This window comes from Amycolatopsis sp. cmx-11-51 (genome assembly GCF_047608665.1).
Classification (GTDB): domain Bacteria; phylum Actinomycetota; class Actinomycetes; order Mycobacteriales; family Pseudonocardiaceae; genus Amycolatopsis.
On record NZ_JADNQO010000001.1, the window covers coordinates 452,600 to 565,172 of the forward strand.

The 112,573-nt window shown below is 67.6% G+C and carries 115 protein-coding genes and 1 pseudogene (2 of these 116 cut by a window edge); 20 read left to right on the plus strand and 96 right to left on the minus strand.

The window, feature by feature from the left end; translation table 11 throughout:
* Both ACM6LU_RS02195 and xrtP read right to left on the minus strand, forming a co-directional pair.
* On the minus strand, window positions 1-410 hold the 5' portion of the coding sequence (locus tag ACM6LU_RS02195) for a glycosyltransferase (protein WP_414935882.1). 979 nt of this gene lie to the left of the window's left edge; only the first 410 of its 1,389 coding nucleotides appear in the window; its start codon is at window positions 408-410; the stop codon falls past the left edge of the window.
* Window positions 410-913 (minus strand): exosortase P, encoded by a 504-nt coding sequence (gene xrtP, locus ACM6LU_RS02200; RefSeq protein WP_414937060.1) that lies wholly within the window; start codon window positions 911-913, stop codon window positions 410-412. The genes ACM6LU_RS02195 and xrtP overlap by 1 nt, the downstream gene beginning before the upstream one ends.
* 421 nt (window positions 914-1,334) lie before the next feature.
* On the opposite strand from xrtP, the gene ACM6LU_RS02205 reads away from it, so the two are divergent.
* The 3 genes from ACM6LU_RS02205 (at window position 1,335) to wecB (ending at window position 3,555) form a co-directional block, all read left to right on the plus strand.
* On the plus strand, window positions 1,335-2,111 hold the full coding sequence (locus ACM6LU_RS02205; RefSeq protein ID WP_414935883.1) for a choice-of-anchor P family protein: 777 nt from the start codon (window positions 1,335-1,337) through the stop codon (window positions 2,109-2,111).
* Window positions 2,112-2,132: 21 nt separating this feature from the next.
* The gene (locus ACM6LU_RS02210) at window positions 2,133-2,312 is read left to right on the plus strand and encodes an LPXTG cell wall anchor domain-containing protein (RefSeq protein WP_414935884.1); all 180 of its coding nucleotides are present in this window, start codon (window positions 2,133-2,135) and stop codon (window positions 2,310-2,312) included.
* A 91-nt stretch (window positions 2,313-2,403) separates the two neighbouring features.
* Complete coding sequence (gene wecB / locus ACM6LU_RS02215; RefSeq protein ID WP_414937061.1) at window positions 2,404-3,555, plus strand: non-hydrolyzing UDP-N-acetylglucosamine 2-epimerase; 1,152 nt, start codon at window positions 2,404-2,406, stop codon at window positions 3,553-3,555.
* On the opposite strand, the gene tsaD is transcribed toward wecB, so the two are convergent.
* The 3 genes from tsaD to tsaB are packed head-to-tail and all read right to left on the minus strand — an operon-like array spanning window position 3,552 to window position 5,739.
* Complete coding sequence (gene tsaD, locus ACM6LU_RS02220; RefSeq protein WP_414935885.1) at window positions 3,552-4,598, minus strand: tRNA (adenosine(37)-N6)-threonylcarbamoyltransferase complex transferase subunit TsaD; 1,047 nt, start codon at window positions 4,596-4,598, stop codon at window positions 3,552-3,554. The genes wecB and tsaD overlap by 4 nt on opposite strands.
* On the minus strand, window positions 4,598-5,077 hold the full coding sequence (gene rimI, locus ACM6LU_RS02225) for a ribosomal protein S18-alanine N-acetyltransferase (protein ID WP_414935886.1): 480 nt from the start codon (window positions 5,075-5,077) through the stop codon (window positions 4,598-4,600). The genes tsaD and rimI overlap by 1 nt, the downstream gene beginning before the upstream one ends.
* Window positions 5,074-5,739, minus strand: coding sequence for a tRNA (adenosine(37)-N6)-threonylcarbamoyltransferase complex dimerization subunit type 1 TsaB (gene tsaB, locus ACM6LU_RS02230; protein WP_414935887.1), 666 nt, complete (start codon window positions 5,737-5,739; stop codon window positions 5,074-5,076). The genes rimI and tsaB overlap by 4 nt, the downstream gene beginning before the upstream one ends.
* 300 nt (window positions 5,740-6,039) lie before the next feature.
* Between tsaB and ACM6LU_RS02235 the strand changes: the two genes are divergently transcribed.
* From ACM6LU_RS02235 to ACM6LU_RS02245, 3 genes and pseudogenes are all read left to right on the plus strand, one after another.
* Complete coding sequence (locus tag ACM6LU_RS02235; protein ID WP_414935888.1) at window positions 6,040-7,461, plus strand: acyl-CoA synthetase; 1,422 nt, start codon at window positions 6,040-6,042, stop codon at window positions 7,459-7,461.
* Window positions 7,458-8,702 (plus strand): annotated as a pseudogene (locus ACM6LU_RS02240) (carboxyl transferase domain-containing protein). Before ACM6LU_RS02235 ends, ACM6LU_RS02240 begins: the two are co-directional and overlap by 4 nt.
* Before the next feature lie 625 nt (window positions 8,703-9,327).
* On the plus strand, window positions 9,328-9,624 hold the full coding sequence (locus tag ACM6LU_RS02245) for a hypothetical protein (RefSeq protein ID WP_414935889.1): 297 nt from the start codon (window positions 9,328-9,330) through the stop codon (window positions 9,622-9,624).
* Window positions 9,625-9,801: 177 nt separating this feature from the next.
* Here the strand turns inward: ACM6LU_RS02245 and tsaE are convergent, their stop codons facing one another.
* From tsaE to glmS, 8 genes are all read right to left on the minus strand, one after another.
* Window positions 9,802-10,266 carry a tRNA (adenosine(37)-N6)-threonylcarbamoyltransferase complex ATPase subunit type 1 TsaE gene (tsaE, locus tag ACM6LU_RS02250; RefSeq protein ID WP_414935890.1) on the minus strand — a complete coding sequence of 155 codons (465 nt, stop codon included), beginning with the start codon at window positions 10,264-10,266 and terminating at the stop codon, window positions 9,802-9,804.
* Window positions 10,266-11,363 carry an alpha/beta fold hydrolase gene (locus ACM6LU_RS02255; protein ID WP_414935891.1) on the minus strand — a complete coding sequence of 366 codons (1,098 nt, stop codon included), beginning with the start codon at window positions 11,361-11,363 and terminating at the stop codon, window positions 10,266-10,268. Before ACM6LU_RS02255 ends, tsaE begins: the two co-directional genes overlap by 1 nt.
* On the minus strand, window positions 11,360-12,499 hold the full coding sequence (gene alr, locus ACM6LU_RS02260; RefSeq protein WP_414935892.1) for an alanine racemase: 1,140 nt from the start codon (window positions 12,497-12,499) through the stop codon (window positions 11,360-11,362). The genes ACM6LU_RS02255 and alr overlap by 4 nt, the downstream gene beginning before the upstream one ends.
* A 29-nt stretch (window positions 12,500-12,528) precedes the next feature.
* Window positions 12,529-13,620 (minus strand): ABC transporter ATP-binding protein, encoded by a 1,092-nt coding sequence (locus tag ACM6LU_RS02265; RefSeq protein WP_414935893.1) that lies wholly within the window; start codon window positions 13,618-13,620, stop codon window positions 12,529-12,531.
* 4 nt (window positions 13,621-13,624) lie between these two features.
* Window positions 13,625-15,052, minus strand: a complete 1,428-nt coding sequence (gene xylB, locus ACM6LU_RS02270; protein WP_414935894.1) for a xylulokinase — start codon at window positions 15,050-15,052, stop codon at window positions 13,625-13,627.
* Window positions 15,042-15,857 carry a DeoR/GlpR family DNA-binding transcription regulator gene (locus tag ACM6LU_RS02275; RefSeq protein WP_414935895.1) on the minus strand — a complete coding sequence of 272 codons (816 nt, stop codon included), beginning with the start codon at window positions 15,855-15,857 and terminating at the stop codon, window positions 15,042-15,044. The genes xylB and ACM6LU_RS02275 overlap by 11 nt, the downstream gene beginning before the upstream one ends.
* Before the next feature lie 234 nt (window positions 15,858-16,091).
* Window positions 16,092-17,537, minus strand: a complete 1,446-nt coding sequence (locus ACM6LU_RS02280) for an NAD(P)H-hydrate dehydratase (protein WP_414935896.1) — start codon at window positions 17,535-17,537, stop codon at window positions 16,092-16,094.
* Between the two features lie 14 nt (window positions 17,538-17,551).
* The gene (glmS, locus tag ACM6LU_RS02285; protein ID WP_414935897.1) at window positions 17,552-19,414 is read right to left on the minus strand and encodes a glutamine--fructose-6-phosphate transaminase (isomerizing); all 1,863 of its coding nucleotides are present in this window, start codon (window positions 19,412-19,414) and stop codon (window positions 17,552-17,554) included.
* A gap of 152 nt (window positions 19,415-19,566) precedes the next feature.
* On the opposite strand from glmS, the gene ACM6LU_RS02290 reads away from it, so the two are divergent.
* Window positions 19,567-20,391: a dienelactone hydrolase family protein gene (locus tag ACM6LU_RS02290; protein ID WP_414935898.1), complete on the plus strand. Its 825-nt coding sequence runs from the start codon at window positions 19,567-19,569 to the stop codon at window positions 20,389-20,391.
* A 241-nt stretch (window positions 20,392-20,632) separates the two neighbouring features.
* Here ACM6LU_RS02290 and ACM6LU_RS02295 read toward each other — a convergent pair whose 3' ends face one another.
* The 5 genes from ACM6LU_RS02295 to ACM6LU_RS02315 form a co-directional block, all read right to left on the minus strand.
* Window positions 20,633-21,199 (minus strand): hypothetical protein, encoded by a 567-nt coding sequence (locus ACM6LU_RS02295; protein ID WP_414935899.1) that lies wholly within the window; start codon window positions 21,197-21,199, stop codon window positions 20,633-20,635.
* Between the two features lie 27 nt (window positions 21,200-21,226).
* Window positions 21,227-23,602, minus strand: a complete 2,376-nt coding sequence (locus tag ACM6LU_RS02300; protein ID WP_414935900.1) for a hypothetical protein — start codon at window positions 23,600-23,602, stop codon at window positions 21,227-21,229.
* Entirely contained in the window at window positions 23,599-23,913 is a 315-nt protein-coding gene (locus tag ACM6LU_RS02305) for a hypothetical protein (RefSeq protein ID WP_414935901.1), read from the minus strand. The genes ACM6LU_RS02300 and ACM6LU_RS02305 overlap by 4 nt, the downstream gene beginning before the upstream one ends.
* Before the next feature lie 138 nt (window positions 23,914-24,051).
* Window positions 24,052-24,357, minus strand: coding sequence for an acyl carrier protein (locus tag ACM6LU_RS02310; RefSeq protein ID WP_414935902.1), 306 nt, complete (start codon window positions 24,355-24,357; stop codon window positions 24,052-24,054).
* Window positions 24,347-26,044, minus strand: coding sequence for a fatty acyl-AMP ligase (locus tag ACM6LU_RS02315; RefSeq protein WP_414937062.1), 1,698 nt, complete (start codon window positions 26,042-26,044; stop codon window positions 24,347-24,349). Before ACM6LU_RS02315 ends, ACM6LU_RS02310 begins: the two co-directional genes overlap by 11 nt.
* Before the next feature lie 51 nt (window positions 26,045-26,095).
* Between ACM6LU_RS02315 and ACM6LU_RS02320 the strand changes: the two genes are divergently transcribed.
* Complete coding sequence (locus ACM6LU_RS02320; protein WP_414935903.1) at window positions 26,096-27,028, plus strand: cytochrome P450; 933 nt, start codon at window positions 26,096-26,098, stop codon at window positions 27,026-27,028.
* Between the two features lie 4 nt (window positions 27,029-27,032).
* On the opposite strand, the gene ACM6LU_RS02325 is transcribed toward ACM6LU_RS02320, so the two are convergent.
* From ACM6LU_RS02325 to rplM, 6 genes are all read right to left on the minus strand, one after another.
* On the minus strand, window positions 27,033-27,524 hold the full coding sequence (locus ACM6LU_RS02325; RefSeq protein ID WP_414935904.1) for a hypothetical protein: 492 nt from the start codon (window positions 27,522-27,524) through the stop codon (window positions 27,033-27,035).
* 20 nt (window positions 27,525-27,544) lie between these two features.
* Window positions 27,545-29,959: a hypothetical protein gene (locus ACM6LU_RS02330; RefSeq protein WP_414935905.1), complete on the minus strand. Its 2,415-nt coding sequence runs from the start codon at window positions 29,957-29,959 to the stop codon at window positions 27,545-27,547.
* Window positions 29,959-30,267, minus strand: a complete 309-nt coding sequence (locus ACM6LU_RS02335; RefSeq protein WP_414935906.1) for a type VII secretion target — start codon at window positions 30,265-30,267, stop codon at window positions 29,959-29,961. Before ACM6LU_RS02335 ends, ACM6LU_RS02330 begins: the two co-directional genes overlap by 1 nt.
* A gap of 84 nt (window positions 30,268-30,351) precedes the next feature.
* Window positions 30,352-31,686 (minus strand): phosphoglucosamine mutase, encoded by a 1,335-nt coding sequence (gene glmM, locus ACM6LU_RS02340; RefSeq protein WP_414935907.1) that lies wholly within the window; start codon window positions 31,684-31,686, stop codon window positions 30,352-30,354.
* Window positions 31,687-31,883: 197 nt separating this feature from the next.
* Entirely contained in the window at window positions 31,884-32,399 is a 516-nt protein-coding gene (gene rpsI, locus ACM6LU_RS02345) for a 30S ribosomal protein S9 (RefSeq protein ID WP_414935908.1), read from the minus strand.
* A gap of 14 nt (window positions 32,400-32,413) precedes the next feature.
* A complete protein-coding gene (rplM, locus tag ACM6LU_RS02350; protein WP_101612195.1) occupies window positions 32,414-32,866 on the minus strand; it encodes a 50S ribosomal protein L13 in 453 nt (150 codons plus the stop codon).
* Between the two features lie 276 nt (window positions 32,867-33,142).
* On the opposite strand from rplM, the gene ACM6LU_RS02355 reads away from it, so the two are divergent.
* Window positions 33,143-34,033 (plus strand): hypothetical protein, encoded by an 891-nt coding sequence (locus ACM6LU_RS02355; protein WP_414935909.1) that lies wholly within the window; start codon window positions 33,143-33,145, stop codon window positions 34,031-34,033.
* A 3-nt stretch (window positions 34,034-34,036) separates the two neighbouring features.
* The gene (locus ACM6LU_RS02360; RefSeq protein ID WP_414935910.1) at window positions 34,037-34,753 is read left to right on the plus strand and encodes a DUF4333 domain-containing protein; all 717 of its coding nucleotides are present in this window, start codon (window positions 34,037-34,039) and stop codon (window positions 34,751-34,753) included.
* Window positions 34,754-34,866: 113 nt separating this feature from the next.
* Here the strand turns inward: ACM6LU_RS02360 and ACM6LU_RS02365 are convergent, their stop codons facing one another.
* From ACM6LU_RS02365 to eccCa, 5 genes are all read right to left on the minus strand, one after another.
* Window positions 34,867-35,151, minus strand: a complete 285-nt coding sequence (locus tag ACM6LU_RS02365; protein WP_414935911.1) for a WXG100 family type VII secretion target — start codon at window positions 35,149-35,151, stop codon at window positions 34,867-34,869.
* Window positions 35,152-35,204: 53 nt separating this feature from the next.
* A complete protein-coding gene (locus ACM6LU_RS02370) occupies window positions 35,205-35,525 on the minus strand; it encodes a WXG100 family type VII secretion target (RefSeq protein WP_409489773.1) in 321 nt (106 codons plus the stop codon).
* A gap of 232 nt (window positions 35,526-35,757) precedes the next feature.
* Window positions 35,758-36,120: a hypothetical protein gene (locus ACM6LU_RS02375; protein WP_414935912.1), complete on the minus strand. Its 363-nt coding sequence runs from the start codon at window positions 36,118-36,120 to the stop codon at window positions 35,758-35,760.
* 12 nt (window positions 36,121-36,132) lie between these two features.
* Window positions 36,133-38,070 (minus strand): type VII secretion-associated protein, encoded by a 1,938-nt coding sequence (locus ACM6LU_RS02380; protein ID WP_414935913.1) that lies wholly within the window; start codon window positions 38,068-38,070, stop codon window positions 36,133-36,135.
* Window positions 38,071-38,138: 68 nt separating this feature from the next.
* Window positions 38,139-42,146: a type VII secretion protein EccCa gene (eccCa, locus tag ACM6LU_RS02385; protein ID WP_414935914.1), complete on the minus strand. Its 4,008-nt coding sequence runs from the start codon at window positions 42,144-42,146 to the stop codon at window positions 38,139-38,141.
* A gap of 459 nt (window positions 42,147-42,605) precedes the next feature.
* On the opposite strand from eccCa, the gene eccD reads away from it, so the two are divergent.
* Together eccD and mycP are read left to right on the plus strand one after the other, a co-directional pair.
* The gene (gene eccD / locus ACM6LU_RS02390; RefSeq protein ID WP_414937063.1) at window positions 42,606-43,970 is read left to right on the plus strand and encodes a type VII secretion integral membrane protein EccD; all 1,365 of its coding nucleotides are present in this window, start codon (window positions 42,606-42,608) and stop codon (window positions 43,968-43,970) included.
* Window positions 43,971-43,993: 23 nt separating this feature from the next.
* The gene (gene mycP / locus ACM6LU_RS02395) at window positions 43,994-45,634 is read left to right on the plus strand and encodes a type VII secretion-associated serine protease mycosin (RefSeq protein ID WP_414935915.1); all 1,641 of its coding nucleotides are present in this window, start codon (window positions 43,994-43,996) and stop codon (window positions 45,632-45,634) included.
* Window positions 45,635-45,734: 100 nt separating this feature from the next.
* Here the strand turns inward: mycP and ACM6LU_RS02400 are convergent, their stop codons facing one another.
* From ACM6LU_RS02400 to eccB, 3 genes are all read right to left on the minus strand, one after another.
* Window positions 45,735-46,889, minus strand: coding sequence for a WXG100 family type VII secretion target (locus ACM6LU_RS02400; protein WP_414935916.1), 1,155 nt, complete (start codon window positions 46,887-46,889; stop codon window positions 45,735-45,737).
* A 5-nt stretch (window positions 46,890-46,894) separates the two neighbouring features.
* Entirely contained in the window at window positions 46,895-47,209 is a 315-nt protein-coding gene (locus tag ACM6LU_RS02405) for a hypothetical protein (protein ID WP_414935917.1), read from the minus strand.
* A 68-nt stretch (window positions 47,210-47,277) separates the two neighbouring features.
* Window positions 47,278-48,903, minus strand: coding sequence for a type VII secretion protein EccB (gene eccB / locus ACM6LU_RS02410; protein WP_414935918.1), 1,626 nt, complete (start codon window positions 48,901-48,903; stop codon window positions 47,278-47,280).
* 522 nt (window positions 48,904-49,425) lie between these two features.
* Between eccB and eccE the strand changes: the two genes are divergently transcribed.
* From eccE to ACM6LU_RS02425, 3 genes are all read left to right on the plus strand, one after another.
* A complete protein-coding gene (gene eccE, locus ACM6LU_RS02415; RefSeq protein ID WP_414935919.1) occupies window positions 49,426-50,607 on the plus strand; it encodes a type VII secretion protein EccE in 1,182 nt (393 codons plus the stop codon).
* Complete coding sequence (locus ACM6LU_RS02420; RefSeq protein ID WP_414935920.1) at window positions 50,604-51,326, plus strand: hypothetical protein; 723 nt, start codon at window positions 50,604-50,606, stop codon at window positions 51,324-51,326. The genes eccE and ACM6LU_RS02420 overlap by 4 nt, the downstream gene beginning before the upstream one ends.
* Before the next feature lie 254 nt (window positions 51,327-51,580).
* A complete protein-coding gene (locus tag ACM6LU_RS02425; RefSeq protein ID WP_414935921.1) occupies window positions 51,581-52,540 on the plus strand; it encodes an endonuclease domain-containing protein in 960 nt (319 codons plus the stop codon).
* On the opposite strand, the gene truA is transcribed toward ACM6LU_RS02425, so the two are convergent.
* From truA to ACM6LU_RS02625, 40 genes are all read right to left on the minus strand, one after another.
* Window positions 52,510-53,343, minus strand: a complete 834-nt coding sequence (truA, locus tag ACM6LU_RS02430; protein WP_414937064.1) for a tRNA pseudouridine(38-40) synthase TruA — start codon at window positions 53,341-53,343, stop codon at window positions 52,510-52,512. The genes ACM6LU_RS02425 and truA overlap by 31 nt on opposite strands.
* 73 nt (window positions 53,344-53,416) lie before the next feature.
* Window positions 53,417-53,989: a 50S ribosomal protein L17 gene (gene rplQ, locus ACM6LU_RS02435; RefSeq protein ID WP_414935922.1), complete on the minus strand. Its 573-nt coding sequence runs from the start codon at window positions 53,987-53,989 to the stop codon at window positions 53,417-53,419.
* Window positions 53,990-54,064: 75 nt separating this feature from the next.
* Window positions 54,065-55,138 carry a DNA-directed RNA polymerase subunit alpha gene (locus ACM6LU_RS02440; RefSeq protein ID WP_005166811.1) on the minus strand — a complete coding sequence of 358 codons (1,074 nt, stop codon included), beginning with the start codon at window positions 55,136-55,138 and terminating at the stop codon, window positions 54,065-54,067.
* Window positions 55,139-55,265: 127 nt separating this feature from the next.
* Window positions 55,266-55,871 (minus strand): 30S ribosomal protein S4, encoded by a 606-nt coding sequence (gene rpsD, locus ACM6LU_RS02445; protein WP_037314696.1) that lies wholly within the window; start codon window positions 55,869-55,871, stop codon window positions 55,266-55,268.
* 23 nt (window positions 55,872-55,894) lie between these two features.
* Window positions 55,895-56,302: a 30S ribosomal protein S11 gene (gene rpsK, locus ACM6LU_RS02450; protein WP_004558885.1), complete on the minus strand. Its 408-nt coding sequence runs from the start codon at window positions 56,300-56,302 to the stop codon at window positions 55,895-55,897.
* Between the two features lie 18 nt (window positions 56,303-56,320).
* A complete protein-coding gene (locus tag ACM6LU_RS02455) occupies window positions 56,321-56,506 on the minus strand; it encodes a hypothetical protein (RefSeq protein WP_004558884.1) in 186 nt (61 codons plus the stop codon).
* A complete protein-coding gene (rpsM, locus tag ACM6LU_RS02460; RefSeq protein ID WP_101612179.1) occupies window positions 56,503-56,883 on the minus strand; it encodes a 30S ribosomal protein S13 in 381 nt (126 codons plus the stop codon). Before rpsM ends, ACM6LU_RS02455 begins: the two co-directional genes overlap by 4 nt.
* Window positions 56,884-57,088: 205 nt before the next feature.
* Complete coding sequence (rpmJ, locus tag ACM6LU_RS02465; RefSeq protein WP_004558882.1) at window positions 57,089-57,202, minus strand: 50S ribosomal protein L36; 114 nt, start codon at window positions 57,200-57,202, stop codon at window positions 57,089-57,091.
* Between the two features lie 36 nt (window positions 57,203-57,238).
* Window positions 57,239-57,460, minus strand: coding sequence for a translation initiation factor IF-1 (gene infA, locus ACM6LU_RS02470; RefSeq protein WP_005166804.1), 222 nt, complete (start codon window positions 57,458-57,460; stop codon window positions 57,239-57,241).
* A gap of 534 nt (window positions 57,461-57,994) precedes the next feature.
* Window positions 57,995-58,771, minus strand: a complete 777-nt coding sequence (gene map, locus ACM6LU_RS02475) for a type I methionyl aminopeptidase (RefSeq protein WP_414935924.1) — start codon at window positions 58,769-58,771, stop codon at window positions 57,995-57,997.
* Window positions 58,772-58,815: 44 nt separating this feature from the next.
* Window positions 58,816-59,370, minus strand: a complete 555-nt coding sequence (locus ACM6LU_RS02480; RefSeq protein WP_414935925.1) for an adenylate kinase — start codon at window positions 59,368-59,370, stop codon at window positions 58,816-58,818.
* On the minus strand, window positions 59,367-60,674 hold the full coding sequence (gene secY / locus ACM6LU_RS02485) for a preprotein translocase subunit SecY (protein WP_414935926.1): 1,308 nt from the start codon (window positions 60,672-60,674) through the stop codon (window positions 59,367-59,369). Before secY ends, ACM6LU_RS02480 begins: the two co-directional genes overlap by 4 nt.
* A gap of 55 nt (window positions 60,675-60,729) precedes the next feature.
* A complete protein-coding gene (locus ACM6LU_RS02490; protein WP_414937065.1) occupies window positions 60,730-61,518 on the minus strand; it encodes a LysE family translocator in 789 nt (262 codons plus the stop codon).
* Between the two features lie 379 nt (window positions 61,519-61,897).
* Entirely contained in the window at window positions 61,898-62,512 is a 615-nt protein-coding gene (locus ACM6LU_RS02495) for a hypothetical protein (protein WP_414935927.1), read from the minus strand.
* Window positions 62,513-62,732: 220 nt separating this feature from the next.
* Window positions 62,733-63,179, minus strand: a complete 447-nt coding sequence (gene rplO / locus ACM6LU_RS02500; protein ID WP_409489789.1) for a 50S ribosomal protein L15 — start codon at window positions 63,177-63,179, stop codon at window positions 62,733-62,735.
* Window positions 63,176-63,361 carry a 50S ribosomal protein L30 gene (rpmD, locus tag ACM6LU_RS02505; protein WP_076163011.1) on the minus strand — a complete coding sequence of 62 codons (186 nt, stop codon included), beginning with the start codon at window positions 63,359-63,361 and terminating at the stop codon, window positions 63,176-63,178. Before rpmD ends, rplO begins: the two co-directional genes overlap by 4 nt.
* A gap of 1 nt (window position 63,362) precedes the next feature.
* Window positions 63,363-64,010, minus strand: a complete 648-nt coding sequence (gene rpsE, locus ACM6LU_RS02510; protein WP_076163010.1) for a 30S ribosomal protein S5 — start codon at window positions 64,008-64,010, stop codon at window positions 63,363-63,365.
* Window positions 64,011-64,041: 31 nt separating this feature from the next.
* Entirely contained in the window at window positions 64,042-64,440 is a 399-nt protein-coding gene (rplR, locus tag ACM6LU_RS02515) for a 50S ribosomal protein L18 (protein WP_414935928.1), read from the minus strand.
* A 2-nt stretch (window positions 64,441-64,442) separates the two neighbouring features.
* Complete coding sequence (rplF, locus tag ACM6LU_RS02520; RefSeq protein ID WP_414935929.1) at window positions 64,443-64,982, minus strand: 50S ribosomal protein L6; 540 nt, start codon at window positions 64,980-64,982, stop codon at window positions 64,443-64,445.
* Between the two features lie 16 nt (window positions 64,983-64,998).
* A complete protein-coding gene (gene rpsH / locus ACM6LU_RS02525) occupies window positions 64,999-65,397 on the minus strand; it encodes a 30S ribosomal protein S8 (protein WP_414935930.1) in 399 nt (132 codons plus the stop codon).
* A gap of 78 nt (window positions 65,398-65,475) precedes the next feature.
* Window positions 65,476-65,661 carry a type Z 30S ribosomal protein S14 gene (locus ACM6LU_RS02530; RefSeq protein WP_005166789.1) on the minus strand — a complete coding sequence of 62 codons (186 nt, stop codon included), beginning with the start codon at window positions 65,659-65,661 and terminating at the stop codon, window positions 65,476-65,478.
* Window positions 65,662-65,665: 4 nt separating this feature from the next.
* A complete protein-coding gene (gene rplE, locus ACM6LU_RS02535; RefSeq protein WP_414935931.1) occupies window positions 65,666-66,229 on the minus strand; it encodes a 50S ribosomal protein L5 in 564 nt (187 codons plus the stop codon).
* Between the two features lie 2 nt (window positions 66,230-66,231).
* Window positions 66,232-66,546: a 50S ribosomal protein L24 gene (gene rplX, locus ACM6LU_RS02540; protein ID WP_076163007.1), complete on the minus strand. Its 315-nt coding sequence runs from the start codon at window positions 66,544-66,546 to the stop codon at window positions 66,232-66,234.
* Between the two features lie 3 nt (window positions 66,547-66,549).
* Window positions 66,550-66,918, minus strand: coding sequence for a 50S ribosomal protein L14 (rplN, locus tag ACM6LU_RS02545; RefSeq protein WP_005166785.1), 369 nt, complete (start codon window positions 66,916-66,918; stop codon window positions 66,550-66,552).
* Between the two features lie 79 nt (window positions 66,919-66,997).
* On the minus strand, window positions 66,998-67,276 hold the full coding sequence (gene rpsQ / locus ACM6LU_RS02550; protein WP_101612170.1) for a 30S ribosomal protein S17: 279 nt from the start codon (window positions 67,274-67,276) through the stop codon (window positions 66,998-67,000).
* Window positions 67,273-67,521 carry a 50S ribosomal protein L29 gene (gene rpmC / locus ACM6LU_RS02555; protein WP_005166783.1) on the minus strand — a complete coding sequence of 83 codons (249 nt, stop codon included), beginning with the start codon at window positions 67,519-67,521 and terminating at the stop codon, window positions 67,273-67,275. Before rpmC ends, rpsQ begins: the two co-directional genes overlap by 4 nt.
* Complete coding sequence (gene rplP / locus ACM6LU_RS02560; protein WP_414935932.1) at window positions 67,521-67,940, minus strand: 50S ribosomal protein L16; 420 nt, start codon at window positions 67,938-67,940, stop codon at window positions 67,521-67,523. Before rplP ends, rpmC begins: the two co-directional genes overlap by 1 nt.
* A 3-nt stretch (window positions 67,941-67,943) precedes the next feature.
* Window positions 67,944-68,819: a 30S ribosomal protein S3 gene (rpsC, locus tag ACM6LU_RS02565; protein WP_414935933.1), complete on the minus strand. Its 876-nt coding sequence runs from the start codon at window positions 68,817-68,819 to the stop codon at window positions 67,944-67,946.
* The gene (gene rplV / locus ACM6LU_RS02570; RefSeq protein ID WP_414935934.1) at window positions 68,819-69,235 is read right to left on the minus strand and encodes a 50S ribosomal protein L22; all 417 of its coding nucleotides are present in this window, start codon (window positions 69,233-69,235) and stop codon (window positions 68,819-68,821) included. Before rplV ends, rpsC begins: the two co-directional genes overlap by 1 nt.
* Before the next feature lie 29 nt (window positions 69,236-69,264).
* Window positions 69,265-69,546 (minus strand): 30S ribosomal protein S19, encoded by a 282-nt coding sequence (gene rpsS / locus ACM6LU_RS02575; protein WP_026468892.1) that lies wholly within the window; start codon window positions 69,544-69,546, stop codon window positions 69,265-69,267.
* 18 nt (window positions 69,547-69,564) lie between these two features.
* The gene (gene rplB, locus ACM6LU_RS02580) at window positions 69,565-70,401 is read right to left on the minus strand and encodes a 50S ribosomal protein L2 (RefSeq protein ID WP_414935935.1); all 837 of its coding nucleotides are present in this window, start codon (window positions 70,399-70,401) and stop codon (window positions 69,565-69,567) included.
* A 16-nt stretch (window positions 70,402-70,417) separates the two neighbouring features.
* A complete protein-coding gene (gene rplW / locus ACM6LU_RS02585) occupies window positions 70,418-70,729 on the minus strand; it encodes a 50S ribosomal protein L23 (RefSeq protein WP_005166778.1) in 312 nt (103 codons plus the stop codon).
* Window positions 70,726-71,412 carry a 50S ribosomal protein L4 gene (rplD, locus tag ACM6LU_RS02590; protein ID WP_414935936.1) on the minus strand — a complete coding sequence of 229 codons (687 nt, stop codon included), beginning with the start codon at window positions 71,410-71,412 and terminating at the stop codon, window positions 70,726-70,728. The genes rplW and rplD overlap by 4 nt, the downstream gene beginning before the upstream one ends.
* Before the next feature lie 2 nt (window positions 71,413-71,414).
* Window positions 71,415-72,065: a 50S ribosomal protein L3 gene (gene rplC / locus ACM6LU_RS02595; protein WP_414935937.1), complete on the minus strand. Its 651-nt coding sequence runs from the start codon at window positions 72,063-72,065 to the stop codon at window positions 71,415-71,417.
* A gap of 31 nt (window positions 72,066-72,096) precedes the next feature.
* Window positions 72,097-72,402 (minus strand): 30S ribosomal protein S10, encoded by a 306-nt coding sequence (rpsJ, locus tag ACM6LU_RS02600; RefSeq protein WP_003102098.1) that lies wholly within the window; start codon window positions 72,400-72,402, stop codon window positions 72,097-72,099.
* A 392-nt stretch (window positions 72,403-72,794) separates the two neighbouring features.
* On the minus strand, window positions 72,795-73,988 hold the full coding sequence (tuf, locus tag ACM6LU_RS02605) for an elongation factor Tu (RefSeq protein WP_414935938.1): 1,194 nt from the start codon (window positions 73,986-73,988) through the stop codon (window positions 72,795-72,797).
* A gap of 127 nt (window positions 73,989-74,115) precedes the next feature.
* Window positions 74,116-76,215: an elongation factor G gene (fusA, locus tag ACM6LU_RS02610; RefSeq protein WP_414935939.1), complete on the minus strand. Its 2,100-nt coding sequence runs from the start codon at window positions 76,213-76,215 to the stop codon at window positions 74,116-74,118.
* A 63-nt stretch (window positions 76,216-76,278) separates the two neighbouring features.
* The gene (gene rpsG / locus ACM6LU_RS02615; RefSeq protein ID WP_005166770.1) at window positions 76,279-76,749 is read right to left on the minus strand and encodes a 30S ribosomal protein S7; all 471 of its coding nucleotides are present in this window, start codon (window positions 76,747-76,749) and stop codon (window positions 76,279-76,281) included.
* Window positions 76,749-77,123, minus strand: a complete 375-nt coding sequence (rpsL, locus tag ACM6LU_RS02620; protein WP_003102113.1) for a 30S ribosomal protein S12 — start codon at window positions 77,121-77,123, stop codon at window positions 76,749-76,751. The genes rpsG and rpsL overlap by 1 nt, the downstream gene beginning before the upstream one ends.
* 378 nt (window positions 77,124-77,501) lie before the next feature.
* On the minus strand, window positions 77,502-77,648 hold the full coding sequence (locus tag ACM6LU_RS02625) for a hypothetical protein (RefSeq protein ID WP_414935940.1): 147 nt from the start codon (window positions 77,646-77,648) through the stop codon (window positions 77,502-77,504).
* Between the two features lie 161 nt (window positions 77,649-77,809).
* Here ACM6LU_RS02625 and ACM6LU_RS02630 point away from each other — a divergent pair, with 161 nt between their 5' ends.
* Genes ACM6LU_RS02630 through ACM6LU_RS02645 form a run of 4 tightly spaced genes read left to right on the plus strand, consistent with a single transcriptional unit; the run spans window position 77,810 to window position 81,352 of the window.
* Window positions 77,810-78,397 carry a YbaB/EbfC family nucleoid-associated protein gene (locus ACM6LU_RS02630; RefSeq protein ID WP_414935941.1) on the plus strand — a complete coding sequence of 196 codons (588 nt, stop codon included), beginning with the start codon at window positions 77,810-77,812 and terminating at the stop codon, window positions 78,395-78,397.
* The gene (locus ACM6LU_RS02635) at window positions 78,397-78,729 is read left to right on the plus strand and encodes a hypothetical protein (RefSeq protein WP_414935942.1); all 333 of its coding nucleotides are present in this window, start codon (window positions 78,397-78,399) and stop codon (window positions 78,727-78,729) included. Before ACM6LU_RS02630 ends, ACM6LU_RS02635 begins: the two co-directional genes overlap by 1 nt.
* 13 nt (window positions 78,730-78,742) lie before the next feature.
* A complete protein-coding gene (locus ACM6LU_RS02640) occupies window positions 78,743-79,906 on the plus strand; it encodes a hypothetical protein (protein ID WP_414935943.1) in 1,164 nt (387 codons plus the stop codon).
* Window positions 79,907-79,915: 9 nt separating this feature from the next.
* Window positions 79,916-81,352 (plus strand): hypothetical protein, encoded by a 1,437-nt coding sequence (locus ACM6LU_RS02645; RefSeq protein WP_414935944.1) that lies wholly within the window; start codon window positions 79,916-79,918, stop codon window positions 81,350-81,352.
* Window positions 81,353-81,356: 4 nt separating this feature from the next.
* On the opposite strand, the gene ACM6LU_RS02650 is transcribed toward ACM6LU_RS02645, so the two are convergent.
* The 20 genes from ACM6LU_RS02650 to rplJ form a co-directional block, all read right to left on the minus strand.
* Complete coding sequence (locus ACM6LU_RS02650; RefSeq protein WP_414935945.1) at window positions 81,357-81,857, minus strand: GNAT family N-acetyltransferase; 501 nt, start codon at window positions 81,855-81,857, stop codon at window positions 81,357-81,359.
* A gap of 270 nt (window positions 81,858-82,127) precedes the next feature.
* Window positions 82,128-82,361 carry a hypothetical protein gene (locus ACM6LU_RS02655; protein WP_414935946.1) on the minus strand — a complete coding sequence of 78 codons (234 nt, stop codon included), beginning with the start codon at window positions 82,359-82,361 and terminating at the stop codon, window positions 82,128-82,130.
* Window positions 82,362-82,388: 27 nt separating this feature from the next.
* Complete coding sequence (locus ACM6LU_RS02660) at window positions 82,389-82,622, minus strand: hypothetical protein (protein ID WP_414935947.1); 234 nt, start codon at window positions 82,620-82,622, stop codon at window positions 82,389-82,391.
* Window positions 82,623-82,666: 44 nt separating this feature from the next.
* Window positions 82,667-84,427: a hypothetical protein gene (locus tag ACM6LU_RS02665; protein ID WP_414935948.1), complete on the minus strand. Its 1,761-nt coding sequence runs from the start codon at window positions 84,425-84,427 to the stop codon at window positions 82,667-82,669.
* A gap of 81 nt (window positions 84,428-84,508) precedes the next feature.
* The gene (locus ACM6LU_RS02670) at window positions 84,509-86,353 is read right to left on the minus strand and encodes a hypothetical protein (RefSeq protein ID WP_414935949.1); all 1,845 of its coding nucleotides are present in this window, start codon (window positions 86,351-86,353) and stop codon (window positions 84,509-84,511) included.
* A gap of 786 nt (window positions 86,354-87,139) precedes the next feature.
* Window positions 87,140-91,051, minus strand: a complete 3,912-nt coding sequence (locus ACM6LU_RS02675; RefSeq protein WP_414935950.1) for a DNA-directed RNA polymerase subunit beta' — start codon at window positions 91,049-91,051, stop codon at window positions 87,140-87,142.
* 89 nt (window positions 91,052-91,140) lie between these two features.
* Window positions 91,141-94,641, minus strand: a complete 3,501-nt coding sequence (locus tag ACM6LU_RS02680) for a DNA-directed RNA polymerase subunit beta (protein WP_414935951.1) — start codon at window positions 94,639-94,641, stop codon at window positions 91,141-91,143.
* Window positions 94,642-95,624: 983 nt separating this feature from the next.
* Complete coding sequence (locus ACM6LU_RS02685; protein WP_414935952.1) at window positions 95,625-96,392, minus strand: hypothetical protein; 768 nt, start codon at window positions 96,390-96,392, stop codon at window positions 95,625-95,627.
* Between the two features lie 260 nt (window positions 96,393-96,652).
* Window positions 96,653-97,174, minus strand: coding sequence for a hypothetical protein (locus ACM6LU_RS02690; protein ID WP_414935953.1), 522 nt, complete (start codon window positions 97,172-97,174; stop codon window positions 96,653-96,655).
* A 31-nt stretch (window positions 97,175-97,205) separates the two neighbouring features.
* Complete coding sequence (locus ACM6LU_RS02695; RefSeq protein ID WP_414935954.1) at window positions 97,206-98,471, minus strand: MCE family protein; 1,266 nt, start codon at window positions 98,469-98,471, stop codon at window positions 97,206-97,208.
* Window positions 98,471-99,685 (minus strand): MCE family protein, encoded by a 1,215-nt coding sequence (locus tag ACM6LU_RS02700; protein WP_414935955.1) that lies wholly within the window; start codon window positions 99,683-99,685, stop codon window positions 98,471-98,473. The genes ACM6LU_RS02695 and ACM6LU_RS02700 overlap by 1 nt, the downstream gene beginning before the upstream one ends.
* Window positions 99,682-100,860: an MCE family protein gene (locus tag ACM6LU_RS02705; RefSeq protein ID WP_414935956.1), complete on the minus strand. Its 1,179-nt coding sequence runs from the start codon at window positions 100,858-100,860 to the stop codon at window positions 99,682-99,684. The genes ACM6LU_RS02700 and ACM6LU_RS02705 overlap by 4 nt, the downstream gene beginning before the upstream one ends.
* Entirely contained in the window at window positions 100,857-101,843 is a 987-nt protein-coding gene (locus tag ACM6LU_RS02710; RefSeq protein WP_414935957.1) for an MCE family protein, read from the minus strand. Before ACM6LU_RS02710 ends, ACM6LU_RS02705 begins: the two co-directional genes overlap by 4 nt.
* On the minus strand, window positions 101,840-102,871 hold the full coding sequence (locus tag ACM6LU_RS02715) for an MCE family protein (protein ID WP_414935958.1): 1,032 nt from the start codon (window positions 102,869-102,871) through the stop codon (window positions 101,840-101,842). Before ACM6LU_RS02715 ends, ACM6LU_RS02710 begins: the two co-directional genes overlap by 4 nt.
* Complete coding sequence (locus ACM6LU_RS02720; RefSeq protein WP_414935959.1) at window positions 102,868-104,202, minus strand: MCE family protein; 1,335 nt, start codon at window positions 104,200-104,202, stop codon at window positions 102,868-102,870. Before ACM6LU_RS02720 ends, ACM6LU_RS02715 begins: the two co-directional genes overlap by 4 nt.
* 19 nt (window positions 104,203-104,221) lie before the next feature.
* Entirely contained in the window at window positions 104,222-105,058 is an 837-nt protein-coding gene (locus ACM6LU_RS02725; RefSeq protein ID WP_414935960.1) for an MlaE family ABC transporter permease, read from the minus strand.
* A 3-nt stretch (window positions 105,059-105,061) separates the two neighbouring features.
* Window positions 105,062-105,814, minus strand: coding sequence for an MlaE family ABC transporter permease (locus tag ACM6LU_RS02730; RefSeq protein WP_101612142.1), 753 nt, complete (start codon window positions 105,812-105,814; stop codon window positions 105,062-105,064).
* Between the two features lie 38 nt (window positions 105,815-105,852).
* Entirely contained in the window at window positions 105,853-107,022 is a 1,170-nt protein-coding gene (locus tag ACM6LU_RS02735; RefSeq protein WP_414935961.1) for an ABC transporter ATP-binding protein, read from the minus strand.
* Window positions 107,023-107,551: 529 nt separating this feature from the next.
* A complete protein-coding gene (gene rplL / locus ACM6LU_RS02740; RefSeq protein WP_409489819.1) occupies window positions 107,552-107,938 on the minus strand; it encodes a 50S ribosomal protein L7/L12 in 387 nt (128 codons plus the stop codon).
* A 48-nt stretch (window positions 107,939-107,986) separates the two neighbouring features.
* Entirely contained in the window at window positions 107,987-108,538 is a 552-nt protein-coding gene (gene rplJ / locus ACM6LU_RS02745; protein ID WP_101612139.1) for a 50S ribosomal protein L10, read from the minus strand.
* Between the two features lie 328 nt (window positions 108,539-108,866).
* Here rplJ and ACM6LU_RS02750 point away from each other — a divergent pair, with 328 nt between their 5' ends.
* The gene (locus ACM6LU_RS02750; protein ID WP_414935962.1) at window positions 108,867-109,709 is read left to right on the plus strand and encodes a hypothetical protein; all 843 of its coding nucleotides are present in this window, start codon (window positions 108,867-108,869) and stop codon (window positions 109,707-109,709) included.
* 88 nt (window positions 109,710-109,797) lie between these two features.
* On the opposite strand, the gene ACM6LU_RS02755 is transcribed toward ACM6LU_RS02750, so the two are convergent.
* From ACM6LU_RS02755 to nusG, 4 genes are all read right to left on the minus strand, one after another.
* Complete coding sequence (locus ACM6LU_RS02755; RefSeq protein ID WP_414935963.1) at window positions 109,798-110,562, minus strand: alpha/beta fold hydrolase; 765 nt, start codon at window positions 110,560-110,562, stop codon at window positions 109,798-109,800.
* A gap of 76 nt (window positions 110,563-110,638) precedes the next feature.
* Window positions 110,639-111,352, minus strand: a complete 714-nt coding sequence (gene rplA, locus ACM6LU_RS02760) for a 50S ribosomal protein L1 (protein WP_414935964.1) — start codon at window positions 111,350-111,352, stop codon at window positions 110,639-110,641.
* 81 nt (window positions 111,353-111,433) lie between these two features.
* Window positions 111,434-111,868, minus strand: coding sequence for a 50S ribosomal protein L11 (gene rplK, locus ACM6LU_RS02765; RefSeq protein WP_076164368.1), 435 nt, complete (start codon window positions 111,866-111,868; stop codon window positions 111,434-111,436).
* Between the two features lie 78 nt (window positions 111,869-111,946).
* Window positions 111,947-112,573, minus strand: the 3' portion of a protein-coding gene (nusG, locus tag ACM6LU_RS02770) for a transcription termination/antitermination protein NusG (RefSeq protein ID WP_414935965.1). It continues 219 nt past the right edge of the window; only the last 627 of its 846 coding nucleotides appear in the window; its start codon lies beyond the right edge, outside the window — the gene reads right to left on this strand; the stop codon is at window positions 111,947-111,949.

The window sequence follows — 112,573 nt, forward strand, 5'->3', positions numbered from 1 at the left end:
CAGTCGTTGAGCGCCTGATAAGCGGCGTTGAGCGCGTCCCCTTTGCCTGTCCTCGCCTCCGGACGGCGCCGGGGAACGAGGTGCAGGTACGGGTCGTAGCCGCCGTTGCGCCGCCAGATCGACTTGACCACGCGGGCCGTGCGGTCCTCGGAGTCGTCGTCGACGACCCAGACGTGCGCGTGCCGGAACGTCGAACGCAGGTAGCGCACCGTTTCGCGGATGACGGTCTGTTCATCCCGGCACGGGACGAAGAAGTGCCAGGTGAAGTCGGCGGCCTCACCGACGGGCGCGGGTCTGCGCCGCAGGTACGGCACGACGATCACGACCACATACACGATGAACGCGACGCTCATGGTGAGGGCGAAAGCCTGCGTGATCGCGAGCAGGATCTTGATCGAGCCGCCGCCCATCAGGCTGTCCCGCGCTCGGCCCGCGGCCTGCGCGTGCTTAGCCAGACGAACAGCACGAGGGCGACCGCGCCGCCGATGACACTGACCATCGAGCCGAGCAGAGTGTGACCCCAGTAATAACCTTCGTCGATACCCATCATGTTCACGAGTCCCACGATCGCCAAAACCCTCATCTGATTGACAAGAACGACCGCTATCGCGGAAATCGCCAACGAACAGAACAGCCTCTTCGCATTTTTCGGACGGAAATACAACATGACGGCGGTCACCAACAACAGCGGCAACAACATGAATGCCGACGAGCATTCCGGCGTCATTCTCAACCCGAGTGGAGTATCGCTGGACAACCCAAAGTAGACAGTCTCGCGTTCACTGGCGACGTAGACACCCGATGTGGTGATAACGCTCAGTATCAGCCCCGACACCTGCACTTCGAACACCCGGTACAGGCGTTCGGCCAGCACCAGGCCGACCGCGACGGCGATCACCGCGATCACCGCCATACGCAGCGGAAATCGGCTTGAACCAGGCAAAGGAGCGCTCGCAACGGCCACGATGACCCTCTCAGGAAAGGCGCAGCAGACAACGGATTCGGCGAAGTGGACGGGGACCTCGCCGACGAGAGTAAGTCAGCGGGAGCCGGTCCTTTCGTCCGGGGTTCTCATTTCGCATGTGATCATGAGCCTTTCGGCACGATCGTGGCGAAACTGGCTGATCCGAACGAGTGACGCTATCAATGACTTGTGGTAAATGTCCTCCAAGGTCACCCGATCAGGTGATTCTGGCCCCGTTCTGTGCAATTTCGGAAACACTCGCCGATAGACGATCCGCTAGCCGAGTCAGGCCAGCTGAGGATTCGTCCGCAACGGTCGTGCCCATGCGCCGACCGCAGATGCCCCCCCACGAATAAATTCGGAGGACCAGTTGAAGAACACGCACCTCTTGCGACGAGGCGGAGTGCTCGCCGCTGTGGTGGCGAGCGTGGCTCTCGCCGGTGCGGTGCCCGCCTCGGCGGCCCCCGGTGACGGCTCCGCTTATGGCGTCAAGGTCGATGTGAAGCTCCTCGGCCTCGACGCGGTGAAGGCCGGGCCGCTCGCCGAAGCGAAGACCTCCGGGCCGACCACCAACAGTCTCGCGAAGGCCAACGTCACCGGTGTGCTCACCGCGGGCGCGATCAACACCGAAGCCAAGCGCGACGACAACTCCGGTGCCGTGACGGCCAAGGCCAGCACCGCCGATGTCGGGTTGCCGCTGCTCAAGGGCGCGCTCGGCGACGTCGGCGTCAAGGTCGTCGAAGCCACCTGCACCGCGACCCAGAAGGGCGTGCAGGGCGCGACCACCCTGGTCGGCGCAAACCTCGGCAGCGCGGGCGCGGTCGACTCCACGCCGGCACCGAACACCCAGGTCAAGGTCGGTCTCGGCACCGTCAACGTCGCGACGATCATCCTGAACGAACAGATCAAGAACAACGACGGCAGCCTGACCGTCAACGCGATCCACGTGAAGCTGCTGGGCGGCGCCCTCAACCCGCTCGGCTCCGGCGACGTGATCGTCTCGTCGGCCACCTGCGGGCCGGCCGGGCTGCCCGTGCCGCTCGCTTCGGGCGCGGGGCTGTGGATCGGTCTCGGACTGCTCGGTGCCGTCGCCGTTCCGGTCGGTATCCGCGTCGTCCGCAACCGGCGTCCGGCGACCACCGCCTGACCAGGGTGAAGTGAGGCCGAAATGTACAAGTTGCCTGGCGCCGGAGTCGGCGTCGCCGGTGGCGGGGTGGGTGCCCTCGCCGCCACCGGGGCCGATGTCGGCTGGTGGCTGGCCATCGGGGTGATCCTGCTGGTTCTCGGAACCATCGCGGTCATCGCCGGCTACCGCCGCACCAAACGGCTCGGCAAGGTCGGGAGCTGACTCCCTGGAACAGCACGGCCGCCGGCGTGGGCCCCTCGCACGCCGGCGGCTTTCCGGAACACTCGAATCCGTGGATGAGGAGCGCGAACGCGTGGACGTGATGTTGCTGGCCGGAACCCGCCCGGAGGCGGTCAAGCTCGCGCCGCTGGCATTGGCGCTGGCGGAGCACCCGCACCTACGGCCCTTCGTCGTCCACAGTGGACAGCATCAGGGCATGGTCGAACAGGCGCTGATCCCGTTCGGCCTGCCTGTCGATGCCTGGCTCGACATCCCACCGCGAACCACCGGGACCCAGGCGGAACTCGTTTCCGGGGTGCTTCCCGCGCTCGACGAGCTGCTGCGGCGGGTCGCGCCCGCGGCGGTCGTCGTCCAGGGTGACACGACGACGGGACTGGCGGGCGCGCTCGCCGCGTTCTGGCTGGGCATCCCGGTCGTGCATCTGGAAGCGGGGCTGCGCACGCACGACCTCGCCGCGCCGTTCCCCGAAGAGGGGACGCGGCAGATGATCTCGCGCATCGCGGCCCTGCACCTCGCGCCGACACCGGGCGCCGCGGCCGCGCTGCGCGCGGAAGGTGTTCCGCGCCAACGGATCGCCGTCACCGGCAACACCGTCGTCGACGCCGTGCTCGCGATCGCCGAACGTGATCTCCCGGCGAGGGACACCGCGTTCGCTTTGCTGGAGATGGAGATCGCCGAGGCGGGCGAACGCCTCGTCCTCGTGACGTCACACCGGCGCGAGTCCTGGGGCGAGCCGCTGAGCCGCACGCTCGCGGCCATCGAACTGATCGTCGCGGAACACAGCGACGTCCAGGTCCTGTTCCCGGTGCACCCCAACCCGGACGTGCGGGAGCAGGTCGTGGCCGCGCTCGGCGGGACCCCGCGGGTGACGATCACCGAACCGCTCGAATACCCCGATCTCGTGCGCGCACTGCGGCTCGCCGAGCTCGTCCTGACCGATTCCGGTGGTATCCAGGAAGAAGCGCCGACCTTCGGCACACCCGTCCTCGTACTCCGTGACGTCACCGAAAGGCGCGAAGCCATCGAGGCGGGCTGCGCCTGGCTCGTCGGTACGGACACCGGCCTCATCGCCGACACCGCGGCCAAGATCCTGCGCGGCGATCTCCACCCGACGCACGCCGGAAACCCTTACGGTGACGGCAATGCCGCCGCGTTGTCGGTGGCGGCGCTGGAGGAGCTGCTCGACCTCGCCCCGGCTCCGCGCACCGCCGCCGAATCGCGCTAGATCGAGACGATCTGGACCGGCAGTGCCGGATTGGCGGAGAAGTCGAGCGAGGCCCGCGGACGTCCGGCCGCGACCACGTGGGCGCCGAGCGCGGCGATCATCGCGCCGTTGTCCGTGCACAGCCGCGGCCGCGGGACGCGCAGGGTGATCCCGGCCTCGGCGCAGCGCTCGGCGGCGAGTTCGGACAGCCGTGAATTCGCCGCCACGCCACCGGAAATCACCAGCGTGTCCACTCCGTGTTCCTTGGCGGCACGGATCGCCTTCTTGGTGAGAACGTCGGCGACGGCCTCCTGGAACGACGCGGCGACGTCGTCGACAGGGATCTCCTCGCCACGGCGCTCGGCGCCTTCGATCCAACGGGCGACGGCGGTTTTCAAGCCGGAGAAGGAGAAGTCGAACTTGGCGTCTCGGGGTCCGGTCATGCCGCGGGGGAACGCGATCGCCGCACCGTCACCGTTCTTGGCCGCCTTGTCGACGGGCGGGCCGCCAGGGTAGGGCAGGCCGAGGACGCGGGCGACCTTGTCGTAGGCCTCGCCCGCCGCGTCGTCCACAGTGGACCCAAGCTCGGTGATGTCGGACGCGATGTCGTCCACCAGCAGCAATTGCGTGTGACCACCGGAGACGAGCAGGGCGAGACAGCGTTCGGGCAGCGGCCCGTGCTGGAGCGTGTCGACGGCGATGTGCCCGGCCAGGTGGTTGACGCCGTAGAGCGGGATATCGAGCGCGGCGGCGTACGCCTTGGCCGCGGCGACGCCGACCAGGAGCGCACCGGCGAGACCAGGTCCGGCGGTCACCGCGGTGGCGTCCACATCGGACAGTTTCAGCCCGGCCTTGTCGAAGGCGCGCTCGACGGTCGGGACCATCGCCTCCAGGTGCGCGCGGCTGGCGACCTCGGGGACGACGCCGCCGAAGCGGGCGTGCTGGTCGACGCTGGAGGCGACCTCGTCGGCGAGGAGTTCGACCGTGTTGTCGTCGTGCAGGCGGACGAGGCCGACGCCGGTCTCGTCGCACGAACTCTCGATGCCCATGATGATGCGTGGCATCAGCCCGCCACCTCGTCTCGGACCTGGGCCCGCGGACGGGCCATCGTGTAGGCGTCGGCGCCGGAGGGCTGGTAGTAGCGCTTCCGGAGGCCGACGCGTTCGAAACCGTGCCGCTCGTAGAGCGTGATCGCCGCGTCGTTGTCGGTGCGGACTTCGAGGAACACCGGCGCGACGAGCTCGTCGGCGCGAACGAGGAGCGCTTTCAGCAGCGTGGTGCCGATGCCGTGGCGCTGCCATCCTGGGTCGACGCCGATCGTGTGGATGCTCGCCTCGTAGTCGCCGCGACGACCGACGACGGCGAGTCCGGCGTAGCCGATGACCTCGTCGCTTTCGTCCGGGCGCGCGACGAGATAGTGGCCGCCGGCGTCGAGTTCCGCGTGGAAGGCGTAGGCACTCCACGGCGAATCGCCGGGAAAGAGGATCTTCTCTATCTCGACACAGCGGGGAATATCCTTGCGGCGTAAGGGTTCCAGCCTCACGGCGTGGTCACCTTCTTGCGCGCGGCCGGTTCGACGGCGTCGGGGCGGCGGAGGTAGAGCGGGGTGAGCGGTGCGGGCTCGCTTCCGCTTTGGAGTGCTTCGCGGGCGGCCTTGACCAGTCCGAGGGGTGACGGGAAGCGCGGCTCGATCGGCTGGACGCCGAGGGCGTCCGCGTAAAGGAGGGCGCCGTCGCCCGCCGCGACCTTGATGGTGGTCTCGAGGTCGGCAGGACGCTGGACGTGCGGGCCGTCGGTGCGGGTGCTGTCGGCGGCGTACGCGGCCCAGTAGACCTCGCGGCGCCTCGCGTCGGTGAGGACGAGGAAGGGCGCTTCACCGGGGGCGACGTCAGCGGCGATCGCGTCGAGACTGCAAACCGGGTGGGCGGGGATGCCGAGGGCGTGGGCGAGCGACGCGGCGGTAGCCATTCCGGCGCGAAGGCCGGTGAAGGGGCCGGGGCCGACGCCGCAGACGATGGCGTCGAGATCGCGGAGCGTGACGCCCGCGGCCTTGACCGCTTCGAGGGTGTGGGGCGTGATCAGCTCGCCGTGCGCGCGCGGATCGACCGTGACGCGGTCGCCGCGTGACTCGAGCGTGTCGCCGTCGAGGGCGACGAGGCCCGCGGTGACCGCCGGGGTCGAGGTGTCGATGGCCAATACCAGCACGGTTACCCAGCCTACGACCAGGCCCGCGCGTCGCGTTTAGCGGCCTAAGTGCGATCCGGTGCCGTGACCGCTCCCCCGCCGCCGGATCGCACTTAGGCCGCTAAAGTCGCTCCGCCTGGCCGCCCGCTCCCGCAGGTGACTCCGGCCGCCAGATCGCGATTAGGGGGCTAAACGCACGTCGGCGGCCGGAGCGGGGAGGGGTGTGAAGCAGGTCGCAGGGGTGGAGGCGGGTAGCGCGGTACGGTCCGTCCAGCGAGGGTCACATGCCCCGGCAGGCGGAGTCGAGCAGGAGGTCACACGGTGCCCGATCGGTTGTTCCCCACCCTGGCGAGCGGCTCCGACAAGGAGGCCCTCCGCTTCGGCGGCACTTCCCTGACCTACGCGGACCTCGCGGCCGTCGCCGGCACGCTCGCCCGCGACCTGCCGAGCGGCCGTGTCGCCGTTTGGGCGACACCGACGGTGTACACCAGCGTCGCCGTGATCGCCGCGCTGCTCGCCGGCGTCCCCGCCATCCCGCTCAACCCGAAGATCGGTGAGCGCGAACTCGCGCACATCCTCGGCGACAGCGAGCCCGTCCTCGTTCTCGCCGAACCGGGCGCCGACCTGCCCTCCGACCTCGCCGGCCTGCCCCGTCGCGACATCACTCTCGAAGGCGCACCCGTCGATCTCCCCGCGGAACCGGACGCCGAGGCCCCGGCGCTGATCGTCTATACCTCCGGCACCACCGGCCCGCCCAAGGGCGTCGTCCTCCCACGCCGCGCGATCTCGACCACTCTCGACGCGCTCGAGAGCGCCTGGGACTGGACGGCCGACGACGTCCTGGTGCACGGTCTTCCGCTGTTTCACGTCCACGGCCTGATCCTCGGCGTCCTCGGACCGCTTCGGCGTGGCGGCTCGGTCCGGCATCTCGGCCGGTTCTCCACGGAGGGCGTGGCACGCGAACTCGCGACCGGGGCGACGATGATGTTCGGCGTCCCGACCATGTATCACCGCATCGCGGGCGAAGTCGGCGACGACCCTTCGCTTGCCGAGGCTCTGAGCGGTGCCCGGTTGCTCGTTTCCGGATCGGCCGCGCTGCCCGTCCACGACCACCAGCGCATCACCGCGGCGACGGGCCAGCGCGTGATCGAGCGCTACGGGATGACCGAGACCCTCATGAACACCAGCGTTCGCGCCGACGGCGAGCGTGTCCCCGGCACCGTCGGCGTCCCGCTGGAAGGCGTCGATCTGCGGCTCGTGGACGAGGCGGGACAGCCCGTCGAGGAGATCGAGACCGTCGGCGAGATCCAGGTCCGCGGGCCGAACCTGTTCACCGAATACCTCAACCGCCCCGACGCCACTGAAGCCGCGTTCGACGACGGCTGGTTCAGGACCGGCGACATGGCGACCCGCGACGCGACCGGATACGTGAAGATCGTCGGCCGGAAGGCGACGGATCTGATCAAGAGCGGCGGTTACAAGATCGGCGCGGGCGAGATCGAGAACGCGCTCATGGAGCACCCCGGTGTCGCGGAGGTCGCGGTGACCGGCGAGCCCGACGACGACCTCGGCGAGCGCATCGTGGCCTGGGTGGTGCCCGACGGACAACGCCCGACGGAGTCGGAACTCGCCGACCACGTCTCGCGCCTGCTGTCGCCGTACAAACGGCCTCGGGTGGTCCGTTATCTGGAGGCGTTGCCGCGCAACGACATGGGCAAGGTCATGAAGCGGGCGCTCGGATGAGCAGGCCTTCCGCGCGGTCCGTCATCAAGGAGATCGCGACCGGTTTCGTGGACTTGGACGTTCCGCGTTCCGACGAGCCGGACGACGGGCCGATCGATTGGCCCGGCTACCGCTTGGCACGTGAGGCCGCCGCGGAGCGATCAGGTGAAGACGAGTCCGTCCTTTGCGGAACCGCCAAGATCGGCGACGTCGAGGCGGTCGTGATCGCCTTCGAGTTCGGCTTCCTGGGCGGATCGATCGGTCAGCGGACCGGTGATCGCGTCGAGGCGGCGTTCGCGCGGGCAGTGGAGTCCCGGTTGCCCGTGGTGTCGTTGATCGCGACCGGCGGCAGCCGCACGCAGCAGGGGATGCGCGCGCTTTCGCAGCTGCAGCGCATCGCGCGGGCAGCGGCCGGAGCCCGGACGGTGCCACGGATCTCGGTGCTGCGCGATCCGACCACAGGCGGCGGCTGGGCGACACTCGGCGCGAGCGCCGACGTCATTCTGGCGCTCCCAGAAGCGCAGGTCGGCTTCGCCGGTTCACGGGTACGCCCTGCCGACGCGCCTGCGGAGGCGTACACGGCTGAGGCGAAGCTCGCATGGGGTCAGGTCGACAGGGTCGTGCCGCCCGCCGACCTTCCCGACGTGCTGGAACGGTGGCTGCGTTTGCTGTCTTCGCCGACGACGGAAGCCGCCGTGCGGAGTACCTCGACGCGTACTTCGATTGGCGTGAAGATGTCTCGGGCGACAGGTGCGGCGGAGTCGACTCCGGTGTCTTATGCGGCTTCGGCCGGCGAGGTGGCCGGACGATCGCGTACGCGGCGCAGTGCGGGACGGCGACGCTGCCCGCGGGGTTCCGGACGGCGGCACGGCTGGTAAGGCTCGCGTCGCGGCTCGGGATCCCGGTGCTCACGCTCGTCGACACCCCCCGGTGCGGCGAACGACGCGGCGGCCGAACGGGCCGGGGCCGGTGCGGCGATCGCGGAGTTGTTCGAGGCGATCGCGAGTGCTGCCGTGCCGATCACGACGCTGGTGATCGGGGAGGGCGGATCCGGTGGCGCGCTCGCGTTCGCGGCACCGGGATCGACCTGGGTGACGCCCGGCGCGTACTTCTCGGTCACCTCGCCCGAGGCGGCCGCGGCGATCCTCAAGCTGCCGGCCAACGAAGTCCCCGCCCTCGCGGACCGCCTGCGGCTACGCCCCCAAGACCTGGTCGATCTGGGAATCGCACGCTCCGTGGTCGCCCCCGCGGATCGCGTTTAGCCCGCTAAACGCAATCCGGGAGTTGCCGGCGCGGAAACAGAAGCGACAAACGGTCGAAGATCGGCGCTGAGCGGGCATTATGCGCCGAGAATGGCCATCTGAATAGGGCGAAGGTCGTCGTCGAACGTCCGGTACCGAACATTTCTTTCCAAATCGACGACGGTGATCCACTCGAAAGTGTGACCGCGAAGAACTCTGGGTGTACTTAACTCTCGCTATCTGCGCAAAAAGATTGCGAGCCGCGTCCGCAACCACTCTTTCGTGTTACCACTGCACAATCCGATGACCCGGGGTGAATTACGCCGACCGCTCGGCGCAGGATCCAGCAACCTTTCACTTACCGCTCCGTAGGTCCGGAAAGTTCGTCCACAATGGCTTGTGTTGCGGCTCGGAAACATCCGTGTGTCGCGCATAAAGGAAGCGGCTCCCCATGCCGGGGGAGCCGCTTTGAGGTTCAACAGCTCCATCAACCCGAAGAAGACCTATGGAGGCGTCAAACATGCCCAGCGTAGCGCCGTGTTCCGGCGGTATGCCAGAGGAGCCACCCCAGCCGCAGGCGATGACCCCGGATACGAACCAGGATCACCACGGCGGGTGTCACCCGGCAGAAGTCAGTCTCGACGAATTGCTCGATTTGACGGGCGAACCGGTCGGCATGGTCACCGACCCCGCGTGCCGTCGCGTACATCTGCGTCCCGCGACGCAGTGGCCCGAATTCTGGCGAAGCACGTTCTTCGGCAGCCGGGAGAACACCAGGCGTGTCCTGCTTTATTGGTTCGCCTTGATCGCCGCACTTCTCGCACTGACCGTCGTCGCGACACCGGCCGCGCAAACCGGCGTGATCGGCCTGTGCGGAGTGTGGTGGCTTCACCATCGGCGCGGACGAGGCGGGCCGCAGGCCGAACCGGCCCCGGCCGTCTAGGAAAGGGTGCGCATGCCGCTGTTCGAACCAGCGGCATGCGCACCCCCAAGCCCGGACCACCGCGGTCTTGGGGCACGAAGGGGACGCTTCGCCAGGTCAACTCTGATGCGGCATCCGGGTGAGACTCGCGTTTAGCGGGCTAAAGGCGCTCCGGCCCGCTCGCCGCACAGATCGCGATTAGCCCGCGAAACGCAAGTCGGGCGTCCGGGACTCCCAGGTGCCGTGCGGCTCCAAGGTGACCATGCGGACATCGTCCTCGCGACGCTCCAGGCGCACGACGAGGTAGTCCTCCGAAAGGCGTTCCGCCGCTCCTTCGCCCCACTCGACGACCAGGGCGGACCGCTCGAGTTCGGTGTCGAGATCCAAATCGTCCAGCTGCGAGAGATCCCCACCGAGCCGGTACGCGTCGACATGCACCAGAGCTACCCCGGCCTCACCCGCCGGATGCACCCGGGCGATCACGAACGTCGGCGAGCTGACCCGCCCACCGACGCCGAGACCGTCCGCGATCCCGCGGGTCAGCGTCGTCTTGCCCGCCCCGAGCGGCCCGGCGAGCAACACCAGGTCGCCCGCGAGGAGGGAACGCCCGAGCGCGCGCCCGAAGTCCATGGTCGACTCGGGAGTCGGGAAAGCGAAGTTCATCAGCGCTGCCACCACCAGGTTCGCCGGTCAGGATTTTCACCATCGGTGCCCGTGCACCGCTGCATCAAGTCGATCAGGTGGCTGTTCACCAGTTCAGGTTGTTCCAGCTGCACCATGTGCCCCGCGCCGCGCACGCGCACCAGCTCCGCGTCCGGCAGCTCCGCCGCGATCCGCTCGGCGTGCGCGATCGGCGTGAACCGGTCGGAATCGCCGCCGATGACCAGCACGTGCGCGTGTTTCAACCCGGCGAGCGCGGCGTACCGGTTGTGGCTGCCGAGCGTGTCGACGAAATTCACGAGCCCGCGCACCGGCGTCACTTCGAGCATTTCCAGCATGAAGTCGACGAGTCGCGGAGACACGTCCCGGCTGCCGAAAGCCAGCCTGCGCACGGCTTGCCGGGTCAGCTGCCCTCCCGCCGCGCGCACGAACTCGACGAGTCCCGGCTGCCAGCCCGCCAGCCCGCCGACGCCTCGTGTGAGCGGGTTGTACTTCGAAAGCAGTGATCGTGGCAGTCCCCGAGCACCGACTTCGCCCGCCGCGGTCGCGATGAACGCGACACCGCCGACGCGGTCTTCGAACAGCTCGGGATGCTCCGAAGCGAGTTCCATGATCACCATGCCGCCCATCGAGTGCCCGATCAGCACGATGGGTCCCTCCGGCACCACCGAGCGCAGGACCATGTCGAGGTCGCGCGCCAGCTGTTCGATGGTGCTGGTTTCGGCGTTCGCGGCGCCGGATTGCCCGTGCCCGCGGTGGTCGTAGTACACCTGACGCACTCGCGGCAGCTTCAGCGACGCGAGGTCTCGCCGCTGGAAATACCAGCAGCGCTTCGACAACGCGAAACCGTGCACGCCGACGACGGTCAGCTCCGGTTCGCCGCCATCGGCCGGATCGATCTCCTCGACCGTGAGCGGCGTGCCGTCCTCCGCCGCCACCGTCGAAGTCCGGTCCGGTTCAAGATCCCCCAACGGCTCGTCCACGAACGGATCCTCACTCTGCCGCCGCTGCTGGGCGGCGACGGCGATCGCGGCGGCGGTGCCGGTGGCGACCGCCCCGACGCCGCCGACGATGGCCAGCAGTCGTCGTGAAGGTGTCACGAGCCTGCCTCCAGATACGTCCGGTGGATTCGCGGGCGGTACATCGAAGTCACGATCTCGTAGTCGATCGTCCCCAGCTTGTCAGCCCATTCCCGGGCCGTCGGCTCGCCAAACGTGCCCGGGCCGAAGAGGACCACTTCGCTGCCGACGGCCGGTTCGTCTTCTCCGCAGTCGACGATCAGCTGGTCCATGCAGACGCGTCCGGCCACCGGACGGCGACGTCCGCCGAGCCAGACGTCCATCCGCCCGGACAGCGACCGCGGCACGCCGTCCGCGTATCCGACCGGGACCAGGGCGAGGGTGGTGTCGCGCTCGGTCGTCCAGGTGTGGCCGTACGACACGGACTCGCCGGCGGCGATCCGTTTCGTGAGCACAACCGACGACTTGAAGGTCATCGCCGGGCGCAGATCCTCGGTGACGGGCACCGGGTTCAGCCCGTAGATCGCGATCCCGGGACGCACGAGGTCGAAGTGCAGATCCGGCCTGGTCAGCACCGTGGCGGAGTTCGCGAGGTGGCGCAGTGGGTCCAGGCCCGCCGCGCGGGCGATGTCGTAGGCCTCGTCGAACCGCTTCGCCTGCGCGTCGATGGACGGGTGACCCGGCTCGTCGGCGCAGGCGAGATGCGACCAGATCGCGACGACCTCGATGAGCGGCTTGGCGGCCGCCGCGGCCTTCACCAACGCCGGCCATTCCGCAGGTGGGCACCCATTTCGGGACAGCCCGGTGTCGATCTTGAGGTGCACCCGACAGAGCGCACTTAGGCCGCTAAAGTCGCGCGCCCGGCGCGCGCCGTCGGCCACTCGCGCGAGCTCGTCGAGGGAGCTGACGGCAACGTCGATGCCTTCGGCGACCGCAGGCGCGAAGTCGGCTTCGGGGGTATCGAGCCAGCTGAAGAGACGGCATCCGATCCCGGCGCGGCGCAGCGCGAGCGCTTCGTCGAGAGAGCAGGTGCCCAGCCAGGTGGCCCCGCCCTCGACAGCGGCCCGGCCGATCTCGAACGCGCCGTGCCCATAGCCGTCGGCCTTGACCACGGCCATGGTCTGGGCCCCTTGGGCGCGGGAAGCGAGCAGGGCGACGTTGTGCCGGATGGCGGACAGGTCGATGACGACCTCGGCACGCGGGAAACTGGCGGTCATAACGACCACCAGTTTCCCACGGACCCGGCTCAGGACAGGCGTGCCCCGGTGGTGGCGGAGAACACGTGCAACTCGTCGGAGCGGACCCGCAGGTGCAGGGTGTCGCCCATGACCGGCGGCTTGCGCGGGTCGACCCGGGTGACGACGTTCGACTTCGTGCCTTCGGCGTCGGTCTCGGCGAGCTTGCCGTAGACGTACGCGTCCGAGCCGAGCTCCTCGACGAGATCCACCTTGATCGGCAGCGTGCCGTCTTCGCTGGTGGTCACTTCGAGCGATTCCGGCCGGAAGCCGAGGGTGACGGTGTCACCGTCGGCCTTGGCGAGGATTTCGCGGGTCAGCGGCACTCGCGCACCGCCGAGTTCGGCACCGTCTTCGGTGAGCTTCGCGGTGACGAGGTTCATCGCGGGCGAGCCGATGAACCCGGCGACGAAAGCGTTTGCGGGCCTGTCGTACAGCGCGCGCGGGGTGTCGCACTGCTGCAGGAGACCGTCCGAGAGGACCGCGACCCGGTCGCCCATCGTCATGGCCTCGACCTGGTCGTGCGTGACGTACACGGTGGTGACGCCGAGACGGCGCTGCAGGGCGGCGATCTGCGTACGCGTGGACACCCGCAGCTTCGCGTCGAGGTTCGACAGCGGCTCGTCCATCAGGAAGACCTGCGGCTCACGCACGATGGCGCGCCCCATCGCGACACGCTGCCGCTGACCACCGGAGAGCGCCTTCGGCTTGCGGTCGAGGTACTGCTCGATGTCGAGCAGCTTGGCCGCGTCGAGCACCTTCTGTTTGATCTCCGAGGCCGGACGGCCCGCGATCTTCAGCGCGAAGCCCATGTTCTGGCCGACGGTCATATGCGGGTACAGCGCGTAATTCTGGAACACCATCGCGATGTCGCGGGCGCGCGGTGGTAGCTGCGTGACGTCGCGGTCGCCGATCCAGACGGCGCCTTCGTCGATGTCCTCGAGGCCGGCGAGCATCCGCAGGCTGGTGGACTTGCCACAGCCGGAAGGCCCGACCAGCACGAGGAATTCGCCGTCGGCGATCTCGAGTTCGAGTGCGTCCACGGCGGGCCGCTCGGAACCGGCGTAGCGCCGGGTCGCCTTGTCGTAGGTGATCGTGGCCATCGGTTCAGTCCTCTTTCGGTTTCGCGGAAACGCCGTGCCCGAGTTCGCGGGCTTCGAGATGCCGTTGCTGGATCCGGTGTCCCTCGGCGCGGTCCGCCTCGGTCGGTTCGAGCGGGGTGTTGCCGTGGTCTTCCTGCCAGCGGGGAGGTTCCGAGCTGGAAGCGAGGGCCCAGGCCGCCTGCCGCGCGGCACCGACCGCGACGTACTCGGCGACCTCGGGGATGACGACGGGCACGCCGAACACGATCGGCGCGACCGCGCGGACGGCGGCCGACCGCGCGCCACCGCCGATCAGAAGCACTCGACGGACTTCGAGTCCCTGCTCACGAAGGGCGTCGAGACCGGCGGCGAGTCCGCACAACATGCCTTCGACGGCGGCGCGGGCGAGGTTTTCGGGCGTCATGTTGGCCCTGGTCAGGCCGAAGAGCGTGCCGGTGGCGTCCGGGAGGTTCGGCGTCCGCTCACCGTCGAGGTACGGGAGGAAGGTGAGGCCATCGGAGCCCGCGCCGGCGGCGAGCGCCAGGTTGTCGAAGTCCGCGAGTTCGACGTCGAGCATCGCGGAAGTTGCGGTGAGCACGCGGGCGGCGTTGAGGGTGCAGGCCAGTGGCAGGAATCGGCCGGTGGCGTCGGCGAATCCGGCGACGATGCCGGAGGGGTCGGCGCTCGCGGTCTCCGAAACGCCGAACACCGTGCCGCTCGTGCCGAGTGAGACCACGACGTCGCCGGGGGCGAGTTCGAGGCCGAGCGCGGCGGCCATGTTGTCGCCGGTTCCGGCCGAGACCAAGATCCCGTCCGACGTGTGCCCCGCGGCTTCGGCGGGACCGATGACCTTGGGTAGTTCGGGGGTACGGCCGCCGAACGCGTGCGCGAGGAGGTCTTGGCGGTAGACGCCGGCGGCGGGCGAGAAGTATCCGGTGCCGGAGGCGTCGCCGCGGTCGGTGACCGGCTCGGCGCCCTCGCCCAGCAGCCGCCAGGTCAGCCAGTCGTGCGGGAGCAGGACGCGGGCGACGCGATCGGCAAGCTCGGGCTCGTTCTCCGCCATCCAGCGCAGTTTCGTGACGGTGAAGCTGGCGACCGGTAGTGAGCCGACGGACTTCGCCCAGTGCTCGGGGCCGAGTTCGCCGCCGAGGTCTTCGGCCGCCCTCGCGGATCGAGTGTCGTTCCACAGCAAGGCGGGCCGGACGACCTCGCCTGCTTCGTCGAGGGTGACCATGCCGTGCTGCTGACCGCCGATGCCGATCGCGCCGACACCGTCGAGCAGGCCGTCGGTGGCCTCGCGGAACGCGTCCCACCACGCCGACGGGGCAACCTCGGTGCCATCGGGGTGCGCGGCGCGGCCGGTGCGGACGATCTCGCCGGTGTCCGCGTCGCAGACGACCACCTTCGTAGACTGGGTCGACGAGTCGATTCCGGCGACCAGGTCAGAACTCATATTCCGGGCCCTCCGGTGCGCATTCGACCTGCTCGATGGCCGTTCCGGCGAGCAGCGCCGCCTCGATCTCCTCGGTCGGCGCCTCTTCGTCGGTGATCAGGAGGTCGTAGTCGCCGATATCGCCGTACGCGTAGGTGGCGGTGCGGCCGAACTTGGAGTTGTCGACGACCAGGACGTTGCGGTCGGCGGTGCGCAGCGCTGCCTTTTTGAGCTCCGCGTAGTCCTGGACCGGGTGGAACAGGCGGCCGACCGCGACCGCGGCGACCGAGACGAACGCGATGTCGGCGTGCGTGCGGTCGAGGATCGCGACCACGCCCGGACCGGCGCACGAATCGAACTCGTGGTGGTAGCGGCCGCCGGCGAGGACGACCTCGACGCTCTTCGCCGGGCCGAGGATGCGGGCGGCTTCGAGCGAGTTGGTGATGACGGTGAGGTCCTCGACCTGGCCGAGGCGGCGGACGAACGGAAAAAGCGTCGTGGAATCATCGACGAAGACCGTCTGACCGGAGTGGACGTGCGCCGCGGCGGCCTCGCCCAGTGCGTCCTTCGTGGCCTGGTTGAAAGTGTCGCGGAAGCGGGCGGCCGACTCCATGGTCGTCGCCGGGTAGGCCTCGACCTTGCCGCGCAGTTTGCGGAGGAGGCGGCGCTCGGCGAGGTCGTCGAGGTCGCGGTGCATCGTCATCAGGCTGACGCCGAACCGTGCGGTGAGGTCGTCGATGCGGACCTCGCCGGTGGCGATGACGTGGTCGAGGATCTCCTGGCGCCGGTGCTCGACGGCGGCGTCCGAGGGCCTGGTCTTAGACATGGGCGACACCGTTCACGACCCGGACCTTCGCGGTCTCGGCGGGGTAGGTGTCGGCGCTCACACCAGCTTCTTACCAGATTATTCGCCCAGAGTTAACACGTAACTCGATAACTCTCCCATTTCCCCTCACCTCCCCCCTCCGCCCGCCGACGTGCGTTTAGCCCCCTAAGTGCGATCTGGGGGCGGGCGCCCGCAGAGCACACTTAGGGGGCTAAACGCACGTCAGGGCCCTGGTCAGGAGGCGAGGGAGCGGACGGACCGGATGGCGTCGGGGACGGCGTCGAGGATGCCGGACGCCGCGGTGGGCGCGCCGTCGGCGGCCAAGGATCCGGCGAGCGAGTGGACGTGCGCGGCGGACCCCGCGGCGAGCCACGGATCGAGCCCGGCCGCGAGCAGTGCGCCGACAAGACCGGACAGGACATCCCCCGACCCGGCCGTCGCGAGCCACGATCCGCGGGGCGTGTTCACCAGCGCGCGCCCGTCCGGCGCCGCGACCACCGTGCAGTGCCCCTTCAAGAGCACGACGGCGTCGTACTTCCGCGCGGCCGACCGCGCCGCCGCGACCCGGTCCGCCCCCGGCGGCGACCCCATCAGCCGCTCGAACTCCCCCGCGTGCGGGGTCAGCACGAGCGGCGTGTCCGGATCCCGCGCGTCGAGTACGTCGGGCGAGCGCGCGATGATCGTCGTCGCGTCGGCGTCCGCACACACCGGCACGCCCCGCCCGAGCACGAACCGCAGCACATCCCGGCCCTCATTGCCGGTTCCGATCCCTGGACCGACGACCCACGCCTGCACCCGCCCGGCGTCCGTCACCGACCCCGTCGCGATGACCTCGGGCCAACGTCCGCGCACCACGTCGGCGGCGTGCCCGGCGTACCGAACCAGCCCAGACGTCGCCCGCATGGCGGCGCCGGCAGCGAGCACGGCCGCACCCGGGTACGTCGCGGATCCCGCGGCCACCCCGACCACGCCTTGGCTGTACTTGTCGTCAACCGGCCCCGGCACCGGCCACGCCGCGGCGACGTCCGCCGTGTCGAGCCGTTGAAGATCGGGCACGCCGAGTTCCGGCCGCAATCCGATGTCCATTAAGGCGACCTCGCCGCACGACACGGGAGCGAGAGCGTGTACCGGTTTGAGCGCGCCGAAAGTGACCGTGCGGTCGGCGACGACCGCCGGACCGTCGACGGCGCCGGTGTCGGGATCCACCCCGCTCGGCAGATCGACGGCCAGCACGGGTGCGGTCACGCGCTCGATCAGTGCGGCAGCATCCGCCCGCAAGGGCCCTCGCGCCGAGATTCCGACGATCCCATCGATGACGAGGTCGGCTCGATCAATCCATTGTGGACCGTCCTCAACAGACATAACCTTGCCACCGGATCGCTTCAAAGCGGCCAAACCCGGTCCGTGAGCGCGCTCAGGCTTCAACAGGATCGCCGAGACGGCCACATTGCGGCGGCGCAGGAACGCGCCTGCCCACAAGGCGTCACCGCCGTTGTTACCCGACCCGACGAGCAGCGTCACCCGCCGCCCGGACACCGAACCCGTGTGATCGGCCAGCATCTCGACGGCGTTCACCGCCAGAGCGAATGCCGCTCGCCTCATGAGCTCGCCGTCGGGAGTGACGGCGAGCAGCCGATCCTCCGCCGCGCGAATCCGTTTCGTGGTCCAGATTCCCTGCACGACGCCTCCGGTCCTTACTCGACGGTGACCGACTTCGCCAGGTTACGCGGTTTGTCGACGTCGTACCCGCGCGTACGGGCGATCTCGGCGGCCAGCACCTGCAGCGGAACCGTCGAAACCAGCGGCTGCAGCAGCGTCGGCACGGCCGGGATCTCGATCAGCTCGTCGGCGAACGGGCGGACAGTCTCGTCACCCTCTTCCGCGATCACGATCGTGCGGGCGCCGCGCGCCTGGATCTCGCTGATGTTCGACACCAGCTTCGAGTGCAACACCGCGCGGCCCTTCGGCGACGGCATCACCACGACGACCGGCAAGCCTTCTTCGATCAGCGCGATCGGGCCGTGCTTGAGCTCGCCGGCGGCGAAGCCCTCAGCATGCATGTACGCCAGTTCCTTGAGCTTCAGCGCGCCTTCGAGGGCGACCGGGAAACCGACGTGACGGCCGAGGAACAGCACGGCCTTCGAGTCGGCGATCCGGCGGCCGAGGTCGCGGACCTGGTCCACAGTGGACAGGACCTTCTGCACCGCGGCGGGCATGGCCTCGAGTTCGGCGAACTCGCGGGCGACCTCATCCGGGTACTTGGTGCCGCGGGCCTGCGCGAGCGCCAAGCCGACCAGATAGTTGGCCGCGATCTGCGCGAGGAACGCCTTGGTCGAGGCGACGCCGATCTCCGGACCGGCGTGCGTGTAAAGGACGGCGTCGGACTCGCGCGGGATCTGCGCGCCATTGGTGTTGCAGACAGCCAGGACGCGGGCCTTCTGCTCGCGCGCGTGCCGGACGGCCTCGAGGGTGTCCGCGGTCTCGCCCGACTGCGAAACGGCGACGACCAGCGTCGCGCGGTCCAGCACGGGGTCTCGGTAGCGGAACTCGCTGGCCAGCTCGACCTCGACCGGGAGACGGCACCAGTGCTCGATGGCGTACTTGGCGACCAAGCCCGAGTGGTACGCGGAACCACAGGCGACGACGAAGACCTTGTCGACGTCACGCAGGTCCTGGTCGGAGATGCGCTGCTCGTCGAGGATGATCCGGCCGCCGTCGAAGTGGCCGCGCAGCGTGTTCGCCAGTGCCTCCGGCTGCTCCTCGATCTCCTTGAGCATGAAGTACTCGTGGCCGCCCTTTTCCGCGGCCGAGAGGTCCCAGTCGACGGTGAACGGCTTGGCCTGGGCGGCGTCGCCGTGGAAGTCGGTGACCTCGTAACCCCCGCGGGTGATCACGACAAGCTGGTCCTGGCCGAGCTCGACGGCCTCGCGGGTGTGTTCGATGAACGCGGCGACGTCGGAAGCGACGAAGTGCTCGCCCTCGCCGACGCCGACGACCAGCGGGGAGGAACGACGGGCGGCGACGATGGTGTCCGGCTGGTCGGCGATGGTCACGACCAGGGTAAACGCGCCCTCGAGGCGACGGCAGACCGCGGCGACACTGGCCGGGAAGTCGCCCTTCGTGTCGCCCCCGATGTAGGCGCGGGAAATGAGGTGCGCGGCGGTCTCGGAGTCGGTGTCGCTCGCCATCTCGATGCCATCGGCCTCGAGTTCGCCGCGAAGGGCGGCGAAGTTCTCGATGATGCCGTTGTGCACGACGGCGACACGCTGGGAGGCGTCGCGGTGCGGGTGCGAGTTGCGGTCGACCGGGGCGCCGTGGGTGGCCCAGCGGGTATGACCCATCCCGGCGGTGCCGGTGAAGGCTTCCCTGCCGACGGTGTCGAGCTGGGACTCCAGGTTGGCCAGGCGACCCGCCTTGCGCTCGACTTTCAGTGCGCCGGCACCGTCTAGGACGGCGACGCCTGCCGAGTCATAGCCGCGGTATTCCATCCTGCGCAGTCCGCCGATGACGACGTCCAGGGCCGGGCGGTGTCCGACATATCCCACGATTCCACACACGGCCGCCAGCCTAACGAGAGAAATTCGGCCCCCTCGCGCGGGCGGCGCGCACTCGCGTTTAGCGGGCTAAACGCGTCGCGTTTAGCCCGCTAAAGGCGAACGCCGGGGCGGCGCGCGGGCCGGACGGAGGTGCGGGCAGTAAGGTCACGAGCATGGCCAGCAAGCCCAAGCAGCTGCTCGCGGAGCTGTCCCACCCAGGTCCGCACGAGGTTTTGCGCGGCAACCTCGCCCTGGTCGGGCTCCCCGGCGTCGTGTTCACGCCCCGTTCGGGGCTCGGTCTGCCCGCGATCGCGTTCGGGCACGGCTGGTTGCAGCCGACCGGGAGCTACCGGCACCTGCTCCGGCACCTCGCGAGCTGGGGCATCGTCGCGGCGGCTCCGGCCACCCAGCGCGGGCCGCTGCCGTCGCATCGGCTGCTGGCCGGCGACCTGCTCACCACGCTCGACCTGATCACCACGGTCCGTCTCGGACCGGACGGCATCAGCGTCGACCCGGCGAAACTGGGCCTCGCGGGGCATTCGACCGGAGGCGGTTCGGCGGTACTGGCAGCCGCGCAGGCCGTCGAGAACGACGATCGACCGCGAATTCAAGCTGTCGCGACCATCACTCCCGCACAGACGCTGCCGCCGGCGACGGTATCCGCCCAGTCGGTGACCGTGCCCGGTCTGCATCTCGCCGCGGGCGAGGACCTGGTCGCGCCCCCGGTCGGGCATGCCGAGGCCATCGCGGACGCGTGGGGCGGGCCGGTGCAGCTGCGGACGCTCGGGAAGTCGTCGCACCTCGGTGTCACCGAAGGCAAGCACTGGAGCCAGCTGCTGCTGCACGGGAAGCCGCACCGCGGGACCCAGCAACTGACGAGGGCGCTGTTCACCGCGTTCTTCCTCACTCACCTGACGGGGACGACGAAGTACCAGCCGCTGCTGGACGCCGACGTCAAACGCGCCCCGATCGAGCTCCAAGACGAACCCGCCGCCTGACCCCCTCCCCCGCTGACTTGCGTTTAGCAGGCAAATCGCGATCCGGGCCCTCAACCCGCACCTGGGTACTTAGCATGCCTACGCGTCACACTTAGCCCGCGAAAGTCGACACGGCCCGGGCGCGGGAGCCCTGCCGCCGGATCGCGATTTGCCCGCGAAAGTCGACGTGGGCTGGGCGAGCGGAGTGGGAATAGGAAGGGCCCGGCTCTGGTGAGCCGGGCCCGAAGTACGGTGAAGCGGGTCAGTCGACCATCCACGAGTTGTTCGAGAAGTCGTCGTCGTCGAAACCCTTGTCGTCGCGGGCGTGACGACCTCGGCGACGCGCGGGCGCGCCAGGTGCGTCGGGCGCCCCGGCACTCGGCGCGGGTGTGGGTGTGGGCGCAGGCGTCGGCGCCGCAGGCGGAGGGACGTCCACCGTCGCCGGCATTCCGGGCACCCCCGGCGCGACCAAAGGCGGCGGAGGAGGCAGCGGCGCCGGACGCGCCGTGTCGGGCCCCTGGCGGGTGCCGAACTCGGCGAACCGGGCTTCCGGCTTGCCGTCGTCCTCGATGTCGAAGCCGATCGTGTGACTGCGGTCGGCGGTCGTCTTGCCGGTCAGCCAGCCGCCCGCCTCCTTGCTCCGCTTCCCCAGTTCTTGCATGTGGGCGGCGTACTTGTCGTGGACGGCGGCGTCCTTCTGCATGGTCTCCATCGCCTGGGCTTTGGCGTCGGCGAGATGCCGCTCCCGTAGCCCGCGCTGCTCCAACTGCTCCGTGATGGCGGCGTCCTGCCTGGACATGGCGGCCGCCAGCCGGTCAACAGCGCTCATCGGTCCTCCTCGTTCCCCTGCTACCGATCATCGCTCGTAGCTGATCGAACGGTCGCCACCCTCGTCGTCGAGCGACCCGCTGATCCGGCCGCCCGCGCCACTGGTCTCGAAAATGCCACCCTCGACGCGGTACTGGCTCGACCCGCGTTGCGTGTCACCCCCGCCGCCGCCGCCACCGGCCGCGCCGCCCATGGCACCCATTCCACCCATCATGCCGCCCATTCCGGCGGACGAGCTTCCGGCACCGGCGCCCGCGGGGGCCGGGTCCATCCCGCCGGGCGCCATTCCGAGACCGCCGTCGGTCCCGGCCGGCTGCGCGCCGCCCCCGGTCTGAATGCCCGCCTCCAGCGAGCCGGCTTCGTTCAGCGACCCCGCCGAACCACCGTCGCCGACGCCACCGAGCGCGCCTTCGAAGCTGTTACCGCCTCCGCCACCACTGGCGGTCGGCACGGTGCCGTCACCATCCGAACCCGACGCCGCACCACCGGCGGCCGCGGCCTCCGCGGACACCGCGGCGGTCCCTTCGCCACCACTGACACCGGCGCCGACCTCGACGCCACCCGGAGCGCTGAAGCCTCCACCATCGGCGGGGGCGGGCATCGTGCGAACCTCGTCGACCTTGCCGGGCTGCGGATTGCCGGGATTCCGGTCGTCGAGACCGTTCTTGATGTCGTCGGTCTCGACGACATCGCCGGGCTTGAGTTCCTTCTTCTCACCCTTTTCGTCGAGGGTGTAAGTGGTCGGCTCGCCCTTGCCGTCATCGACGGTCACCACGGTCGGACCGTTCGGGCCCTGCGGCTGCTCGGCGGTGATCTTGAGGTTGCCGTCCTGGATGTGGATCTTGCCGTCCGGGCCGGGCCGGTAGACGCCGTCGGCGCCGGGCTCGCCTTCCTTGACCGCACCCTTCGGGCCGAAGTCGCCGTCTTTGCCCTCTTCGCCGGGCTTGCCGTCCTCGCCCTTCGGGTCGTCGAAGTCGAGCTTGTAGTCCTTCTCGTTGCCCTTGCCGTCGTCGACCTTGATGTCCATTTTGCCGTCTTTATCCGGCTCGGTCATCTCGATCTTGTTGTCGCCCTTTTCGACGGTCATGGTGTCCTGACCGTCGATGCCGTCCTTGATCGCATCGCCCGTCGCCGGGTCGATCGGGTACGGCTTGCCGGTCTCGGGGTCCAGCTCGAGCGGCTTCCCGGTGACCGGGTTCGTCCCGTCAGCGGGTTTGTCCTCCGGCTTCGGCGCCTCGGGAACCGACGCCGCCGGCGGGGTCCCGCCACCTCCGCCGGGCGGAGTGCCACCCCCGCCACCGGGCGGGGTCCCGCCACCACCACCGGGCGGAGTACTTCCGCCGCCATTGTCATCCTTGACCGGCGGTTTCTCGGCGGGCGGCTTCCCGGATCCGGCCGCGGGGAACGGATTCGTGTAGTCCTCCATAAACCGCGAAAGCTCGTGATACTGCGTGTTGATCGTGTCGGTCGCGTTCTTGCAGAGCTTCTTGAAGTTCTCGAAGCGTTCACCGAACTCTTTCGCGAACGAACCCTTCAGCCACTGCTTCGCGGCCCCGATCGCGTAATCCTTGTTCTCGTCGTTCAGCTTGCAGTCGTCGTCACGCAGCCGTTCGGCGAGATTGTTTCCCGGACACGCGGAGTCGAGCCAAGTCGCGACGTCCATGAGCTTTTCTTTGGAATCGACCTTGCCGTTCGCGATCTCGACGACCTGCTTCGCCGTGAAGAGCGGCGCGGTGGCGACCTTGTCGACACGCAGCTTCAGCGTTTCGTCGACCTTCAGCTTGAGCGCGGTGTAAATCTTGTCGATGGTCGAGGGCACCAGCTTGATGGCGCCGTCCATCTGCGCGATGAGTTCCCCTGCGTCGGGCTGGATTCGCTGCTCGTATTTGACCTTCGCGGCCGTCGCGCCTTCACCTTTCCAGTCGTGGAAAAGCGTGGTCAGCGCCGAAGTCGCGTCCGTCCTGGTCTGTTCGACGGCCTTCTTGGCGTCACCGAGATCCTCGACCTCGTCGAACATCGCCTGGAAATTGATCTCGCGGTTTTCGTGGAACCGATCCCAGACGTCGGTCTTGTAACTGATTTCGTACGGCCTGTCCGGCATTTTGTTCCAGACCTGCTCGGCCCAGTCGGAAAAGAAGTCCAGCGCCGGTTTCCCGAGGTCGAGCACCTGGTCCGACTTGGTCGTGGAACCACCCGCGGCAGGCCGGGCCATGGCGTCGAGGTCCTTGTCGGCCTGTTTCGTCTCGGCCGCCTGTTTTTTGTCCGCCCCCGCGTTCGAGTCACGTTCGGCGATGGCCTTCTCGTAGGCCGCGTCCCCACCGAAGATCAGCGCTTTCTTCGTGCCTTGCGTGATGTACGGATCGTCGAGCAGAGCTTTCTTCTGCTCCCACGTGTACTTGCTCATTGCGTCCCCGCCTTGTTGGCAGCCGCGGCGTTCGCCTGGTCGGATGTGGTGTAGCGGGTCGACGCGGTACTGACCCCACCGGCGAGCTGGGCGAGCTGGCCCGCGTAGCCCTTCATCGCGTCGGAAATGGCGAGGATTCCGGTGGCATAGCCCTTCTGGTGATCCTTGTGCACCCGGCCGAAGTCCGTGGGCTGGACCTGCGTCGGCCCCACCTTCCCCGCCTCGGACGTCGTGTTCTCACCTGCGCGCTCCAACGACGTCGACGCCGTGAGCATCGCCTCTGAATCGGCTTTGTAGCCCCCGTCCGGCATGACCGGTGCCCCCTTCGTCCCGCTGTATCCGCCTCGTTGTCCTACCTACGACGCACGCCGGCGGCATCAGGTGCCATCGCATATGCACACAGAATGTACCCACCGGTCATCGAGGCCGCAGGGACATTCACACCTTTGCTAACTCAAACGATTTCGGCGCAAGAGGCCTGGTAGACCGCGTTTCCGGGGCTTCGCGCCTGCCTCGACGGCCTCGGCGAGCACGGTCGCCGCTCCCCGGATGTCGACCAGGCGATCCAGCTCGTCGAGGTCGATGTCGATCCCGAACTCCACCTCGACCGTCGCCAGTAGCCGGACACGGCGCCGGGAGTCGACGCCCATTTCCGCGAAGGGCGTGTCCTCGTCGATGGTGTCCGGATCGACGTCGAAGGTCTTGCAGACGAGAGCCTTGATCTCGTCGACGTACTCGCTCCCGTCAGGTGCCATGGGGGGATTCTGTCCCATCCGGCGCCCAATACCGCGTTCTGGCCGCGGAACGCGCGACCTTGCCGCTGGAGGTCCGCGGCAGCCCGCCGGGTTTCACCAGGAAGAAGGCCCGAAGCGCCACGTCGTGACGCTCGGCGACGGCGCGGGTGACCGCCCGCACGATCTCGGGTTCGTCGAAGTCAGGGGCTTTCCGCGCACGCTCGGCGACCACGGCGACGCCCTCGCCTTCATCTCCGTCGACCGCGAAGGCGGCGACCCGCTCTGGCCCGAGAAGGGGGTGAGCGGCGGCGACGGTCTCTTCGATGTCGTGAGGGCTGTGATTGCGGCCGTCGACGATGATCAGGTCCTTGAGACGTCCGGTCACGGACAGCCTGCCGTCCCGGATCGACCCCAGGTCGCCGGTGCGGAGCCAGCCGCCTTCCCCGTCGAGTTCGGCGTCGAACACCTCGGCGGTCAACTCGGGCCGACGCCAATACCCGGCCCCCACGTTGGGCCCCTTGACCCAGATCTCGCCCGTGTCGACTTTAGCGGGCAAACCGTGATCCGGTGGGGCGACGACTCTAGCGGGCAAACCGTGATCCGGTGGGGCGACGACGCGGACCCGCTGCCCCCGGGGCCAGCCGATCTCGACGACTTCGCGGCCGTCGACCTCGATCACCACCGGACCACTGGAGTCGCCGCTGGCGACGTAGACCGTCGCCTCGGCCAGGCCATAGGACGGCCGGAACGCGCCGCGCGGGAAACCGTGGGGCTCATAGGCGGCGAGGAACTTCCGGACGGTCGCCGCCCGGACCGGTTCACTGCCGCTCAGCGCGATCGACACCGTCGAGAGGTCGTACTCGGCGCGCTTCGGCTCGGGCACGGCCTCGGTAACCAGGTCGTACGCGAAGTTCGGAGCCGCCGTGAGCGTGTTCGGATAAGCCGACATCAGCAGCAGCCAGCGCTCCGGGCGCCGGATGAACTCCAGCGGCGCGATGAACACCGTCCGGCCGCCGGAGTGCATCGTCCCCGCGAGCAGTTGCGCCAGCCCCATGTCGTGGAAGAACGGGATCCAGCCGACGCATGTGGTGTGCTCGCCGACGTCGTAGGCGTCGCAGATCTGCCAGCACGCCGCCGAGAGGGCCCGATGCGTGATGATCACACCGGCGGGTGATCGCGTCGTGCCGGACGTGTACTGCAGGTAGGCGGGGTCTTCGGGGGAAACCGGCGACGGTGGGGTCCGGTCCGCCGGATCCAGCGGCAGGGTGTCGACAGCGACGATCTCGCGAGGCGCCGGGACCGGCTCGGCCTCGGCGAACTCCGTGAGCCGCTCGACCAGGGAAGCCGAGGTGAGCCAGATGTCGGTGTCGCAGTCGTTGAGGACCCCGACGAGCCGCTCGCGGTGAGCGCGGACGTCGGGCGCGGACAGCGGAACCGTGACGGCTCCGGCGTACAGCGCGCCGAAGAACGCGACGACGTAGGAGAGGTCCTGTCGTGCCGTGATCGCGACACGGTCTCCCGGCTGGATCACCTCGCGCAGCTTCGCCGCGACAGCGCGGACGCGGACGAGGAGTTCGGCCCAGGTCAGCGTGTTCTCGACGAGTTCGTGCCGGTTCGAGCAGTCGAGGTGCGTGTACGCCGGGCGCTCAACATCCGCGCGCTCGAGCAGGCGGTGCACGAGCGGGGTCCGCAATACTTCTTCGGGCATTTCTTCGGACACTGGCACCTCCTCCGGCCGCGGCATGGGCATCATACGAACGTGGACGACTTCTTCGTGCTGGACGATCCGGCGGACCGCGTCAAGGCCCTGCGCGACCGCGAGCTCAGCTCGAACCCAGGCGGTGCCGCCGCCGAGACCCCCAACCTCCTGCTGATGGACGGCGCGGACCACCGGCGGCTGCGCGCGGTCGTCAAGGAGGTCATCGCCCTGGTGGAGCCGCTGCCGGACGCCGTGCTCGCCGACCTGCGCGTCACGCTTAGCCCGCTAAAGTCGCGCGCTCGGTTCGACCTGGTGGCCGACTTCGCCAGGCCGGCGGCGGCCAGGGTGACCAAGGCGGTGCTGGGCACGGTCGAGCCGCTTGGCGCGAAGCTGCTGACGAACCTTACGGAGACCGCCGCGAACCTGGACGTCTGGTCGGGCGGGCCAGGCGGAGCCGACACCGCCGCGCTCAGGGTCGCGATGTTCTTTCTCAAGGCGACGGCCGTCGAAGGCGGCGGGCTGGCGCTGCTCCGCGAAGCGCACGAAGCAGGCCGGATCACCGAAGACGAACTGATGATCACGCCGGTGATGCTCGCCCACGCGGCGTACGAGAACTCCACGAACTTCCTCGCCCTCGCCGCCCTTGAAATTTTACGCCGCCCAGACGCTCTCGAAGACGTACGCGGTCTGATCCACGAGATCGCCCCGACCCGCTTCGCCGCCCGCCGCGTGACCGCGCCGTTCTCCTTGGCGGGCAAAGACTTCACGACCGGGGACAAACTGGCCATCCCGCTGGGCCCCGACGCCGAACTCGCGTTCGGCCTCGGCAGGCACACCTGCCCCGGCTCGCGAGTCGCCGTCGCCGAGGGCGAAGTGGCCCTTCGCGCTCTTGCCGAGATCCTGACTCCCGACCACGTCGCCGAAGACGTGGAGTACAAGACGCATGCCGTCTTCCACGGCGTCGAGCGGGCCATCGTGACGCTGCGAGCCTGACGGCTCAGGTCGCCAGCCAGTCGGTTTCGGCGAAATCGTCGTCGTCACCCCGTGCGGCCGACCGCCGATGCCGCCCGGCCGGACGCTCCTCGGGCACCGGGACCGGAGCCGACGGCGGCGGCGGCGGTAGGGGCGGCGGGGCCTGCGAGGCAGGAGTCGGCCGGAACGAGATCGGCGGCTCTTCGGCCCTCCGATATCCGGCGCGGCGCTCGTTCTCCGCCTCGTCCTCCTCGAACCCGAAATCGCCGTCATCTTCGGCCTTGTCACCGAGGGTCGACTCGGTCTCCCAGCCGCCCGCGGCCTCCGCCCGCCGCTTCTGCTCCAGCCGCGCGGCCAGCGCCGCGCTCGTCTCTTGCTTGAGCTTGTCGCCCGCGGCCTGGGTCTCCTCGATCGCCTTGGTCGCCCGGTTGTCGACCAGGTACATCCGGTCGCCGTTCTCGCGCTCCAGCCCGGCCAGCTTGTGCCGGAGTCTGGCGAGATCGTCCTCAGGATTCACTGATCCCCTCCCCTGACCCGCTAGCGGAAGCCGATGACGCCGTCGTCGTCGAGCGACCCGCTGATCCGGCCGCCCGTCGTCGTCGCGGTGTCGAACAGGCCGCCGTCGACCCGGTATCCGCTGGACGTGCGCTGCTGGTCTTCACCGGACCCCTGCCCGCCTCCGGCCGCTCCGCCGCCCATCATGCCCATGCCGCCCATCATCCCCGCTCCGGCCGCGGCCGGGTCCTGGGCGCCCCCGCCGGGAGCGGCACCGAGCCCGGACGGCGGCGACGGAACGGACGCGCCGCCACCGGATCCGGTGGGATCCGACGTGTCGCCAAGGCCATTGTCGTCGCCGTCGAACGGGTTGCTCAACGACTGGGCGGTGGTCGATTCGGAATCGCTGTCCACGGGCGCCGGAGCGGGTGCCCCGCCGCCGACACCGCCGGACATCACCGCGTCGTGCGGGCGAACGCTCTGCTCGGCCTGCTGACGCGGGACCTCTTGGACCGGCCGCGGCGCGGCACCGTCCGCGGCGTGCCTTCCCGCCGCCGGATCCGAACTCGCGTGACGACCGCCCGCGGGCTCGTTTTCGCCCAAGGCGTATTTCGACGGATGCCCTGATCCGTCGTCGACGGTGACCAACGTCGGCCCCCCGGGACCGCTGGGCCGTTCCGCGGTGATTTTGAGGCCACCGTCCTCGATGTGGATCTTGCCGTCGGGGCCCGGCTGGTAGACCTGTCCCGGGCTCGCGAGGGGAAGCGAGGCCGACTGCTTCTCCAGCCGCTCGGCGGTGTCCCGGTGCGCGGGCCCGCCTGCCGCGTCGTCGGCGCCGGGCGTGGCCTTTCTGTCGCCGAAGTCGAGGCTGTAGTCCTTGGCCTGACCGGTGCCGTCCTGGACGGAGATGCCCATCTTCTCGTCGGCGCCGGGTTCGGCCATGGAGATCTTGCGGTCACCCTGTTCGACCGTCATCGTCTCGGGCTGGGTGCGGTCCTTGATCGCCTCGCCCGTGCGCGGATCGATCGGATACGGCTCCCCGGTCGCCGGGTCGATGTCGAGCGGCTTGGCCGTGACCGGGTTCTTCTCCTGCCCTGGTACTTCGGGCTTTTCCGGCTGCAGGTACTCGACGGCGCTCGGCGGCGGCTTCTGCCCACCGCCGGAAGACGGGCCGCCACCACCGGAGGACGGGCCGCCGCCCCCGGTGTCCTTGCCGCCACCGCCCTTTTCCACCGGCTTTTCGCCGCCTGTCTCCGGGGTCTTGCCGAGATCCGCGTAGGGGTTCTCTTCGACCTTGCCGACCGACTCGGCGTACGCCTTCCACGCGCCGTTGATCGCGTCGCGGGTGTTCTCGCACACCAGCTGGAAGTTTTCGATGTGCTTGCCGAACCAGGCGAGGAAGACATCCTTCAGCCAGGCCACCGCCTGAGGTTTGAGAACCTCGTCGATGGTGCTCTGGTCGATGTCGCCCAAGTCGTCGTTGAAGGCGTTCTTGGCGTCGATGCTCAGGAACTTGATGCAGTGGATGATGTCGTTCTGGCTGCAGGAACCGCCGGCGATCCGCATGATCCGCTCGATGTCCTGCGCCGTGGCGTCGCCGATCTTGTCGGTGTACCACTTCTGCAGCCACTCGACCTTCTCACGACAGAACCTGCCCACCGAGGCGTTGGTCCGCAGAAGTCCGTCGCCCGCCGCCTTGAGCGCCTCGGCGACCTTTCCGTTCTTGTCCGCGTAGGCCTTCTGATACGCGCGGGCCTGGTCGGCCGCAGGGCCTTCCCAGGTGCCGAGCGAGTTCCCCAGCTTCCCGGAGACGTCCTCCGAAGAACCGGAAACGGCCGTGCCGAGCGCGGTCAGTTCGTCCGCGCTCGCCTTGAACAGGGTGAACGGGATGTTGTCCTGCTCGTGATACAGCCGCTGGAGCTCGCCGAGGGCGATGGCCGCTCCGCCGCCCGCGAAGCTCAGCGCGCGGACGTAGAGCGGATGGAAGATCTCGTAGACCTTGAACCCGGACAGGCCGGGGACCATGATGTCGTTCGAATTCGCGCAGCCCGGGTCGGTTTCGGTGGCGCGACCGGCGATTTCCTGCGTTTTCGCCGCGTCCTTGTTCAGCGCGTCGCGTTCGCCTTGCCGCCCTGCGGCCTGGTTCGCGTCGTACTTCTCGTGCGCGGTCTTGTACGCCGTTTGGACATCTTCGAGGTAGCCGTCATTGGAGTTGATGTCGCTCTCGGTGATCCAGTCACCGTTCATTGACTTGAGGTAGTCCCGGAAACCGTTCCGGTCGGCTTCGCTGGCGAAACCGCAGCTCTCCGGGCTCTCGTCCTCGATGTAGTCGATGTAGTTGAGGGCGAGTTCGCGTTTCGTGTCGCGATCGATGTTCGGGTCGTTGAGGATCTTTTCGACTTCGGCACGGCTGGGAATGTCGTGACCGGTGTCCCCGCCGACATCTGCGAGACCCATCAGTGCTTCCTCATCTCGGCGGCGTTCGCGTCCTCATTGGACTGATAGAGGTCCTTGGACGCCGCGAGTTTGCGGCCGAACTCGTCCGACGCCGCGACGTAGCTGCGCGCGCATTCCGCCAGTCGCCGCATGCTCGTGGAATAGCCGGTGAAGCAGTCCCCGTGCGCCGGCCCGAAACTGCCGGAACTCACGTTGCTCTGCTCGACCGCCCCGATCGGCCCCTCACAGGCCTGCTTGGGAAGGTCCCGCAGAACCTTGGCGGCTTCGTTCAGCTGCGCCGGATCGACCTTGTGCCCTTTGCCCGTCACCGTCACCCTCCCCTAGGTATACGCACACGGAATGTACCGGGCCGGTAACCGGGGCGCAGCCAGTCGGGAAGATCGCGAGAGGGCTTACGAGGCGGAGGAGACGACTCCCGCGAGCCGGTCCGCGGCCGCCTGTGCGGTGTCGTGCGCGGGGGCTTCGACCATGACGCGGACCAGTTGCTCGGTACCCGACGGGCGCAGCAGGACACGGCCCTGTTCGCCGAGTTCGGCCTCGACGGCATCGACGGCGTCGCGGACCGCGGCCGAGACGGCGACCGCCGCCTTGTCCGCCACGGGCACGTTCACCAGCACCTGCGGCAGGCGGTTCATGACGGCGGCGAGGTCGGCGAGCGACTTGCCGGTGGCCGCCATGCGGCTCATCACCCGCAGCGCGGTGAGGAGACCGTCGCCGGTGGTCGCGTACGCGGGAAGGACGACGTGACCCGACTGCTCGCCACCGAGGGCGAACCCGCTCGCGCGGAGCTCCGCGAGGACGTAGCGGTCGCCGACCGCGGTGGTGACGAGGTCGATGTCGTGCGCGCGCATCGCCAGGTGCAGCCCGAGGTTGCTCATCACGGTCGCGACCAGGGTGTTCTTGGTCAGCTCGCCGGTCTCGGCGAGGGCGAGCGCGAGGACGGCCATGATCTGGTCGCCGTCGATGAGCTCACCTGCGGCGTCGACCGCGACACAGCGGTCGGCGTCACCATCGTGCGCGATCCCGAGGTCGGCGGCGTGCTCGACGACGGCCGCGCGCAACGCGTCCGGGTGATTCGACCCACAGTGCTCGTTGATGTTCACGCCGTCCGGGTCGGCGTGGATCGCGATGACCTCGGCGCCGGCCTTGCGGTAGACGTCGGGGGCGGCGAAGGAGGACGCGCCGTTGGCGCAGTCGACGACGACGCGCAGGCCCGCGAGCGGGTGCGGGGTGGCGGACAGCAGGTGCTGGATGTAGCGATCACCCGCGTCGGGGACGTCCTTGACGCGGCCGACGCCGATGCCGGTCGGGCGGGCGACGGGAGCGGCGAGACCGGCCTCGATCTCGTCTTCGATCCCGTCGGGGAGCTTGTGGCCGCCCGCGGCGAAGAGCTTGATGCCGTTGTCGGGCATGGGGTTGTGGGAGGCGGAGATCATCACGCCGAGGTCGGCTTCGAGTGAGCCGACCAGGTAGGCGACGGCGGGTGTCGGGAGGACGCCGAGACGGAGCACGTCGGCACCGGCGGACGTGAGACCCGCCACGACGGCGGCCTCGAGCATCTCGCCGCTGGCCCGCGGGTCACGGCCGACGACCGCGACCGGACGGTGCGAACGGTCGTGGGCGGCGAGGACGCGGGCCGCACTGGCGGCGAGCGAGAGCGCCAGTTCCGGGGTCAGCTCCTCGTTGGCGAGGCCACGTACGCCGTCGGTACCGAATAGACGAGCCATCTGTCGACCTCCTTGAGAAACCACCACGACAACCTAGCGAGCCCCGAGAAAGTGCGTTTAGCGGGCTAAACGTGAAACAGGTGGGGCGCATGGGGCAGGTGGGACCACGGGGAAACGGGACCGAGAGACCCCGGAAACACGGAAGCGCCCATCCGAAAGACGGATGGGCGCTTCCGCGGGTTGCGCCAGAGGCGCGATCAGCGCTTGCTGTACTGCGGAGCCTTACGGGCCTTCTTGAGGCCGTACTTCTTCCGCTCCGTGGCGCGGGCGTCACGGGTCAGGAAGCCGGCCTTCTTCAGTGCCGGGCGGTCGTCGGCGTCGACCTCGACGAGCGCACGGGCGATCGCGAGACGGAGCGCACCGGCCTGGCCCGAGATCCCGCCACCGTGCAGGTTGGCGAAGATGTCGAACGAGTCGGGCTTGTCGACCGTCACCAGCGGCTCACGGATGAGCTGCTGGTGCACCTTGTTCGGGAAGTACTCGGCGAGCGTGCGGCCGTTGAGCTTGAACTCACCGGTACCGGGAACGACGCGGACCCGGACGACGGCTTCCTTACGGCGGCCGACGGTCTGGGCGTTGCCACCGGCGGCACGCGACGGACGCGCGGCGGCCGGGGTCTCGCTGGTCGCGACAGCGTCGCCGACAGCGGGGGTCTCCGTGGTCGCGACGGCCTCGGTGGTGGCCTCGGTCGCGGTCTCTTCGGTGCTGGTCACAGACTGTTCCTCACTCACTGCGCGACCTGCGCGATCTTGGTGATCTCGCGCGCCTGCGGCTGCTGCGCGGCGTGCGGGTGCTCAGGGCCGGCGTAGACCTTGAGCTTCTTCCCCTGGGCGCGGCCGAGCTTGTTCTTCGGGAGCATGCCCTTGACGACCTTCTCGAGCAGGTGCTCGGGCTTGGTGTCGAGCAGCTCGCCGAAGGAACGCTTACGCAGACCGCCGGGGTAACCGCTGTGCCGGTACGCGAACTTCTGCTCGCGCTTGTTTCCGGTGAGCGCGACCTTCTCGGCGTTGACGATGATGACGAAGTCACCGGTGTCCACGTGCGGGGCGAAGGTCGGCTTGTGCTTGCCGCGCAGCAGCGTGGCGACCTCGGTCGCGAGCCGGCCGAGCACGACATCCTCGGCGTCGATCACGTGCCAGGCACGAGTGACGTCGCCGGGCTTGGGGCTGTACGTGGGCAAGGGTCTACCTCGTCGTCAACATTGCGTGTGGGTTCTGTGCGGGCCTAGCGCTTACGCGCCGCAGCGCACAACGACATATGAAGATACCCCCACGCCCGACCCTACTGCGAAGCGGGGGTCGGTCCGGGGTCCCATACTAGGACCGGCGCCCGGCGGGCGCGTGGCAACTGTACCCCGCCGGTGTGGCGGAACCGCCCACGGCATCGTCCTTCGCGGGAGAGGATGAGACGATCCGGACGCGCACCGCGCGCGGGGGACTCGATCAGGGGAACGGCGATGAACAAACGGCCAACGACCATCTTGTGCGTGCTGGGTGCCGTGCTGGCGCTCACCACCGCCTGCGGCCAGGCCCGGGCGGGCACCGCCGTGCCGAAGGGCGACGACGCGGCGACCTACGTCGGCACGAAGTTCGAGGCGGCGATGAACAAGCTGCAGGACACCATCGGCGACCAGCGCGACGTCACCAGTGAATCGGGCGCCTACTTCCGCTTCGACGAGAAGTACGTCCGCAGCACGATCTCCTCGGCCCGCACCGGATCCCCGGAAGGCCGGGTCAGCCGCCAGCGCTCGCAGAAGAACCCGGACGACAGCATCGACTGGTACACCCCGGGTGACGGGACCGTCGAATACGCGTACCTCGGGCCCGCGTACAAGAGCCTCGCTCCGACGGCGTGGGTTTCGATGCCGAAGTCGGAGACCGGGCTGACCATTCCCTGCGCGTGGGTCGGGATCATCACCGCCTGCAAGATGGCCGACGCGATCGCCGTGTCCTACAACGCGGACAGGAAGATCGTGAAGGGCGCCAAGAGCCTTCCGGACAAGCGGATCGAGCTGACCGCCGACGTCCCGTTCGGGAAGTTCATCGAACGGCGGGTGGAGATCCTGCCGCCGTCGATCAGCGGGGCGATCACGGACGAGATGAAGAAGGCCCCGGTGCGGACCACCGTCTCCCTCAACGCGGACGGGACGCTGAACCAGATCGTGATGGACGCCAAGATCGAGGGCGGCGGACACAAGATCGAGCTGCGCTACGACTTCCGCTTCACCGGCAAGGCGACCACGCAGGATCTGCCGAGGCTGCCGGACGCCTCGCAGATCACCGTGCTGCCGGACAAGGCGGCCAAGGACGACTTCAACCGCCGGTTCAACGAGTTGAAAGGCGTCTGAGGCATGACTGAGCCGCAGCGACCGCAGCAACCACAACAGCCGCAGCAGTGGTGGCAGCCACCGGCGAATCCCGGGAACCAGCAGCAGGAAGAGCAGGCCACCGGACCGTATTCCGGGCAGTGGCAGCAGAACGACCCCAACGCCGCGAGCACCGGCTCGTACACGGGACAGTGGCAGCAGCAGCCCGGCGTCACCGGTTCGTTTTCCGGGCCCTGGCAACAAACCGGCGCCTCGGCGCCGGGCACGGCGTGGCAGCAGCAGCCCGCGCCGCAGCAGGATTGGCAAGCACAGCAACAGATTCCGGGCCCTCCCCCGCAGGGACAGTACGGCGGAGGATTCCAGCCCGCCCAGTCCTCCCACTACGGCGGACTCGGCGCTTTCGGTGCGCAGCCGGAAAAGAAGCCGAAGGTTTCGAAGAAGACGTTGCTGATCGGCGGAATCGCCGCGGCCGTCGTGGTCGCGGGCGGCGTCGGGGCCTGGTTGCTCGGCGCGTTCGCGGGTGACAGTCTCGACCAGAAGTCGGTCCAGGACGGGGTCACCCGTGTGCTGAGCGAGCACTACGGGGAGCCGGACGTGAAGAACGTGGCATGTCCTTCCGGCCAACCGGTGGAGAACGGCACCACGTTCGATTGCTCGATCGACCTTTCGGGGCAGCAGAAGAAGGTCACCGTTCGGGTGCTGAACACCACCCCGGAGTTCGAGGTCGGCGCGCCGCACTGACGCGCGGGAAAGCCGCGACGGCACACCGTCGCGGCTTTTCTTTCACACAAACGAAACGGCGGGCTCGGCATCCGAAGATGCCTGCCCGCCGTTGCTCGTTCGGAGCGTGAGACTCAGAACAGGCCGGTGACGCCCTGCTCCGTGCTCTGGTAGCCGTCGGCCAGCTGCGGCAGCACGCCGGCGACCTGCGCGAGGAGCTGCTTGAGCTCGTCGAACTTGGTGTCCCACTCCTGCTGAGCGGCCATGTACGCGGTCTTCGCGTCACCGTCCCAGGTGTTGACCAGCGGCGCCAGGTCGCTCTTCAGCTGTCCGAACAGGGACTCCAGCTCACCGCCGGTCGACGTGCAGTCGTCCGCCGCCGCGTGGATCGTGGCGTAATCGACCTTAATTTCGCCCATGGTTTCCTCCAGTGCTCAAGAAAGTCTTGGTTTGTGAACGGGTAGAGAGAAGATCAGCCGAGGACGCCGAAGCCCTTGTTGACCGAGTTGATCAGTTCCTGCTGCTGCTGCTCGGAAGCGTTGTACTTCGAGCCCGCCTGCTCGAGCAGGTCACCGATGTTCTGGAGAGCCTGGTTGAGACCCCGGCCCGCCTCGTCGAAGCGCTTCATCACGTTGTTGAACGCGAGCGCCGCGTCACCGGTCCAGCCCGCGCGGGTGGCCTCGATGTTGTCGCGAAGCTTGCTCAGGTTCTGGTCCATCGAAACGCGAACCTCGGTCACGCGCTTCTCGGACTGAGTGAACTGCTCAACTGTCCCGGTAAATCCGCCAGCCATGGGAGCTACCCCCTTCGTTCGTGGTTTATCCGTACTCGGTGAAGTTCGTTTGGTACGGACCTACGACGGAGACACTGCCACGTCTGGTTCCCCTTGTCGCTCGTTGGTTTCAAGTAGTTGCTTGCGTTAACGCTCCCGGCGGGAACCGAACGCGGGAACCCGGCGGGCGCACTGCGATTCCCGTACGGAAAAGCGCTTTCACCACGCGACTTAGCAAGTGCACAGGGGCCGGTCAATCGCCGCGGCTCATGATTCGCGACTGCGAAAAGTCCTCGTCGTCGTCACTCACCCGTGGCCGTCTGGTCGCCGGTTGTGGCCGAAAGGGAACCAAGTCTGCCGCCGAGGGCAAAGCGGGAACCGGAAGACCGGCGCCCGCGCGGAACCGCTTGGCGGCGTTCCGGACGACGGCGGGCGTCGGCGCGGTCTCACCGCCCGCGAGCCGTCCCTTGCCGAATTGCTTCGCCAGTTCCGCGTTTTCGCCGCGCCGGCGTTCGTACCGCGCTTTGGCCGTGCGGGCGACCTGCCGGGCATAGGTGACCGCGTCACGCCCTGTGCGCGCGAAATGTTCGGCGGCGGTCTCGGGTTCGGGTGGCATATGCCTCCCCCTTCAGTTGACGACCGCCATCGTTTTGACGACCTGCTCGCAGGCCGCGCTCACCCGCTGTTCGAGCGGTGATCCGGTGCCGTACTGGCAACCGATGTGGACGCGGATCTTTCCCTGCGCGACGACGTACCAGTCGACGCGGGCACTCGGCTTGGTCTCGCGGTAGTAGATGACGGTTTTACCGGCGTAGTTCGCGGAACCGTTGAAGCCGCTGTATCGCGCCGGCTCGTCCTCCGCCTCGCGCCCGAGTTCATCGACGAGTTTCTGTCTGTCGACCGTCGCGTCGTAGTTCATCACGAACTCCTGGGCGACCACGAGGTCGTCCCCGGTGAGGGAGTCGTTCGGATGGATCACCACCTGGCGCTTGGCGACGCGGTCGTCGGTCTGTATCCAGTCCATCGGCGCGATGAAGCGGTAGTCGTACTGGGCGAGCGTCCGGCCTTCCGGCACGTCCTCCCCGCTGTTGACCGCGAAGAGGACGCCACCGATGGCCGCGGCCACGACCACGATGGCCGCGGCGATGATCCAGGGCGTCTTCTTGGCCTTGCCGCCCCGCTCGGCGGGTTTGGCGTCCCGGGGAGGCTCACCCGGCCGCCACGGTGGCGGTGTGGTGATCCCGTGCTGTCCCCTCGGGGGCGACGGCGGCCCCTGCCGCGTCGCGTTTAGCGGGCTAAACGCGCTTTGCGGGGGCGTGGCGGGCTGGCGAGGGAACTGGGGGCGCTGGGTTTCGGGGCGCCGGTCGTTGGGGGCGGGCGCGCCGACGCGGGAGACAGCTGAGCCTGCCAGCGAACCCGTGCGGTCCGGGTCGATCAGCACCGCGCGCAGAGCGCCTCGCGCGACCACGGTCTCCGGCTGGTCCAACGTCGTGGGCACGACACCGGTCCGCTCGTGCACGAGCCGCGACACCATCGGAATCCGGCTCGACCCGCCCACGAGGAAGATCGCCGTCAGCTGCTTGGGCCGCAGCCCGGAATCGCCGATCGCGGCCACGGTCAGCTCGACGGCGCGTCCGAGGGGGCCCGTGATGAGCCGCTCGAGGTCCTCCCTGGTCACGTGGGCGTCGGCGAACGGCGGTGGCATCGGAACGTCGGTGTACGCGTGCCGGGACAGCGTCTCCTTCGCACCACGCACGTCCTGTCGCAGGACACGGCGGCGGCGCCGGTCGGTGAGCTCGCGGCCCTCGACCAGCTTCCGCCATTCCGGCGGGTCGACGGACGACACCAGCGAACCCACGTGCTCCAGGAGCGCCTGATCGACGTCCGCGCCCCCGAAGCTTGGATCCCCCCGGGTGGCCAGCACCTGGAACCCGGCGCGTTTAGCGGGCAAACTGCGATCCGCCGGACTGCCGGGCATGCGCTGGACCACGGAGACGTCGACGGTGCCACCGCCGAGGTCCAGCACCGCGAGGGCGTCACCTGGCCTGCCGCTGAACTCGACGGTGCGCTCGGAATTGAGCTCGGCCGGGGCGAAGGTCGCGGCGTGATAGACCGCCGCGGCCACCGGCTCCGGCACGAGGGCGACCTGGCGCGCGAGACCGCCCGCGGCCTGCCGGAGCAGACGGGTCCGCGTCGCGCCCCAATCGGCGGGATGGGTCAGGACGAGCAGCTCGACCTCGGCGTCACCGGCGAGCCGGCGTGCCTCGGTCACCGCGCGCTTCAACACGGCGCGGACTACATCGGTCACGCGGAGGACGTTGTCGCCAAGCAGCAGGTCGCCTTCGTCGATCCGGCGCTTCGGGTTCGGCTCGTAGCGCGACGGATCCACCGCCGCCTGCCGTTCCGCCTCCTGGCCGACGAACAGCGTCCCGTCCGGCGCGGCGTAGACCGCCGACGACATCAGAGGCTGCCCGTCCACCACGACGACCTGAGGCTCGCGGCCGTTGATCGAAGCGACTACGCAGGTGCTCGATGTCCCGAAGTCCACCGCTACCCGCACAGTCACAAGCCACTCCCGCAGATCGTCGTCGTCACCCCTCGCCCAGCCGGGACCTCACCTGGTTCAGCGGGAGATCAGTCCGGCTGGATCCACGAGACCTGCATGAGCTGCTTGCCGTGCTTCCGGGTCACGAGATTGCCTCGGCCCGGCGGCATCTGGCTCGGCTTCACGTTCGAGACGAGGTTGCCCTCGTCACGCGAGCCGTTCATGACCATACCGGGCGCCGCGATCTCCTTCAGCTTGCCGAGGATCGGGTCGAACATCGCCCGGCTCGCGCCGCCGCTCCGGCGCACCGCGATGACGTGCAGACCGACGTCCTTCGCCTGCGCGAGGAACTCGGCGAGCGGCTTCAGCGGGTTGCTCGTCTGCGTGGCGACCAGGTCGTAGTCGTCGACGATGACGAACAGCTCCGGACCGGTCCACCAGGACCTGGTCTTCAGCTGCTCCTGCGTCACGTCCGGACCGGGGAGCCGCCGGGTCATCGACCCGTGGACGTCCTTGACCATGCTGTCCAGCTGCGCGGCGGACACCGCGTAGCCCAGCAGCTGGTCTCCGCTGACGAAACCGAGCATCGTCCGCCGGTAGTCGACGAGGATGATGACCGCTTCCTGCGTCGTGTACCGCTCGGTGATGCCACGGGTGATCTGCCGCAGCAGGTTCGTCTTGCCCGACTCCCCGTCCGCGAAAGCGTAGAAGTGCGAGTCTGCCGCGAAGTCGAGGTAGATCGGCTGGAGGTCTTCCTCGTTGACGCCGATCGGCACCAGCTTCGTGTGGCGCTTGGTGTCGATGCCGAGCACCTCGTCGTAGGTGACCATCTCGGGCAGCAGGCGGACCTGCGGCGCCGGGCGGCCACGCCACGCGCCCTTGATCTTCGCCACCGCGTCGGCGACACCGGCGGCGACGTCATCGGGGTTGCTCGATCCGTCGATGCGCGGAAGACCGGTCAGCAGATGCAGCTTGTCCCTGGTCAGACCGCGGCCGGGGCGGCCTGACGGGACGTTCACCGCGACCCGGCGGTCGATGTCGGACTCGCTCGGGTCACCGAGGCGGAGCTCGAACCGGGTGCCGATCATGTCCTTGATCGCCGGGCGGATGTCCGCCCACCGGTTCGCCGCGATGATGACGTGCACGCCGTAGGAAAGACCCTGGGTGGCGAGCTTGGTGATCGAGATCTCCAGCTCGTCGAAGTCGTCGCGCAGCGCTTTCCAGTTGTCGACGATCAGGAAGGCGTCACCGAAGGCGTCATCCTCGGGCTTGATCTCGCCGCGCCGCTTGCGGTTGCGGAACTCGTTCATCGAGTCGATGCCCATCGCACCGAACCGGCCTTCCCGCTCGGTGAGCAGGGTGGTCAGCTCGGCCACGATCCGGCGGGCCTTGTCCGGCTCGCGCCGGGCGACGGCGACGCCACCGACGTGCGGCAGGCCCTGGAGACCGGCCAACGTACCGCCACCGAGGTCGAGCGCGTAGAACTGCGCTTCCTCGGGGGTGTGGGTCAGCGACATGGACATGATCAGCGTCCGGAGCATGGTGGACTTGCCCGACTGCGGCCCGCCGACGATCACACCGTGCCCGGCGGCACCGGAGAAATCGGCCCACAGCAGGTCACGACGCTGCTCGTACGGGCGGTCGACGATACCCATCGGCACCTGCAGCCGTCCGTTGCCGAAGAACCCGACCGGGGACAGACCGCGGTCGTCGGTGGGGTTCAGGTTCGGCAGCAGCGTGTCGAGCGAGTTCGGTTCCTTCAGCGGCGGCAGCCACACCTCGTGCGCCGGCGGACCCTGCCCGATCAGCCGGGAGACGACCACGTCGAGCTCGCTGGGCTCGACGGCCTCCTCCGGCTTGGCCTGCTCGACCGGCGCGGCCTCGACCTGCTGCGGCTCCGGCTCTTTCGGCAGTTCGACGAAGTCCGGGACGAACAGCTGCGGGCGCTTGTCCGCGCGGACCACGGTCGCGACCGGGCCCGCCGCCTTGATGCCCGCGGGCCGGTACGGGCCCGAGACGTACGCGGCCTTGAACCGGACCAGCGTCGAGGTGTCGTACTTCAGGTAACCGCCACCGGGCACGGACGGCAGCTCGAACGCGTCGGGCACGCCGATCGCGGCGCGGGATTCCGCGGCGGAGAAGGTCTTCAGGCCGATGCGGTAGGAAAGGTGCGAGTCGAGACCGCGCAGCTTGCCTTCTTCCAACCGCTGCGACGCGAGGAGCATGTGCATCTGCAGCGACCGGCCCAGCCGTCCGATGGCGACGAACAGGTCGATGAAGTCCGGCTTCGCGGCCAGCAGCTCGGAGAACTCGTCACAGACGATGAAGAGCGCGGGCAGCGGGTCGAGGTCGGCGCCGTTCTCGCGCGCTTTCTCGTACTCCCAGACGTTCTTGAAGTTGCCGCCGTTTTTCAGCGCTTCCTGGCGCCGGTTCATTTCACCGGCCAGCGCGTCCTTCATCCGGTCGACCAGCGTGACCTCGTCCGCGAGGTTGGTGATGACCGCGGAGACGTGCGGCGCGGCGTCCAGCCCCATGAACGTCGCACCACCCTTGAAGTCGACGAGGACGAAGTTCAACGTGCTCGACGAGTGTGTGGCGAGCATGCCCAGCACCAGGGTGCGGAGGAACTCGGACTTACCGGAACCGGTCGCCCCGATGCACAGGCCGTGCGGGCCCATGCCCTCCATCGCGGCTTCCTTGATGTCCAGCTCGACCGGCTGGCCGTACTCGCCGACGCCGAACGGGACGCGATAACGGTCCCGCATCGGGCGCGGGCGCCAGGCCTGCTGGACATCGAAGGTCATCGGGTCACCGGGGATGCCCAGCAGCTCGAGCAGACCGGGGTTGGACAGCAGCGGCTCTTCCTCGGCGGCGTCCTGCGCGGCGGTGCCGACGCGGTACGGGGCGAGGAGTCGTGCCAGCGCTTCGGACTCGACGACGCTGAGCGTGTCCGGGCGGCCGAACCACTCGACGCCGCCGGCGCTGCGCGCGCCGAGGCGGTCTTCCTCGACGACCAGCCGCAGGCCGCGGCGGGCCGCGAGGTTGCCGATGGAGTCGGAAAGATCGATCAGGGTGACGCCGACCAGACCCTCTTCGAGGATGATCTGCTCCTCGCGGGTGACCTCGGCGTCGTCGACGATGATGACGACGTGCGGCTGGTCCGGGGCGGGCGTCGCGTTGCGGGAGAACCGCTGGCGGTCACGGAGTTCTTCGTCGAGCCACTCCTCGATCTGCGCGAGGGAGCCCGCCATCATCCGCAGCTGGCCGATACCGTCGGCGAGCGCCGGGTGCTGGGCGTGCGGCAGCCACTTCGCCCACTCCCACTCCTCCTTGGCGCGGCCCGCCGTCGCGACCGCGATGAGGACGTCGTCGGGGCTGTGGAAGGTGACCAGCTGAGCAAGCATCGCCCGGGTGAGGCCGCGGGTGAGGCCGCGGTCGCCCTGCATGCTGACCGCGGCGAATCCGCGGAGGGTGATCTGGGTCGGCAGATCCGGGACGATCGAGTGCGCGCGCACGAACCGGCGCAGGGCCAGCGTCGCGATCGGCTCCAGTTCGTCGACCGGACCGGTCTGCGGCGGCACGAGCCGCGTCGCGAGACGGTGCGAGCTGCGGCCGACGCGGAGGTGGAGGAAGTCCTGGTCGTTCTGGCGGCGTTCCCACATGCGACGGCTCGCGGCCAGCGACCACAGCGTCTGCGGGTCGGGGTGGACCCACTCGAGCGCGGCGCGCTGGTCGACCATGGCCTCACGGGCCCTGTCACGCATCTGGCCGAGGTAACGCAGATAGTCCTTTCGGTCCTCGTCCATCTCGGCTTTTTTGGCGCCACCGCCCTTGCCCGCGCCACCGGCCATCATGCCGACGGTGCTGAGCACCATCATGCCGCCCATCATCATCATCATGGGATTGCGTCCACCCGTGGTGAACATGAAGACCATCATCCCGAGGGAAGCGACGATCATCACCGCGGGAAGCAGCTTCATGACGATGTTGCCCGGGATGGTGCGCGGCACCTCAGGCGGCGGTTCGAGATGCACCTCGCCGCCCGGCGGGCGCGGTGCCGCCAGGCGCGGTGACTTCTTGAACTGCAGCGTGCTCATCGAAGGACCCCTCTTCAAACTCGACGATGGCGGCCACCGTTGGTGCGCGTACGGGTGCGCGAGACAACCTATCGAACGCGACCGGTGAAATCCGGACAACGCCGAGAACGACCCCGACCGGGGCCATACGCATGCCGGGGAGTGTAGGGCTCCGGACCGACAGACCCCAACGAACCCGCGGGCTCCAGACCAGGGCGCGGCGACTTTAGCGGCCTAAGTGCGATCCGGCGGCCGTGAGACCTCCCGGATGCTTAGGGCCGCTAAGCGTCGCAGTTTGCCCGCTAAAGTCGCCGCGCCCGGCCGCCGGTGAGAGGGCCGCGGAGGGCGCCTGCGCACTTTCGCCGGTCTTTTTCCGGCAGTCGATGATGTGGGCACCCGGGTTCGGTATAGGTTCCCCGGTGACCAGACTTTCAGGGCAGGGGGAAGGCAGTGGCAACGGGCACGACGGTATTCAGCAGGGTGACGGTGGTCGCGCCACGCACCCGGATCGACGTGGCTTTGCCGGCTGACGTCGCGGTGGCGGACCTGCTGCCCATGCTGTTGGAAATGGCGAAGGAGGCGACGCCGGACGGCGGCGCCCGCCACGGCGGCTGGGCACTGGCGAAGCTGGGCGACGCGCCTCTCGACCCGAGCCGGACCCTCGCGTCCCTCGGCGTCGTCGACGGCGAACTGCTGCAGCTGCGTAAACGCAACGAGAACCCGCCTCCGCCGCTGTACGACGACGTCGTCGACGCGATCGCCGAGTCGTCCCCGGACAGCTTCCGTCCGTGGACCAAGGAGACGGCGCGTCGTTTCGGGCACATCGCGGGCGGCCTGGCGCTGTTCTTCGCGGCCCTCGCGCTCTTCACCAGCGGGTCGTTCTACGGCGGCAACGCCCTCGCCGCCGCGATCGCCGGCGGTGTCGGCGCGATCGCGTGCGTCGCGATCGGCGCGACGCTGGCCAAGGCCTACAAGGCCGAGGCGACCGGCGTCCTGATCGCCGCGACGGGCGGCCTGCCGCTGGCCTTCGTCAGCGGCTTCTACATCGTGCCAGGGCTGTCCCTGTGGGCGAACCTGCTGCTCGCGAGCGCCCTCGTGATCATCGTGGCGGCGGTCTGCATCCTCGTCATCGGGCAAGGGATCACCACCTTCATCGCGGCCGCGACGACGGCCACGATCTCAGCGCTGACGTTCCTGGCCGCGACGCTCATCGACACCCCGATCGCCGGTGTCGCCGCCGGCGCCACCGCGTTCTCGCTGGCCTGCATCTCGATCCTCCCGCGCGCGACGATCAAGCTCGCGGCCCTCCCGACGCCGCACGTTCCCGGCAGCGCCGAGGAACTCAAGGAAGACTCGGGCTTCCCGGACTACCGCGCCATCGAGCGTCGCACCGCGGTCGCCCACGAGTACATGACCGGCCTGCTGACCGGCTGCGGCGCGGCCACGGCGTTGTTCGCGATCATCGCCTCGACGTCGCCGTCGATCTTCGGCCCGATCCTCGGTGTGGTCGCCACGCTGGTCCTGCTTCTGCGGGCGCGGGCGTACGCGAACGGCGCGCAGGCCATCGCGCTGCTGACCACCGGAATGGTGGCGGGCGCGGGCATCCTGCTCGGCTGGATGTGGTCGGCGAGCCCGCTGAACCGCGTCCTGTTCGTGTTCGGTGCGCTGGTGCTGATCGGCGCCGGCGCGCTCGTGGTCGGCGTGATCTTCCCGAGCCAGCGCTTCTCGCCGCCGCTGCGGCGGACGGTTGAGATCTTCGAGGCCGTCTTCATCGCGACGGTGCTCCCGCTGGCGCTCGGCGTCATGGATCTCTACACGACGCTGCGCCACCTCAACTTCAAGTGACGACCCGATCGGATGATGCTCTGATGGCTGTAGCGCGGAAGTCCAGGGGGACGCGCGTCCGCCACCTCGGCTTCGCCGGGCGTACCGGAACGGTGCTGCTGGCGGCCGGTATCGGTGTTCTCTCGCCCGCGTCGGTCGCACTTCCCGCGTGGGCGCAGCAAAGCAGCGTCGCGCCGGACGCCGGTGGCTACTACGCGACTCCGCCGCCGGTGGACAGGAGCAAGAAACCGGCGGACGAAGGCAAGCCGGACAAGACCTACGAGAAGAAGACCGAGTGCGTACAGCGCAGCAAGCTCGGCGGCGACCAGGTCGACATCAAGAACCGCCCGTGGGGCCAGGAGTACCTGCAGATCGAAAAGGTGCACCAGCTGATGCGTGGCGCCACCAAGTCGGTCGGTGGGGGCGTCAAGGTCGCGGTGATCGACACCGGCGTCAGCGCGCACCCGTACTTCGGCGGACGTGTCGAATCCGGGGGCGACTACGTCGCGACCCCCGCCGGTAAGGCACCGGGGCTCGAGGACTGTGACGGCCACGGCACCGAGGTGGCGGGGATCATCGCCGCGAACCCGCCCGACGCGAGTATCGGGTTCCGGGGGGTCGCGCCGGACGCCACAATCCTGTCGATCCGGCAGTCCAGCCAGAACTACGAAGAGGCCGAGAAGAAGGCGGAACCGCCGCCCAGCACGGCATCCAGCTCCGCTCCGCCTGCTTCGTCTAACAAACCCAGTTCGCAGCTTCCGCCGTCCTCACAGGGAAACGGTGCAGCAGGCGGAACGGCACCGGGGCAGGACAAGGGCGGACGGCAGCAGGAACAGGGCAAGACCGCGGGGACGCTGAAGACGCTCGCGCAGGCTGTGGTCCGGGCCGTCGACAAGGGCTCCCGGGTGATCAACATGTCGGTCGACAACTGTCGTCCGGCCACCGGCAGCATCACCTTGGGCGAGCAGCAGCTTCAGGCGGCGGTGAACTACGCCGTCGACCGTGACGTGGTCGTCGTCGCGGCGGCGGGCAACGTCGGCGACAAATGTCCGCAGAACGACCAGCCGGACCCCAAATCCCCCAAGATGATCGTCACGCCGCCGTGGTTCGCCGACGACGTCCTGTCCGTCGCGGCGATCGACGACACCGGTGGTGTCGCGGACTTCAGCGTCAACGGACCTTGGGTCAGCGTCGCCGCTCCGGGCACCAAGATCATTTCCCTCGACCCGGCGGACGGCTCGAACAGCCTGGCCAACCTGACCATCGAGGGCAACGGAGAGCCGGGTGCCATCCAGGGGACCAGCTTCGCGGCGCCATACGTCGCCGGCGTGGCCGCTCTCGTGCGCGCGAAGTTCCCAGGTCTGCAGGCACGCGAGGTGATGAACCGGATCAAGGCGACGGCGCAGCACCCCGCGGCGCCGGGCGGACGGGACAACTTCGTCGGCTTCGGGGTCATCGACCCGATCGCGGCACTGACGGCGATCGTGCCGTCGGAGGCGGACAAGGCCAAGCCCGTCCAGCTGCCCGCGGATCTGCCGCCCGCGAACGACCGCGATCCCGCCCCGATGATCGTCGCGCTCGCCGGAACCGGCGGGGGCCTGGTGGCGCTGCTCGTCACGCTGTTCGTGGTGCACTCGGTCCGCCGCAACCGGCCGACCACCTCACCAGGCCGCAAAACCCCGTAGGCCTCGACTTTAGCGGCCTAAGTGCGATCTGCCCTGGACTCGCCTCCGAGCCGTCCAGATCGCACTTAGGCCGCTAAAGTCGCTCGGGCGCGTGGGGCACCTACTTGGCGGGTTTGGGCTTCAGAGCGGGTTTCGCCGGGCTGTCGTCCTCGCCGATCACGGGCGGGACGACCTGGCCAGGCTCGCCGACCACATCGGACGGCTTCGAGGTGGGCCGTGTCTTCGACTGGTGAGCCGCTCGGCCTCCACCGCCCATGCCCATCCCCATCGGCGCCATCCCCATGGGCATCATCCCCGTCCCCGACCCGGCCGCGGCCTGGCCCTGAGGCGGCGAAGCCTGCACGGACGCGACCTCCGGGATCGGCGCCTGTCCTTGTTCGATCAGCGGTTCCTGCGACCCGGTCTTCCGGCCGTCGGCGGGGTCGGCGGCCGCGGACGGCGAAGTCGACTGTTCCTCGGACGCGGCACTGGAATCCGATTCCGCGGCGTCCTTCTCCACGGTCGGCGCACCCGCCGCCGTGGAATCGTCATGGAGCTTGAACTCGTCCTGCGGGTACCGGTGAGCGATCTCGATGCTCCGCGAAACAGCATCGGGATCGTCCACCCCGTCACAAAGCCTCACAAAGCCCTCGAGGACGTCGCGGCCGGCTTCGAAAAGCGCCTTGGCCGACTCTTGCGCCTCTTCCAGCTGAGTTCGCGCCCGCCGGACGCCACCGACCGGCAGCATCGCGGTCTCGGAGGTCAGTTCGGCCGTGTCGACCAAGACTTCGACGAGGTCGGCCAGGATGCGACGGATCGACAACACCAGTTCGTCGAGCGAACCCGCCAGCGTGTTCAGGGCGTCTTCGACGTCGGAGCCCGCGATGTTGATGTCCCCGATGTACGCGACGAACGCATCGGCGTCCTTGCCGGACCACCCGGCGTCGAGACGGCCGAGGTCCTCCGACAGCTCCTTCGACACGGTGGCCGCGGTCATCGCCGCTTTTCGGAGCCGTCCCGCTTCGTCCTTCAGGTCCTCCCAGCGCCCCGCCAGCGGAGTCAGGTAGGCCTCGACCGGATCGATCAGCCCCAGATGGCCGGACAGCTCCGAAACAAAGGCGAGATGCGGCTCCGCATCCCCGATGAGGTCCTCACCTGCCGAGCCAGGCGCGTTTAGCGGGCTAAACGCGCTCGGCGCCGCCACAGGAGCGGCAGGGCGCGCGGACGCCATCGGGTGCGGGATGGAATCGGTCGGGTTCTCCGACTCGGCGATCATGCGGTTCAGAGCTCCACGGCGTGCTTGATCATCTGGGCGGCCTCGTCGTCGTGCCCGGCGTGCCGCGCGGTCACCGTGCGGAGGGCCTCCGACGCCGACCTCAGCGCGGCCGCGCCTTCCACCAGCTGACGCTGGATGGCCTCGGCCGCGCGTCCGTAAGACGCGCCGAGGCCCAGCTCCTCCCCCAGCGTGCCGTGGGATTCGACAGTGATGCCGTCTCCGGTCACCTCGGCGGCCGCCAGCTCGAGTTCTCCGGCGGCCGCGTCGACCCGCTTCGCGTAGTCACCGACGACGGTGCCGTCGATCTTCAGGCCGGCCACTGCGCCCTCCACTCACCCGACAGTGCTTGGGCGTTGAGACGCTTGTGCCGCCCCGAAGGTTCCCGCGATCAGTTTCCCGCCGGAGGCTGCTGCCCCTGCGTGGCGACCGATCCGGCCCTGTCGTCGATCGGCACCGTGTCGAACGCGCGAAGTACGTCCTGCGTGTTCAGCGACGCGCCGACCGGCAGGATCCTGACGATCGACTCCGGTGCGGGCACGCGCTTGTTGAGCCCGATCGAGTCCGCCGTGACAGCGTCAGGGATGCCGTAGCGGATCCCGCGATCGGAGATCAGCTGGATCGGCCCCTTGTCGAAGGTCTCCTTGCCGGTCGCCGACTGGACGACCGCCGCGAAACCGGGCTCCATGAAGAAGCTGTTGATCGGCGCGCCGACCGGGCCGGGAGTACCGATCTTGACCCCGGGCGCGGAACCGTCTGCGTTCCTGCCCTTCGGCAGCTTGTCGTCGACGAAAACCGCGGTGTGACCGTCCCGGCTGTTGCCGTCGCCGGTGATGGACCAGCTCAGGCAGGACACCCGGGAACCTTGGGTCGCGTTGAGCACCGTCGGCACGGTCTGGGGGTAGGCGTCGAGCTCGATGAAGCCCGGCTGCCCGGCGGCCACCCGCGTGACGTTGCGGATCTTGCCCAGCGCCACGGACATGACCGAAGTGCTGCCGTCGTTCTTCCCGGTCTGGACGATGTCCGCGACGGCCGGGGAGATGGACTGGATCCCTTCCCTCGTGATGAGGTGGAAGTCCTTCCGCCCTTCGGCCTGCTCGGTGGAGAAGACGTCACCAACCTTCATGCCTTCGATTTCGAAGCTGGGGTTCTCGCCCTTGCCCGTGACGTCCGGCTGCTTCAGCTCCGGCACCTCGGGGATCGCGTCCAGCAGGCCCTGGGAAATACCGCGAGGCTGGTCGGGCAGCTTCAACGCGGAGAGGACGGCACTGGCGTCGGGCTTGATCTCGGCCTTGACGGCGTTCGCGTTCGGGAGGTTGGGATTCGACGCCAGCCGGTAGATCAGATAGATCCTGCCGTTGGCGCCCCTGGCCATCAATGCCTCGTTCTGGCCGAGCTCACGGTTTCCGAGCTGTTTCACACCCGCGTAGACGGTCGTCTCGGTCTTCGTGAGATCTGGCCTGGGCACCGTCGGGTCGTACATGACCTCGTCGCACACACCCCAGTCCGGGGCGACACGCTGGCCTTCCGTCGGCATCAGCTGCGGGCCGTTGGGAATGCCCATGAGCTGACCGCGGGGAATGTTCTTCAGCTGTTCGTCCGAAACGACTGTGGGGTTCTTCACTTCGGAGGCCTGTGCGGGCCCGGAAGGCTTGCTGCCTGCCTGCTGCGCCCCTTGCTTGGACTGCGCGATGATCAGCAGCCGTGCGGAAGCGAGGTTGAAGGTCGGAATCAGTTTCTTCGGGTTCCCCGCAACGACGTAAACCGTTCCGGACTGTTCGCCGATGACGATGTTGCCCGCCTCCGGAACGGAGGGTTTCGGGCTCAACAGCCCCCAGATGACGAAGACCAGTACGCCCAGCGCGGCCAGCACGATGCCCACGATGGTGGCGCGCGTGTGCGTGCGCATCGGGTCGTGGAGCATGACGGCGTCGCGACGGACCAGCGCGGATTGCATCCGGCGCAGAACGAACTGATAAGCCTGAACTTGAGACTTAGTAGTCGGTGTTGATGGCATTCTCGACCTACAGTCCTCCCCGTCGCGGTACGGTTCCGCAGGATAGCCGTACGGGGACCGTCTGGTGTGGGGTTTCTACCAACCCCAGCTAGTGTCAAGTTCCTCGGGACCGGCTTTCCGGGTACGCAGCACGCACGAGGGGAAGAGAAAGCGCGGATGTCCGTCACCACTCCTCCACGTCCGCCCGGCCCTCCGGGGTCTCAACCTCCAGGTCGCCCGCCGGGGCCGCCGCCAAGGCCCGGCAGACCAAATGGTCCTGGTGGCCCGGCCGGCGGCCAGGGAGGCCCCGGGGTTCCTCGTGGACCCGGTGGTCCCGGTGGCCCTGGCGGACCGCAGGGGCCAGGCGGCCCCGGAGGTCCTGGGGGACCTAGTGGTCCTGGAGGCCCCAGTGGTCCGAGTGGCCCGGGCGGTCCTCCGTCCGGCGGCCCCGGCCCGCAGCCCGGTCCTCCGGCCACCCCCGCGCCGCGGATCGCCGCGCCGGCGCGGCGACGGACCGGCGGGATCAACCTCGGTCCGCTGCCCGTGGCGAACCTGGTCGTGCTCGAACTCGGGCTCGCGATCGGTCTCGTTCTCCTCGCGATCGACATGAAGCTGAAGTACGTCGCGATCGGTGTGCTCGGGGTCGCGATCATCATCGCGTTCCTGCGCTGGGGCGGCCGCTGGTTCACCCAATGGGCTGGACTCACCATGCGGTACATGTTCCGTTCGCACGATCGCGTGGCGGCTCCGCTTCCGCCGAGCAGCATCGAGACGCTCGCCACCGAAGAGGACGCCGTCACCGGCCCCGACGACGCCCGGGTGAACCTGCTTCGCCTCGCCGTTCCCGATCTCGTCGTCGCGCACGGCGTCGACCACGAACGCCAGCAGGTCGGCCTCGCGTGGAACGACGGGACGTGGACCGCGGTCCTGCTCGTCGAACCCGCGCCCGCGCTGATCACCCAGGCCGGCGGCGCGCCGAGCCTGCCGCTGTCCGCGCTCGCGCCGTGTTTGGAAGACCGCGGCGTGGTCCTCGACTCGATCCAGATGATCTGGCACTGCTACCCGGGCAGTGCGTCCCTTCCGTCGGACTCGCCGGCACTCAGCTCCTACATGGAGGTACTCGGCCCGCTCCCCGCGGCCGCGCGCCGGACGACGTGGGTCGCCATCCGGCTCGACCCGCGCCGGTGCCCGGCCGCCATCCGCGAACGCGGCGGCGGCGTCGTCGGTGCGCATCGCGCGCTGATCGGTGCGCTGTCGCGAGTGCGCAACGCCTTGGAGTCGCAGGGCGTGCCGACCCGGCCTCTCGACCCGGACGAGTTGCTGCGGTCCAGTATTTCGGCCGCGGAACTGACCGCGGTCGCCGGTTCGCCCGCGAAAGTCGGCCTGCAGGAGCGCTGGACCGGCGTTACCGCGGCGGGCATCGGACACGCGAGCTACGCGATCACCAGCTGGCCGAAGGGCAAGATCAGCGGCAGCCTGAACGCGCTGACCAGCGTCCGCGCGTTGTCGGCGACGGTGGCGATGTCGATCTCGCCGTCCGCCGATGAAGGCAAGATCGGCCTGCGGGGCATCGTGCGCCTGAGCGCGCGGAACCCGCGTGAACTGGACGCAGCCGACCAGCGGCTGCAGGGCATCTCGGACCGGCTGGGCGTGGCGCTGACGCCGTTGCGCGGCCTGCAGATTTCCGGGTTCTCCGCGACATTGCCGATCGGAGGCACGGCATGAGCACCCGTATGCGTGACGCCGGCCAGAACGCCGGTATCGCCCCGGAATTCACCGTCGACCCGGCGATGCTCGACGCGATCAGCCCGTCCGGCGACCGAGGCGGGATCGTCCTCGGCTCCGGACTCAAGGGTGAGCCGCTGACGATCTCCGCGCTCCGCTCGACGCCGACCCGGATCGTTCTCGTCGGAGGTCTGTACCTGGCTCGCCAGGTGGCGTTGCGGGCGATGGCGGTCGGAGCGTGGGTCGTCGTGGCGACCGGGCGACCGGCCGCGTGGCAGGTTCTCCCCCAGGCGGCGGGCAATCAGCCCAACGGCAGGCCGTCGCCGCTGGTACAGATCCGGCGGCTGTCGCCGGTGGACCTGCCGCGTCCGTCCGAGGACGCGCCGCTGCTGGTGGTGACCGACGGCGGCCCGACACCGCAGGACCTGTTCCCGCCGCGGTCGCCGTGGCAGACCACGGTCTACGTGCTGCCTTATCTGCATCCGCAGGCCGGGGCGACCGCGAACGCGGCCGACCTGGTGCTGATGCAGCGGCTCCCGCCTGGACAGGCCGAACTGGCCGCGCGGATCTGGCGACTCCCGCCGCAAATGATGAAGCAGCTCACGGCCTTGAAAGACGACCAAGTCGTCGCACTGGGACGCAACCTGTGGCGCCCTCTTCGCCTGGTCACCACTGCGAAAGAGCAGCAGATCCTGGGCCCCGTACGCCGCGGCGACTAAGCCGGCGCGGCGACTTTAGCAGCCTGATCGCGCTCTGCGGGGCACTGTCCACATCGGACAGTGTCCCCGTTTTGCGTCCCGCCCCGTTTCACGATTAGGCCGCTAAAGTCGACCTGGCTCGGGAAGCGGGTGGGGAGGTTGTCCGTCAAGGGGCAACTGCGCGGACTGTGGATAAGCCGGGGTTTGTGGATAAGTCGCCCCTGAAGGACCTGTGACGGCCATGCGTTGTCGGTCTTTTCGATCACGGTGTCGGCATGACCAAACCATTCGATTCATCCCATCTCCCCGACGTCTTCCGTGGCTCCGAGGCACGCAAAGCAGGCCTCATCACGGCAAGCCGCCTCCGCGGTCCCAGCGTGCGGAGGCTGTTCCAGGACGTCTACACGCGCGCTGACGTGGAGGTCACGCACGAGCTGCGCTGCCGAGGCGCCGCGCTACTGGCGCCTCCGGAAGCCGTGCTGACCGGACGATCGGCTGCGACCGTTCAAGGCATCGAGCTGGCCAACCCCAACGATCCGGTCGAGATGGTCGTACCGGAGAAATACCGCTTCGGACCGATAGACGGAATCAAGATTCGGCGTACCGAGATCAGGCCCGAAGAATCGGGGCCGTGGAACGGCATTCGTATCGCGCGTAAGACCCGGATCGCGCTGGACCTGCTCCTGCGGCTTTCTCCTCGAAAATCCGGTTGGGTGAGACGGCTCCGCACCGGCGTCCCCGATCTGGACCAGTTCATGAGAGCCGAGAAGCTGCGCGATCTACATCTCAACGGGGAGTTCTACGGTCGCCGCAATCGAGGAATCCGCCTGGCCAGACATGCTTTACGACTGTCCGATCCTCGCGCGGAGTCGCCCCCGGAATCGGAGGTTCGCATCGTGCTGGCCGCCGGCGGAATTACGGCGACACCTCAGTTCGAAGTCATCTCTCGAACGGGTCATTTCGTCGCTCGCCTCGATCTAGGAGACGAGGAGTACAAGGTCGCAATCGAATACGACGGACGCTGGCACAACACGCCAGCGCAACGAGCTCACGATCGGAAACGCCGAAGACGAGCGGAAGCCGAAGGCTGGCGCTTCGTCATCGTCACCGCGGAAGACCTGGCGACCGATTTCGAAGGCATCGTCGAGGCCGTCCTGCGTGCCCGCCGCGGCGCGGTTAGCCCGCTAACTGTGCCGCGCCCGGGTCAGGAGGGGGTGCGCATGGCGCGCGTTTGATCGGCGCGGGCGGCGAGTTCCGTGTCCGGCGGGTAGTCGACGGCCATCAGCGACAGGCCGTGTGCGGGAGCGACAGCGCTGTCGCGCGTGCGGCTCTCCAAGACGTCGCCGGGCCAACCCAGCGCACGACGGCCGTCTCCGACCAGAAGCAGTGCCCCGACCAGGCTGCGCACCATCGAGTGGCAGAACGCGTCAGCGGAGACGTCGACCTCGACCGCGTGCGGTCCGGTCCGCCGCCAGACAAGCCGCTGCAGCTCGCGAATTGTCGTGCTGCCTTCGCGCTGCTTGCAGAAGGCCGCGAAGTCCTGGAGCCCCAAGAGGGACGCCGACGCCTCGTTCATCGCGTCGATCGAAAGCGGCCGTCCCCAGGCCACGGTGTCGTGACGCCGCAAGGGATCCACTCCCCACGGCGCATCCGAGACGCGGTAAAGATAGTGCCGTCGCACAGCGGAGAACCGCGCGTCGAACCCCGGGGCGGCCACCCGAGCACCCAGCACCCGCACGTCACCCGGCAGGTACCGATTCCAGCGGTGACGCATCCGCCCCAGGTCGGGAATACCTTGCTCGTCCAGTTCAAGGCGACCGGATCGCGTTTTGCCCGCTAAAGGCGACACGTCGACGTGGACCACCTGGCCGGCCGCGTGCACACCGGCATCGGTGCGGCCGGCGACGACGACGGACTTCGGGACCGAGGCTCCTGGAGGCTGCTTCGCGAGCGCTTCTTCGAGGAGTCCCTGAACGGTGCGCCGCCCGGGCTGCCGCGCCCAGCCGGAGAAATCGGTGCCGTCGTAAGAGACATCCAGACGCAGACGAACGAGCCCGCCCTCCGCAGTGGGAGTGGCGGACTCGTCCGGGGTGTTCGGTGCCGTCAGGACGTCAGTCCTTCTTGCTGTCCGCGTCCGCGGCGGGGGCCTCAGCGGCTCCGTCGGCGGCGGGAGCCTCGGTGGCCTCCGGAGCGTCAGCGGCGGCCGTGTCGGCTGCCTCAGTGGCCTCGGTGGCCACGGTGGTCTCCTCGGCGGCCGGGGCGGCAGCCTTCGGCTCGTCCTTGGCGAACTTCGTCTTGCGCGCGGCCTCGGCCTCGGCGGTGACGGTCTTCTCGGCCACCAGTTCGATGACCGCCATGGGGGCGTTGTCGCCCTTGCGCGCCATCGTCTTGGTGATCCGGGTGTAACCACCCGGACGCTCCGCGAAGAACGGACCGATTTCGGCGATCAGCTTGTGCACGACGTCCTTGTCGCGCACGATGCGCTGGATCTGACGACGGTTGTGCAGGTCGCCCCGCTTCGCCTTCGTGATCAGCTTTTCGGCCAGCGGGCGCACCCGCCGGGCCTTCGCCTCGGTCGTCGTGATCTTGCCGTGCTCGAACAGCTGCGTGGCCAGATTGGCCAGGATCAGCCGCTCGTGCGCGGGCGACCCGCCGAGACGGGGTCCCTTTGTGGGGGTGGGCATCGGTTCTCCTCGTTCAGCTCACAGCTGGAGGCCGGGGCTCCCCCACCCCTACCGGTGAGGGAGCCGAAGCTGGCCCTACAGCTGCTCCGTCTCTGCGTAGTCCTGGCCATCGTCGTGGCCATTGTCCGAAATTCCGTCCGTGATGCTGTCGACGCCCTCGGACCAGCCTTCACCGTCGTAGCTGGCCGCGGCCGCGGTCGGGTCGAACCCGGGCGGGCTGTCCTTCAGCGCGAGGCCGAGACCGACGAGCTTGAGCTTGACCTCGTCGATCGACTTCGCGCCGAAGTTGCGGATGTCCAGCAGGTCGGCCTCGCTGCGCGAGACCAGTTCGCCGACGGTGTGGATGCCCTCGCGCTTGAGGCAGTTGTACGACCGGACGGTGAGGTCCAGGTCCTCGATCGGCATCGCGTAGGCGGCGATGGTGTCCGCCTCCTGCGGCGACGGGCCGATCTCGATGCCCTCGGCGTCGACGTTCAGCTCGCGCGCGAGACCGAACAGCTCCACCAGCGTCTTACCGGCCGACGCGACAGCGTCCCGCGGCGTGATCGACGGCTTCGTCTCCACGTCCAGGATCAGCTTGTCGAAGTCGGTGCGCTGCTCGACACGGGTCGCCTCGACCTTGTAGGTCACCTTCAGCACCGGGGAGTAGATGGAGTCGACCGGGATCCGGCCGATCTCCGCGCCCGCCTGCTTGTTCTGCAGGGCCGGAACGTAACCGCGGCCGCGCTCGACGACGAGCTCGATCTCGAGCTTGCCCTTGCCGTTCAGCGACGCGATGTGCAGATCCGGGTTGTGCACGGTGACACCGGCCGGGGGCACGATGTCGGCAGCGGTGACCTCACCGGGGCCCTGCTTGCGCAGGTACATGGTGACCGGCTCGTCCTCTTCCGAGGAGACCACGAGCTCCTTGAGGTTCAGGATGATGTCGGTGACGTCTTCCTTCACCCCGGGAACGGTGGTGAACTCGTGCAGCACACCGTCGATGCGGATGCTCGTCACGGCCGCGCCCGGAATGGACGACAGCAGCGTGCGCCGCAGCGAGTTGCCGAGCGTGTAGCCGAAGCCGGGCTCCAGCGGTTCGATGGTGAACCGGGAGCGGGTCTCGTTGACCGTCTCTTCGCCGAGAGCCGGCCGCTGGGAAATCAGCATCTTTCCTAATTCCTTTCCAAACGGCGCCCGCCATATGACACCGAAAGGGATGGCGAAACGGCGGCGCACTCCGGGCGCCGCCGCCCGTGCCCACACCGGGCCGGGGTTTCCCCGGCCCGGTGATGGATCACTTCGAGTAGAGCTCGACGATCAGCTGTTCCTGGACCGGAACGTCGATCTGAGCGCGCTCCGGGAGCTGGTGGACCAGCACCCGGAGGTTGGACGGAACAACCTGGAGCCACGCGGGAACGGGACGCTCGCCGAACGACTCCTTGGCAGCGACGAAGGGCAGCATCGCGAACGACTTCGGCCGCACGTCGATGATGTCCCACTTGCTGACCTGGTACGAGGGCACGTTGACCTTGACGCCATTGACCACGAAGTGACCGTGGCTCACCAGCTGACGCGCCTGACGGCGGGTGCGGGCGATGCCGGCGCGGTAGATCACGTTGTCCAAACGGGACTCGAGGATCTGCAGCAGGTTCTCACCGGTCTTACCCGGACGCCGGACGGCTTCCTTGTAGTACCGGACGAACTGACGCTCGAGAACGCCGTAGGTGTAGCGAGCCTTCTGCTTCTCCTGCGACTGCAGGAGGTACTCGGACTCCTTGATGCGCCCGCGGCCGTGCTGGCCCGGCGGGTAGGGGCGACGCTCGAAAGCCTGGTCGCCGCCGATGAGGTCAACCTTGAGGCGACGCGAAATACGCGTCGCGGGGCCGGTGTAACGAGCCATTTCTTCTTACTCCTCCCCGTTCCTCAGACCCGGCGCCGCTTGGGCGGGCGGCAGCCGTTGTGAGGCTGCGGGGTCACGTCCTGGATGGTGCCGACCTCGAGGCCGGCCGCCTGCAGCGAGCGGATCGCCGTCTCGCGGCCCGAACCCGGGCCCTTCACGAAAACGTCGACCTTCTTCATGCCGTGCTCGGCAGCCTTGCGGGCGGCGTTCTCGGCGGCCATCTGCGCGGCGAACGGGGTGGACTTACGCGAGCCCTTGAAGCCCACGTGACCACTCGACGCCCACGCGATCACGGCACCGGTCGGGTCCGTGATCGAGACGATGGTGTTGTTGAAGGTGCTCTTGATGTGCGCGTGGCCGTGCGCGACATTCTTCTTTTCCTTACGGCGGACCTTCTTGGCCCCCGCCGCAGTACGAGACTTCGGTGGCATGTTCTGAGGGTTCTCCTGTTAGCGCGCGTTCTCTTGGTGAGCGGCGACCGCTTCGGCCTGGCCGCGCCGGATGATCGAACCGGCGTCGGTGTACAGGTTGCGGAGCGCCATCGGGCGGGCGTAAAGCGCCTTGGGCGAGACACATGCCGAGCCGCGGCGGTGAACGCCGCCCATCTGCACGACCTTCTTGCCCTGGACGCTCACTTCTTGCCAGCCTTCTTCTTGCCGGCGACCGTCTTCTTCGGACCCTTACGGGTACGGGCGTTCGTCTTGGTCCGCTGACCACGGACGGGAAGTCCGCGACGCCAGCGAAGGCCCTCGTAACACCCGATCTCGATCTTCCGACGGATGTCGGCGTTCACCTCACGGCGAAGGTCACCCTCGACCTTGAAGTTCTCTTCGATGTAGACCCGCAGCTTGGCGAGGTCGTCATCGCTCAGATCCTTGACGCGAGTGTCCGCGTTGAGCTCGGCAGCCGCGACGAGCTGCTTCGAGCGGGTACGGCCGATGCCGTAGATGTAAGTCAGCGCGATCTCCAACCGCTTTTCGCGGGGGAGGTCTACGCCAGCGAGTCGTGCCATTGGCGTTGATGCTCCTTCATAGAATTCGTCTTCAGGTCTGCTCCCCGTCCGGTCCCGGGACCGACTCGCCTGTCGTGCCCTCGGCTCGCGCTTCGGGTGTCCCGGCCCCGGCCTGAAGTCCGGGGGTGAACCGGGCCGTTCGCACGGCCCGGCAGGTGCGGGGAGATTGTGTAGCCGTCAATCCACTCTGTACGAGTGCGAGTGATCAGCCCTGCCGCTGCTTGTGCCGCAGGTTCTCGCAGATCACCATGATCCGGCCGTGACGGCGGATCACTTTGCACTTGTCGCAGATTTTCTTGACGCTCGGCTGAACCTTCACGTCTCCTGCTCTCCTGCTTGTACTAACTCGTCGTGATCACTTGTAGCGGTAGACGATGCGACCACGAGACAAGTCGTAGGGCGAGAGCTCCACGACAACCCTGTCCTCGGGCAGAATGCGAATGTAGTGCTGCCGCATCTTGCCGCTGATGTGTGCAAGGACCTTGTGGCCGTTCTCCAACTCGACGCGGAACATCGCGTTGGGGAGCGGCTCGACTACGCGGCCTTCGACCTCGATGGCCCCGTCTTTCTTGCCCATGTCCTCCGCATTTCCTGTCGCTACGCTGTGTTATCAGTCAGAGCTTGAGTGCTTGGCTGGGTGGTGCGTCGGCACACTCCACCCGGGGTCCAATGTTCGTTCGCGAGAATTCACGAGCGCGCAGGATCCGGGCGCGATGAGTACACCGACTTGACAGTGTACGCAACCCGTGTCGCGAGGCCCAGACGGGGGGTAACTGTGTTACATGCCCCGGGCTCGCCGGAAGCGACCTCCCCTATCATACGCCTCCACCGACCTGCGTTTAGCGGGCTGATCGCGACCTGGCGGGCCTATTGCCCGGCGTGCTCGGCGGCCCGAGGTGTACCCGATGGGGGCAGCGCCCAGACGCCTCAGGCGAGGCGGGGCACTGCGCCGACCAGCGGGCGGACTTGCGTTTCGCGGCCTAACCGCGACCTGGCGCCCACCTGCGTTTAGCCCCCTAATCGCGATCACCGGATCGCGATTAGGGGGCTAAACGCAGGTCTGGGCGCACTTGCGTTTAGCGGGCTAAACGCGATCTGGGGCCGGAGAGGGTCAGGCGTCTTCGGGGGCGGTCAGCACCCACGGGCCGTCATCGGTGATGGCGACGGTGTGTTCCCAGTGCGCGGCCCGCGAGCCGTCCGCTGTCACGACGGTCCAACCGTCGTCGAGCTCGACGGTCTCACCACCACCACCGGTCAGCATGGGCTCGATCGCGAGCGCCATTCCGGTCTTGAGTCTCGGGCCCTTGCCGGGCTTACCGAGGTTCGGCAGGAACGGGTCCATGTGCATCTGGCGCCCGATCCCGTGACCGCCGTACTCGACGATCATCCCGTACTCGATGCCGTCATCCTGGCCGGCCTTCTCGGCCGCGGTCTGCACGGCATGCGAGATGTCTGTGAGCCGCCCACCGGATGACACCGCGGCGATCCCCGCCCACATCGCCGCCTCGGTGGCCGCCGAAAGCGCGAGATCCGCCTTCGACACCTCACCGATCGCGAGAGTGACCGCGGAGTCGCCGTGCCAACCGTCGAGGATCGCGCCGCAATCCACCGAGATGATGTCGCCCTCGTTCAAGGCCTGCGTCTTCGACGGGATGCCGTGCACGATCTGCTCGTTCACCGAAGCGCAGATCGACGCAGGGAAGCCGTGGTAACCCTTGAACGAGGGCACCGCGCCGGCGTCGCGGATCGTCTGCTCGGCGAGTTCGTCGAGATCGGCCGTCGTCGCCCCTGGCTTGGCGATCTCGCGCACCGCGGTGAGGGTGCGCCAGACGATCAGACCGGCCGCGCGCATCGCCTGGAGCTCGCCCGGGGTCTTGAGTTCGATCATGCGCCCACGACGAAGCCGTTGCAGTACACGCAGTCCTCCGAGGTTCACGTGCGGTCGCGCAGCGCTTCCAGCACGCGGACGGAGATCTCGTCGACCGAGCCGACACCGTTGACCGTGACCAGGATGTCCGCGTAGTACTCGAGCAGCGGAGCCGTCTCGGACACGTAGATCTGCTGGCGACGACGGATGACCTCTTCGGTGTCGTCCGAGCGGCCACGGGACAGCAGCCGCTCGACGACGACGTCTTCGGAGACCTGGAGCTGGATGACCGCGTTCAGTTCGGTGTCGACCTCGCCGAGGATCTCACCGAGGACGTCAGCCTGCTTCGTGTTGCGGGGGAAGCCGTCCAACAGGAAACCGACCTTGGCGTCGGGTTCGGCAAGACGCTCACGCACCATCTCGTTCGTGACCGAATCGGGCACGAGTTCACCGGAATCCAGGTAGCGCTTGGCTTCCTGGCCCAGCGGCGTCTGCTCCCCCACGTGGGCGCGGAACAGATCGCCGGTCGAGATATGCGGGATCCGGAGCTTCTCCGACAGTGCTACCGCCTGAGTACCTTTGCCCGCGCCAGGAGGGCCAACAAGAACCAGGCGCGTCACTTCAAGAACCCTTCGTAGTTACGTTGCATCAGCTGGCTTTCGATCTGCTTCACGGTGTCGAGACCGACACCGACCATGATCAGCACAGCCGTGCCACCGAACGGGAAGTTCTGGTTGTTCCCGCTACCGGTAACGGACAGGAAGAAGTTCGGGAGGATCGCGATGATGCCCAGGTACAGCGAGCCCGGCAGGGTGATCCGGCCGAGGACGTAGCTGAGGTACTCCGCGGTGGGACGGCCCGGGCGGATACCCGGGATGAAGCCACCGAACTTCTTCATTTCTTCCGCACGCTCGTCCACGTTGAACGTGATCGTGATGTAGAAGTACGTGAAGAAGATGATCAACGCGAAGTACAGCAGGACGTGCGCCCAGCTGGACTGGTTGACGATGTAGTTCTGGATGAAGACCTGCCACCCGGCGTTGCTGTTGGCGTCAGCGACGAGGCGGCTGATCAGATCCGGCAGGTAGAGCAGCGACGAGGCGAAGATGACCGGGATGACACCGGCCTGGTTCACCTTGATCGGCAGGTAGGTCGAGGTCCCGCCGTACATGCGGCGGCCGATCATGCGCTTGGCGTACTGCACCGGGATCCGGCGCTGGCCCTGCTCGACGAAGATGACGCTGGCGATGATCACCAGGCCGAACACGCAGATGAGGGTGAACACCACGGGGCCCGCGCTGCTGAGGATGTTGCCACCCTCGATCGGGATGCGGGCGGCGATGTTCAGGAAGATCAAGACGGACATACCGTTTCCGACGCCGCGCTCGGTGATCAGCTCACCCAGCCACATCATGACGGCGGTACCGGCGGTCATCGTGATGACGATGATGGCCAGCGTGTAGACGCTGTTGTCCGGGATGATCGCGGTGTCGCACTGCGGGAAGAGCTGCTTGCGGTCGGCGAGCGCCACCACACCGGTGGCCTGCAGAACCGCGAGGGCGATCGTCAGGTACCGGGTGTACTGGGTCAGCTTGCCCTGGCCGGCCTGGCCTTCCTTCTTCAGCTCCTCGAACCGTGGGATGACCACGGTGAGGAGCTGGACGATGATGCTCGCCGTGATGTACGGCATGATGCCGGTCGAGAACAGCGACAGCTGCAGCAGTGCACCGCCACTGAACAAGTTCAGCAGCTGATAGACGCCCTCCTGCGACCCGGTTTCCGTACATTTCTGGACGGCGGAGTACGAGATGCCCGGGGCCGGGATGGTGGCACCGATTCGGTAGACCGCGACGATGGCTAGCGTGAACAGGATCTTCTTACGTAGATCCGGCGTCGCGAGAGCCGAGCGGAAGGCGCTGAGCACGCGGGGGACCTCCTCGGCGTCGTCGGCTGTCGTACCGACGATCGGCTTGGCCGACCTAGGGCCGGCAGGAACACACAGCTTTCTGGCACAAGCCAGGAGCGCTTCGGGGCACACTCGTCCCGAAGCGTGTCGCCGACTCTAACAGCTTCACAGGGCGTGTCCGCAGTGCGTGTGGGTTTTCCGAACGAAGGTTGGTCCGCGAGGTTGATCGGCTTCCGCTTCTCGCTCCGGAACCTTGACAGATCGCCTTGTCGTTCCGTGCTTTCCGAGCCCATCGGATCGCGATTAGCCCGCTAAACGCACCGTGATCGGGGGTGGGTTCAGAGGCTCGACGCGGCGAGGGCTCCCGCCATGCCGAGGCACACGACACCGGTACCCCGATCGACGTTGCGGGCGACTTCACGAGCGCGCCGGCTCCGATGGAGGTCACGCCCGCGACGAGCTCGGCGACCACGTAAATGGCGCCGGGGGTCGCGATCTGGGCAGAAAAGGAGCCGTGAGCTGCGTCGATGAACTGGGGCACGAACGCGGCGAAGATGAGGATCGCCTTCGGGTTCGTGATCGCGACGACGAATTCCTTCCTCGCGACCTGCGGGGCCGGTACGGATTCAGTGTCCTGCGGCCCCGGGACCAGCGCGGTCCGCTCACCGCGGAACGTCGGCCACGGCAGCCGTCCGCCGATCCAGACCAGATAGGGGACACCTACCGATTTGATCACTGTGAGTGCAACTTCGGAGGCGGCGAGGAGTTGCCCAAGTCCTGCGGCGACGGTAGCGATCAACACTGTGAATGCACCCAATCGGCCTAACAGGCCCACCAGCCCTTTCCATCCACCCTGTGTCATGCCGTGGTGCAGGCTGAGCTGATTGTTCGCCCCTGGCGTAAAAGCCACGAGCACCGCCGCACCGAAAAGACCACCGCCCAGTCATCGGCCACCTCCACCCCCACGGTGTCGACCGACGCGAGCGCCTTTAGCGGGCTAATCGCGCGCTTTCGGGCCGGGATCCGGCGGAGGGACGAAGGCTGAATAGTCCGGAGGGGACATCGGCTGAGGTTCCGGCGGCAGCACCGCGATGTAAATGCCGTCCTTGGAGTGGGCAGGTCCGCGAGCCCCGGCTCATCGCTCACCGGCATTTCGACCTCCTCGACACGGTGAGTCATGACCGCCGCGCCCACCGCGGCGACCACGGCCGCGAACAGAGCCCATAAGCCCGCACTGAGCGTCATCGCCGATTCGGTGGGTTCTCCCAGATGTTGTCCGGATCCCAGCATGGTGACGGTGAGACGACTCCTGGGAGGAATACCGCCCCGATGGTGACGAACCATCGATCCAAGGTTCCCGGCCGTCGTAAGAGGGCGGCACGGGCGCTGACGATCGTGGCCGCCAACAGGATCGTCGCGGCGATCAGGAGAGGAATACCGACAGGCGACGTCGACATCGTAAGGCTGCGTCCCCCGGGCTGGTTGATCATTGTTTCCCACGCGCCTTGAACGACCACGATCACGAGCTTGTCGCTGCGATCGAAGTCGAGTCGATGCTCCGTGGTGAAGAACGGGAAGAAGCAGCCGACGAGGGTCAGTACCACTGCCAGAGCCGCCAGGCCCGCTGCGACCTGCCCGCGAGGCTCGGGCTGGTCAGACCGGACCGGCACGCCTGCGGGGTCCATGGGACCTGACACCGAGATGACCGTCGGCGGCGCGACCGGCTGCTGCTGAAAGGGCTGCGGATCCTGCCCGGAAGGTGTTTCACCTCGCGAGCCTTCCAGCTCAGACCCCCGCCCGCCACGCTCGCCGCCTGGTGCGTTTAGCCCCCTGATCGCGATCTGAGCGGCGGGCACCTGGGCGACCGGCGGAGCGCGATTAGGGGGCGAAAGTCGCTCTCTGTGCCTTTGGCCCCAGATCGCGATTAGGGGGCTAAACGCAAGTCGGCGGGAGCGCCGGGGAGAAGGGACCGGATCGCACTTAGCCCGCGAAAGTCGAAGCCGCCGGGAGGAGCGCAAGCGAAAGGCCCGCCGGGCGGAGCCGGGCGGGCCTTTCGGTGAAGCGAGCGAAGAAAGCTCAGAGCGTGGTGGCGGAGCCACCGGCGGCGGAGAGCTTCTCCTTGGCGGAGCCGGAGAAAGCGTCGGCGGTGACGTCCAGCTTGACGCCGTTCAGGTCACCGTTGCCGAGTACCTTCACGAGCTTGTTCTTGCGAACAAGGCCCTTCGCGACGAGCTCCTCGTTGCCGACCTTGCCACCGTCCGGGAAGACGCGGGCGATGTCGCCCAGGTTCACCGGCTGGTACTCGGTACGGAAACGGTTCTTGAAGCCGCGCAGCTTCGGCAGCCGCATGTGGATGGGCATCTGCCCACCCTCGAAACCGGCGGGCACGTTCTTCCGGGCCTTGGTGCCCTTGGTACCGCGACCGGCGGTCTTGCCCTTCGAGCCCTCACCACGGCCGACGCGCATCTTCTCGCGCTTCGCGCCCGGAGCCGGACGAAGGTGGTGGATCTTGATGGCAGTCATGCCTTGACCTCCTCGACCTCCACCAGGTGGCGGACCGTGTGGATGAGGCCGCGAACCTGGGGGGTGTCTTCACGCACGACACTCTGCCGGATCTTGCGCAGCCCGAGGGTGCGCAGCGATTCACGGTGATTGTGCTTCGTGCCGATCTTGCTCTTGACCTGGGTCACCTTGAGCTGAGTCATGTCAGACCCCCTGACCCGCACGCTGACGCAGCATCCGAGCGGGGGCGACGTCCTCGAGCGGGAGACCGCGGCGGGCCGCGACCTCTTCGGGACGCTGCAGACCCTTCAGGGCCGCCACGGTCGCGTGCACGATGTTGATCGCGTTGTCGGAGCCAAGCGACTTCGACAGCACGTCGTGGACACCCGCGCACTCCAGCACCGCGCGCACCGGACCACCGGCGATGACACCGGTACCGGCGGACGCCGGACGGAGCAGCACGACACCGGCGGCTTCCTCACCCTGGATGGGGTGGGGAATGGTGCCACCGACGCGGGGAACGCGGAAGAAGTTCTTCTTCGCCTCCTCGACGCCCTTGGCGATGGCCGCGGGAACTTCCTTGGCCTTGCCGTAGCCGACGCCGACCTGACCGTCACCGTCACCGACGACCACCAGGGCGGTGAAGCTGAAGCGACGACCACCCTTGACGACCTTGGCGACGCGGTTGATCGTCACGACCTTCTCGAGGTGCGGGGTCTTGTCCTGGCCGGCCCCGCCACGACCGCTGTCGCGACGATCCCGGCCGCCACCACGACGTTCATTGCGGTCGTTGCCGCCCTGCCCGCCGGGTCCGCCCTGGCCGCCGCCGAATTGCCGTGTACGTCCCGGCATCAGGCTTTCCTTCCATTCACGAGCATCTGCATCAGAATTCCAACCCCGCTTCACGGGCGGCGTCGGCCAGTGCGGCGATGCGGCCGTGGTAGGCGTTACCGCCACGGTCGAACACCACAGCCGAGACACCGGCGTTCTTGGCGCGAGCGGCGAGAAGCTCCCCGACCTTGGCGGCCTTGGCCTTCTTGTCGCCGTCCAGCGCACGGACGTCCGCCTCGAGGGTGGACGCCGACGCCAGGGTCTTGCCGGCGAGGTCGTCGATCAGCTGCACGGCGATATGCCGCGAGGACCGCTTGACGACCAGACGCGGACGCAGGTCCGTGCCGTTGATCTTCTTGCGGAGCCGGAAGTGCCGACGGGCCTTCGCGACGCGGCGGCGGGTCGAGATGTCCTTGCCGACCGGCTTGCGCTTCGTAGTCGTGTCGCTCATGATCACTTACCCGTCTTTCCGACCTTGCGGCGGATTTTCTCACCCTCGTAGCGCAGGCCCTTGCCCTTGTACGGGTCCGGGCGGCGCAGCTTGCGGATGACCGCGGCGATCTGGCCGACCTTCTGCTTGTCGATGCCCGAAACCGAGAACCGGGTGGGGGTCTCGACCTTGAAGGTGATGCCTTCCGGGGCCTCGATCTTCACCGGGTGGCTGTAGCCGAGGGCGAACTCGAGGTCCGAACCCTTGGCCTGCACCCGGTAACCGACACCGTGGATCTCAAGCTTCTTCTCATAGCCCGCGGTCACGCCGACGACGAGGTTGTTGACCAGCGTCCGGGTGAGACCGTGCAGGGCACGGCTGTTGCGTTCCTCGTCGGGACGCTTCACCTGCAGCGTGCCGTCCTCGGCGCGCTCCACGGTGATCGGCTCGGCGATGATGTGCTCAAGGGTGCCCTTGGGTCCCTTGACCCTGATCTGCTGACCTTCGATGGTCACGTCGACCCCGGAGGGGACGGCGACCGGCAGCTTTCCGATGCGTGACATGTCTGTGCCCCCTTCCTTACCAGACGTAGGCGAGGACTTCGCCGCCCACGCTGTTGCGCTTGGCCTGACGGTCGGTCTGGAGGCCGGAGGACGTCGAGATGATCGCGACGCCGAGGCCACCGAGAACGTTCGGCAGTTCGGTCGATTTTGCGTAGACCCGCAGCCCGGGCTTGGACACGCGGCGGAGGCCGGCGATGCTGCGCTCACGGTTGGGGCCGTACTTCAGCTCCACGACGAGGTTCTTGTGCTTCTCGCCCGGCTCGTCGCGGTAGCTCGCGATGTAGCCCTCGCGCTTGAGGATCTCGGCGATGTTCGCCTTGATCTTCGAGTGGGGAAGCACGACCTCGTCGTGGTAAGCCGAGTTCGCGTTACGCAGACGGGTCAAGAAGTCTGCGATGGGGTCGGTCATCGTCATGGTGACCTGTCAACCTTTCTCGCCCTGGTTCCCTGCGGAGCGCGGGGCCTGTGGCGAAGTGGGAGTTAAAAAAGACTCTTACCAGCTGGACTTGCGGACACCGGGCAGCTCGCCCGCGTGTGCCATCTCGCGAAGGCAGATCCGGCAGAGCCCGAACTTGCGGAACACCGAGTGCGGGCGACCGCACCGCTGGCAGCGCGTGTAACCGCGAACCTTGAACTTCGGCGTCTTCGCGGCCTTGTGGACCAGTGCTTTCTTGGCCATCGACTCAGTTCTCCTTGAACGGGAAGCCGAGCTTGCGAAGCAGCGCGCGGCCCTCGTCGTCGGTGTTGGCGGTGGTGACGACAGTGACGTCCATACCGCGCGGGCGGTCGATGGCGTCCGGATCGATCTCGTGGAACATCGACTGCTCGTTGAGACCGAACGTGTAGTTGCCGTTACCGTCGAACTGCTTCGGCGAAAGCCCGCGGAAGTCACGGATACGCGGCAGCGCGATGGTCAGCAGCCGGTCGAGGAACTCCCACATCCGGTCGTTGCGCAGCGTGACGCGCGCACCGATCGGCTGGCCCTCACGCAGCTTGAACTGCGCGATGGACTTGCGAGCCTTGCGAACCTCGGGCTTCTGCCCGGTGATCGCGGACAGGTCGCGGATGGCGCCTTCGATCAGCTTGCTGTCACGGGCGGCGTCACCGACACCCATGTTCACGACGACCTTGACGACGCCCGGGATCTGGTGGACGTTCTCGAAGGAGAACTCCTCCTGGAGCTGTCCCTTGATCTCCTCGCGGTACCGCACCTTGAGGCGCGGGGCGATCTTCTCTGCGGTGGTCATGATCAGATGTCCTTACCGTTCCGGCGCGAGACCCGGACCTTCTTGCCGTCCTCGCCGATGCGGTAGCCCACCCGGGTCGGCTTGCCGTCGGAGTCGACGACCATCACGTTCGAGACGTGGATGGGCGCCTCCTGCGTGACGATGCCGCCGGACTGCGCGCCGCGCTGGGTCTGGGAGATCCGCGTGTGCTTCTTGATCCGGTTCACGCCCTCGACCAGCACGCGCTCGCGCTCGGGGTAGGCCTGAATGACCTTGCCCTTGGCGCCCTTGTCCTTGCCGGCGACGACGACGACCGTGTCGCCCTTCTTCACCTTCATGCTCTACAACACCTCCGGCGCGAGCGAAATGATCTTCATGAACTTTCGGTCGCGCAGCTCGCGGCCCACCGGGCCGAAGATGCGGGTGCCGCGGGGCTCATTGTCGTTCTTGATGAGCACAGCAGCGTTCTCGTCGAAGCGGATGTAAGAACCGTCCGGACGACGGCGCTCCTTGCGCGTGCGAACGATGACAGCCTTGACGACGTCACCCTTCTTCACGCCGGCGGCCGGCATGGCGTCCTTCACGGTGGCGACGATGATGTCGCCGATACCCGCGTAGCGCCGCCCCGAACCGCCGAGAACGCGGATGCAAAGGATTTCCTTCGCGCCCGTGTTGTCGGCAACCCGTAGCCGCGACTCCTGCTGGATCACGTCAACTCCTGTATGTCGCGCTGGTTCTCGCGCCGAAGCGCGAGCCTTGCGGAACTAAGGGACTCAAAAAGAGCCCTACTTACTTGGCCTTCTCCACGATCTGCACCAGGCGCCAGCGCTTGGTCGCCGACAGCGGGCGGGTCTCCATCAAGGTGACCTTGTCGCCCGTGCCCGCCTCGTTGTTCTCGTCGTGCACCTTGACCTTCTTGGTGCTGCGGAGAACCTTGGCGTAGCGCCGGTGCTTCTTGCGGTCCTCGAGCTCGACCACGATCGTCTTGTTCATCTTGTCCGAGACGACATAGCCCTCACGGACCTTGCGGTCGTTGCGGCCGGCCGCCTCGGTGGGCTGCTCGCTCATGCGGCACCTTCACTCTCGGCGTCAGGGGAAACGGACAGGCCGAGTTCACGCTCGCGCATGACCGTGTAGATCCGCGCGATGTCCGTGCGGACGGTACGCAGACGGCGGTTGTTGTCGAGCTGTCCGGTCGCCATCTGGAAGCGGAGGTTGAAAAGCTCCTCCTTGTATTCCTTCAGACGCAGAACGAGCTCTTCCGCGGTGAGCTCACGAAGCTCCGATGCCAGAGCGGCACCTGCCTTCGCCATCAGAACTCACCACCTTCACGGGTCACGATGCGGCATTTCATGGGCAGCTTGTGGATCGCGCGACGGAGCGCCTCGCGGGCGGTCTCCTCGTTCGGGAAGCTGATCTCGAACATCACGCGACCCGGCTTCACGTTGGCGACCCACCACTCGGGCGAACCCTTACCGGAACCCATACGGGTTTCCGCCGGCTTCTTGGTCAGCGGGCGGTCGGGGTAGATGGTCGTCCACACCTTGCCACCACGCTTGATGTGACGCGTCATGGCGATACGAGCGGACTCGATCTGCCGGTTGGTCACGTAGCTGTGCTCAAGCGCCTGGATGCCGTACTCGCCGAAGCTCACATTCGTACCGCCCTTGGCGGCACCGTGGCGCTTCGGGGAGTGCTGCTTCCGGTGCTTGACCCTGCGCGGGATGAGCACGTGTCAGCCCTCCGTCTTTTCTGCAGTCTCAGCAGCCGGGGCCTCGGTGGCCGCGGGGGCGGCGTCGCCCTTGGCGGCGGCAGCGGCGCTGCCATCTGCCTCTCGAGCGGCGGCCCGTCCGGCTTCGGTCGAGGTCGGCGTCGTGCCCGACGCACCGGAACGGCGCGGGCGGGCGGGACGGTCTCCACGGTCACGGCGCGGGGCACGCTCGGCGGCCGCGGCGGCGTCGCGCGCCTCACGGGCCTTGAGGCCGCCCACGAGCTCGCCCTTGTAGATCCACACCTTCACACCGATGCGACCGAACGTCGTCTTGGCCTCGAAGAAGCCGTAGTCGATGTCGGCGCGCAGCGTGTGCAGCGGGACGCGGCCATCGCGGTAGTGCTCGGAGCGGGACATCTCGGCACCGCCGAGACGACCGCCGCACTGCACGCGGATGCCCTTGACCTGCGGCGAACGCATGGAGGTCTGGATCGCCTTGCGCATCGCGCGGCGGAACGCCACCCGGTTGCTCAGCTGCTCCGCGACACCCTGAGCGACGAGCTGGGCGTCGGCCTCGGGGTTCTTGACCTCGAGGATGTTCAGCTGGACCTGCTTGGCGGTCAGCTTCTCCAGCGCGCCGCGGATCCGGTCGGCCTCCGCACCACGACGGCCGATGACGATGCCCGGCCGGGCGGTGTGGATGTCGACGCGGACCCGGTCACGGGTGCGCTCGATCTCGACCTTGGAGATGCCGGCGCGCTCCATGCCCGTGGACAGCAGCTTCCGGATCTTGACGTCCTCGGCCACGTACTCCGCGTACTGCTTGTCGGCGTACCAACGCGACTTCCAGTCCGTGGTGATACCCAGGCGGAAGCCGTGCGGGTTGATCTTCTGGCCCACTACCGGCCACCTGCCTTCTTCTTGCCCTGTGCCTTCTTGGCCTCGGCCTTCGGACGCGACTCCACCTCTACGGTGATGTGGCTGCTCCGCTTACGGATCCGGTACGCGCGGCCCTGGGCCCGCGGACGGATGCGCTTGAGGGTCGGACCCTCGTCGGCGTAGGCGTTCTTGACCCAAAGGGTGTCAGGGTCGAGATCGAGGTTGTTCTCGGCGTTGGCCACGGCGCTGGCGAGCACCTTCGCGACCGGCTCGCTGGCCGCCTGCGGGGCGAACCGGAGCACGGCCAAGGCGTCGGCGGCGCTACGTCCCTTGATGAGCTCGATCACCCGGCGCACCTTGGTAGGCGAGTCCCGGACGAAGCGAGCCCGCGCGTAAGCCGTCGGCAATGCCTCGGCCACGTCGTTCTGGGCGTTCATCGCTAGCTTCCTTGTTCTCTCGTGCCCGCTCAGCGGCGGCGCGACTTGCGGTCGTCCTTGATGTGGCCCTTGAAGGTCCGAGTCGGGGCGAATTCGCCCAACTTGTGACCCACCATCGCCTCGGTGACGAACACCGGGACGTGCTTGCGACCGTCGTGCACCGCGATCGTGTGTCCCAGGAAATCCGGGATGATCGTGGAGCGTCGCGACCAAGTCTTGATGACGGTCTTCTTGCCCGACTCGTTGAGAACGTCCACCTTCTTGAGCAGGTGGTCGTCCACGAAGGGGCCCTTTTTAAGGCTACGTGGCATGTGCTTCTACCTCCCTGCTCAGCGCTTGTTCTTGCCGGTACGGCGACGACGGACGATCATCGCGTCCGAAGCCTTGCGGCGACGGGTGCGACCCTCGGGCTTGCCGTTCGGGTTCACCGGGTGACGACCACCGGAGGTCTTACCCTCACCACCACCGTGCGGGTGGTCGACCGGGTTCATGACGACACCACGGACGGTGGGGCGCTTGCCGCGCCAGCGGTTACGACCCGCCTTGCCCCAGTTGATGTTGGAGTGATCGGAGTTGCCGACCTCGCCGATGGTGGCGCGGTTGCGCACGTCGACGTTCCGGATCTCGCCCGACGGGAGACGAAGCTGGGCGTAAGGCCCGTCCTTCGCCACCAGCTGCACCTTGGCGCCGGCGGACCGCGCCATCTTCGCGCCGCCACCGGGGCGGAGCTCGATCGCGTGGATCACGGTGCCGACCGGGATGTTGCGCAGCGGCAGGTTGTTACCCGGCTTGATGTCGGCGCGGGGGCCGTTCTCAACCGTGTCACCCTGCTTGAGCTTTTCCGGAGCGATGATGTAGCGCTTCTCGCCGTCGGCGTAGTGCAGGAGCGCGATACGAGCGGACCGGTTGGGGTCGTACTCGATGTGCGCGACCTTGGCGGGAACGCCGTCCTTGTCGTTCCGGCGGAAGTCGATCAGCCGGTACGCACGCTTGTGGCCACCGCCCTTGTGGCGGGTGGTGATCTTGCCGCTGGAGTTACGGCCGCCGGTCTTGCTCAGCGGACGCAGCAGCGACTTCTCCGGGGTGGACCGAGTGATCTCGGCGAAGTCGGAGACGCTGGAACCGCGACGACCCGGGGTCGTCGGCTTGTACTTGCGGATGCCCATGTGTCAGCTCAGTCCTTTACGCGGTGGGTCCGCCGAAGATCTCGATCGGCTTGCTCTCAGCCGAAAGAGTCACGATGGCGCGCTTGGTGTCCTTGCGCTTGCCGAAGCCGGCGCGAGTCCGCTTACGCTTGCCCTGGCGGTTGGCCGTGTTGACACTGACCACCTTGACGCCGAACACCTTCTCGACCGCGATCTTGATCTGGGTCTTGTTGGCGTCCGGGCGGACGATGAACGTGTACTTGTGATCCTCGAGCAGCCCGTAGGACTTCTCGGAGATCACCGGCGCGAGCAAGATGTCGCGGGGATCGGGGATGGCGATCGCACTCACTGCTCGTCACTCCCTTCGATCTCGCTCGACCGCGCGCTGGCCTTCGCGCCCTTGCCCCTGACGGGACCGGCGACGAACACGTCGTAAGCGGCCTTGGTGAACACCACGTCGTCGTTGACCAACACGTCGTAGGTGTTGAGCTGGTCGGGCGTGATGATGTGGACCTCGGCCAGGTTCCGCACGGAGTTCCAGCTCAGCTCGTCGTCGCGGTGGAGCACCACGAGAACGCGCTTGGCTTGGGTCACGGCGGCGATAACGGCCTTGGCGGCTTTCGTGGACGGCTTCTCGCCGGTCACCAGTTCGGTGACGACGTGCAGCTGCCCGGCGCGGGCCCGGTCCGAGAGGGCGCCACGCAGGGCGGCGGCCTTCATCTTCTTCGGGGTCCGCTGGGTGTAGTCACGCGGCGTGGGGCCGTGGACGACGCCACCACCGGTGAACTGCGGCGCACGGGTCGAACCCTGGCGGGCGCGGCCGGTGCCCTTCTGGCGGTAAGGCTTCTTGCCACCACCGCGGACTTCACCGCGGGTCTTGGTGTCATGCGTGCCCTGGCGCGCGGCGGCCAGCTGGCCCACCACGACCTGGTGCATGAGGGGCACGTTGGCCTGCACGTCGAAGATCTCCGAGGGGAGCTCGACCGTGCCGTCGGCTTTACCGGCCGGGGTCTTCAGCTCGACGCTGGTCATGATCAGTTACCACCCTTCGCGGCGCTGCGAACGAACAGCAGGCCGCCCTTGGGACCGGGCACGGCGCCCTTGATCAGCAGCAGGCCGTCCTCGGCACGCACCGCGTGCACGGTCAGGTTCTGCGTGGTGACCCGGTCGTTGCCCATCCGGCCCGCCATGCGCAGGCCCTTGAAGACGCGGCCCGGGGTGGCGCAGCCACCGATCGAGCCGGGCTTGCGGTGCACGGCCTGGGCACCGTGGCTCGCGCCCTGGCCCTTGAAGCCGTGACGCTTCATGACGCCGGCGTAACCCTTGCCCTTGCTGGTACCGGTCACGTCGACCTCGATACCGGCCTCGAACACCTCGGCGGTGATCTCCTGGCCGATCTCGTAGGTCTCGGCGTCGGTGGTACGCAGCTCCGCAAGGAAACGACGCGGGGTCACGCTCGCCTTGTCGAAGTGGCCGGTGCGCGGCTTGTTCACCCGGCGCGGGTCGACCGCGCCGAAAGCCAGCTGCACGGCCTTGTAGCCGTCGGTTTCCTGGGTCCGAACCTGGGTGACCACGTTCGGACCGGCCTGGACGACGGTCACCGGGACGACCCGGTTGTTCTCGTCGAAGACCTGGGTCATGCCGAGCTTGGTGCCCAGGATGCCCTTCATTTGCCTGTCAGACATGAGTCTCTTACTCTCCGCCGCTCGCCAGCCGCTACTGGATGTTGACGTCGACGCTTGCCGGCAGGTCGATGCGCATGAGCGCGTCGACCGTCTTCGGCGTCGGGTCGAGGATGTCGATCAGACGCTTGTGCGTGCGCATCTCGAAGTGCTCGCGCGAGTCCTTGTACTTGTGCGGCGAGCGGATGACGCAGTAAACGTTCTTCTCGGTGGGCAGCGGCACCGGCCCGACAACACGGGCGCCGGTGCGCGTGACCGTCTCGACGATCTTGCGCGCCGAGGTGTCGATCGCCTCGTGGTCGTAGGCCTTGAGCCGGATGCGGATCTTCTGTCCCGCCATGGTGGCTGCGTTCCTTGTCGTCTCGTGCCGCTTTGTCTCTTCAAACCTTCGGCTGGGCCGGGGTTCTCGCAGTTCAACGGCCCTGTCCCCGGTCCACGCGGTCGGGCGTGTCGCGCCCGACGCACAGACGGATCCCGCGGGATCGTCGTCTTGCTGGTCTTCCTCATCTGAGGAGGCAGCGATCCGGCTGTGCCGTCTCAACCGCCGCGCCCGCTGGCCTCACCCGAAGGAAGAGCTCCACGGACCGTGGCCGCTCATACCAGGGCGGCCGGAACCCGGTTTCCGAAGAACCGCGAGTTCGGCCGCCCCAGGACGAGCAACCTGAATAGTGTCGCACACGTGATTTGACGCCTGGAACCCGGGGGTGTATCAGACCCCCGGGTGGCGTTGAATCACTTGTTGATCTTGGTGACCTGGCCGGCGCCGACGGTCCGTCCACCCTCACGGATGGCGAAACGCAGACCCTCGTCCATGGCGACCGGCTGGATCAGCACAACGCTGATGTCCGTGTTGTCGCCCGGCATGACCATTTCGGTGCCCTCCTTGAGGGTCACCACGCCGGTCACGTCCGTCGTACGGAAGTAGAACTGCGGGCGGTAGTTGTTGAAGAACGGGGTGTGACGGCCACCCTCGTCCTTCGACAGGATGTAGACCGAGCCCTCGAACTCCGTGTGCGGGGTGGTGGTGCCCGGCTTCACGACGACCTGGCCGCGCTCGACGTCCTCGCGCTTGATGCCACGGACCAGCAGACCGACGTTGTCGCCGGCCTCGCCCTGGTCGAGCAGCTTGCGGAACATCTCGACACCGGTGACGGTGGTCTTGGTCGACTTCTCCTTGATGCCGACGATCTCGACCTCTTCGTTCACGTTGACGCGGCCACGCTCGATACGGCCGGTCACGACCGTGCCACGGCCGGTGATCGTGAAGACGTCTTCGATCGGCATCAGGAACGGCTTGTCGAGCTCGCGCACCGGGTCCGGCACGCTCTCGTCGACGGCCGCCATGAGCTCGAGAACGCTCTCGCCCCACTTGGCGTCGCCCTCGAGGGCCTTCAGGCCGGAGACCTTGACGACCGGAGCGTCGTCACCAGGGAAGTCCTGGGAGGACAGCAGCTCGCGGACCTCAAGCTCGACGAGCTCCAGGATCTCTTCGTCGTCGACCATGTCGGCCTTGTTCAGCGCGACCACGATGTAGGGCACGCCGACCTGCTTCGCGAGCAGCACGTGCTCACGGGTCTGCGGCATCGGGCCGTCGGTCGCCGCGACCACGAGGATCGCGCCGTCCATCTGCGCCGCACCGGTGATCATGTTCTTGATGTAGTCCGCGTGACCGGGGGCGTCCACGTGGGCGTAGTGACGCTTCTCGGTCTGATACTCGACGTGCGAGATGTTGATCGTGATGCCGCGCTGCTTCTCTTCCGGCGCGTTGTCGATCTGGTCGAACGCCGACGCCGTGTTCAGCTCGGGGTACTTGTCGTGCAGAACCTTGGTGATCGCCGCGGTCAGAGTGGTCTTACCGTGGTCGACGTGACCGATGGTCCCGATGTTGACGTGCGGCTTGGTCCGCTCGAATTTCGCCTTCGCCACTGGAATGTCCTCCTGGACTGTTTTGCTTACTCACCGGCCGACGTGGCTGTCGTCAGACGGAGATTCGTTTCTCGGTGGGTGGTGCGGACGTTCAGGAGTTTTCCTTATGCCCGCGAGCGAGAGGGAACTACTCCCCTGTCGCCTTCGCGATGATTTCCTTCGCGACGTTCGCGGGAACCTCTGCGTAGGAGTCGAACACCATCGAGTAGTTGGCACGCCCCTGGGTACGCGACCGCAGGTCACCGACGTAGCCGAACATCTCCGACAGCGGCACCAGTGCCTTGACGACACGGGTACCGGCGCGCTCCTCCATGGCCTGGATCTGGCCACGGCGGGAGTTGAGGTCGCCGATCACATCGCCCATGTAGTCCTCGGGCGTGGTGACCTCGACGGCCATCAGCGGCTCGAGGATGACCGGGCTGGCCTTCCTCGCGGCTTCCTTCATCGCGATGGAGCCGGCGATCTTGAAGGCCATTTCCGACGAGTCGACCTCGTGGTACGCACCGTCCAGCAAGGTGAACTTCAACCCGACGAGAGGGTAGCCCGCCAGCACGCCGTACTGCATGGCGTCCTGTGCGCCCGCGTCGACCGACGGGATGTACTCCCGCGGAACGCGGCCACCGGTGACCTTGTTGGAGAACTCGTAAAGAGCACCATCGGTGGACTCAAGCGGCTCGAGCTTGACGATGACCTTCGCGAACTGACCGGAACCACCGGTCTGCTTCTTGTGCACGTAGTCGAGCTTCTCGACCGTCTTGCGCACCGTCTCACGGTAGGCGACCTGCGGCTTGCCGATGTTCGCCTCGACCTTGTAGTCGGACTTCATGCGGTTCACCAGCACCTCGAGGTGCAGCTCGCCCATACCCGCGATGATCGTCTGGCCGGTGTCCTCGTCCAGGTTGACCTGGAACGTCGGGTCCTCTTCGGCCAGCTTCTGGATCGCCAGGGACAGCTTCTCCTGGTCGGCCTTGGTCTTGGGCTCGATCGCGACGCGGATGACCGGCGCCGGGAACGTCATCGACTCGAGGACGACCGGGTTCTGCGGGTCGGCGAGGGTGTCACCGGTGGTGGTGTCCTTCAGGCCGATGACCGCGTAGATGTGGCCCGCCTGGGCCTCCTCGACCGGGTTCTCCTTGTTGGAGTGCATCTGGAAGAGCTTCCCGATGCGCTCCTTGCGCTCCTTGGTGGCGTTGATCAGCTGCGCGCCGGAGGAGACCTTGCCCGAGTACACCCGGATGTAGGTCAGCTTGCCGAAGAACGGGTGCGCGGCGATCTTGAACGCCAGAGCGGAGAACGGCTCCTCGGTCGACGGCTTGCGCGACACGACGGTCTCACCGTCGGGCAGCGTTCCCTCGACGGCCGGAACGTCCAGCGGCGACGGCAGGTAGTCGATGACCGCGTCGAGCATGGGCTGCACGCCCTTGTTCTTGAAGGCGGAACCGGTGAGCACCGGGTACGCCTCGCGGTTCACGGTGAGCTTGCGGATACCGGCCTTGAGCTCGGCTTCCGTCGGCTCCTCACCCTCGAGGAACTTCTCCATCAGGGAGTCGTCGGTCTCGGCGATGGCCTCGACCAGCTTCTCCCGGTACTCGGCCGCCTTGTCGGCGAGCTCGGCCGGGATCTCCTCGACGGCGTAGTCCTCGCCCTTCTGGACCTCTCCGCGCCAGGTCAACGCCTTCATGCGGACCAGGTCGATGACGCCTTCGAACTCGTTCTCGGCGCCGATCGGCAGCTGGATGACCAGCGGGCGGGCGCCGAGGCGCTCCTCGATGGTGCGGACGGTGAAGTAGAAGTCCGCGCCGAGCTTGTCCATCTTGTTGACGAAGCAGATACGAGGAACCTCGTACTTGTCCGCCTGACGCCAGACCTGCTCGGACTGCGGCTCGACACCTTCCTTGCCGTCGAAGACGGCGACGGCACCATCGAGCACGCGCAGCGATCGCTCCACCTCGACGGTGAAGTCGACGTGACCCGGGGTGTCGATGATGTTGATCTGGTGATCGGCCCAGAAGGTGGTGGTGGCAGCCGAGGTGATGGTGATACCCCGCTTCTGCTCCTCCTCCATCCAGTCCATGGTGGCGGCGCCATCGTGGACTTCACCGATCTTGTAGTTGACCCCGGTGTAGAACAGGATCCGCTCGGTGGTGGTGGTCTTACCGGCGTCGATGTGGGCCATGATGCCGATGTTGCGGACCTGGTTCAGGTCGGTCAGCACTTCACGTGCCACGAGAGTGTTCCCCTGTCTCAAAATTGGGGCCCGGCAAGGCTTTGATCGGCAGCCGGGCGGTCATCACCAGCGGTAGTGCGCGAAGGCCTTGTTGGACTCGGCCATCTTGTGCGTGTCCTCACGCCGCTTCACGCTGGCGCCGAGGCCGTTGCTCGCGTCGAGGAGCTCGTTCTGCAGGCGCTCGATCATGGTCTTCTCGCGGCGGGCCGCGGAGAAGGAGACCAGCCAGCGAAGCGCGAGAGTGGTGGAGCGACCCGGCTTGACCTCGATCGGCACCTGATAGGTGGCACCACCGACACGACGGCTCTTCACCTCGATGGTGGGCTTCACGTTGTCGAGGGCGCGCTTCAGCGTGACGACCGGATCGGTGCCGGTCTTCTCGCGAGCGCCTTCGAGAGCGCCATAGACGATGCGCTCGGCCAGGGACCGCTTGCCGTCCTTCAGCACCTTGTTCACCAGCTGGGTGACCAGCGGGGATGCGTAGACGGGGTCAGAGATCAGCGGCCGCTTGGGGGCCGGACCCTTGCGGGGCATTAGCTCTTCTCCTTCTTCGCGCCGTACCGGCTGCGCGCCTGCTTACGGTTCTTGACACCCTGGGTGTCGAGCGAACCGCGGATGATCTTGTAACGGACACCCGGAAGGTCCTTCACACGACCACCACGCACGAGCACCATCGAGTGCTCCTGCAGGTTGTGGCCTTCACCGGGAATGTAGGCGGTGACCTCGATGCCGCTGGTCAACTTCACACGAGCGACCTTGCGAAGCGCCGAGTTCGGCTTCTTGGGGGTTGTGGTGTACACGCGAGTGCACACACCACGCCGCTGCGGGCTCCCCTTGAGGGCCGCGGTCTTCTGCTTGGCAGCCTTGTCCTGGCGGCCCTTACGGACCAGCTGCTGGATCGTGGGCAATGGACCAGCTTTCTGTTCGCGATCTTGCTACTACGTGTCTGTCTCCGGCCCCCGCGGTCGGGCGTGTCGGCCCGCGTCACGGTCTTGCGACCGGTAACTTCCCGTAGGGATTTTCCGTCGGATCCCCTGTGGGCGAAGCCTTCGAACCGGATGCCTGAGCACCCCGTTCACGCCGCACGGCACACGGGACGGCCCGACGCCTGCCGGGCACGGTCTCCAAAGATACCCGGCCACTTCCTGACCGACCAAATCGGGGGGTCGATAACTATATCGTGCTGGGCGTCACGCCGCGGCCACCCTGATGGAACGGCGTTTCGGCATGGTTCTCCATCCACGCCCCCGTCACCGCCCTCGACGGCAGCGCTACGCGCCCAGCCTTCATTCCTCGTCGGGCTTGGCGTGGTCCGCCCGGCCGGGGCGCGGATCCCGGCCGAGGTCGATCAACGGATGCACGGGAGCCCCCTCCGGCGCCGCGTGACTCCCCGGCCGGAGTTCCTCGGCGGTTTTCTGCTGCTCGGCGTCCACGACGCCTCCCCTCGCTCCACTGACACCGCCTTACTCAGCGAACCACGGTACCTATTTCCCCTAACGGGTGACCCGGATGGATCCGGAAAGCACACCATCGCGTCAAACCGGCGAATGGGTCACGATGACACCGGTCACACGCACAGGCACGGGGAGGCTCCATGTCGGCCGAGTTCGAACAGCTGGTCGCGGAATTCGAAAAGTTCCAGTCCAAGATCCACAAGGCCGAAACTCAGTTCGCGAAGGTCGGCGAAATGCAGGCGGAACTGGCGGAACTGGAGTCGGTGGCCACGTCGCCGGATCGTTCGGTCACCGTCGTCGCGGGCCCGGGAGGGTCGGTCAAGGACATCCGCCTGTCCCCGGAAGCCCTTCGGCAGCAACCACAACAGCTCGCCGCCACCCTTCTGTCCACTTTGCACACCGCGGTGGCCGACGCGGCGCGGAAGCAGGCCGGGATCGTCGACGAGCAGTTCGGCGGGACGTTCCATCTGAACGTCGAAGAACAGGTTCTCGAAGCCCAAGCGGAAGCGTTGGGAACCACAGCCGACGATCTGCGGTCTCAGCTGTCGGAGGAGCCACCGGCGGACACCGCCCGCCCCGCCCGCCGCCCTCGGAACGAGGACGACTTCAGCGAGGAGACGGTGCTACGGCGGTCGGACGAACCGACTCCCGGCCCGTCGGCGGCGGGCGGGAACTCGGCCGGTGACCAGTTCCTCAAGAACCTGTTCGACGACCAGGAGGAACGCTGATGGGCGGCCCCGGAGGACACGAGGTTAAGACGCAGGCCTTGACCGACTACGCGAACAACCTCGGCTACTACAAGGACGAGGCCGGCAAGTTCGGCGGGCTCGTCGACCAGGCCGACGTCACCGACAAGTCGTGGGGCCTGATCGGGCTCGCGGTGAAGCAGACCTACACCGGCAAGCTCGCCGACCTGCGTGAGCTGCTCGAGCTGATGAAGACCGGGGTCGACGCCTTCTCCGGGAAGCTCAACCAGGCCGCGTCGATCTACAACGGCTTCGAGAACGACGCGACGATCACCCTGGGGAAGTACGAAGCCAAGATCGACGGACCGAAGTGAGCTGGGGGACGGCATGACCGACGAGAAGGCGAGCGTCGCAGGCGGCGTCAAGATCACGGGTGACGACAGCTTCGGCAAGAACGCGCTCGACGCGGCGAAGAAGGTGCCTGTCGCCGGCAAGGGCGTCACGACCGTCGCCAACGCCTACGACAAGTTCAGTACCGCGCAGGGGCCCGGCGACCTCGCGGCCGCCGGTGGGCAGCTGGTGCAGGACGGCGCGGGCTTCATCGCGGGGGCGGGGGCGGATCTCGCGGGCTTCGTGCTCGACCCGGTGGGCTGGCTGGTCAGCAACGGCCTCAACATCCTGATCGAGCTGATCCAGCCGCTGCAGGACGCGCTGCACTTCGTCACCGGTGACGGCCCGGCGCTCAAGACCGCGGCCGGAAACTTCGGCAACATCGCCAAGGGCTTCGTCACACTGGCCGACGACTTCGTCAAGACCGGTGACGACTCGCTGAAGGACTGGGTGGGCGAGGCCGGCGACGCGGCCCGCAACGCGCTCGGCGACTTCGCGGTCGGCATCAAGGGCATCGGCAACAGCGCCGGGACCGTGGCCGAGACACTGCAGATGTGGTCGATGGTGATGACCGTCATCGAAGAGGTCGTCAAGTCGATCATCTCCGAGCTGGTCACCTGGGCGATCTACATCTGGCTGCCCGCGCTGGCCGCGTCTGTCGTCAGCCTCGGCTCCTCGGTGGCCGCCGCGATGACCGCGACGATCGCCAAAGCCGCGAGCGCGATGGGCAAGATCACCAAGCACCTCGGCAAGCTCGGCAAGCTGCTCGACAAGTTCATGGGCTTCCTGCTCAAGTGGACCGACGACCTGGTCAAACAGGGTTCGAAGCTGACGAAGGCAGGCAAGATCGGGATGACGCCCGGTCAGGAGAAGTCGATCGTCGGCGCGTTCGCCAAGGGCTCCGGGACCCAGCTCGGCACGTTCGGCGATGCCGCGAAGGACGTCCTCAAGGGTGTGCCGAACCAGGCGATCAAGCAGGTGGTCGGGGTCAACCCCGCCGATATCTCGAAGGGTTCGGCGTACGCGGGCAAGGCGGGCTTCGACTTCGTGAACAAGACCATCGACAACTCGAGGACCACCATCGCCGGGCAGGAGTACGGCCGCACCGGCGGGCACCACACCGAAGAGGAGACCCGCGAGAACCTCGACATGGACCAGTAGGGTCGCCCGATGGACGATCAGCTGGCCGGGCCGTGGCTCGTCGCCGGTGGGTACACCCTGGCCCTGGCGTTGCTGCTGCTCGGCGGGCGCTTCGATGGACGGCGGCCCACGGCGGCGGCCGTCAGCTACGCCCTCTGCGGGATCCTCGTCTCCGAGACGTCGTTGTACTGGCTTTCGGCGGGGTCCGGGAGTGCGGTTCCAGGCTGGCTCTGGTTCGCGTTCCCGCTGGTCATCGCGACTTTGGCGGCGTGGCGGGGCTACCGGCAGAAGACCTGGATCGGCAGGCTCGACGGGGCCGGTGAGCCGGGCTTCGGGGTGCTTCCCTCGCGGGGAATCGCTGTCGCCTATACGTTTCCTGAATCCGTGGTGACGGCGGTCGAGTTCGGCCACAACGGGCATCGGCTGCTCGGGGTCGAGTACCGGCTCGGTGGTTCCGACGATTTCCCGGGGGCAGCCAGGACAGCTGACCTGACCGATGGGGCGTACGCCCTGATCCAGCTTCGGACGCCTGTCGTGCCATCGGTCGTCATCACACCCAAGACAGGTGCTTTCGAGCCGGAGCGGTTCACACCGTTGGAGGACGCCCGCATCACGCGGAACACCGTCGGGGCACCGAAGCCGGACGCGCTGCTGCGACGGTTCGAGACGGGCACGGAGTTCGACCGCCGGTTCACCGTGGTGACGTCCGATCCGGAGTTCGCCCGCGCCCTGCTCTCCCCCGCCGTCTGTGAACTGCTGAACGGCGACTCGTGGTTCCGGGTCCGCGAAGTGGCGTTCCATGGCGGCTCACTGTGGGTCTCCGAAGCCGGGACGCTGACCGAAGAGACGATGTTCGCCGACTCCCGCCGTCTGGCGGTCCTGGCGTCCACGGTGGACTGGAGCGACGCGGATTTCCGTTCTGTCGCGGCGGCTTCCGACACCAGTGACGCCGGATGGCTCGGGAGCAGGCGGGGGCCGCTCGCCGGGCTCCGCGGCCCGCTCAACCGGCGCCGGGAAGCGGGGGGCCGTCAGCCGCTGTCCTCGCTGTCGCTGGTGGCGCGCTCGGTCGTCGCGCTCGCCCTGGTGCTGCCGGGGCTGGCGCTCGCGGTGAACTCACTGACCGCGCTGACCGGGCTCGCACCCGAGGCGCGGCTGACCGTGACCGCGACCCTCCTGGCGGAGGCGGGCACGTCGAACTGCACCAGTTGCGGCAACGGCAACCTGGTGGACGGCACCTACGAACTCGACGGCGAGACGCACGAGGTCAAGGACCTGCGGTGGATGTCGTTCGGGACCTTTCCGGAGCGAGGTGACGTCGTCGACATCTCCGTGACACCGCTGTGGTGGCATCCGCTGATCGAAGGCAAGGACGCGGGCGTCTTCCTGCTGCTGATCGGCCTGGCCCCCGCCCTCGCCGGTGCCCTCCTCACGAAGGCGACCTACGCTCCGCGCCCGCGTCGCGTTTAGCGGGCTAAACGCGATCCGACAGGGCTTCGACCAGGGACTTCGAGAAGTAGCAGTGGGCGAAGGGGTCGTCGTTGAAGGGCTCGACCTCGTCGTAGCCGAGGCGCGCGTACAGGGCCCTCGCCTCGACCAGATCGCTACGGGTGTCCAGGCGGATGGTCGTGGCCCCCAGACCGCGGGCGACGTCCTCGGCGGCGGCCACGAGCAGCGCCGCACCGCCGCTGCCCCGCTCGGAACGTCGGAGGAAGACTCGTTTGAGCTCGACGATTTCGGGCGAGACGATCCGGAGCCCGGCACAGCCGGCGAGCACCCCGTCGCGCCACGCGAGAAGGAAGGCGCCGGCCGGCGGGACCAGGTACCTGCTGTGGTGCTCCTCGAGCAGGGCGTCGAGTTCGTCTTCGGCGATCGGGCGCCCGTGGAACCGCGACGCGATTTCGTCCAGGTACTCGCGCAGCAACTGGGCGGCGTCCGGGTGATCGACGGGGGTGACTTCGAAGCTCCAGCTCATGGCCCCATTCTGCCCAACCCGGCCACCCATTTTCCCCGGCCACCGGATCGCACTTTGCCCGCTAAAGTCGCCACGCCGGGGCCGGCCCCGCACCAGGCCCCGGATCGCACTTTGCCCGCTAAAGTCGCCGCGCCGTTGAGCAGCACCACAGGTCGCGAGTGCGGCCATTACGATCCCCACGATGGGTGATGTGCCCGATCAGTTGTCTGCCTGCCATCGGTTCTTCTCACGAAAGCGGCGGCGCGGCCCGAGAGCCGCGCCGCCCGGAAGTCAGGACGGCAGCAGCCGGCCGGGGACGCCGTTGAGGGACTGGAGGAGGCCGAGCACCGGGACGCCGAGCGGCGCGAACGTCCAGATGTTGTCGAGGTCGCTCGTGTCGGGTTCGTCGACGACCACGACATCGCTCGGGGCGGCCTGTACGGCGAGCGCCGGAGCGGCCGAGCCGAGTACGACGAGGCCAGTGAGCGCCGCACCGGTGACCGCGCGGACGAAGGTCTTTTTCATGAGATTCTCCTTTACTGATAAGGGTTCTTACGAAATCGGCGTGATGATCCCGTAGATCGGGGCGAGGAGTTCGGTGGGCACGGGGACGACTCCGCCGAGCAGGCCGCCGAGGTCGAGGCCGGGGATCAGCCAGACCGCGGGGCCGCCGCCACCGGTCGGCAGGCCCGGCGACGGGTCGGCGGAGGCGACCCCGCCGGCAAGTCCGGACAGCGCGCCCGCGACGGCGAGCGGCAGCAGCACACGGGCCGCGATTCGCTTCATCTCTTCTCCTTTTCCTTACCGCTGCTGGAATCGAGCGGAATCCTTCACCGGAGTACCGAGCTGACCGGCACGATCGTGCCGTCGGGGATCCATTGCCCCGCGTAGTTCCGGTCGGCGATCATCCCGACCGCGTGCGGTTCGCCCGGGTACATCGGCATGGCGTTGACCTGTGCCGCCGCGAAGATCTGAACGTCGCCGTTCATCGACCTCCACTGGTCTCCGAGCCAGGTGCGGAAGCCGCCGAGGGTGGGGCTTTCGCCGCCGAAGGCGTTGCCCGCGGCGACCGCGAAACTCACGGCGACCTGCTCGCGCGGGTCGAACCTCAGTGGCAGCGAGGAACTCGCGACGGAGTTGACGATCGGGCCGTTCAGCAGCCAGGGCGCGAGGTACAGGCCGTATTGGTGGGTCGGCTTGAGCCGCTGGGACTCGGCCGCGCGGGTCATCGCCGTATAGCCGCCCGCCCAGCCGGACACCACGAACAGCGCGGTGTCCGGCCCGGCCTCGGCCTGTACCGGGAGGCCGACGCGTGCGGCGGTCTCCCGGACCAGCTTCGCGGCGGCGGTACCGCGCGGCGAGGCGTCCTCGACGAGGGTGAGCGCGGAAGGCTTGCGCCCGGCGAGGAACTCGACGAGTTTCACGAGCGAACCGCTGTCCTCGCCGGAAAGTGTGTCCGCGGGACATGAGGTGAGGACTTCGCGGCGGTCGGCGATCAGGCCGCCCAGCGCGGCCGAAGCACACTCGGGCGCGTCAACGTCCTCGATCGCGGGGCCCTGTTCCTCACCCGCGTCGACCTCGATCGTCGTCTTCTCGCCGCCGCGGCTGATGATCAGGTCGCCGCGCCCCTTCGGCAGGTCGACCTCGGCCCAGGTGCCCTCGGCACCGGGACGCACGATGGCCTTGCCGATCAGGCCGCCTTCGATTCCGGCGGACAGGTCGTCGCCCGCGCTCGCGGGGAAATGGACGAGGTTCTTGCCGGGCCGCTGCGGGCTCACCAGCACCGGGAACTGTCGGTCGCCGACGGACGCGTAGGCGAGCAGAGCGACTCCGGGAATCGGTGGAGCGGGCGGTTTAGGGATGGCCGCGAGGGCGCTCCAAGCGACGAAACCGACGGTCACGGCCACCGCGCCGAATTGGTAAGCACGCGTGGATTCCGGTCCGGAGAACAAGAATCCGGCGACGACGGTGGCGACGACCGGCAGCACGGCGATCACCAGCAACGTGATGCCGAAGAGCGTTTCGTAGATCCGTCGGTCCAACCCGAGACCCGAGGAGAACAGCTGGACCGCACCAGCGACGACGAGAAGTCCGCCCAGCGTCAGGGAAAGCGGGCCGAGCCGGAAGTTCGTCTGGCGCCACCGGCCGGCGGGCACCCAGACGGAGAGAACGGTGACGCCGAACCACAAGGCCGCCGCCGCGACGTAGACGGTGTCGATGGCGAATTCGACGCCGGTCCGCCCGAGCGAGGTTTCGAGCACCACCAACGCGGCGAGCACGAGGGACGCCCAGCGCCCGGCGGACGGCCACCTGACGAGGATCGGAATGGCCAGCACGAGCACGAGGTGCACGATCAGCGCGATGACGTTGACGTCGGTCGCGAAAGCGGAAACCGCCGCCAGCGCGGCGGAAACCCCGCCGAGCGCGACGATGGTGAGGTACAGGCGTTTCGGCAGTTCGCCCACGAGCGGGCGCAGGATTCCGGTGCCGGCGAGGAAAGCGGTCGCCAGCAGCAGGCCGAGCCGGAGCAGGACCAAGGCGATGCCGACTCCGGTCGAACCCGAACTCGCCGGTATGACGTGGTGATCCATGGGGACCTTCTCCGAGTAGATCGGCGAAGCCGTGGGTGACGGGGTGCGCCCACCACCCACGGACTTCCGCGCCGAGCAGGGTTACTTGAGATCCGCGTCAGCCACGACGAACAGTTCGGAGTGCGGCTTGGCGTTGCCGAAGGACCCGTGCGGCCAGGTCTTCCGGTTGAAGTTGATCCCGACTCCTCCGGTGAACTCGTCCCGGAAGTTCCGGTCGACCGCGAGCTTCCCGTCCTGACCGAGGTTCAGCAGGTTGACCTTGTGGTCACCGTCCAAACCGGACCGTGCGACGAAGTAGTTCGACACCGCGAGGTGCTGCGGCTTGTCTGTTTCGCGGTAGTAGCCGTCGTCGCCGAGGACGAAGTTGTCGTACGCCCCCCAGTGCGGGCCACCACCCGGCGTGCCGGGGTTGATCGCGGCCGCGCCGACGACGGTCGGCAGGTCGCCGCCACCACCCTGCTGGGACTTCTCCTTCGTGTCGATCCGGCCGTTGATGTTCTCGACCTTGTCGCCCGCGGCGAGCAACTTCTGGATGTCGAGGACGTACACGCCACCCGTGGTGCCGGGGTCGTCCGGACCGAGCGCGCCCTTGGACCGGCCGGTGATCGCGCGGTAGAGGTACTTGTCGTCGGGGCTGGTCTGGATCCAGCCGCCGTTCGAGCCGCCACCGTTGGAATCGTTGTCCGGGTGGATCGCCTTGTTCGCGGCGCCGTCGTCGAACACCTGGATCCAGTGCGGCTCCTTGGCGGTGATGTCCGGCGTATAGAACACCGCGCCGCCCTGCATGGTCTGGGCGAACGCGCCCTTGTGGCCCGGCAAGTTGGTCACCGTGGTCTCCATGACCGCGCGGCTTTCCGCGTGCAGCGGGTCCGCCGGGTCCGCCCTCGGACCGTCCGGCAGGTACGAGACCGCCTTGAGCTTCGGCTTGTCGCGGTCGGAGATGTCCCACGTGCGGACGGTCGGCCGCCGCAGGTACGGCGACGGCTGCTTCACCGGGTCGAGGATGATGTTCCGCGGCTCGGCGTAGTCGCTGGTGACCAGGGTGTCGAGATCCTCGCGGGCCTGGATGCCGTGCGGGTTGGCGCAGGTCGGCTTGTCCAGCTGCGGGAGGTTGTCGCACAGCTTCTTGTTGTCGCCCTGCGGTGTGGCCGCCGGGGACTCGGAAAGCACCCGCGCGTTCTGGTCGAAGCGGACGACCTCACCGGGACTGCCGGCGAAACCGTTGCCCACCACGGTGGAACCGTTGGCGTAGGTGTGCGGGCCCGGCACGACCGGGCCGCCCATGTACGTGCCGTACGCGGTGCCGTCCTTGAGCACCCAGTACGCGTCCGGCACGGAACCGCCGAGGGTCTGGGTCGGGAGGCTGACGCCCTTGAGCTTCAATTGCGGCAACGCGGAGACGTCGAAGGCGTACGTCGCGGCGGCGAACAGCGCACCGGCGTAGATCGTGTCGCCCTTGTGCCACACGTACTGCATGTGGTGCGGCTCGTTCTCGACGAGCGGGCCGACGGTGGCGGTGTTGACGACCTTGCCGTAGGTCGGCGAACCCTGCGTCGCGTCGATCACGGCGAGGAAGTCCGGACCGGGCAACGCGTTCTTGATCTTGTTGAGGCCGCCGCCGAGCGAACCCGGCAGATTTTTGATGTCCTTGACCAGGGTGTCGGCGATGTTCTCGTCACCGGCCCAGACCAGCAGCCACTTCTTGCGCTGCCCGTCTGCACTCCTGGACGCCGCGACATCCTTGGACACAAGGTGGTTCTGGACCCAGTACTCCTTGCCGTCAGCCGCCTTCTTCGCGTCCTTGACGACCTGGACATCAGCGTAGGCACTCGTGGCGGAGCCGGTATAGGTCACCGTTCCCACGGCGAGCGCCGTCGCGATGGCGCCTATCACCACTTTTCGCCACCTGGGCGAGTTGGATAGCATTCTTTCTCCCTGTTTTCGCTACCGAAGCGCCAGACAATCGGCACATCTCTCCCCTTTTCGCGCAGGCGTCACCGGCCCGGATCAAGGGAAAGCAATCAACCGCCGGTTCAAGCAGGGAACCGTTGCGGCACAGCGGAAAACGTCAGCGCACGAAGAACGGGCACATCCGTTTCAGGAATCCATACACAGCGCGCTTGCTTGCTGCCGCAAGTCAACGTGCCGGCGCCACACCAAGGCGACTGGGGATTGCATGGGCGAAATACTCGTGTGAACCCGCCCAGGTGTCAATCTGGTGATCAAAGAATGGGAGACACCACGACAGAGTGAATTTCCCAGCATGCGGATGCGCCATTAGGCCGGACAGGTGGCGATTTTCCGAGCACTGGGAATTAGGCCACCTGGCGGCACTACCGCAGGTCACAACGGACCAGTGAGCCGCGTCCGGCGACCATTGGGGCGTTATGAGTTCGTTATGTACTCTCGGTGGGTCCGCGGGGCTCCCGGACGAAGTGAGACAGGGCCACGCCGAAGACGTTCAGAAGGGCGCTGGGCGCCGTGGAACTGCCCGGCGCACTCCGGAAGACCGCCGATGGCGCCGAAGGCCCCGTATCCGCCGCGGCGGACCTCTGCGGATACGCCGGCCCGCGTAGAACGCGATCACTCGAGCGAGATTCGTGGACTGCCAACATGCATTTCGAACAGAGGCGTCAGAACCGGAACTGCCCCGAAAAACGAGAAGGGCCCCCGCCGAATCGGCAGGGGCCCTTCTCGTGGATTTCGCTTCGATCAGCGGAAGTCGCGGCCGAAGTCGTAGTCGTCCAGCGGCACCGCGGCGCCCGGCGTGGAGCCGAACACATCCGGGGTGTAGTAGCCGTCGTCGTAGGACGGGATCGCGTAAGCGGCGACCCGCGCCTCCTCGGTCGGCTGCACCTGGATGTTGCGGTACTTGTTGATCCCGGTACCGGCCGGGATCAGCTTACCGATGATCACGTTCTCCTTGAGGCCAACGAGCTTGTCCGAACGGCCGTTGATGGCCGCGTCGGTCAGGACACGTGTGGTCTCCTGGAACGAAGCCGCCGACAGCCACGAGTCCGTGGTCAGCGAGGCCTTCGTGATCCCCATCAGCACCGGGCGACCCGAGGCCGGCTCGCCACCCTCGGCGACCGACGCCCGGTTCTTCGCCTCGAACTTGGTCCGCTCGGGCAGTTCGCCAGGGAGGAAGTCCGTGGCACCGGAGTCGATGATCGTCACGCGGCGCAGCATCTGCCGCACGATGACCTCGATGTGCTTGTCGTGGATCGACACACCCTGCGCCCGGTACACCTTCTGGACCTCGTCCACCAGGTGCATCTGCGCCTCGCGCGGCCCCATGACCCGCAGGACCTCGTGCGGGTCCGGTGTGCCTTCGAGCAGCTGCTGACCGACGTTGACGCGGTCACCGTCGCCCAGCGGGCCGTTCGAGGTGTTCGCGAGCCGCTGACGCTTGGACAGCTTGTCGAAGACGATCTCTTCGCTGCCGTCGTCCGGGATCAGCGTGATCTTCCAGAACCGCTCGCTCTCCTCGATGCGCACGCGGCCATCGACGTCGGCGATCGGCGCCTTGCCCTTCGGGACCCGGGCCTCGAACAGCTCCTGGACACGGGGCAGACCGGTCGTGATGTCGTCACCGGCGACACCACCCTGGTGGAACGTACGCATCGTCAGCTGCGTGCCCGGCTCACCGATCGACTGGGCCGCGACGATACCCACGGCCTCGCCGACGTCGACGAGCTGACCGGTCGCCATGGACCGGCCGTAGCAGGTGGCGCAGATACCGACGGCCGACTCACAGGTCAGCACCGAACGCACCTTGACCTTGGCGATCCCGCTCGAGATGAGCTTGTCCAGTGCCGGGTCGCCGATGTCGTCACCGGCGTTGAGCACGACGTTGCCCTTGGCGTCGACCGCGTCGGTCGCCAGGTTCCGCGCGTACACGCTGGTCTCGACGTGCTGGTCACGCAGGACCTTGCCGTCGCCGATGTCCTCACCGATCGGCATGTTGATGCCGCGGGTGGTGCCACAGTCGACCTCGCGGACGATGACGTCCTGCGACACGTCCACCAGACGACGGGTCAGGTAACCCGAGTCGGCGGTACGGAGCGCCGTGTCCGCCAGACCCTTACGGGCACCGTGCGTCGCGATGAAGTACTCCGCCACCGACAGGCCTTCACGGAAGTTGGCCTTGATCGGACGCGGGATGTACTCACCCTTCGGGTTCGACACCAGCCCACGCATACCGGCCAGCGACCGGACCTGCGTCATGTTGCCCGCCGCGCCCGACTTCACGATCATCGCGATCGGGTTGTCGTCCGGCAGCGCCGTCTCCATGATCTTGTGGACCTCTTCGGTGGCCTGCGTCCACACCTTGACGAGCTCGTTGTTGCGCTCGGTGTGCGACAGCTGACCACGCTGGTACCGCTTCTCGACCTGGTCGGCCTTGCCTTCGTACTCGTCCAGAATGGCCTTCTTGCCCGTCGGGACCAGCACGTCGGAGATCGCGACCGTGACGCCCGAACGGGTCGCCCAGTAGAAACCGGCGTCCTTCAGGCGGTCCAGGGTCTGCGCGACCTGCGTCATCGAGTACCGCTCGGCGAGGTCGTTCACGATCAGGGCCTGACGCTTCTTCGGCATCGGCTCATTGATGAACGGGTAGTCCGCCGGCAGCAGCTCGTTGAACAGCACGCGGCCCAGGGTGGTCTCGGCCAGCCAGGCCTTGCCCGGCTCCCAGCCCTTCTCCGCGAGCGCCGCTTCGTCGGCCTTGGCGGGCTGACGGTCGACGATGCGGATCTTGACCGGAGCGTGCAGGCTCAGCGCCTTGAGGTCGTACGCCATGATCGCTTCGGCGGGCGAGGAGTACGCGTTGCCCGCACCCTCGGCCTTCTCGGTGAGACGGGTCAGGTGGAACAGACCGGTCACCATGTCCAGCCGCGGCATGGCGAGCGGGCGGCCCGACGCCGGCGAAAGGATGTTGTTCGCCGACAGCATCAGGATGCGGGCCTCGGCCTGCGCCTCCGCGGAAAGCGGGAGGTGCACGGCCATCTGGTCACCGTCGAAGTCCGCGTTGAACGCTTCACAGACCAGCGGGTGCAGCTGGATGGCCTTGCCTTCGACCAGCTGCGGCTCGAAGGCCTGGATACCGAGGCGGTGCAGGGTCGGCGCACGGTTCAGCATCACCGGGTGGCCGGTGATGACCTCTTCGAGCACGTCCCACACCTGCGGGCGCGAGCGCTCCACCATCCGCTTGGCGGACTTGATGTTCTGCGCGTGGTTCAGGTCGACCAGCCGCTTCATGACGAACGGCTTGAACAGCTCGAGCGCCATGTCCTTCGGCAGACCGCACTGGTGCAGCTTCAGCTGCGGGCCGACGATGATGACGGAACGGCCGGAGTAGTCGACACGCTTGCCGAGCAGGTTCTGACGGAACCGGCCCTGCTTGCCCTTGAGCAGGTCGGACAGCGACTTCAGCGGGCGGTTACCGGGACCGGTGACCGGGCGGCCGCGGCGGCCGTTGTCGAACAGCGCGTCGACGGCCTCCTGCAGCATCCGCTTCTCGTTGTTGACGATGATCTCGGGCGCGCCGAGGTCGATCAGCCGCTTCAACCGGTTGTTGCGGTTGATGACCCGGCGGTAGAGGTCGTTCAGGTCGGAGGTGGCGAACCGGCCACCGTCGAGCTGGACCATCGGGCGCAGGTCCGGCGGGATCACCGGGACGGCGTCGAGCACCATGCCGCGCGGGTCGTTGCCGGTCATCTGGAAGGCCGCGACGACCTTGAGCCGCTTCAGCGCGCGGAGCTTCTTCTGCCCCTTGCCGTTGCGGATGGTGTCGCGCAGGTGGTCGGCCTCGGCCGCGACGTCGAACTCGGCGGCCAGCTTCTGGATGGCCTCCGCGCCCATGCCGCCGGTGAAGTACTCGCCGTAGCGGTCGATGAGCTCGCGGTAGAGCAGCTCGTCGGCGATCAGCTGACGGACGTCGAGCTTGGTGAAGGTCGTCCAGACCTCCTCGAGACGGTCCAGCTCGCGACCGGCGCGGTCACGCAGCTGACGCATCTCGCGCTCGCCGCCTTCCTTGACCTTGCGGCGGACGTCGGACTTGGCGCCCTCCGCCTCCAGCTCGGCCAGGTCGGCTTCCAGCTTCTGCGCCCGTGCCTCGATGTCCGCGTCACGCTTGGTCTCGAGGTTCTTGCGCTCGACGCCGATCTCGTTCTCGAGGGTCGGCAGGTCGGTGTGCCGCAGCTCGGTGTTCACACCGGTGATCACGTAGGCCGCGAAGTAGATGATCTTCTCGAGGTCCTTCGGCGCCAGGTCGAGCAGGTAGCCGAGGCGGGAGGGAACACCCTTGAAGTACCAGATGTGGGTGACGGGAGCGGCCAGCTCGATGTGGCCCATCCGCTCACGGCGCACCTTGGCACGGGTGACCTCGACGCCACAGCGCTCGCAGATGATGCCCTTGAAGCGGACCCGCTTGTACTTACCGCAGTAGCACTCCCAGTCCCGGGTCGGGCCGAAGATCTTCTCGCAGAAGAGGCCGTCCTTCTCGGGCTTGAGCGTCCGGTAGTTGATGGTCTCCGGCTTCTTGACCTCGCCGAAGGACCACTGACGAATGTCGTCGGCGGTAGCGAGGCCGATGCGGAGCTCATCGAAGAAGTTGACGTCCAGCACGTCTTTGCATCCCCTTGGGGTTGAGTCGACTAGAGGGGTTGGCGGTCGAGGCGGGACCCACGGGAGGCAGGCCCCGCCTCGGACAGCCGTCAGTGCACGACGTCGTCCACCGAGGGCGACTCGTTGCGGGACAGGTTGATGCCGAGGTTGGCGGCGGCGCGCTCGAGGTCCTCGTCGTCGGAGTCGCGCATCTCGATCGCGGCGCCATCGCTGGACAGCACCTCGACGTTGAGGCAGAGCGACTGGAGCTCCTTCAGGAGCACCTTGAACGACTCGGGGATACCCGGCTCGGGGATGTTCTCCCCCTTGACGATCGCCTCGTACACCTTCACGCGGCCGACCACGTCGTCCGACTTGATGGTCAGGAGCTCCTGCAGGGTGTATGCGGCGCCGTACGCCTGCATCGCCCAGCACTCCATCTCACCGAAGCGCTGGCCACCGAACTGCGCCTTACCACCCAGCGGCTGCTGCGTGATCATCGAGTACGGACCGGTGGACCGGGCGTGGATCTTGTCGTCGACAAGGTGGTGCAGCTTCAGGATGTACATGTAGCCGACCGCGACCGGGTACGGGTACGGCTCGCCGGAGCGGCCGTCCAGCAGCGTGGCCTTGCCGTTCTGCTTCACCATGCGCTCACCGTCGCGGTTCGGCTTGGTGGCACCGAGCAGGCCGGTCAGCTCGTCTTCCTTGGCACCGTCGAACACCGGGGTGGCGGTGTTCGTGCCGGGGTCGACGTCGTACAGCTCCTCGTTGAGGTTCTTCGCCCAGTCGGGGTTGCCCTCGATCTTCCAGCCCTGCGACGCCAGCCAGCCCAGGTGGAGTTCCAGGACCTGGCCGATGTTCATCCGTCGCGGGACACCGTGGGTGTTCAGGATGATGTCGACGGGCGTGCCGTCCTCCATGAACGGCATGTCCTCGGCGGGAAGGATCTTGCCGATGACACCCTTGTTCCCGTGGCGGCCGGCGAGCTTGTCGCCCGGCTGAATCTTCCGCTTCTGGGCCACGTAGACGCGGACCAGTTCGTTGACGCCAGGGGGCAGCTCGTCGTCGTCCTCTCGCGAGAACACGCGGATGCCGATGACCTTGCCGGTCTCGCCGTGCGGCACCTTCAGCGAGGTGTCGCGGACCTCACGGGCCTTCTCGCCGAAGATCGCACGGAGCAGGCGCTCTTCCGGGGTCAGCTCGGTCTCACCCTTGGGCGTGACCTTGCCGACCAGGATGTCGCCGTCGCGGACCTCGGCACCGATGCGGATGATGCCGCGTTCGTCGAGGTCGGCCAGGACCTCCTCGGAGACGTTCGGGATGTCCCGGGTGATCTCCTCGGCGCCCAGCTTGGTGTCGCGGGCGTCGATCTCGTGCTCCTCGATGTGGATCGACGTGAGCACGTCGTCCTGCACCAGGCGCTCGGAGAGGATGATCGCGTCCTCGTAGTTGTGGCCCTCCCACGGCATGACCGCGACGAGCAGGTTCTTGCCGAGCGCCATCTCACCGTTCTCGGTGGACGGGCCGTCGGCGATGACCTGACCCTGCTCGACCCGGTCACCCTCGTTGACGATCGGGCGGTGGTTGAAGCAGGTGCCGTGGTTGGAGCGGCGGAACTTGTACAGTCCGTAGCTCTTCCGCGTGCCGTCGTCGTGCATGATCGTGATCAGGTCGGCCGAGAGTTCCTCGACGACACCGGACTGCTCGGCGACGAGCACGTCACCGGCGTCCACCGCGGCCCGCAGCTCCACGCCGGTGCCGACGTACGGCGCCTGGTTGCGGAGCAGCGGCACGGCCTGACGCTGCATGTTCGCGCCCATCAGCGCGCGGTTCGCGTCGTCGTGCTCGAGGAACGGGATCATCGCCGTCGCGACCGAGACCATCTGTCGCGGCGAGACGTCCATGTAGTCCACGTCCAGCGGGTCGATCAGCTCGACCTCGCCGCCCTTCTTACGGACCAGGACGCGGTCTTCGACGAAGGTGCCGTCATCCGAGATCGGCGCGTTGGCCTGCGCCTTCACGAACCGGTCTTCCTCGTCCGCGGTGAGGTAGTCGACCTGGTCGGTGACCCGGCCCTCGACGACCTTGCGGTACGGGGTCTCGATGAAACCGAACGGGTTGACCCGCGCGTACGAACAGAGCGAACCGATCAGGCCGATGTTCGGGCCTTCCGGCGTCTCGATCGGGCACATGCGGCCGTAGTGCGACGGGTGGACGTCACGGACCTCCATGCCGGCGCGCTCACGCGACAGACCACCCGGGCCGAGGGCGGACAGACGACGCTTGTGCGTCAGCCCCGACAGCGGGTTGTTCTGGTCCATGAACTGCGACAGCTGCGAAGTACCGAAGAACTCCTTGATCGCCGCCACGACGGGACGGATGTTGATCAGGGTCTGCGGCGTGATCGCCTCGACGTCCTGCGTGGTCATCCGCTCACGGACGACGCGCTCCATCCGGGACAGACCCACGCGGATCTGGTTCTGGATGAGCTCGCCGACGGTGCGGAGACGACGGTTGCCGAAGTGGTCGATGTCGTCGGTCTCGACCGGGATGGTCTGGTCGCCGACGGTCACCTTGTCCTCGCCCGCGTGCAGCCGGACCAGGTACTCGATCGTCGAGACGATGTCCTCTTCGGTCAGCGTCCCGGTGTCGTACGGCGTGGTGAGGGCGAGCTTCTTGTTGACCTTGTACCGGCCGACCTTGGCCAGGTCGTAGCGCTTCGGCTTGAAGAACAGGTTCTCCAGCAGCGTCTGCGCGCTCTCCTTGGTGGGGGGTTCGCCCGGGCGCAGCTTGCGGTAGATGTCGAGGAGGGCCTCGTCGGTGCCGGCGGTGTGGTCCTTCTCGAGGGTGGCGAGCAGCGTCTCGGAGAAGGAGAAACGCTCGCGGATCGCCTCGGTGGTCCAGCCCAGCGCCTTCAGCAACACGGTCACCGGCTGGCGGCGCTTGCGGTCGATGCGGACGCCGACGGTGTCGCGCTTGTCGACGTCGAACTCCAGCCAGGCACCCCGGCTCGGGATGACACGGACGTTGAAGACGTCCTTGTCCGTGGTCTTGTCGACGCTGGTGTCGAAGTACACACCAGGCGAGCGGACCAGCTGCGACACGACGACACGCTCGGTGCCGTTGATGACGAAGGTGCCCTTGTCGGTCATCACCGGGAAGTCGCCCATGAAGACCGTCTGGCTCTTGATCTCGCCGGTGTTGTTGTTCACGAACTCGGCGGTCACGAACAGCGGGGCCGCGTACGTCATGTCCTTGTCCTTGCACTCCTCGACGGAGGCCTTGACCTCGTCGAAGCGCGGGTCGGAGAAGGACAGCGACATGGATCCGGAGAAGTCTTCGATCGGCGAGATCTCGTTGAGGACCTCTTCCAGGCCACCGACCGGGTTTTCTTCACCTTCTTCGACGCGGCGTTCGAACCACGCCTCGTCGCCGGTGAACCATTCGAAGGACCTGATCTGCACGTCGAGCAGGTTCGGGGTGTTGAGCGGCTCGCGAATCTTTGCGAAGGAGACCCGCTTGGGGGCTCCCGGGATTCCCGTGGACTCCGAGCGAGATACAGCCGAGGTGGTCGCAGCAGTGGCCTGGTTCGCGGGAGAGACTGCCAAGATGCGTCCTTCCGGGGACAATGAGCGGTGAGCAGCCGCGTCAGCAACAGCTGATGCGGACTGTCAAGGGTGCCGTGTGCCCACTATCCTAACTACCGGCTCCGGGCAGCCTGAAAGAGGGCAGCGCAAAGAAGCAGTCTAGCCCGAACGTCACGGTATGTCCAGGGGGCACTCCTGATGGGGCCCAGCCTGCGTCGCGACGTCTTCAGGTATGCCTCTCCTCGGCTTCCCCGGACCGTCCCTCCCGCAAGGGCACCGCCGGTTCTCGCCGTTGGCAGTAAGCGTGACCCCACGCGGGCTCTGAGTCAAGATGCCGCGCGGCGGACCCGCCGGTTGGCGCAGCGTCGAAGTAGCGCCGCGACGAGGGCTTCACAGGACGGCCATCCTGGTTACCGCCCGTACCCGCAGGTGACGGCGTTGGGGCACCGACCTGCGTTTAGCGGGCTAATCGCGACCCGCCGGGGGCCGTTCCGGAGAGTCACCGGGTCGGGGGGCGGAGTGCTCCTGGGCGGGCTGGGACTTGTGGCGGCTGTGGCCGGTGCGTCTTCTGGGGCGGTTCACAGGGAGGCCCTCAGATCGCGATCAGGGGGCTAAACACGACGCGGTAGCGAGCCCCCCGTCGAGGGCGGCCGGGTGCGCGCTGAGGGCCGCGTACGGGGATGGCGCGGTGGGCGGTGGCCGTCGGGGTCGTCAGTGGCGATTCGGGTCAGGGCGAGAGTGGTTCGGCTTCGGCTGGTCGCCGGTCCCGATCCGTGAAGGCCCCATCCCTCAGCTCAACCGAGGGAACTCGATCATCACACCCTGACCCAACTCACGGCGGCCCCGTGTCGCGTTTAGCCCGCTAAACGCGACACGACCGGACCCCGGGGCAAGCAGCGTTCCTGACCGAAGCGCCGGAGCACCAGATCACGATTAGGGGGCTAAACGCAGGTCGCCCGGCGACCGGAGCGCGATCAGGGGGCTAAACGCGCTCCGGGGCGGGGCTACTTGGAGGGGGCTGGGGAAGCGGCTGGGTTGGGCGGAGCGGCGTAGGTGTTCATCGCCGTGATCTTCCACTTGTCGCCCTGCAGTTCCGCGTTCAAGTGCAGCTGCGCGCTCCCGGCGGTCGTCTTGTTCGTGTCGGCCCGCGTCGAGCTCTGGTCGACGAACACCATCACGTCGGCCCGGTCACCTTCCAGCCGGATGACGGCGCTGCGGGTGACCTTGCAGGTCACGACCATCTTCTGCTGCGGGGCCAGTCGCTTGACCTCGCCCATCAGCAGGTTGTACTTCGCCCGCACCTCGTCGTTGACCAGCAGATCGCCCGCCGCGGTCTCGGTCTTCGCGATGTTGTTGTAGTCGTACGAGAACAGCGCCTCGGTCGCCTTCGCGACCTGGTCCTTGACCTGCGCGGTCTTCGCGACGTCCAGCAGCGCGGTGTTGTCCGTCGAGCTCGACACGTCGTCGGCCTGGATCTTGAACAGCACCGCGGACGCGGCCAGCAGCAGCCCGACGACGACCAGCGCGCCCGCCAGGATCAGCTGCGTGGAGACCGGCTTCTTCGCCTTTTCCGGCTTCTCATCGGAGTCGGAGTCGGAGTCGGAGTCGGAGTCGGAGTCAGCGTCGGACTCGGAAGCGACCTCGGCTTCGGCCTCTTCGATGTCGTCCGGCTTCGCCTTGGCGGCCGCCCGGACCTTCGCACGCGGACTCGGCTTCGCGACAACCTCGTCTTCAGGGGCCTCAGTGCTCTCAGGAGCCTCGACAGCGGCCACTGCAGGCTCAGCAGCCTGAGCAGGCTCCTCAACGGCCTCGGCAGGCTCGGGCGCCGGACGCGGAGCAGGCCTCGGCGACGGACGCGGCGACGGCTTCACCTCAGGCGTCTCCTCCACCGAAGGAGCCGTGTCGACCTCGGAAACGGAAGAGGAGCCAGGCCGTCGCAGACCGGCCACCCGTGGGCGGCGCACCGGCGGAGTGCTGCGAGGGGGCTGGCGGCGGGAGGAGGGCACTACGGACTCCGTTCTGGGTGACGCTCTTACTGGCCGGCCGCGACGAGGGGCACGTTGTCGATCCCGGACAGCTTCCACTCATCGCCGACCCGGGTCATCGAGACCTCCAGGCGCAACGCCTTGGAGCTCGCCTTGTCGCCCTGGGTGACCTGCGTGGTGATGGCGGCGAGGAAGCTCGCCTTGCCCTCGTGGTCGTCGAGTTCCTCGACGGCGATGTCCTGGATCGTGGTCGCGACCTTGGTCTTCGCGTCGCCGAGCGCCTTGCGGTAAGTCGGCTCGAGCTGTTTCAGCTGTTCGGCCATCTTCTCGTCGGAGACGGTCTTCTGCCGCTCGAAAAACTCGTTGAGGTTCTCGAAGTCGACCTCGGTGTACGCCTTGATCGCGGTGCCGCCCGCCTTGACGACGTCGTCACGCGAACGCGCGAGATCGGCGTTGTCGTCGGAGGCGGCCACTGCCCACTGGATCCCGAAGAGCGCAGCGGCGACGAAGGCGGCCAGGGCGAACGCCGCCGCCCCCAGGACCAGGGTCCGCGATCGAGAAGAACTCATGACACTCCAGGGTAGGTATACGGTCTCGGGCTCAGCCGGGCAGGCCCAGCAGCGCCCCGAGGCTGGCCAGGCTGACACCCGGGCTCTGCAGGACGCTCGGCATGCCCTGCGCCGCGCGCAGGCTGGCCAGCTCCTCGGCCGACCGGCCGGCGTTGGCGGCGACGTCGCCCTGCGACGGGATCTGCGGGACACCGTTGTACGGCACGTTCTGCGAACCGCGCACGTTGATCGGGCTGCCCTTCGGCTCGGCGCAGTACGCGTCGTCCTTCGGCGGGCGCACCGTCGTGTCGGTGCCTTCGCGGTACTTGTCGAGGCCGATGTAGCCTTTGGTGCACGAAGGCGGGTTGAACAGGTTGAGCGCGAGGCCCAGGTGCGCGGTGCCGTCGTTGGCGACGGTGTTCGCGCCCGCCGCGAGCATCGGATAGGTCACCAGGCCCTGCTCGAGTCCGTCGAGCCGGGTCACGAGCAGGTTCGACGTCGTGAGCAGGTTCGCGGTGAGCGCGCCCAGTCCCGGCCCCGATTCCGCGAGCACCTCGCTGATCTGGGTCGCCACCCGCGGGGTGATCCCGATCAGCTTCCGGATGTCGGCGTCGGAGTTCTTCAGCGTGCCGGAGAGCTTGTTCAGGTCCGCGCTGAACGACTTCATCGAGCTCGCCATGTCGTTTTGCGTCTCGAGGACCTGCCCACCCTTTTCCAGCAGCTGGATGGTCTGCGGCAGATACTCCTGCGCGGTCGTGGTGAAGCTGCGCGCGGTGTCGAGCAGCCGCTGCAGGTCCGGGCCGGTGCCGTTGAAGGCGTTGTACGACTCGTCGACGACTTTGCGCAGCGAGTCGGTCGGCACCGACGCCGCGAGGCTGTCGAGGTCACCGATGAGCTGCTCGGTGGGCACCGGCGTCTTGACCTTGTCTGCGGGGATGACCGATCCCGGCTTCAGGAACGGGCCCTTCTCTCCCTTGGGTCGCAGGTCGACGAACTGCTCGCCGACCGCCGACCGGTTCGCGACCACGGCGTCCAGATCGGCGGGCACCTGCGGGGCGTCGGGAGCGATGTCGAGGTCGGCTTCCAGCCCGGCCTTGGTCAGGCGCAGCTCGCCGACGCGGCCGATGTTGAAGCCGCGGTAGGTGACTTCCGCGTTCTGGAAGATGCCGCCCGACTGCTTGAGTTCGAGCTTCACCGTGTAGCCCTCGTCGCCGAAGACCTGGCCGAGACCGGCGAACCGGATCAGCGCGTACACGATCGCGACGACGGAGATGATCGCGAACGCGACCAGCTGGAGCTTCGTCCGACGGATCAGCATCAGCCCGCACCTCCCGAAAGCAGGCCGAAGATCCCGGCGGGTCCGGTCTGTCGCGGCTGTCCGCCGCCCTGCGGCGCGCTCGCCTGGTTGCCGGCGACGCCGCCGACGCCGCCGACGCTGTCGGGGATCGGCAGCGGCGGATTCACGCCGGGTCCCTCGGTCCCACCGGTGAGTCCCGGCACCGGGACGATGTCCTTGAGCGGGTTCTCACGGCTGCGGCCGAGGTTCTTGAGGATCTCGTTCAGGTTCAGGTCGACCTTCGCGAACAGGTTGAAGTAGTCGCCCTTGACGCCGTCGTAGGCGGCGTCACTGAACGGAAAGGTCAGCAGGATCTCCAGCGCCTTGGGCAGATCCGAACCCGCTTCGCCGAGCTTCCGCAGCGTCGGCTGCAATGCCTTGAGGTCGGCGACGAGGTCTTCCTTGCTCTTGTTCACCGTGTCGACGGCGACGCCGGAGAGCTGGTTGAGCGCGTTGAGCATGGTGACCAGCTGACCGCGCTGCTGTTCCAGCACGCCGAGACCGGGGCCGAGGTTGTCGACCGCGCCGACCAGCTTGTCCTTCTGGCCGTTCAGGGTCAGCGAGAGCCGGTTCAGCCCGTCGAGTGCCCGCGTGATGTTCGCGGACTGCTTGTCCAGGTTCGTCACCAGCTGGTTGGTGTTGTTCAGCAGCGCCTTGAGTTCCGGCGAGCGGCCACTGGTGGCGTTGTTGAGTTCCTTCGTGATGGTGTTGAGCTGTTCGACGCCACCACCGTTGAGCAGCAGCGAAAGCGCGCCGAGCAGCTCTTCGACCTCGACGCTGCGGTTCGTACGCGCCAGCGGGATCACCGCGTTGTCGGCCAGCTTGCCCTGACCGTCCGCGGGTGCGGCCAGCTCGACGTACTTCTCACCGAGCAGGCTCGACTGCCTGACGTTGGCCAGCGCGTTCGCCGGCAGCTTCACGTCACCGTTGACCCGGACGGTGACCTCGGCGTTCCAGCCGTCCTGGGTCAGCCCGATCGCTTCGACACGGCCGATGGCGACCTCGTTGACCTTCACCCCGGCCTGCGGGGTCAGGTCCAGCACGTCCCGGAACTGCACCTTGACCGTGTACGGGTGGTCGCCGAGTTCGGCGCCACCGGGCAGCGGGATGTCGTAGATCCCGCTGAAGGCGCAGCCGCTCAACGTCAGCGCGGCGACCGTTCCGGCGGCCGCGAGGGCGAGTGTCCTTTTGATCATTTCGCCGCCGATCCGTAGAGCTGCCCCGCGATGGGGAGCGGAAGCGGCGGCAGCTGGCCCGCCTGCGAGGACTGGATCACCTGCGCGATCGACGGCAGCGGCACCAGCCCGTCGACCAGTCCGGCGATCCCCTTGCACGCGTCGCCCAGCACGTCGAGCGCGTCCGGGGTCTGCTTGAGCAGGTTGCACACCATCACCAGCGGCGGCTGGGTGAGCTCGTTGAGGTTGGCCCGCGCGTCGAGCGTGCCCGAGGAGGCGTTGTAGGTGTTGACCAGGTTCCCGAGGCCGACCGGGGCGACGTCGAGGATCTCGGCGAGTGCGCCGCGCTGGTCCACGAGCACCTTGGTCACACTGGCCAGCTTGTCCACATTGGACTTGAGCCGGTCGCGGTTCTTCTCGATGAACGCCTGCACCGCGGTGAGCGTGTCGGACAGCTGCTTCACCGTGGCCGCGAGGTTTTCCCGCTCCCCCGCGAGGAATCCGCTGACGTCGGCGAGCTGCCGCTCGAAGTCGCGGACCTGCGAGTCGCTGTTCACCAGTGTCTGGGAGAAGGAGCCGAGGTTCTCGACGGTCTTGAACAGGTCGCCGGAGTTACCGGACAACGTGCCCGCGGCCTGGCCGAGTTTCGTGATCGTGTCGTGCAGTGCCTGCCCGTTGCCGTCGAAGTTCTTCGCGGCGGTGTCGAGCAGGTTCGACAGCGAACCGTTCTTGTTGGCGCCGTTGGGGCCGAGCGACTTGCTGACCCGCGAAAGGCTGGCGGCGAGTTCGTCGACTTCCAGGGGGACCTCGGTGCGGTCGAGGCCGATGACGGCGCCGTCGTCGATCCGCGGGCCGCCCTGGTAGGCCGGGGCCAGCTGCACGTAGCGGTCGCTGACCAGCGACGGCGACACGATGATCGCCTTCGCGTCCGCGGGCACCGCCACCGAACGGTCGTATTCGAGTTCGACGCGGACCTGGTTGCCCATCGGCTGGATCCTGGTGACCTTGCCCATGTCGACACCGAGCATGCGGACGCTGTTGCCTTCGTACAGTCCGACGGTACCGGCGAAGTAGGCGGTCACGTGGTTGCGGCCGGCGTCCTTGAGCGTCCACCACAGTGCGCCGGCGACGACCAGCGCGAGCACGATCGCGATGGTGAAGCCCCGGGTGAGGCTCTGACCGAGACGGGTACTCATTTCTCGTAGCACCCCTTCTCGTTGATCGGCCCGAACGACGGCAGGACCAGTCCGCAGATGTAGTTGTCGAACCAGCGGCCGTTGCCGATCGTATTCGTGAACACCCGGATGAACGGCGCGAACCGCGCGATGCCCTGGCCGAGGGCGTCCTGGTTGCGCTGCAGCATCGAGGTCAGCTGGTCGAGCTGGGTGAGCACCGGGTCGAGCTGCGCGTCGTTGTCGTCGACCAGCCCCTTGAGCTGGGTGGCGAGCGTGCGCGAGCCGTCCAGCAGGGCGGTGATCGCGTCCTTGCGACGGGACACCTCGCCGAGCAGCTTGTTCCCGTCGGACAGGAGCTTCTGGAACTCGGCGTCACGGTCGACGAGCGTCTGCGAGACCTGCCGCGTGTTCGCGAGCAGGGTCGACAGCTGCGAGTCCCGCGACGCGATCGTGTCCGAGAGGCGGGAAAGGCCGTTCAGAGCGCCCTTCACGTCGGCCGGGGTGTCGGCGAAGGTCTCCGTGATGACGTCGAAGCTCTTCGCCAGCTGTGCGGTGTCGATGTCGTCGACGGTCTGCGAAAGCCCGCGGAAGGCGTCGAGGACGTCGAACGGCGACATCGTCCGGTCACGCGGGATGGTCGCGCTCGGGTCGAGCGTGCGCTGCCCCTGCGGGTCGAGCGCCAGGTACTTCTGGCCGAGCACGGTCTTGATCTTGATCGCCGCGCTGGTCTTGTCACCGAGCCAGGCGTCCTTGACCTTGAAGGAGATCTTGACCTTGTCGCCGTCGAGTTTGATCTCGGAGATCTTGCCGACCTTCACCCCGGCGACCCGGACGTCGTTGTCCTCCTGCAGGCCCGAAGTTTCGCTGAAGTCCGCGCTGTAGGTCGTCCCGCCGCCGATCACCGGCAGGTCCTCGGAGTTGAGCGCGGCGAGGAAACCGAGCAGCAGCACCGAGATACCGACCAGCGCGATCGGGATCGGATTGCGTTTCTGGAACGACTTCATGCCGTGCACCTCGCCCGGTTCACCGGCAGCAGCGGCAGGTTGATCGGCTCGTTGATCAGCGGAGGCAGGGCGACGGCTCCCGTCAGTTCACAGGCGAAGAAGTTGAACCAGGAGCCGTAGTCGGCGGTGCGGGTCAGCGCCGTCACCTTCTGCGGCATGAACTGGATGAAGTGCTCGACGATCGGCTGGCTGTCGTTGAGGTTCTTCGTCAGCGTGCCGAGCGCGGCGATGTCCTGCTTGAGCGGCTCGCGGGCCTCGCCGAGCAGACCGGACGTCGTCTGGGCGAGGGTGCCGAGCGAATCGATGGCGTCGCCGATCGGTTCGCGGTCCGCGGCCAGTCCGGAGACCAGCTGCTGCAGCTTGACGATCAGGTCGTTCAGCTGCGGCGTATGCGCGTTGACCGTGTCGAGCACCGAGTTCAGGTTGTCGATGACCTCGCCGATCACCTGGTCCTTGTCGGAGATCGTGGTGGCCAGCGACGCGGTGTGCCGCAGCAGGCTTTCGATCGTGCCGCCTTCACCCTGCAGGACCTGGATGACCTCGTAGGACAACTTGTTGATGTCGTCCGGGTTGAGCGCGGTGAACAGCGGCTTGAAGCCGTTGAACAGCTGCGTCAGGTCGAGCGCGGGCGTGGTGCGCTCCAGCGGGATGTTCCCGCCGGGCGCCAGCGTCTTGCCGGAGGAGTCGGTGCCCTGCCCGAGCGACAGGTAGCGCTGGCCGACCAGGTTCCGGAACTTGATCTGCGCGGTCACCCCGGCGGGCAGTTTGCGACCGGCGTCCACTTCGAACTCGATCTCGGCCTGGCGGCGGTCGACGATGCGGACCTCCTTGACCTGCCCGACCCGGACGCCCGCGATGCGGACGTCGTCGTTGGGCAGCACCAGGGTCGCGTCGCTGAAGCGCGCTTTGTAGGCGTTGGTGCTGGTGGTGTTGATGTTGGCGATGCTGATCCCGAGGATCGTCGTGAACAGCACGGTGATCACGACGAAGGCACAGAGCTTGATCAGCGGTGCGAGCAGACCCCTCACTTGACGTGCACCTCCGCTCCCCGATAGAGCGGTCCGACGAGCAGCGAGCCCCAGCCGGGCACGTCCGCGGCGGCCATGCCGACCTGCGGGGCGACCAGCTGCGCGAGGAAGTCCGATTCGGACGTGCTGTAGGACGGGCTACCGCCGGGCGCTCCCCCACCGTTGTAACCACCGACGCTGGCGAAACCGTTCGAGGGCGAGAGACCGTCGTTGGCCGACCGGGACGGCGGTTTGACCGTGCTGCCGTCCTTGATCGGGCCGTCCGGCGGGTATTGCGGGAACGGGTCCGGGAACTGCTTCAGGTCGTAGCAGCGCGGGCCACGTTTGTCCTCGAACTTCGGCTCGTCCTTGCCCGGCAGATACGGACCGCGGTTGACGGTGACCTCGATGGTCGCGTGCAGACCGGGCCGGTTGGTGCCCTTGCCCAGCGCCTTGTCGATCTTCGGCAGGCTGGCGGCCATCTGCCCGATCACGCACGGGTACGACGGCGCGTACTTCGCCAGCAGTTCCGCCGTCGGGCGGGCGCTGTCGGCGAGGCGGATCAGGTTGTCGGCGTTGTTCTGCAGGAAGGTCCGCAGGTCGACCGAGGCCTGGGTGACACTGCCGTAGAGGTTCTGCAGGTTCATCTTCTGATCGACCACGGTGCGTGTGGTGGTGCTCAGGTTGTCCAAGGTCTGCACCAGATCCGGGGCGACGGCACCGAGGTTGTCCGAGAACTCCGCCAGCTCCTTGAGGTTCCGCTGGAGCTGGGGCTCGTGCGGGTTCAGGTCGCCGACGTAGGTGCCGAGCTGCGCGAGCGTGTCACCGAGCTGATCGCCGCGGCCGTTGAGCGCGGTGGAGATCGCCGAAAGCGTGCTCGACAGCTTCTGCGGCTGGACCGCCTGCAGCACCGGCATCAGATGGGCGAAGGCCTGCTCGAGTTCGACGGCGCTGGACGTGCGGTCCTGGGTGATCACGTCACCCTCGGCGATCGTCTTCGCCGAAGGGGCGTCCGGGATTTCGAGGGAAACGAAGCGCTCACCGAACAACGTCTTCGGAAGGAATCGCGCCGAAACGTTCTGGGGGATCAGTTTCGCCGACTCCGGATTCAGCGCGAGTGTGAGTTCGGCACCCTCCGACGTCGCGGCGATGTCCTTGACCGAACCGACGATGAGCCCGCGGACCTTCACGTCCGACTGCTTCAGCAACTGGTTCCCGATGCTGCCCGACTGGAGTTTCACGCTCACCACGGGCGTGAACGCGCGCTGGTACAGCGCGATGCTCAACGCCACCCCGCCGATGAGCACGGCGACCAAGAGCAGGCCCAACAACCTGCGCCGCAGTGTGTTCACCAACCCACCCAACCCTGCATCATCCTGCGATCCTCACCGTGACGTCGGTTCCCCAGATCGCGAAACCGATGAAGAAGTTCATGATGGACACCGTGACGATGCTCAGCCGGACCGCCTTACCGACCGCAACGCCGACACCGGCGGGGCCACCGGAGGCCCGGTATCCGAAATAACAATGGGACAGGATGATCAAGACGCTGAACAACAGCACCTTGATGAACGAATAGAGCACATCCTGTGGTGGTAGGAACAGGTCGAAATATTGGTCGTAGGTACCCGCTGACTGGTTGTAGATATAGATAACGACCAGCCGGGACGCCAGATACGAACTCAGCAGGCCGATCACGTACAGCGGGATGACCGCGACGAAACCGGCGATGATCCGCGTGGTCACCAGGTACGGCAGGCTCGGCACGCCCATGACCTCGAGCGCGTCGATCTCCTCCGAGATCCGCATCGCGCCGAGCTGGGCGGTGAACCCGGCACCGACCGTCGCCGACAGCGCGAGACCCGCGACCAGCGGCGCGATCTCACGGGTGTTGAAGAACGCGGTCAGGAAGCCGGTGAAGGCCGAGGTGCCGATCGAGTTCAGCGCCGAGTAACCCTGAAGGCCGACGAGCACACCGGTGAACAGGGTCAGGCCGACCATGACGCCGACCGTGCCGCCGATGACGGCGAGCGAACCGGAACCGAAGCTCACCTCGGCCAGCAGCCGCAGCACCTCTTTGGTGTAGCGGCGCAACGTCCGCGGCGTCCACAGCAACGCGCGGCCGTAGAACGACATCTGGTCGCCGAGGTTGTCCAGTGTCTGCAAAGGACGGTTGGCCACTCCCTTGGCACGTGCGAGAAAGGTCATGCGTCAGTCCAGCTTTCCTGGCACGATTTGCAGGTAGATCAGCGTGATCACGAAGTTCACCACGAACAGCATGAGGAACGTGATGACGACCGCCTGGTTCACCGCGTCGCCGACGCCCTTCGGGCCGCCGGACGGATTCAGTCCCCGGTAGGAGGCGACGACCGCGGCGATGAAGCCGAAGATCAGCGCCTTCAGCTCGCCGACCCAGAGGTCCGGCAGCTGGGCCAGCGCGGAGAAGCTCGCCAGGTACGCGCCCGGCGTCCCGCCCTGGAGGACGACGTTGAAGAAGTAACCACCGAGCACGCCGATGACGCTGACCATGCCGTTCAGCAGGAGCGCCACCAGCATCATCGCGAGCACACGCGGCACGATCAGCCGCTGCACCGCGGAGACGCCGAGCACCTCCATGGCGTCGATCTCTTCGCGGATCGTCCGCGCGCCGATGTCCGCGCAGACCGCGCTACCGCCGGCGCCCGCGACCAGCAGCGCGGTGACCAGCGGACTGGCCTGCTGCACGGTGGCGAGCACCGACCCGGCGCCCGTGTACGACTGGGCGCCGAGCTGGCGGGCGAGCGAACCGAACTGCAGCGAGATGACCGCGCCGAACGGGATCGCGACGAGCGCCGTCGGCAGGATCGTGACGCTGGCGATGAACCAGGCCTGCTGGATGAACTCCCGCAGCTGGAAGGGGCGCTGGAAGATGCCACGAACGATGTCGAGGCCGAGAGCGAACAGGTTCCCGGTCTCGCGCAACATGCCGATCCCGGGAATCTTCGCCGATGAAGCGGGTGAGCTCACGAGCCACCTGACCCCGGATCATGTGGCCGCATGCGGTGGTTGCCCGATCTCCCCGGATGCGGGATGTGGGCGACCTGGTCGTCGGGCAGCTGACCCTGATGGTGGTTCGGCATCGAGCCGTCGCTCTGCTGCGAACGATGCCCCGCGGCGGCGAGCCGCTGCGGGCGGACACCGTAGTGCTGCTGCTCCTCCGGGGAGAGCGACTCGATGATGCTCTGCTGCGCCTCGTGCGGGAGACCGGACAGGATCTGCATGACGCGGTCCTTGCGGCGGACCGCGCCCATCCGCGTAGGCACACCCGGCGTCGGCTGCATCTGCGGCGGCACCCCGCTGACGTCCTCGACACCGCCCGAGTGGTGACCGGCCTCGAACATCGCGCGCTCGGCGGCGAGCTGGGCCGAGTCCTTCTCCTCGCTCATGCCGATGGGGCCGTCCATCTTGCCGTTCAGGAACTGCTTGACGACCGGCTCCTCGCTGGTCAGCAGCACCTCGCGCGGGCCGAACATGACCAGTTCCTTGCGGAAGAGCATGCCCAGGTTGTCCGGGACGGTGCGGGCGAGGTTGATGTTGTGCGTGACGATCAGGAACGTCGCGTCGATCTGCGCGTTGACGTCGAGGAAGAGCTGGGAGATGTAGGTGGTGCGGACCGGGTCGAGGCCGGAGTCCGGCTCGTCGACCAGGATGATCTGCGGGTCCAGCACCAGGGCGCGGGCGAGCCCGGCGCGCTTGCGCATACCGCCGGAGATCTCACCGGGCAGCTTCTTGTCGGCGCCGTTGAGACCGGTCATCTCGAGCTTCTCGAGGACGATCCGGCGGACCTCGGTCTCCGACTTCTTCGTGTGCTCGCGCAGGGGGAACGCCACGTTGTCGTAGAGGTTCATCGAACCGAACAGCGCGCCGTCCTGGAAAAGGACGCCGAAGAGCTTGCGCACCTCGTAGAGCTGGTGTTCGGAGCACGTCACGATGTCGACGCCGTTGATCATGCAACGGCCACGGTCCGGCTTGAGCAGACCGATCATCGACTTCAAGAAGACGGACTTACCGGTTCCGGACGGACCGAGCATCGCCGACACCTCGCCCGGAGGCAGGGTCAGCGTGACGTCCCGCCAGATGGCCTGCTTACCGAAGGACTTCGAAAGACCTTCGATGACCACCTCGGCACCCATCGCACCTCCAGGAGCTGTTCCGCGTCGTCGCGCACTGCCGTCTCGTGCCACTGGCTCGAGAGAACGCACGCGTCCGCGCAGCGATACCCGCGTCAACCAGGTGTAACGAGCTGAGTGCGAACAGGTTACTCACCAGTTTTCTTTTCTGGCCAGACCCGCGGGTAACTTTTCGCTCGGTCCGCTACCGACCCGTGCACCGCTTGCAGCACCGTAGTGCACGTCACCCCCACGCGCAGACCCACAACGCCCCTTGCCCAGGTCGGCGCCTTGCCGCGTCGCGATTAGGGGGCTAAACGCAGGTCAGCGGGCCTCCTACCGGACCCCTCCAGCTCGCCTCCCGCTCTTGCCGCGCGGATCGCGATTAGGGGGCTGAACGCGCTCCGGGACCCAGGTGCTTAGCGTGGCTACGCGTCGCACTTAGCCCGCGAAAGTCGACCGGGCAGGAGGACGGAAACAGCGAAGGGGCGGGCATCCGTGGTGGATGCCCGCCCCTTCGACGGTGCTGCGGTAGGCGCTGACGCGCCAGAGATCACTTGATGGCGATCTTGGCGCCCGCGGCCTCGAGCTTCTCCTTGGCGGCCTCGGCGGCCTCCTTGTCGACCTTCTCCAGGAGGGCCTTGGGAGCGGCCTCGACCAGCTCCTTGGCCTCCTTCAGACCCAGACCCGAGACGACCTCACGGACGACCTTGATGACCTGGATCTTCTTCTCACCAGCGGACTCGAGGACGACGTCGAACTCGTCCTGCTCCTCGGCGGCCGGGGCGGCAGCGGCACCCGGGGCGGCGGCGACAACGGCAGCCGGGGCGGCCGCGGTGACGTCGAAGGTGGTCTCGAATTCCTTCACGAACTCGGACAGCTCAAGAAGGGTGAGCTCCTTGAAGGCGTCGATCAGCTCGGTGGTGCTCAGCTTCGCCATGGTGGCTTTCCTCTCTGAAACGAACTAAAAGTTCGGGGTGGGGGGTGTTCAGCTCTCGGCGGGTGCTTCGGCTGCTTCGGTACCGGCGTTGCGCTGCTTGTCCTCCAGCGCGGCAGCCAGGCGAGCGACCTGGGACGCCGGCGCCTGGAACAGCGCGGCGGCCTGGGAAAGCTTCGCCTTGAACGCGCCCGCCGCCTTGGCGAGCAGGACCTCACGGCTGTCGAGATCGGCGATCTTGTTGATCTCGTCCACGGACAGCGTCTTGCCGTCCATGAAGCCGCCCTTGATCACAAGCGCGTTGTTGTCCTTCGCGAAGTCGCGAAGCGCCTTCGCGGCGTCAACAGCTTCACCTTCGACGAAGGCGATGGCGGTCGGGCCGACGAACAGGTCTTCGAGGCCCTCGATGCCCGCGTCCGTGGCGGCACGCTTGACGAGGGTGTTCTTCGCGACCCGGTACTTGGCACTGGTGCCGAGAGCGCGGCGCAGCTGGGACAGCTGGGACACGGAGAGGCCGGTGTACTGGGTAACGACTGTGGCCGAGCTGCTGCGGAAGCTCTCCGCGATCTCGGCGACGGCCGCCTCCTTGTCGGGCTTCGCCATGGTCGCCTCCTCTCTTGGCTAGTGGTCCACTGGCCTTGAGAGCCCTGAAACGACGAAACGCCCCAGCGCAGACAGGCGCGGGGCGTCAGGGCAGGCGACAGAATGCGTCGCGAGCGAGCCTCGTTCCTCCTGCGCGGGTCGCCCGCCCTAGCGGGGCCTTCGTTCTCCAGGCCAGATGACCAGGAGAAGACCAGCGGTCTTCGGTAGAACCTTGACAAGAGTACGCGACCCTCTCCCGGCCTCCGCACGGGGCCCTCCCAGGTCGCGTTTAGCCCGCTAAACGCGACCGGCGGAGTGCGTCGGGGGTCCGGCGGGGCATCATGGTGACGTGGCGGAGCAGCGTGATGACGGAAAGCCGGGCAGTGAGCCCGGCACGGACATCGAGCCCAAGGCGGGAGGTCAGCCCGCGCCCCAGCTGAACGACGAGCAACTGCGCCAGTTCCAGCAGTTTCAGCAGTTCCAGGACTATTTGAAGTTCACCGAGGCCCAGCAGCAGGGCCTCGTGCCGACCCAGCCCACGCAGCCCGTGACCCAGCATCACGGACAGCCGCCGTCACCTCCGGGACCTCCTCCCGGCGAACTCGTCAGGGCCCCACAGCCGCGCGTGCCGCGCTGGCTGCGGCGTCTGGGTGGGAAGCTCCTGGCCTGGGTGATCGTGATCGTGCTGATCTGCGTCGGGGCCACCATCGCCTACCGGCAGATCTTCCCCAGCGACGCCGGGCAGGACACGGCGACGTTCGTTCAGGGCGGAGGCGGCAAACACCACACCAACCAGGTGCTTTCGACCAACCCCTGGGAAGCCGTGCGGGCCATCTACGACACCATCGGGAAGCGGTACGAGCCTGCCCTCCGGGTCCAGAAGGCCTGCCTGTCGATGAGCGAGCAGGCGCAGACCGAGTTCGCCCGGAATCTCGGCTACCCGGACTGCGGCACCGCTGTCCTGGCCTTGAACGCCAAAGTCACCGACAGCACGACGTATATCTACGCGGTGAAGCCGAAGTCGAGTGTGGTCCCACGGCAGAACCTGACGATCCACTCGTGCTGGTACAGCATCAGCGGAGGCCCCCCGCTGGGCAGCTTCACCCTGCAGGAAGTCGAGATGGGCCAGTGGCTGATCACCGGGCACACGAACTCTCCCGAGCCCTGCCCGCCTCCGCCCACCGGCAACTGACCTGGGCCTGGTCCACCCCAGATCGCGATTAGGGGGCGAAACGCAAGTGCCCGCCGGATCGCGATTAGGGGGCTAAAGTCGACGCCGGTCAGAGGTCGTGCGAGGTCAGGAAGCCGGTCAGCGCGGAGCCGAAGGCGGGGTGCGTGACGGCGGTCAGGTGATCGCCGGGGACGCGGACGAGCCGGGCACCGGCGATGGCGGCGGCCAGGCGTTCGGGTTCGGCGGCCAGCGGGTCGTTGTCGCCGGCGAGGACCAGGGTCGGGACGGCGATGGCCGTCAGGTCCAGTTTCGGGTTCGCGGTCCCGCGCGCGGCGGCGGCGAGCGCGACGCGGTCCGCACGCAGAGCGTCGGCCAGGACCCGGAAAGGCGCCGAAGCGCGCGGAAGCGTCGAGGGATCCTCCGCCAGCAGAGCCTCGCTGATCGCCTCCGGCGTGACCACCCGCGTGTCCACACCCCCGAAGTCGACGATCCCCGAGCCGACCCCACCGATCGCGAGGCATCGGATCCGCGGATCGGCGGCCACCGCGCCGAGCGCGATCATCGCGCCCATCGAGTAGCCCACCATCGACACCTCGTCGAGGCCCAGCGTGTCGAGCAGCGCGGACACGTCGCGGACCATCGCGTCGTCGCCGTAGCTCACCTCGTCGTGCGGTTTCGCCGACCGCCCGTGCCCACGCGCGTCGAGGCTGAGCACAGTCAGCCCCGCCTGCTGAAGCGTGGCGACGACGCCGGACGCGATCCAGTTGGCGTTCGTGTCAGCGGCGAAGCCGTGCTGAAGGAGCACCGGGCGTCCTTCGCCCTCCCACACGGTGTAACTCAGCTGGAGCCCGTCGAACGACGCGAAAGTAGGCATGCCCTCCAGCAAACACGAAAAAGGGGCGGCCCCGCCGTAGCGGGACCGCCCCTTCTCAGTGATGTCTAACTCAGCCTTACGCGTCCTCGGAGAGGAGGTTGCGAGTCCGGGCCGGGTCGACCGGGACACCCGGGCCCATCGTCGTGGAGATCGTGACCTTCTTCAGGTAGCGACCCTTGGCCGACGACGGCTTGGCGCGGAGGACCTCGTCCAGCGCGGCCGCGTAGTTCTCCACCAGCTTCTCGGTGTCGAACGACGCCTTGCCGATCACGAAGTGCAGGTTGGCCTGCTTGTCGACGCGGAAGTTGATCTTACCGCCCTTGATGTCCGTCACGGCCTTCGCGACCGCGGGGGTCACGGTGCCGGTCTTCGGGTTCGGCATCAGGCCACGCGGGCCGAGGATACGGGCGATACGTCCGACCTTGGCCATCTGGTCCGGCGTCGCGATCGCGGCGTCGAAGTCGAGCCAGCCACCCTGGATGCGCTCGATCAGTTCGTCGGTACCGACCACGTCCGCGCCGGCGGCCTCGGCCTCGGCGGCCTTGTCACCGACGGCGAAAACGATGACGCGAGCGGTCTTACCGGTGCCGTGCGGCAGGTTCACGGTGCCGCGGACCATCTGGTCGGCCTTACGAGGGTCGACACCGAGGCGCATGGCGACCTCGACGGTGGCGTCCATCTTCGTCTTGGAGGTCTCCTTGGCCAGCTTCGCGGCCTCGAGCGGGGCGTACAGCCGCTCGCGGTCCACCAGCTCGAGGGCCTGACGGTAGGCCTTGCTGTGCTTGGTCATGCTTCTGTCCTTAACTCTTCAAACGGATCAGTGTGGTGCGTGAGCCAGCACTGGCTCTCCCACGTGGTGCTGAAAACAGCGTCAGTCGACGACCGTGATGCCCATGGAACGGGCGGTGCCGGCGATGATCTTCGCGGCCTGGTCGACGTCGTGCGCGTTCAGGTCGGATTCCTTGGTCTTCGCGATGTCGCGGACCTGGTCCCAGGTGACCTTGGCGACCTTGGTCTTGTGCGGCTCGCCGGAGCCCTTCTCCACGCCCGCGGCCTTCAGCAGCAGCTTCGCGGCCGGCGGCGTCTTGAGCTTGAAGTCGAACGAGCGGTCTTCGTACACGGAGATCTCGACCGGGACGACGTCCCCGCGCTGCGACTCGGTCGCGGCGTTGTAGGCCTTGCAGAACTCCATGATGTTGACGCCGTGCTGACCCAGCGCGGGGCCGACCGGCGGCGCGGGGTTGGCCGCACCCGCCTTGATCTGCAGCTTGATGATCGCCGCAAGCTTCTTCTTCTTGGGTGGCATTTCGTTGGTTCCTTCTTACTGACTTGAGTCCCCCGCACACCTGCCAGTACGCGGGGACTGCCGGCCGTCTGGCGGCCGTCAGATCTTGGAGACCTGGTTGAACGACAGCTCGACCGGGGTCTCCCGGCCGAAGATCGACACCAGGACCTTCAGCTTCTGCCCGTCCACGTTGACCTCGGAGATCGTCGCGGGCAGCGTCGCGAACGGGCCGTCCATGACGGTGACCGACTCGCCGATCTCGAAGTCGACCTCGACCGCGGGGCCGCCCAGCTGCGACTCCGACGCGGCGGCCTCACCCTTGCCGGACTTGGCGGGAGTGGCGGCCTCGACCTTGGGCGCGAGGAACTTCAGTACCTCTTCGACCGTCAGCGGCGAGGGACGCGACGTGGCACCGACGAACCCGGTGACGCCCGGGGTGTTGCGCACCGCGCTCCACGAGGCGTCGTTCAGGTCCATCCGGACCAGGATGTAGCCGGGCAGCACCTTGCGCTGCACCTGCTTGCGCTGGCCGTTCTTGATCTCGGTGACCTCTTCGGTCGGGACCTCGATCTGGAAGATGTAGTCCTCGACGTCCAACGTCTGGGTACGGGTCTCGAGGTTGGTCTTCACCTTGTTCTCGTAACCCGCGTACGAGTGCACGACGTACCACTCGCCGGGAGCGGCGTTGAGTTCCGCGCGCAGCTTCTCGACCGGGTCGACGTTCTC

Coding starts and splice junctions, on each gene's coding strand:
- rplQ (WP_414935922.1), bottom strand. CDS start 53,989: ATGCCCACCCCCACAAAGGGACCCCGTCTCGGCGGGTCGCCCGCGCAC.
- rplJ (WP_101612139.1), bottom strand. CDS start 108,538: ATGGCGAAGCCCGACAAGGAGGCGGCCGTCGCCGAGATCGCGGAGAGC.
- ACM6LU_RS02425 (WP_414935921.1), top strand. CDS start 51,581: ATGACCAAACCATTCGATTCATCCCATCTCCCCGACGTCTTCCGTGGC.
- ACM6LU_RS02665 (WP_414935948.1), bottom strand. CDS start 84,427: ATGGATCACCACGTCATACCGGCGAGTTCGGGTTCGACCGGAGTCGGC.
- rpsK (WP_004558885.1), bottom strand. CDS start 56,302: ATGCCACCGAAGTCTCGTACTGCGGCGGGGGCCAAGAAGGTCCGCCGT.
- ACM6LU_RS02420 (WP_414935920.1), top strand. CDS start 50,604: ATGAGCACCCGTATGCGTGACGCCGGCCAGAACGCCGGTATCGCCCCG.
- ACM6LU_RS02690 (WP_414935953.1), bottom strand. CDS start 97,174: ATGAGTTCTTCTCGATCGCGGACCCTGGTCCTGGGGGCGGCGGCGTTC.
- ACM6LU_RS02530 (WP_005166789.1), bottom strand. CDS start 65,661: ATGGCCAAGAAAGCACTGGTCCACAAGGCCGCGAAGACGCCGAAGTTC.
- rpsS (WP_026468892.1), bottom strand. CDS start 69,546: ATGCCACGTAGCCTTAAAAAGGGCCCCTTCGTGGACGACCACCTGCTC.
- ACM6LU_RS02440 (WP_005166811.1), bottom strand. CDS start 55,138: ATGCTGATTTCCCAGCGGCCGGCTCTCGGCGAAGAGACGGTCAACGAG.
- rplE (WP_414935931.1), bottom strand. CDS start 66,229: ATGACCACCGCAGAGAAGATCGCCCCGCGCCTCAAGGTGCGGTACCGC.
- rplF (WP_414935929.1), bottom strand. CDS start 64,982: ATGTCACGCATCGGAAAGCTGCCGGTCGCCGTCCCCTCCGGGGTCGAC.
- ACM6LU_RS02650 (WP_414935945.1), bottom strand. CDS start 81,857: ATGAGCTGGAGCTTCGAAGTCACCCCCGTCGATCACCCGGACGCCGCC.
- ACM6LU_RS02710 (WP_414935957.1), bottom strand. CDS start 101,843: ATGAAGTCGTTCCAGAAACGCAATCCGATCCCGATCGCGCTGGTCGGT.
- ACM6LU_RS02700 (WP_414935955.1), bottom strand. CDS start 99,685: ATGATCAAAAGGACACTCGCCCTCGCGGCCGCCGGAACGGTCGCCGCG.
- rplC (WP_414935937.1), bottom strand. CDS start 72,065: ATGTCTGACAGGCAAATGAAGGGCATCCTGGGCACCAAGCTCGGCATG.
- glmM (WP_414935907.1), bottom strand. CDS start 31,686: ATGGCTCGTCTATTCGGTACCGACGGCGTACGTGGCCTCGCCAACGAG.
- ACM6LU_RS02365 (WP_414935911.1), bottom strand. CDS start 35,151: ATGGGCGAAATTAAGGTCGATTACGCCACGATCCACGCGGCGGCGGAC.
- ACM6LU_RS02645 (WP_414935944.1), top strand. CDS start 79,916: ATGGACGATCAGCTGGCCGGGCCGTGGCTCGTCGCCGGTGGGTACACC.
- rplV (WP_414935934.1), bottom strand. CDS start 69,235: ATGAACGCCCAGAACGACGTGGCCGAGGCATTGCCGACGGCTTACGCG.
- rpsH (WP_414935930.1), bottom strand. CDS start 65,397: ATGACGATGACCGACCCCATCGCAGACTTCTTGACCCGTCTGCGTAAC.
- ACM6LU_RS02670 (WP_414935949.1), bottom strand. CDS start 86,353: ATGCTATCCAACTCGCCCAGGTGGCGAAAAGTGGTGATAGGCGCCATC.
- ACM6LU_RS02265 (WP_414935893.1), bottom strand. CDS start 13,620: ATGGCCACGATCACCTACGACAAGGCGACCCGGCGCTACGCCGGTTCC.
- rpsE (WP_076163010.1), bottom strand. CDS start 64,010: ATGCCGGGACGTACACGGCAATTCGGCGGCGGCCAGGGCGGACCCGGC.
- ACM6LU_RS02730 (WP_101612142.1), bottom strand. CDS start 105,814: ATGTTGCGCGAGACCGGGAACCTGTTCGCTCTCGGCCTCGACATCGTT.
- ACM6LU_RS02490 (WP_414937065.1), bottom strand. CDS start 61,518: ATGACACAGGGTGGATGGAAAGGGCTGGTGGGCCTGTTAGGCCGATTG.
- ACM6LU_RS02290 (WP_414935898.1), top strand. CDS start 19,567: ATGGCCAGCAAGCCCAAGCAGCTGCTCGCGGAGCTGTCCCACCCAGGT.
- ACM6LU_RS02755 (WP_414935963.1), bottom strand. CDS start 110,562: ATGCCTACTTTCGCGTCGTTCGACGGGCTCCAGCTGAGTTACACCGTG.
- ACM6LU_RS02315 (WP_414937062.1), bottom strand. CDS start 26,044: ATGCCCGAAGAAGTATTGCGGACCCCGCTCGTGCACCGCCTGCTCGAG.
- ACM6LU_RS02705 (WP_414935956.1), bottom strand. CDS start 100,860: ATGAGTACCCGTCTCGGTCAGAGCCTCACCCGGGGCTTCACCATCGCG.
- rpsG (WP_005166770.1), bottom strand. CDS start 76,749: ATGCCCCGCAAGGGTCCGGCCCCCAAGCGGCCGCTGATCTCTGACCCC.
- ACM6LU_RS02655 (WP_414935946.1), bottom strand. CDS start 82,361: ATGAAAAAGACCTTCGTCCGCGCGGTCACCGGTGCGGCGCTCACTGGC.
- ACM6LU_RS02370 (WP_409489773.1), bottom strand. CDS start 35,525: ATGGCTGGCGGATTTACCGGGACAGTTGAGCAGTTCACTCAGTCCGAG.
- ACM6LU_RS02735 (WP_414935961.1), bottom strand. CDS start 107,022: ATGGGTGCCGAGGTGGTCATCGAAGGTCTTTCGAAGTCCTTCGGTAAG.
- ACM6LU_RS02305 (WP_414935901.1), bottom strand. CDS start 23,913: ATGCCGGACGGGGGCTACAAAGCCGATTCAGAGGCGATGCTCACGGCG.
- ACM6LU_RS02295 (WP_414935899.1), bottom strand. CDS start 21,199: ATGAGCGCTGTTGACCGGCTGGCGGCCGCCATGTCCAGGCAGGACGCC.
- tsaD (WP_414935885.1), bottom strand. CDS start 4,598: ATGCCACGCATCATCATGGGCATCGAGAGTTCGTGCGACGAGACCGGC.
- rplD (WP_414935936.1), bottom strand. CDS start 71,412: ATGACCAGCGTCGAGCTGAAGACCCCGGCCGGTAAAGCCGACGGCACG.
- rpsM (WP_101612179.1), bottom strand. CDS start 56,883: ATGGCACGACTCGCTGGCGTAGACCTCCCCCGCGAAAAGCGGTTGGAG.
- rpsD (WP_037314696.1), bottom strand. CDS start 55,871: ATGGCTCGTTACACCGGCCCCGCGACGCGTATTTCGCGTCGCCTCAAG.
- map (WP_414935924.1), bottom strand. CDS start 58,771: ATGATCGAACTCAAGACCCCGGGCGAGCTCCAGGCGATGCGCGCGGCC.
- ACM6LU_RS02310 (WP_414935902.1), bottom strand. CDS start 24,357: ATGGCACCTGACGGGAGCGAGTACGTCGACGAGATCAAGGCTCTCGTC.
- alr (WP_414935892.1), bottom strand. CDS start 12,499: ATGACCGCCAGTTTCCCGCGTGCCGAGGTCGTCATCGACCTGTCCGCC.
- ACM6LU_RS02210 (WP_414935884.1), top strand. CDS start 2,133: ATGTACAAGTTGCCTGGCGCCGGAGTCGGCGTCGCCGGTGGCGGGGTG.
- ACM6LU_RS02300 (WP_414935900.1), bottom strand. CDS start 23,602: ATGAGCAAGTACACGTGGGAGCAGAAGAAAGCTCTGCTCGACGATCCG.
- rplO (WP_409489789.1), bottom strand. CDS start 63,179: ATGACTGCCATCAAGATCCACCACCTTCGTCCGGCTCCGGGCGCGAAG.
- ACM6LU_RS02660 (WP_414935947.1), bottom strand. CDS start 82,622: ATGAAGCGAATCGCGGCCCGTGTGCTGCTGCCGCTCGCCGTCGCGGGC.
- rplB (WP_414935935.1), bottom strand. CDS start 70,401: ATGGGCATCCGCAAGTACAAGCCGACGACCCCGGGTCGTCGCGGTTCC.
- xylB (WP_414935894.1), bottom strand. CDS start 15,052: ATGAGTTCTGACCTGGTCGCCGGAATCGACTCGTCGACCCAGTCTACG.
- ACM6LU_RS02400 (WP_414935916.1), bottom strand. CDS start 46,889: ATGATCGCCGAGTCGGAGAACCCGACCGATTCCATCCCGCACCCGATG.
- ACM6LU_RS02375 (WP_414935912.1), bottom strand. CDS start 36,120: ATGCCACCCGAACCCGAGACCGCCGCCGAACATTTCGCGCGCACAGGG.
- infA (WP_005166804.1), bottom strand. CDS start 57,460: ATGGGCAAGAAAGACGGGGCCATCGAGGTCGAAGGCCGCGTAGTCGAG.
- rplK (WP_076164368.1), bottom strand. CDS start 111,868: ATGCCACCCAAGAAGAAGAAGCTTGCGGCGATCATCAAGCTGCAGATC.
- tsaE (WP_414935890.1), bottom strand. CDS start 10,266: ATGAACTTCGCTTTCCCGACTCCCGAGTCGACCATGGACTTCGGGCGC.
- eccCa (WP_414935914.1), bottom strand. CDS start 42,146: ATGAGCACGCTGCAGTTCAAGAAGTCACCGCGCCTGGCGGCACCGCGC.
- ACM6LU_RS02355 (WP_414935909.1), top strand. CDS start 33,143: ATGAACAAACGGCCAACGACCATCTTGTGCGTGCTGGGTGCCGTGCTG.
- ACM6LU_RS02635 (WP_414935942.1), top strand. CDS start 78,397: ATGGGCGGCCCCGGAGGACACGAGGTTAAGACGCAGGCCTTGACCGAC.
- ACM6LU_RS02725 (WP_414935960.1), bottom strand. CDS start 105,058: ATGACCTTTCTCGCACGTGCCAAGGGAGTGGCCAACCGTCCTTTGCAG.
- ACM6LU_RS02360 (WP_414935910.1), top strand. CDS start 34,037: ATGACTGAGCCGCAGCGACCGCAGCAACCACAACAGCCGCAGCAGTGG.
- rplL (WP_409489819.1), bottom strand. CDS start 107,938: ATGGCGAAGCTGAGCACCACCGAGCTGATCGACGCCTTCAAGGAGCTC.
- ACM6LU_RS02275 (WP_414935895.1), bottom strand. CDS start 15,857: ATGTCTAAGACCAGGCCCTCGGACGCCGCCGTCGAGCACCGGCGCCAG.
- rpsJ (WP_003102098.1), bottom strand. CDS start 72,402: ATGGCGGGACAGAAGATCCGCATCCGGCTCAAGGCCTACGACCACGAG.
- eccB (WP_414935918.1), bottom strand. CDS start 48,903: ATGCCATCAACACCGACTACTAAGTCTCAAGTTCAGGCTTATCAGTTC.
- rplR (WP_414935928.1), bottom strand. CDS start 64,440: ATGAGCGACACGACTACGAAGCGCAAGCCGGTCGGCAAGGACATCTCG.
- rpmC (WP_005166783.1), bottom strand. CDS start 67,521: ATGGCGAAGGCAGGTGCCGCTCTGGCATCGGAGCTTCGTGAGCTCACC.
- ACM6LU_RS02630 (WP_414935941.1), top strand. CDS start 77,810: ATGTCGGCCGAGTTCGAACAGCTGGTCGCGGAATTCGAAAAGTTCCAG.
- rpmD (WP_076163011.1), bottom strand. CDS start 63,361: ATGACTCAGCTCAAGGTGACCCAGGTCAAGAGCAAGATCGGCACGAAG.
- ACM6LU_RS02640 (WP_414935943.1), top strand. CDS start 78,743: ATGACCGACGAGAAGGCGAGCGTCGCAGGCGGCGTCAAGATCACGGGT.
- xrtP (WP_414937060.1), bottom strand. CDS start 913: ATGGCGGTGATCGCGGTGATCGCCGTCGCGGTCGGCCTGGTGCTGGCC.
- rpsQ (WP_101612170.1), bottom strand. CDS start 67,276: ATGAGCGAGCAGCCCACCGAGGCGGCCGGCCGCAACGACCGCAAGGTC.
- mycP (WP_414935915.1), top strand. CDS start 43,994: ATGGCTGTAGCGCGGAAGTCCAGGGGGACGCGCGTCCGCCACCTCGGC.
- ACM6LU_RS02695 (WP_414935954.1), bottom strand. CDS start 98,471: ATGCTGATCCGTCGGACGAAGCTCCAGCTGGTCGCGTTCGCGATCATC.
- rplA (WP_414935964.1), bottom strand. CDS start 111,352: ATGACCAAGCACAGCAAGGCCTACCGTCAGGCCCTCGAGCTGGTGGAC.
- ACM6LU_RS02330 (WP_414935905.1), bottom strand. CDS start 29,959: ATGGGTCTCGCAGATGTCGGCGGGGACACCGGTCACGACATTCCCAGC.
- rplX (WP_076163007.1), bottom strand. CDS start 66,546: ATGAAGGTGAAGAAGGGCGACACGGTCGTCGTCGTCGCCGGCAAGGAC.